The organism is Collinsella aerofaciens (assembly GCF_028206995.1).
GTDB classification, from domain to species: Bacteria; Actinomycetota; Coriobacteriia; order Coriobacteriales; family Coriobacteriaceae; genus Collinsella; species Collinsella aerofaciens_AQ.
Window position 1 is genome coordinate 40,093 of sequence record NZ_JAQLFL010000006.1, and the last position, 100,621, is coordinate 140,713.

A 100,621-nucleotide genomic window follows, 5' to 3' on the forward strand; every position below is an offset into this window, starting at 1 on the left:
CTTAGAGGTCCTCGCGCCAGAAGGGCATGCTCATGCAGCGCGGGCCGCCGCGGCCGCGGGAGAGCTCGGCGGAGGGCACGACGAGAAGGTCCAGGCCCTCCTTGTACAGCACGTCGTTGGTGACGGTGTTGCGGGCGTAGACGCAGATCTTGCCGGGCTCGACGCACAGGGTGTTGGAGCCGTCGTTCCACTGCTCGCGGGAGGCCGCGATCGGGTCGCCGCCGCCGCAGGGGATCAGCTTGACCTGGTCGACGCCGGTGGCGTCCTCCAGGACGTGCTCGAGGGTGTCCTCGATCAGGCGGATGTTCACGTCGCCCGGGTTCTTGCCGGCGGTCAGCTCGTAGACGCGCAGGGTGCCCATGATGGCGGGGTGGATCGTGAACTTATCGACGTCGATCTGGGTGAAGACCGTGTCGAGGTGCATGAAGGCGCGCGAGACCGGGATGTCGAAGGCCAGGATGCGCTCGACCTTGGAGTCGGAGTTCCAGAAGATGTTCTGGGCCATGACGTCGATCGCGGCGGCCTGGGTGCGCTGGGAGATGCCGACGGCGAGGGTCTTCTCGTTGATGTTCAGCACGTCGCCGCCCTCGGTGTGGAACTGGCAGTCGCGGCGGAAGTACAGCGAGACGTCCTTGTAGTCGGGGTGGTACTTGAAGATGTACTTGCCGTACAGGGTCTCGCGGTTGCGGGTGACCGAGTACATGCGGTTGAGGTTGACGCCCTCGCCGACGACCGCGAACGGGTCGCGGGTGAAGTAGAGGTTGGGCATCGGGTCGATGATCAGGTCGGACTCGGACTCGGAGTTGACCAGGGAGTCGAGGGTCGTGGACGCCGTGAGGGGCATGTCGATCTCGGACTTGGTCATGCCGGCCATGGTCTTCTTGACGAACTCGAGGTTGTCCTCGATGGAGTCCAGCTTCTCGCGGACGATCTGCGGCATGTGCTGGCCGCGGATGCCGGCCTCGGCGATGTACTGGTCGGTGAACTCGGCGCGGGCGCCGGGGACCTGGTCGAACACCTCGGCGACGAGGTTCTCGAGATAGAGGACCTCCACGCCCTGGTCCCTCAGGATCTGGGCGAAGGTGTCGTGCTCCTGCTGCGCGACCTCCAGGAACGGGACGTCGTCGAACAGGAGTCGCTCGAGCTCGTCGGGCGGCAGGTTGAGGAGCTCGTCGCCGGGACGGTGCAGGCAGACCTTCCTGAGCTTGCCGATCTCGGAAGGCACGTGCAGACCTTTCGTCATGGCCTCCTACCTTTCTTTCGGGCCCTTGTCAGGGCCGATTCGTTAGCGCCCCTCCGTGTGAGGCGTTATTGCTGACGACATATTTATATCCAAAATCAGCTCATACTTCCACCTTGCCCCCGAACGGTTTTTTATAGGGGGTGAACGGCATACACATATACTTCACGCATGGCACACTTCATCTTAATAAAGCGTATTTACGTGCTTAAACGCGTTTTAATCCTAAAATCAAATGGAACTAAACTATGTTAAACCATCCTCAAATTGCATATTTCCAATAAAGCTATGAATAGAATTAGCGGTTCACACCGCGTCTCAACCATTTTCATTTTTATTCAGAAAAAAGTTTGTCCTATTCATTTCTGGTAAATAAATTACCGTTTACCAGACGCTTGATACCGTTCACCGGAAACTCAGTATAAAGCCCAGCGGATACCGGCTCGCTTTACGGCCCCATTTGTAACAACTTGACTTCTCGGTATAGAAAAACGGACCCGCTTCCCCTAGGGAAACGGGTCCGTTTTCGATAATCTTCGGCTAATTTGGATAAGGCCCCCGAAGACCATCGGAATCCTAGCGATCAAACTCCGCCAGTGCCTCGCCCAAAAGCCTCAGGCCCTCGCGCAGAACGTCCTCGCTCGCGCAGTAGCCCAGGCGTGCGCCGCAGGGAAGCTCAAAACGGCTACCGGGGACCAGCAGCACTCCCCTCTCGGACAGCAGGCGCCTGCAGAACTCCTCGTCATCCTCGGGAATATCCAGCTGGATAAACGAGGTGGACACGCCCTGCGGGGCCGTCCAGGAAACGCGATACTGCGTATCGATCCAAGCCTGCGCGATATCGCGGTTGCCAAACACGATCTTGCGATTGCGCTCGAGAATCTTATCCTTGTGCTCAAGCACATAGGTCGCCAGGGCATCGTTGAACACGCCGCCGCAGATCATGGTGTAATCGCGATAGGTACGGATGCGGTTGGACACCTCTTCGTCGGCCAGGACCCAGCCCACGCGGGCCGCAGGCGTCGAATAGGTCTTCGACAACGAGTTGGTGACAATGGCCCTCTCGTACACGTCGACCATCGACATAAAGGACTCAGTGCTTTCGAGCGGCAGATACACCTCGTCGCACAGCACGTAGGCGCCCACCGAACGGGCGATCTCGGCAATCTGGCCGAGCATATCGGCATCGAGCACCGTACCGATGGGGTTCGATGCGTTGTTTATGCAGATAAGCTTGGTGTTGGGGCGCACCAAGCGCTTGAGTTCCTCGATATCGGGCTTCCAGCCGAGTTCCTCGCGAAGCTCCCAATACTCGACCTCGGCGCCCAGCGTGCGCGGAATCTCGTAGAGCGGCGCGTAGGTGGGCCACTCGGCGATAACATGGTCGCTGGGCTCGACCACAGCCATGATGGCGTTGAGGTTAGCGCCCGTGCAGCCATTGGTCTGCAGAATGTGATCGGGATTGACCTCCCGACGATACAGCTTGGCAACCTCGGCCTTAAACTCCGGCGAGCCCTCGATCCAGCCGTAGTTCATCTTCTCGCGGTCCAGGCGCTCGTAGAACGTGGCGCCGTCCTGTTCATCGAGCGCGCGCAGCTCGCCCATGGTGAGCGACGAGATCGTCGACTGGGCGATGTCCCACGTGGCGCTCTTCTCCCAAACGTTGAGCCATTCCTCAACGCCAATCGTCTTGATGTCCATGGCCAAGCTCCTTACAAAAGCAGTCGTCCAATCGTGTTGACGTTCCTCATACAAGATTGGGGCGGTGCGAAAACCCGCACCGCCCCAATGGGAGACATCTAATGGCAGCTAGATGTATGTATTATGACCCGTACGAGTCCTTGAAGACCTTAGAGGTCCTCGCGCCAGAAGGGCATGCTCATGCAGCGCGGGCCGCCGCGGCCGCGGGAGAGCTCGGCGGAGGGCACGACGAGAAGGTCCAGGCCCTCCTTGTACAGCACGTCGTTGGTGACGGTGTTGCGGGCGTAGACGCAGATCTTGCCGGGCTCGACGCACAGGGTGTTGGAGCCGTCGTTCCACTGCTCGCGGGAGGCCGCGATCGGGTCGCCGCCGCCGCAGGGGATCAGCTTGACCTGGTCGACGCCGGTGGCGTCCTCCAGGACGTGCTCGAGGGTGTCCTCGATCAGGCGGATGTTCACGTCGCCCGGGTTCTTGCCGGCGGTCAGCTCGTAGACGCGCAGGGTGCCCATGATGGCGGGGTGGATCGTGAACTTATCGACGTCGATCTGGGTGAAGACCGTGTCGAGGTGCATGAAGGCGCGCGAGACCGGGATGTCGAAGGCCAGGATGCGCTCGACCTTGGAGTCGGAGTTCCAGAAGATGTTCTGGGCCATGACGTCGATCGCGGCGGCCTGGGTGCGCTGGGAGATGCCGACGGCGAGGGTCTTCTCGTTGATGTTCAGCACGTCGCCGCCCTCGGTGTGGAACTGGCAGTCGCGGCGGAAGTACAGCGAGACGTCCTTGTAGTCGGGGTGGTACTTGAAGATGTACTTGCCGTACAGGGTCTCGCGGTTGCGGGTGACCGAGTACATGCGGTTGAGGTTGACGCCCTCGCCGACGACCGCGAACGGGTCGCGGGTGAAGTAGAGGTTGGGCATCGGGTCGATGATCAGGTCGGACTCGGACTCGGAGTTGACCAGGGAGTCGAGGGTCGTGGACGCCGTGAGGGGCATGTCGATCTCGGACTTGGTCATGCCGGCCATGGTCTTCTTGACGAACTCGAGGTTGTCCTCGATGGAGTCCAGCTTCTCGCGGACGATCTGCGGCATGTGCTGGCCGCGGATGCCGGCCTCGGCGATGTACTGGTCGGTGAACTCGGCGCGGGCGCCGGGGACCTGGTCGAACACCTCGGCGACGAGGTTCTCGAGATAGAGGACCTCCACGCCCTGGTCCCTCAGGATCTGGGCGAAGGTGTCGTGCTCCTGCTGCGCGACCTCCAGGAACGGGACGTCGTCGAACAGGAGTCGCTCGAGCTCGTCGGGCGGCAGGTTGAGGAGCTCGTCGCCGGGACGGTGCAGGCAGACCTTCCTGAGCTTGCCGATCTCGGAAGGCACGTGCAGACCTTTCGTCATGGCCTCCTACCTTTCTTTCGGGCCTTTCGGCCGAATCTCTCAGCGCCCTTCCATAGCGGACGCTGCTTGCTGACAGCTCTAGTTATATCCAAATTCCACCCGCAATTCCACCTCGCCCCCGAACGGTCAACAAAGTGCGATGAACGGTATATCGCATGTGATTCCCCCATGATGTACTTCGGCGTTCTAAAGTAACTTTTATAAGGTAAACGCTCTTTTTTCCTAAAAACCATTTGCAATTGCATCTCTAAACTTTTGATTCAGAATTGCATAGCTAAATCGGTTTTATGTATATAAATGATGTTTGTTTACGTTTCCGCCTGCATTCAATGATATTCAGCTATCTATCATTCTTATTCACACTTACGTACCAGTTGAGTGAGGATATAGACCACTTGCAGACGAGCAGGGCGTCAGTCCTATGACTTGTCAGCGTAAGAAGTAGGTAAAGATACCGTTCACGCGATACGTCCGTGCCAGCGGTCGACTAAATTGAGACAATAGAGAAAAGTGTTAGGCTACCGTCCTCTGTGGGGACTGAACGGACAGATGCATATGCCGAGCAAAATCGAAAAGAAGCAAGCCGCCGCAAAGCTGCGCAAACCGCCGCGCGACTTCTCGTACACGCAAAACCGAGAGCTTAGCTGGCTGCGCTTTGACAACCGCGTGCTTGACGAAGCCTTCGATGAGACCGTTCCGCTGTTCGAGCGTCTAAAGTTCGTATCGATTTTCGAGTCTAACCTCGACGAGTTTCTCATGGTGCGCGTGGGCGGCCTGTCCGATCTGGCGGAGCTCAAAAAACAACCTGTCGACAACAAGAGCAATATGACCGCCTCCGAACAGGTCGATGCTGTCATGGCCGAAATGCCCGGGCTCCTTACCCGTTGGGAGTCCATCTTTAAGAGCATCGAGGGCAAGCTCGACACCTTGGGCGTTCACCGCGCCCGCATCAATTCGCTTACGCCCGAGGAGCGCACCTTTGTAACCCGCTACTTCCAGGCCTACGTGTCGCCGGTCATCTCGCCGCTGGTCATCGATCCTCGCCACCCCTTCCCCAACCTACGCAATGGCGCGCTCTATCTGGCCTGTGGTCTGGACGGCGCCACCGACGAGGAGAGCCTGCTGGGCCTTATCGAGATTCCCGCCTCGATGAACCGCGTGGTCGAGATCCCCTCGCCCACCGGCACCTACTCCTACATCTTGCTCGAGGACGTCATCCTCGCCTGCCTGGACAGCTGCTTTGGCTCCTATAAACCGCTGGATCGTGCGCTGATCCGCGTCACCCGCAACGCCGACATCGATCCGGACGGGGAGGGCGTCGAAGAGGAAGAGGACTACCGCCAGCACATGAAGCGCATTCTCAAGAAGCGCCTGCGCCTGCAGCCGGTAGTGCTCGCGGTCTCGGGGTCGCTCGAGAAGGCGACGCTCAAGACTATCCGCAAGGCGCTCGAGCTTTCGCGCCGCTCTGTCTTTACCTGCGATATCCCGCTCGACCTGGGCTACGTCTTTGGCATTGAGGGCAAGATTCCCGAGCACCTGCGCAACGAGCTGCTCTTTACGCCGTTTAGGCCGCAGCCCAATCCCACCATCGACATGACCCGCTCCATCCGCGAGCAGGTGCTGCAGCACGACAAGCTGCTCTTTTATCCCTACGAGGCCATGAACCCCTTCCTGGATCTGGTGCACGAGGCCGCCTACGACCCCGAGTGCATCTCGCTGCGCATCACGCTCTACCGCGTGGCCAAGCAGAGCCGCCTGTGCGAGTCGCTGATCGATGCTGCCGAGAACGGCAAAGAGGTCACGGTGCTCATGGAACTTCGTGCCCGCTTTGACGAGCAGAACAACATCGAGTGGGCCGAGCGTCTGGAAGAGGCAGGCTGCACCGTCATCTATGGTTCCGAGGGCTTTAAATGCCACTCAAAGATCTGCCAGCTCACCTATCGCGAGGGCATGGCGCTAACGCGCCTCACGCTTTTGGGCACCGGCAACTTTAACGAGAAGACGGCCAAACTCTACAGCGACTTTATGCTCATGACAGCCCATCCCGGCATCGGCGAGGACGCCAACCTGTTCTTCCGCAATCTGTCGCTGGGCAACCTGCGCGGCGACTACCGCTTCCTGGGTGTGGCGCCCGTCGGACTGAAACCGCTCATCATGCGCGGGCTTGACCGCGAGATCCAGCGCGCCCTTGCCGGCGAGCCCGCCCGCGTGTTCTTTAAGCTCAACTCGCTGACCGACCGCGAGGTTATCGACAAGATCGCCGAGGCATCGTGTGCCGGCGTGCGCGTAGACATGATCATCCGCGGCATCTCGTGCCTCAAGCCCGGTGTTCCGGGCAAGACCGAGAACGTACATGTCCGCTCCATCGTCGGACGCTTTTTGGAGCACGCCCGTGTTTACGCTTTTGGCGTGGACTCGGACATGATTTACCTGAGCTCGGCAGACATGATGACACGTAACACCGAGCACCGCGTGGAGATCGCCTTCCCTGTGCTCGACCCCACCTGCCGCGCCCTGGTACACGAGTACATGGGCATGCAGCTGCGGGACAACGTGAAGGCCCGCAGCCTCACGAGCGACGGCACCTGGGTCCCCGTGGAGCGTGCAGAGGGTGAGAAACCCTTCAACTCGCAGGAGGCTCTGCTGGAGCGCGCCTATCGCAACGCCGAGGCCGCGCCCGAGCCCGTCATTGAGGCGGAACCTGCCCCCGAGGCCGAGCCGCAGCCAGTAGCACCCAAGGTCCAAGAGGTCCAGGCGACCGTCATTGAGCCCGAGCCTGCACCTGCACCTCAGCCCGATCCGCAGGTCACCAAGCCCGCACCCGAGACGAGCGCCCGTCGCGATAAGCCCGCCGGCAAGACCAAGGCCATCGAGCGCCATCGCCCCGGCCGCGTACGCATGGGCCTGGGTCTAATCGGCCTGGGTCTTAAGACGCTCATTACCGGCAAGACGAAATAGTCGTTTGTAGAAGCAGTTTGTAGAAGCGCCCCGCATTTGAGGAAAGCCTCGGATGCGGGGCGCTTTTCCCTGCTACCATGGTGCGAACAACAACGCGAATGACAGGCAGGAATATGAAGCTCACTATAGAATCGATGACCTACGGCGCCGACGGGCTGGCACACGCCGACAACGGCAAGGCCGTCTTTGTGCAGGGCGCCGTGGCAGGCGACACCGTCGAGGCCGAGGTCGTACAGGACGGCAAGTCGTTCATGCGTGGCCGCACCACCGAGATTCTGGAGCCAAGCCCCGATCGCATTCAGCCTCCCTGCCCCTTCGTGGGCATCTGCGGCGGCTGCTCGTGGGGCAATCTCTCACGCACGGCACAGCTCGCCGCCAAGGAGCAAAACCTGCGCTCCACGCTCGAGCGCATCGGCAAGTTCGCTCCTGAGCAGGTCGATGAGTTGGTACAGCCCATCTGCCACACCAAGGACGACTGGGGCTACCGCAATAAAATCGAGCTCGAACCGACCGTCGTCAACGGTCGCGTGCGCCTTGGCATGCACGGTGTCGATCCTCGCAAGATCGTGACCGTCGATTCGTGCCCGTTGTTCGACAAACGCTTCCCCAAGGCACTCAAATCGGTCGTCGGCGCGCTCAATTATCTGAGCGGCAGCCACGACCTGGGCCTTGAGCGCGTGGGCATTCGCGCCTCGCGTCGCACCAAGGCACTCGAGGTGGCGCTCTGGACGCCTACGGGCTCTTTCCCGCGCTCGCAAGTCTCGCGCGTGTTGGCAGACGCCGCGCACCCCACAAGTGTCGTGCGCGTGATGAGCAAGGGCGAAAAGAAGGCCCGCCGTGTCTCCAAGGTCGAAATGCTCGCCGGAGAGGGCTCATGGACCGAGAATATCGCCGAGGGTCAGATGCGCTTGTCTGCCCCGTCTTTTTTCCAGGTCAACACCAAGGGTGCCGAGATTTTGATCGAGCTTGTCATGGAAGCGCTCGACCCGCAGGAAGACGAGCTTGCCGTGGACCTGTACTGCGGTGCCGGCACCTTTACCCTGCCGCTCGCCCGCCGCTGCGACTTTGTCGCCGCCGTCGAGGCCTACGGCCCCGCCGTGCGCGACCTGCGCCGTAACCTGGAGATCAACAAGCTTGATAACGTCGACGTCATTGGCGGAGACGCGGTACGCGAGTTCCCCGACCAGGATGCCGACGTCTTGGTGGTCGACCCGCCGCGCGCAGGCCTCGCCCCCGAGGCGATCGACCTTATCGCCAGCACGAGTGCCCGCGACGTCGCCTACGTGAGCTGCGACCCGGCCACCCTGGCGCGAGATCTCAAACGCTTTGTCGAGGAAGGCACCTTCTCCCCCGTAAAAATCACGCCAGTCGACCTGTTCCCACAAACCTTCCACTGCGAAACCGTCGTCCACCTCAAGCGCAACTAGACTGTTTGCCCAAGACCACGCCCGATGATTTTTCTGGGACGGGGATTAAATAATCAATTTGCACCGAATGATTATTTAATCCCCGTCCCTTTTTAAACATTGGGAAATCGAGCGTGGCAAGCGGAGGTCTTCGGGGTATAAGACGGCTAATTGTATGCCGTCTATGAAAGGAACCCTCATGCCCAGCGTTGCCGTTCTCGCCGCCGATGGCTTTGAAACTATTGAATGCTTGACCATGGTCGATGTCATGCGTCGCGGCGGCGTGCGCGCCACGCTCGTCTCGATCATGCCCACGCGTGAGGTCGTAAGCTCGCTGCAGATCCCCGTGACCTGCGATGCGCTCTTTGATGAGATCGACTTTGACGAGTACGACTGCGTCGTGCTGCCCGGCGGCCTGCCCGGTGCCACCAACCTGCGCGCCGATCAGCGCGTCTGCGACGTGGTCTGCGAGTTCGCCGCGACCAAGTACGTCGCCGCCATCTGCGCCGCCCCGTTTATCCTGGGCGAGCTCGACCTGCTCGAGGGACGCCATGCCACGTGCTTCCCTGGCTTTGAGAAAAGCTTCCCCGAAGGCGCCTATACCGGCGAGAAGGTTACGCAAGACGGCAACATCATCACCGCCAGCGGCATGGCCCAGTCGCTCCCCTTTGCGCTTGAGCTGCTGCGCACGCTCGCCGGCGACAAGGCCGTCGAGAAGGTCGCCGAGGGCATCCAACTATGATTTTGGCTTCGCAATCGCCGCGCCGCATCGAGTTGATGCGCGAGGCAGGCTACAACATTCGCGTGATTCCCGCGGATATCGACGAAACGCCCTTTGATGGCGAGGCCCCGCTCACGCTTGTCGAGCGCTTGGCACGCGCCAAGGCGGCTGCCGTTGCTGCCGAGTATGCCGAACCCAATGAGCTGACGGTCGCGGCCGACACCATCGTCACCTTTGACGGCAAGATTCTGGGCAAGCCAGCAACCGAGGACGAGGCGCGCACCATGCTCCGTGAGCTTTCGGGCCGCACGCACCAGGTCGCAACCGGCGTCTGCATCGTTAAGGCAGGCGATACGGCCGCCCCGCATGCCGCCGAGAGCCTGTCCTTTGTCGATGTGACCAACGTGACGTTCTACGAGCTCACCGACGAGCAGATCGAGTACTACGTTGCCTCGGGTGAGCCCATGGATAAGGCAGGCGCCTACGGCATCCAGGGCACAGGCGGCCGCATGCTCGTGAACGATATTTCGGGCGACTTCTATAACGTGGTGGGCCTACCCATCGCCCGCGTCGCACGTGCCATTCAAAAACTCTCGTAATTGCATCTGGCGCCGGGTGTCCCCCAGCGCCTACAATTTTGCCGTACCGTACGGATCCCGACCGGGCACAAGGCGCGGCGGAAAACCGATAGGAGTTAAACATGGATACACTGCTCGAGGCCATTGACGTCTGCGATGTCGATGGCTTTTGCTATGGCAACTATACGGACGAGGAGGCCGGCACCGGTTGCACCGTAATCGTGGCACCCGAGGGCGCCACCGGCGGTGTTGACGTTCGCGGCGGTGCTCCCGCTTCGCGCGAAACCGACCTGCTGCGACCTGAGAACACCGTCGACAAGGTCCACGCCGTCTGCCTTTCGGGCGGATCGGCCTTTGGCCTCGAGGCTGCAAGCGGCGTCGCTCGCGAGCTTGAGAGCCGCGGCATCGGCCTTCCCGTCGGCCCCACGCAGGTGCCTATCGTGTGCTCGAGCTGTATCTTCGACCTCGCCTTTGGTAACCCCACCGTTCGCCCCGACATTGAGGCCGGCATCGCCGCCGTGCGCGAAGCACTCGACAACACCCCCACCAAGCTCGAACAGGGCAACGTAGGCGCCGGCACGGGCGCTACCGTGGGTAAGCTCATGGGCCCCGCTACCTGCATGAAGGCCGGCCTTGGCGCTGCCGCCGTGGCGCTCGGCCCCATCAAGGTGGGCGCCGTGGTCTCGGTCAACGCCTGCGGCAACGTTGTCGACCCCTTCACCGGCGAGTGGGTCGCCGGTATGCGCGCCGCAGCCGATAGCGACCAGATCGTCGACATGGAACTCGCAGCCTTTGCCGCCGCCGGATCCATGCAGATGCCGCTCGACCGCACCAACACCACCATCAGCTGCATCGTCACCAACGTGGAACTCACTAAGGCACAAGCCACCAAGGTCTCCCAGATGGCCGCAGACGCCTACGCACACGCCATCCGTCCCACGCACACCACCAACGACGGCGACACTATCTACACCCTCGCCAGCGGCAAACTGGGCGCCCAGGCAAGCGCCACCGTTCCCCTAGACCTGCTGGGCATGCTCGCAGTAAGGGCCCTGGAAACTGCCATCGTAAACGGAGCCAAAACCGCCAAAACCTCCCACGGCATCCCCGGTGCCGCAAAGTAAACTAGCTCGTCCGGTTGCCCGGTGGGCCTTGGTTATGTTTGCTGCTCTACAGTCCTGGCTCGCACGAAGAGCACATTAAGTGCTCTTCGGCTCGTGCGGAACTCGCGACAAACATAACCAAGCCCCACCGGGCAACCTACCAACCAGATTCTTTTCAGCCCAGGCCCCTGTGTACCGCGCGTCGAAGATCTTCAAATTCACCTATCTGACAATCGATTTATAGCAGAGGCCCCTTGGCCTTTAGTTTGATACAAGTTCCGCACGAACCGGAAAGCACTTAATGTGCTTTCCGTGCAAGCAGGACTGTTCGCAGTAGCAAACTAAAGGCCAAGGGGCCCAGTCAACCTATCAGCAGCGATTACTCAGCAGCTAGTTGAATTTGAAGATCTTTGAGGCAAGACGGTATAGGCCGAGTGTGGTTTTGTCTCCGGCCCGTCCGCGCAGATTGGTGAAGAACCCGACCACGCCGTAGCGGGCACGACGATACATGCGCTCGTCGTAGGCCTTCAAATCATTCCACAGCGTCTTTAGGCGCTCGTCGGCGCAATCTTCCTCAGAAAGCTTGGTGAGAACCGAGCAGATCGCCATCATCATGGTGAAGTAGCCCATCATGTACGAACGCAGGCGCGACGACTCGACATCGCTGTACAGGTGGTACGACTCCATCATGATACGCGTAACACGGAACTGCTGGTCCAGACGCTTGACCATCGTGGCCTCGTTGACACTCTGGCCCTCGCGACCGATAAAGTAGCGATAGAGGTCGATGTCGGCGTAGTACATGGTCTTGCAACGCGGCAACGGCACATAGGCGTAGATGTTGTCCACATAGAACGTGTGCGGCGGCATGGGAAGGTTGGACTCGCGCAGCACATCCGTGCGATAGCACAGGCTGTGCATGAGTAGGTTCTGGTCCAGGCGGAAATGACCGATCTGATCCCAGGAAAAGATCTTTTTGCGCGGCAGGGCAAATTTGTAGCCAATAGCGGTATGCGTGCCCTCGTAAACCTTCTCGTACACGTAGTTCGAGATAAACAGGTCAACGCGCTGATCGCGCTCTTCAAAGCCACGCAGAATCGACAGCATAGTCGAAAGAGCCGCAGCGTCGAGCCAGTCGTCCGAGTCGACGACCTTGTAGTAAGTGCCCTGTGCCTCGCGCAGACCCGAAAGGACGGCAATACCGTGGCCGCCGTTCTCCTGGTGTACCGCGCGAATGATACCGGGATAACGCGCCTCCCACTCGTCGGCCTTGGCGGCCGTCTCGTCCTTGGAGCCGTCGTCCACCACGATAATCTCGATATCGGTGGCGTAATTGCTCCCCTCCAAGATGGAGGTGATGCAATGGTCCATGTCCTTGGCGGCGTTATACGAGGGAATACCGAATGTTATGACTTTATGCATGGCAGGCGATAATCTCATCCGAAAGATCGAGGGCGGAATTGGTCACGGCGTCCATATCGTAGTAACGATACTCGGCCAGACGACCCACCGGGTGGAAGTTCGTCAGGTTCTGGACGCGCTCAAGATAGCGCTCATAGAGCTCACGGTTCTCGGGCTCAAGAATGGCGTAGTACGGCGTCTCGCCCGAGCCGGGCGTATAGGCCTTGGAGTACTCCTTCATGATGGTGGTCTTGCCGGGCAGGACCTGACCGGTCATGTTCTTGAACTCGGTAATACGCGTATAGTCCTCGCTCGTGGTGTAGTTGACGGTGCCCACGGGCTGGAACTGATCCATATCGAGCGTCTCGAACTTCATATCGAGCGTGCGGTACGGCAGCGCGCCCAGGTCGAGGTTGAACAGCTCGTCGAGTGGACCGGTGTAGACGATCTCGCCGCCATAGACCTTGCCGTCGATCTTGACGGTAGTCTCGTCGATCTCAAAGAGATCGCGGGCGTCCACGTCGCAGAACACGTCGATTAGGTCGTGGTCGAGCATGTGCTCAAAGAGCGCCGTGTAGCCCTCCTGCGGCATGCCCTGGAAGGGAGCTTGCGGGAAGTAGCGGTCATCATCACCCACAAAGACGGGAACGCGGCCGGTGATCGAGGGGTCGATCTGATCGGGCGTCTGGCCCCACTGCTTCATGGTGTAATGCAAAAAGACGTTCTCGTAGACATAATCGGCGACCTCGGCCAAGTCGGGGTCGTTCTTCTTACGAAGCTCCATAATGGGCACCTTGACATCCTTGCCAAAGGTCTCCACGAGCTTCTGATACAGCTCCTCGCCGCGCTCGTCACCAAAGGCGAGCTTGAGACTCGCATGGTTGAAGGGCACGGGCATAAGGGTACCGTTGATGTTGGCGAGCACCTTGTGCTGATAATCCGTCCACTTGGTAAAGCGCGACAGGAAATTGTGCACGCGCTCGTTAAAAGTGTGATAGATATGCGGACCGTACTCGTGGATCAGGATTCCGGCCTCGTCAGTGCAGTCATAGGCATTGCCCGCAATGTGGCTACGGCGCTCCAAAACGGCAACACGATAGCCGATGGTCTCGGCAAGACGGCGGGCACAAACGGCACCGGCATATCCGGCACCGACGACAATCATGTCGTACGCGCCGGCGTTAAAGCCTTCAGGCAGGCCTGAGGTAATCTGCATCGATACTCCTTGTCAAAAGCCACGGGCTCGTTAGCTGGGCTTTTCTCGAACATTCTTCGAGACATATTTATCAGAGCGATTATAGCGCTAATGCGTCCTATAATGAGCTTGCCACACAAGGAAAGCTCAAGCACAGCGGCGAACATAATTGAAAGGTAGACCCGCTAGCAGCGGGTTTATTCGTGAACAGCCGGGCGCCTGGAGCTTAGCGAAACGCTTGTAAGGAGTAACATGAGTGATTTCCTAAACCGTATGAAGTCTGCCGCCAAGGCCGACCTTAAGACGATCGTCCTGCCCGAGGGCGAGGATCCGCGCACTATCGTCGCGGCCACCAAAATCATCGAGGAGGGCCTGGCAAAGATCGTCATCCTGGGCAACCCCGACGAGATCAACGTTCCCGGCGCTACCGTTATCGACCCACGCAATGCCGAGAAGCACGAGGAGTACGCACAGAAGTTTGCCGAGCTCCGCGCCAAGAAGGGCGTTACCATCGAGCAGGCTCGCGCCCAGGTGATGGACGCCACCTACTTTGGCACCATGATGGTCAAGATGGGCGATGCCGACGGCCTGGTCTCCGGCGCCTGCCACTCCACCGCCGACACCCTGCGCCCCGCGCTGCAGATCCTCAAAACCGCCCCGGGCACCAAGCTGGTCTCGGCCTTCTTCGTGATGTGCACCGACACCCCGCAGTTCGGCACCGACGGCACGCTGATCTTCGCCGACTGTGGTCTCAATATCAACCCGTCCTCCGACGAACTCTCCGAGATCGCCATCGCCTCCGCTCACTCCTGGTCCACCTTCATGGGCAACGTTGAGCCGCACGTGGCCATGCTCTCCTACTCCACCATGGGTTCCGCCGGTGGCGAGGTCGCCAAGAAGGTCCAGGAGGCCGTGAAGTTCTGCAAGGAGAAGGCTCCCGAGCTCGCCATCGACGGTGACCTGCAGCTCGATGCTGCCATCGTCCCCACCGTCGCCCAGCTCAAGGCTCCCGGCTCCTCTGTCGCCGGCAAGGCCAACGTGCTCGTATTCCCCGACCTCGAGGCCGGCAACATCGGCTACAAGCTGGTCCAGCGCTTCGCCGGCGCCGACGCCTACGGCCCCATCCTGCAGGGCATCGCCAAGCCGGTTAACGACCTTTCGCGCGGCTGCTCTGCCGACGACATCGTGGGTGTCGTGGCCATCACCGCCGTCCAGGCTCAGATGGCTGAGTAGCGGACATATCCCCGCCGAAGGCAGCGCAGGTTAACCCCTGAAAACGTCCTCGACCAATGAAACGCCCCCGTTCTGCTCCTTCGGAGCTACGAACGGGGGCGTTTCTGGTCTGCGGAGTGTTTTCAGGGGTTAACCTGCGCTGCCTTCTACCGTCACGTGGCATTCAGGGCATCTGGGGTGGACGGCGGCTTGGCTACGAGCTGGGGCTGAAAATCTGAATGGATGGGTGCCGTTGCTGGGAGCGCAGGCGTTGCTGATGATGATCACTTTGGAGATTGAAAGGCCGGTGGGCTTCGGCGGTTGTTGTGCCGGAAACTACATCCCAGTTTGGAGGCGGATTGTGGGATGTGGCTTCCGCCTGGGACCTGTTTGGGAAACTTTGGGACGGAATTTTGCTTTATTGTGGGTCGCACTTTCCGCAACGTGCCTCAACCGGAAAGCGTGTCCCAGTATTTGCGCTCGAAATGGGATGGGGTTTCCGCCGTCCACCTGCTAGCAAAAAGGCCTCCGGAGCTGTTGCTCTGGAGGCCTTTCGTTTACTTGCAAATGCGCGCGTTAGTTGTTCTTGGTCAGACGCTCGACGTCGTGGGCGATCATGTATTCCTCGTCGGTGGGGATGACCATGACCGTGACGGCGGAACCGGCGGCGCTGATGACCTGCGGGCCGTTGCCCACGGCCTCGCGGTTCTTGTTATTGTCGATGCGCACGCCCAGCCACTCAAAGCAGTCGCAGAAGGCCTTGCGGATCGACCAGTCGTTCTCGCCGATGCCGGCGGTAAAGGTGATGGTATCCACGCCCGCCATGGAAGCGATCATGGAGCCGGCCTGCTGCATAGCCTTATAGGCGAACATATCGAAGGCAAGCAGGCAGCGCTCATCTCCCTCGGAAGCGCGCGTGCGGATGTCGCGGGCGTCGTTGGAGATACCCGAGATAGCAAGCAGACCAGACTGCTTGTTCATCATGTCGTCGACTTCCTGATAGCTGTAGCCGCCCTCACGCTGCAGGTAGCACACGGTAGCCGGGTCGATGGAGCCGCAGCGGGTTCCCATCATCAGGCCGTCAAGCGGCGTGAGCCCCATCGTGGTGTCGCGGCACACGCCGTCCTCGATGGCGGCAAGCGAGGCGCCGTTGCCCAAATGGCACGAGAGCAGGCGGTGGCAGCGCGAACCCAGGATCTCCTTGGCCATCATCCACTCATAGCGGTGGCTCGTGCCGTGGGCGCCGTACTTGCGCACGTGGTACTTGTCGCACACGTCCTTGGGCAGCGCGTAGGTATAGGCGACCTCGGGCATGGTCATGTGAAACGAGGTATCGAAGACGGCGACGTTGGGCAGCTCCGGATACTTCTCGCGGCAATACTCGATTGCTGCGGCCTCGCCGTAGTTGTGCAGCGGAGCAAGCGGTGCCACCTCGAGAATCTTGGCCATAACCTCGTCGTCGACAACTGCGGAATCATCGAAGTGCCAGCCGCCCTGAACGATGCGATGCCCAATGCCATCAATCGTAAAGTCGGTCTTCTCGAGCTCCTCGAGCACGCGAGCGATAGCAGAGCGATGATCGGGGAAAGGGACCTCCTCGGTTTGCTTGGCGCCACCGTTCTCGGAGTGACCAAAGATGCCCATGTCCGATCCGATACGCTCGCAGTTGCCCTTGGCGAAAACCTTGCGGGTATCGGTATCCAAAAGCTGATATTTAAGGCTTGAGCTGCCGGCGTTGACAACAAGTACGTTCATGAGACTCCTTTGCAGTGCAATACGGTCGACGCAGACCCCTTAAGGCGGCCGCATTTTAATAAGAAGTTATCACAACTTAATAAATAGCTATCAGGCATATCGCCCAACGAGCATAAAAGGGGGGCCGAACGGCGCTCGGTCGTCCAGCCCCTCCCCTCTTGCAATTACTTGCCGTTGACGATGCGCTCGACGTCGGAAGCGATCATGAACTCCTCGTCCGTGGGGATGACGAAAATCTTGACCTTGGAATCCTTGGCAGACAGGCACCAAGCGCCATCGCCACGCAGGGCGTTACGGGCATGGTCCATCTTGACGCCCATAAAGGCCAGACGGTCGGCAACGCCGGCGCGAACGGCCGGAGCGTGCTCACCGATGCCGGCGGTGAAGACCAGCGTGTCCATGCCACACATGGAAGTGGCCATCTCGGCAGCCTTGGCGGCAATCTTGTAGACGAACATGTCGAAGGCGAGCTGAGCCTCGGGGTCGCCAGCGGCGGCAAGCTCCTCGACGTTGCGGCAGTCGTTGGTCTTGCCACCGGTCACAGCCAAAAGGCCGGACTTCTTGTTCATCATCTCGTCGACCTCGTCGAAGGTGTAGCCGCCCTCGCGCTGCAGGTAGCACACGGTAGCCGGGTCGATGGAGCCGCAGCGGGTGCCCATCATGACGCCGTCGAGCGGGGTGAGGCCCATGGTGGTGTCCATGCACTTGCCGTCCTCGATGGCGCACAGGGAAGCGCCGGAGCCGATATGGCACACGACGACTTTGCGGGCCTCGCCGTCGGTCATCTCGGCGACCTTCTTGGAGATGTAACGGTAGCTGGTGCCATGAGCGCCATACTTACGGATGTGCAGCTTGTCGCAAACGTCCTTGGGCAGGGCGTAGGTCTTGGCGACCTCGGGCATGTTGAAGTGGAAAGCGGTGTCGTAGACCGTAACGTTGGGCAGGTCGGGATACTGCTCCAGGCAGTACTCGATAACGTTGGCCTCGGGGTTGTTGTGCAGCGGCGCCAGCGGGGCGACCTCGCGAATCTTGGCGAGAACGTCCTCGTCGACAAGGGAGGAATCGCCAAAGTACCAGCCGCCCTGAACGATACGGTGGCCAATGCCCTCAATCTTGACGCCGTTGGCCTCGAGATCCTTCAGGACGGCCTCGATGGCGACCTTGTGGTCGGGGAACTCGATGTTCTCGGTCACCTTCTTGGAACCGTTGGCAGCATGGGTGAAGGTACCGCCGGTAAAGCAGACGCGCTCGCAGGAGCCCTTTGCGGACACCTTGTGGGACTTGGTATCGATGACCTGATACTTAAGGGTCGAAGATCCTGCGTTGACGACCAGAACGTTCATGTGTCTCCCTACTAACAGGCGGTGTGGCGCCGCCAGGTTACATACGCTTCAATAATAAACCCAAACGCCCTCGCGCTCGGGTTTATTGCGTTGATATATAAGTTATCGGTGCTTGAGCTTCCGTTTCATTGCAAGGAAAAAGCGCCCTCAGATGAGGTTCTCGCCCAGGTTTTTGCCGCCGAGGACGTGCATGTGGAAGTGCATGACGGTCTGGCCGGCATTGACGCCCTTGTTGGAGATGACGCGGAAACCGTCCTCCAGGCCCTTGGCCTTAGCGACCTCCTGGATGGCGTGGGCCATGGCGCCCATGGTCTCGGCAGGCACGTTGTCGGCGATGTCGCTGTAGTGCTTCTTGGGGATTACGAGCGTGTGGACCGGCGCCTGGGGGTTGAGGTCGTCGAAGGCGATGACCTGATCGTCCTCATAGACAACGGTCGAAGGGATCTCGTGGTTGGCAATTTTGCAGAAGATGCAATCGCACATGGTTGGTTCCTTTCTCACAGACCAAGGCAATTATATTTGGTCGGGATGGTTAGAACGAGAGGTTGTCGTCCGTGTTGGCGGCTTCGCCGTCGGCGAGCACGTCGTTGCCGTCAACGTCCTTAAGAAGCACCGAGACCTTCTGCTCGGCATCGGACAGGCGGGTGCGCAGGCTCTTGAGGAGCTCGACGCCGCGGGTATAGCTCTCGAGCGATTCCTCGAGCTCCATATCGCCCGACTCCAAGCTGCGAATGATGAGCTCCAACTCCTGCGAAGCCTGCTTGTACGTAAGCTGCTCGACCGGGGTCTTCTCTGCCATAGCTGTTTCCTTTCCCAAAGGTTTATCACTGTAAAACGCGGTCTATTCGACCGTATTGACCGTTGCTGCCACGTTGCCGTCTGCCATGCGCACGCGAATGGCGTCGCCCGGCTTAAAGGTCTTGGCACTTGTAGCCACGCCGTCAACGCTGTACGCGATGGAATAGCCGCGGGCAAGCACCTTGAGCGGCGACAGGGCATCGAGCGAAGCCGCTGCACGGCCCAGGTCGGACGCTGGCTTGCTGAGCATCGTGCGCCCCTGATGCTCCAGGCGGGAGCTTGCGAGCGTGAGCGCATGGCGCTTGCCATCGAGTCCTGAGGTGCTTGCGATCAAGCGCTCGGGTAGACGCTCAAAGTTGGAGCGGAATGCCCCAACCGAACGCGTTATGGCGCCGGACAAACGATCGGCCGTCAGGGCAAGCTCAGACTCGCGACGCTCAACCATAAACGTTGGGTCGTTGAGGCACGGGCGGCACGCAGCCGCATCGAGCGCATCGCCCAAGCGAGCCGTATAGGTATCCCAGGCACGGCGACCGCGCTGATCGAGCATCTCCAGGTCGACCTGGGCCGACCCAATCATCGATGCCATCGCGGCACCCAGACGCTGATAGCGCGCCTCGAGCACATCGGCCAACTCCGTCATAGCCGGCGCCACCGATTCGGCCGCCGCCGTAGGCGTGGAGGCGCGACGGTCGCTCACCATGTCGCAAATCGAGGTATCGGGCTCATGGCCAATGCCGGTCACCACGGGCACGGGGCAAGCCGCCACCGCGCGGGCAAGCTCCTCGTCATTAAAGGTCATGAGGTCCTCAAAGGAGCCGCCGCCGCGCACCAGCAAGATGCAATCGGGCGCCGGCGTAATGGCAGCGGCGCGGCGCAGGCCTTCAATGAGCTCTGACGGCGCACCCTCGCCTTGAACTTTAGCCCCCACGCAAACAAGCTCGACAAGCGGGTTGCGACGGCGCAGCGTGCGCTTGACGTCATCGATTACGGCACCCGAAAGCGAGGTGACGACCGCCACGCGCGAGCAGAACACCGGTATGCGGCGCTTGCGCGCTTCGTCCATCAGACCCTCACGGCGTAGCTTTTCGGCCAGTTGCGCCACTTGTTGACGCAGCAGACCCTCCCCCGCCAGCGAAAACGAGCGAGCGACAAAGCTCATACGACCCGTGGGCTTATAGAGGTTGAAGCTGCCCTTAAAGCTCACCTGCATGCCGTCACGCAGATCGAAGGTACGCTTGAGATAGGCGCCCTTCCAGATGATGCAGTCGACGGCGGCCGAGTCGTCTTTAATCTGGAAGTAGCAGTGGCCGCTTCGGGCGTTGGGACCACGGAAACCCGTGACCTCGCCCAGGACACTCAGCTGCGGAATGGCATCGAGCGCACCGGCGGCGATTTCTACCGCCTGGCTCACGCTGAGCTCCTTGCGCTCCCGCTCGTCCGAACCGTCAAACTCGGCGGAAACGGTATTGCCGGTCAGATTCCAGCCTGCCACGCAGCCTCCTTTCGTCATCGTGCACAAGGGCTTCGGCCCTGCGCAAATTTAAGTCCAACACATAGTACAGCGCCGCGGGGACACGAATCCCCGCGGCGCCCAGCGACCCAATTTGTTATCGGTTGGAGTTTCTGTTGTAGCGAGCCATAAGATAGAGCAGCTGAATAATCGAGGTGAGCGCAGCGGCAACATAGGTAAGCGCGGCAGCCGTCAGTACCTTCTTGGCACCGTTGACCTGCTTGGAACTCATACCCGACTGCTCGATGTACGCCACGGCGCGTCGGCTGGCGTCAATCTCGACAGGCAGCGTAACGAGTTGGAACAGTACACTAAACGAGAAGAAGATCAACGCGAGGGATGTGAGCCCGGCAATGTTCATAAACAGGCCCAAGAGCAACACGATGGTCCAGGTGTTCTGGGTAAAGTTGACGACCGGCACGAGGGCGGTACGTACTTTCATCATGGCATAGCCGCTTTGACGCTGGGCGGCATGGCCCGCCTCGTGGCAGGCGACGGCAACACTTGCGACCGAACCGCCCGAACGGTTGGCATCCGACAGATACAGGTTGTTATCCTGCGGGTTGTAATGGTCGGTGAGCTCACCGGCGACACCCTTGATACCCACGGCATTGCAACCGTTGGCGTCAAGCATGCGGCGAGCAACCGTGGCGCCCGTGTCGCCGTCCGAGCGAACCTTGGACCAGGTCTTGTACGTCGAATTGATATAGCTCTGCGCAGCAAGGCCAAGCACTGTACAAACAAGAACAACCAGCAGGTACAGCGGGTCGATGCCAAAGCCGTAACCATAGTAATAAGGCATGCGAATTCCTCCGAATCGAATTACACGTTGGAGGCATTCTACCCACTCAACCGGCTAGGCTTCCCTACAGGAGCTCGATTTTGCCGTCCTTCACCGTCAACCCCATATTGCCCGAGAGCAAATCGTCCAGGCGTGAGCCCACGAGCTCGAAGCGCCAGCCTTCGCGCAGGGGGCTCTGCTCGGGGTGCTCAATATAGTCGGCCAGGTCATCGCGCGAGGCAATGACCGAGGTCGCCACGCCCGAGCGCTCGGCAACTAGGCGAATGAGCGCATACATCAGGTCCGTCACGCTCTCCAACTCCGGAGAGATCTGACGATGCCCGCGCACCATGAGCGGCAGGCGATCGTGCGGGCAGCTCGCGCCGCGCTTGATGGCCATGAGCGCGCCGTCCACGTCGCGCTCCCCCAACTGATCGGTACCGCGAATGCTACGGAACTCCTCAACGCGCACGGGATTGCGCTTAACGAGCGCAAGCAGCGTGTCGTCGGACATGACCCACTTGCGCGGGATGTTACGGCGCTCGGCGCGATCCTCGCGCCAGGCGGCGAGCTCGCGCGCGATGCCCAACTGGTGACGGCTGCACGAATTGATGCGCTTGACCTTACGGAACGCCTCGTGGCGATCGGCACGGTAGTGCGACTCATCGACCAGAGGACGCAACTCGTCGAACACCCAGTCCACGCGGCCCAGCTCGCGCAGGCGGCTCATCATCTCGGTATAGGCGACGATCAGGTATTTGACGTCATCGATCGCGTACTCAATCTGCTTATCGGTCAGCGGGCGACGCGACCAGTCGGTCAGCGACTCGGTCTTGGGCAGCGAGACGCCGCAAAACGTCTGCACGAGCGCGCCGTAGGAAATCTGCTGGCGCTCGCCCAAAAAAGCGGCGGCGACCTGCGTATCGAAAATCGGTCGTGGCAGCACGCCCACGGTATGGAGCATGACCTCCATATCCTGCGAGCAGGCGTGGAAGACCTTGGTCACGCTCTCGTCGGCCATAAGCTCGGCCAGCGGCGAGAGGTCGTCGATTACCAGGGGATCGACCGCGACGCTCTCGGCAGGGGTGGCAATCTGAACCAAGCACAGACGCGGATGGAACGTGCGCTCGCGCAAAAACTCGGTATCGACGGCAATCGCGTCGAACTTACGGGCGCGCTGGCAAAAGTCGAGTAGAGCCTGATGTGTGGAAATGTACATATCAACCCATCGAATAAGGTTAGGCCCGAAAAACACGGGTAGGATATCGGCATTGCCTTACAACTATACTCGGTTAGTCACAGAACGGAAACGTAAGTATGCGCTGCCTTATCATCCACAACCCGGCATCGGGCCCCAGCTCAGATGAAATCTACGCATTTACGCACGCCCTCGCGCAGGGCGGCGACGAGGTCGTGATGCGCTTTATCGGCGATGGCATGGAGCCCGAGGACGCCGTGGCAGACGTGCGCGAATTCGATCGCGTGGTGGTCTCGGGCGGCGACGGCACCGTCTCCAACGTGCTCGACCAGATGCGCGGATGCGGTGTCCCCACGCTCGTCTTCCCCTCCGGTACGGCCTGCCTGTTCTTCAACAACATCGGTAATGCCCCCGAGGCGGCGGCGCTTGCCAAGGCTTGCCGCGCCGGTCGCACGGTCAAAGTGGACATGGGCGAGCTCTTTTGGCTCGACGAGAACGGCAACGAGAAGCGCCACGGCTTCATCATCATCGCCGGCTCGGGCTTCGACGCCGAGATCATGATGAAGGCCGCCCCCACCAAAAACGACATCGGCGAGATCGCCTACTTCCTCTCCGCGCTCGCCACGCCCAATCCCACGGTGGCGCACTTTACGATTGAGCATGACGGCATTGTCGAGGAGCTCGACGGCATCTGCTGCATGGCCGGCAACACCTCGGTCATCCAAAACGACATCAACCTGTTCCCCGACTGCCGTATGAACGATGGCATGGTCGACATTGCGGTCATCGAACCCGTAAAAACTGTGCAGCTTCTACCGACTGTGATCACCGCCGCACTCGACCCCGCCGGCAAGGTACTCGGCCGCCCGCAGTTCAAGATCATCCAGACCAAGGAAGCCAAGATCACCTGCACCCCGTCGCTGGGCATGCAGTTCGATGGCGAGATTATCTCCAGCAATTCGGGCGTCTTTGGAGCCCGCGCGCTTCCGCAATGCCTCGACCTCATCGTCGACGAATTCTCCCCGCTCGGAAAATAGGAGGACCCTATGAACGACAATCCCCTGCTCGGCTTTATCATCATCGTTTTGGCCATGCTCGTCGGCTATGCGATCAACGTGATCCACCGCCGGAAGAAGTAATTCCACATTGGTATGATATTCATCCAATTATCGTCTCCCCTGCTGTTTATGCATTTGCCAAACAGCGGGGGATTTTCATTTCAGGCATTCCCAGCTACTTTATTCGGCTACAGTAATTACAGGGCGTCTTTATTAAAGTAAAGCTACAAACTGAGTACAATTAACCGCTCGTCGCATATTTCATCACGCTTATCGAGTAAGTGTCTTTCATAGATGAATATTGTTTCCAGTTCGTTACGCTAATGGGGTGTCTTTATTGGCTGAAGCCCTCTGGCGACAGAGGGCTTTCGCACGCTGGGAAGGAAAATGAGGAAAACTCACCCCGTCAACGCGCTCAAAAAGCTTGGCATAGGCCTCGCCTTTGGAGCTGCAACCATCATGTCCATGCCGACATCTGCGCTCGCCTGCACGCAGATGTACATGGGCAAAAACTATACGGCCGACGGCAATACGTACTACGGCCGCGCCGAGGACTTTGACAAGCGCTATCTTAAGCACTACGGCATCGAACCTGCCCACGAACCTGGCTTTAAGTACAGCTCGATTGAATCTGCTTTTGAATACACTTCGAACAAGCCTACCTATCGTTACAGCTATGTACGCGACCACCCCTCCAACTGGATGGGTCGCACCGACGCCTATTCCGAGGCCGGAATCAACGAGAAGGGCGTCTCCTGCTCTGCCACGCTAAGCACTTCCTATAACGAGGAGGCCGATGCAGCAGACCACATCGATGAGAAAGTGGGTCTGGGCGAGTACAGTTACGGCAGCATCATCCTGGGCGAGAGCGCCACGGCCCGCGAGGGCGTCGAGCTTCTCGGCAGACTGATCGATGATCAAGGCGTCTGCACCAACGACCAGATCATCATCGCCGACAACAACGAGACCTGGCTGTTCGCCACACTTTCCGCCCATCAGTGGATCGCCATGAAGCTCGCTGACGACGTCGCGTCGCTCAACCCTAATATCGGGAGCCTCAACTACGATGTCGACCTTGATGACCCCGAGAACTGCCTACACTCCGAGGGCATCGAGTCCATGCCCGTGGAGAAGGGCTTCGCCAAATACTCCGCTGACGGCAAATTCGATGTCGCCCAAACGTATGGCGAAAGCCTCGCCGATTCCGGCGTAAACCAGTGGTCCCGCTATGTGCAAGGCCGCGATTATTTTGGTAGTCAGCTGACCGAAGGCACAGATTACGACATTATCACAGTAAAGAAGGATGGAAAACCTGACCAAAAGGGAGCCATGGTCAGCGAAATCCAGCCCCTGTTCTTCAGGCCTGGCAAGTCTGGCTGGAGCACCTTTGAGCTGATTCGTGCCTTTGGCAACCGCGGCGAGAACGTCCCTGGCCTCAACGCGAACACTGATGGTGTTTATTGCATCGGCAGCGAGCGCAACACCGAGATCAACCTCTTCCAGATTCGTCGCGGGTATGACCCCGAAGTCGCTACCATCCAGTGGGAAATGCTCTCCCGCGCCGCGTACTCCGTCGCCATCCCGTTGTACTCCGCTCTGATAACTGAGGTCAGCCCGTACTTCAGCGATCAGACCGTCTCCTTCGATCACTGCAAACAGACTGACGTCGTGTACAACGAGGAGCCCGAGAACTCAATCAACTACGTCCTCATGGACATCAGCTCGCTCTGCTTTGAGAACCCTGACACCCTTGGTATCAGCGTCCGTGCCTACCTCGATGCGCTCCAGAACGAGCTCATCGAGCAGAACAAGGAAGTTGACGCCGCCATGCTAGCCGAGACGACCACCGAGGGCCGCACTGCCCTGGCCAACAAGGCCGGCAAGGCTGCTACCGAGAACACCTACGTCAAGTGCAAGGCCTTGCTCCAGGAGATGCGCGCCTATCTGAAGGCTGAGAACTTCGACCAGCCCTTCACCCCGAGCGACCTGAACACCGAGACCAACGGCCTCAAGGTGTCCATCACCTACGCCAAGGACGCTCTTGCCACCGACCCGGTAACCCCGGATCAGCCTGGCACTCCCGAGCAGCCTGGTACTCCTGAGCAGCCCGGTACCCCCGAGCAGCCCGCTAAGCCCGAGCAGCCCACCACCAAGCCCGAGAAGCCTGGCAAGTCGGACACCACGACCACGGTAACCACCAACAAGGCGAACACCAAGGGCGGCCTGCCCACCACCGGTGATCGTTTTGATGGCCGCGTGGTGGCTGCATTCGCCATCGCTGGCGTTGCCGTCATCTCCGCGGGCGGTTACTTCCTCTACCGTCGCAATAAGGAGTAACGTCCTAGCTGAGCGGGCAAGGCAGCAATGGCAGCCTCGCCCGCTTAACCCGCCTTTTGACCGGCGGGAAACCCGCATGAAATCTTTTTCAAAAAGATTTCCCCGCATACACTTCGCTGTGCTATAGTGCAGCGCAACAGCAACTAGGTGCGACCGCGCCACGGCATCACGAAAGGAGCCACCAACATGAAGAACACGATGAAGTCTCTCAACAACTGGTGGTGGCGTGATGCGAATACGGTCGGTCGACAGTGAGTCCCTCACGCCTGTTTTTGCGCTCTAGGTGATTGGAAGGCCTCCGGTTTCGACCGGGGGCCTTTTTCTATCTCGAGCCCGATCGCATTCGCATCACGCGCCTCCGCTTTTCTCTTGCACTCCCCTTCCGAAAGGATTTTCACCATGTCTCAGAACACCACCGCCACCCAGCCCCGCACCGTCCAGACCGCCGACCGCGGCAAACTCGACGTCCGCGCCCTCGTCCTGCTCGCCATCCTGCTCGCTGCAGGCTTCATCCTCAACTTCACCGTCGGCAAGGCCATCTCGGGCATCTCGGGCGGCATGATCAGCCCCGAGTTCATCATCTCGGCCTTCTGCCTCACCATCCTGGTCGTTCGCCCCAACATCGGCCAGGCGCTCGTCATTGGCCTCATCTCGGCTGCCGTGATCCAGATCACCACCACTTCGCCTTTCGTCGATTTTGCCGCCGAGGGCATCGCCGCCATGCTCATGGCCGGCATCGTCAACGCCGCCGGCAAGAACGGTCAGGTCAAGCCCGCGATCGCCATTGTCGCAACCTTCCTGACCACCTTTGTCTCCGGCGTCATCTTCATGGTCATCAAGATGGCCATGCTCGGCGTGGTAGGCGAGCTCGCCGCCGCTATGCTGCCCGTCGTCGCCATGACCGCCGTCTTTAACGCTATCCTGGTCGGCGCTCTCTACCTGCCCATCCAGAAGGCCCTTAAGCTCAACTAACCTGCTCGGCTTTACGAGCCACCCCATCTTGGCGTTCATTCGTCGCTCGCGTACCCAAGTACGCTTCGTTCCTCTTTCGCGCCAACCTGGGGCACCTCGTAAAGCCGTCTCCGTACTTCACCACCAAAGACTGTCCCAAACAACGAGCTTTTGGGGACGTTCTTAAACGACTAGTCATTAAAGAACGTCCCCAATGACTATGAAAGGTATCCATGGAAACGATCATCAACGTCGACGATGTCTCGTTCTCCTATGGCACGCAGACCGAGCAGGCGCTCAGCCACATCTCGCTCAGCGTGAACAAGGGGGATTTCATCGGCATCATCGGGCCCTCGGGCGCCGGCAAGTCCACGCTTGCCGCCTGTCTGTCGGGCGCCGTGCCCCACCACTACACCGGCACGTTCTTTGGGTCCGTCATGGTCGACGGCCACGACACCTGCGAGGTCTCGCTGACCGACGTGTCGCAAATCGTCGGCAGTGTGCTGCAGGATATCGACACGCAGATGGTCGCTTCGGTCGTCGAGGACGAGACGCTCTTTGGCCTCGAGAACTTTGGCGTTCCCCACGACCAGATCGAGCAGCGCGTGAGCGAAACGCTCGAGACCGTCGGCATCAGCGACCTGCGCGACCGTGAGATCGCCACGCTCTCGGGCGGACAGAAGCAAAAGGTAGCCATCGCCGCCATCCTCGCCATGCGTCCGCGCGTCTTGGTTCTCGACGAGCCCACCGCGGCACTCGACCCCGCCAGCTCCACGTTGGTTTTCGAGACGCTGCGTGAGGCAAACCGCGCACTTGGAATCACCATCGTCGTCGTTGAGCAAAAGGTCGCCCTGCTCTCGGAGTACTGCAACCGCGTGCTCGTGCTCAACCATGGCGAAATTGCGCTGCAGGGCGAGCCACACGAGGTCTTCGCGCATACCGACGAGCTCCGTGCCATCGGCGTCGACTGCCCTCGCGTCACGCGTATCTTCAATAGCCTCGAGGCCGATGGCCTGGTAAGCGGTACCCCCTGCTTGGATGTCGATGAGGCCGAGCGCATGATTTCGGGCATCGTCGACCCCGCACGCGCGGCTATCGAAGCCCAGGCACCCGCCGGTTCCCCGCATGCACCGTCGTTGCGCCCTCATGCCAAGGACGCCGAACCCGTACTCACCTTCGACCATGTTGAGTTTGCCTATCCCAATGGCGGCGCCGCCGTACACGACCTTAGCCTGACGCTCTATCCTGGCGAGCTCGTGGGCATCGTCGGCCAGAACGGTGCCGGCAAGACCACGCTCACCAAGCTGCTCACGGGCCTGCTCAAGCCCGCCTCGGGCAGCGTGCGCGTCACGGGACTGGATACCGCAGCCGTTTCCACGAGCCGCATCGCTCGCGAGGTCGCGACCCTCTTCCAAAACCCCGACCGCCAGATCTGCAAGGACACCGTGCTCGACGAGGTCGCCTTTGGCTTGGAGCTTGGCGGCATGGACCGTGCCGAGGCTCTGCGTCGCGCCCAGCTCGTCATCGACCGCTTTGGCTTGCCAGCCGACGAGGCGCCCTTCTCGCTCTCGCGCGGTCAGCGCCAGATGGTGGCACTCGCCTCTGTCGTGGTCGTAGAGCCCAAGATCGTTGTGCTCGACGAGCCCACGAGCGGCCTTGATTACCGCGAGTGCATGACCGTCATGGAAACGGTGCGCACCATGGCCGAGCGCGGTTGCGCCGTTATCATGGTCTGCCACGATATGGAAGTCGTCTCGGATTTTGCCGAGCGCATTGTGGTAATGGCCGACGGTCGCATCCTCGACCGCGGCCGCACGCACGAGCTATTCTCGAACATCGATCTCATGCGGCGTGCCTACGTGGAGCCTCCCCAGGTTATTGAACTCTCGCGCCGTCTGGCATCTTCCGTCTCGCCCGCTTTTGCGCAGGTGAGCGAGGTCACCGATGTCGTTCGAATTACCAAGGAGATGGTCCACCGTGGTTAACGTCATCGACTACATGCCGGGCGATACGCTGCTGCATCGCCTGAACCCCGTCGTCAAACTGGGCCTCGCCGCCGCCATCATCGTCGGCATCTTTTTGTCCGACACCTACGTGGCGCTGCTGGGCTTTTTGGCACTCACCCTTGCACTGGGTGCCTATGCCGGCGTCGTCAACCGTCTGTTCTCGCTGCTCAAGTTGCTGATTCCGCTCGCGCTTATCATGCTGGTGCTCCAGCTGGCCTTTATGCGCGATGGCAACGTGGTGTGGAGCTTTATCACCGACACGGGCCTCATCACGGGATCGAAGGCCTGTCTGCGCCTGCTGGGTGTGGCGTTACCACTCATCCTCATGCTCATGGTGACCAAGCTCAACGACCTTGCCAACGCCTGCGTCGAGGTGCTGCACGTGCCGTATCGCTATGCCTTCACCTTTACCACGGCGCTGCGCTTTGTGCCGGTGTTTGGTCAGGAGATGAACGCCATCATGGAGGCGCAGACCGCACGCGGCGTCGAGTACGACACCAAGAACCCCATCAAGAAGCTTAAGCTCATGCTGCCACTGTGCGTGCCGCTGCTCATCTCGAGTGTGGGCAAGACCGATGCCACAGCCTTGGCGGCAGAACAGCGCGGCTTCTATCTGCGTACGCGCGCCAGCTCGTACAAGCGCTACCCCATCAAGGGCCTGGACATCGCCGTGCTCATCGTCAGCATCGCCCTCATCGTCATCGGCTTCCTGTTCTAGTTCACCACCGACAGCAACCGCCCCAACGCAAAAGGCTTCGGCTCGCACCAAACGAGCCGAGGCCTTTACTGTTTCACCAGATAAAACCTACCAAAATAAACCTGTCCCTTTTTGGCAGGTCGGAAGCTAGAGGCGGTAGGGGGCGCCGCTGCGGATGATGGATTCGCGCACCAGGACATCCATGGCGTCGAGGGTGATCTCGGGCATCTCTCGGTACTTTTGCAACACCGAGAGCTCGGTGCAGGCCAGAATGACGCGGTCGCAGCCGCTACGGGCGAACTCCCACATCACGCGGTCGAACTTATCCATATCGGGCTCACGTCCGGCCTTCACATCATCGTAGATAAGCGACATCACATCGTTCTGACGTTTCTCGCTGGGATAGACAACCTCGACACCCGCGGCCTCGCATTCGCGGCCGTAGACGCCCGCGCCCACGGTGCCATCGGTTCCCATGAGGCCGATCTTATGCACCGGCTCGGCCGGCATACTCAGGTTGGGGTCGAACTCGCACTCCCCCATCACCGCACCGGCCAGAGCATAGCGCACCGACTCACGCGGCATGTGGATAATCGGCACCTTCGTAAACGACTGGATCTGGTCATAGAAGTAGTGTGACGTGTTGCAGGGAATGGCAATGTGTGCACAGCCCAGCGACTCGAGTGCCTGGGCGCACTCTTTCATGGTCGCCAGCAGTTTGGCATGCTCGCCGGTCTTAATGGCCAGCGTGCGGTCGGGCATGGTCGACTTGGAGAGTACCACCATGTCGATATGTTCCTGATCGCAGGCAGCAGCCGTATGACGCACCACCTGGTCGTAGTAATACGACGTGGCCTCGGCGCCCATGCCGCCGATAACTCCCAGCTTTTCCATCGCCGCCTCCTTGGTGACGCTTGCGCAATTGCGCGTATCATACCCGCGCCCGCCCGATGCAAACCGGACGGGCGCCGCGCTCATCTACTTGTAATACGTCTTGAACAGCTTAAAGTGGCGCAGCTTGGTGTGCCACATGCGCAGCCAGCGGTTAAAGACAAAGTCGCCCTTCATAAACGAAGGGTCGGCGCCCTTGCCCTCCTTGTCCAGGCGATGCACCTTAGCGCGCAGCTCGGGATCCTTGACGTACTTGTCGACGACGCCCATGGGGACGACCATCCACAGGGCCTCGTCCTGCGCCGTCACAAACTCCGGCTCAAACGGGCGGTTGAGCACATACTCGTCCACCACATACTTGGCAACGTTAAAGCCGCTGTTGGTAACGTAGTAGTTGCTGCGACCCTGGCGCGTGTTGAAATCGAAGAACTTAAACGAGCCATCGCGCTCGTCGTACTTAACGTCAAAGTTGGAATAGCCCACAAAGTGAAGGTCCTCGAGCAACTTGCGCACGCCGCCCATGAGCTCGTCGTTGGGCTCGGTAATGATACAGGCATGGTTGCCGACACCGTGGGGCTGATGCTCCTCGAGCAGCACATGGCCCAGGCACATCATGCGGACCTTACCGTTGCGGTCGGAATAGCTGGTGAGCACGCGCATGTACTCGTCGTTGCCGGGCACGCGATCCTGCAAGATCAGATCGTCGGTGTAGCCGCTGGCATACGAATCGCGAATGACCTGTTCCAGCTCGGCGCGGTCGGCAATCTCATAGGCCTTCTTCTGGCCCTCGAACTCATGCTGCCACCACATGATGCCGTCGGAAGGCTTCAGAATCATCGGGTAAGGAAAATCGATCTGGTCGAGCACTTCGGCAGGCGCCTCACCCTGGGCATTGAGCATCGCCTTGGTAAAGGTAAACGTGTGCGGATAGGGCACGCCATGCTTCTCGCACAGCTCGTAGAAGATCTCCTTCTTCTGGCACTGCTCGAGCATGCTGTAGGGCGCGTAGGGAGCGACGATGTTATCCGCCAGCTCATGAGCATCTTTGGCCTGAGCCACGAGGGCAACATAGTTATCGCCACAGCCCACAAGGACAATCGTCTTGTCGGCATGCGCTTGGGCAATGCCGTTGACGGTTTTGAGCATCACGGGCATGGTGTCGATATCCACGTTGGGCGTGTAGTCGATAATCTGGCTGCGGTACGCGGGGCCCGTCTGATACTTGCCAAAGACCAGACTCTTGACCTGGTACTCCTCGTAGAAGGCGCGCGCCACCGAATAGGCGTTGATGTCGCCACCGAGCAGCACGGGAATGAACTCGCGCTCTGTAAATTGCAATGCCATGGAAACTTCCTATCATGAACTGCCCACACAACGGGCGGTCTTTGCGCAACTGATTTATTCTAGCGTGCCAAGCCGCCGGCGCCCAAAGCTCCACCGTATCTATGGCAGTCGACGTAATCGTCCAGCACGAAGACGGCGCTCACCGTTGTATGACAATGGGCAATGAACCTACCATTGTTGTAGGATTCAACATGTTGCCCGCCCCGTCGAAAGGTGCACCGTGCCCCAGGCTCATCCGATCAACAACCCCATCATTGACGCCGCAAAGCGCGAACTTGCGGATCGTGCCCAGACGGCAGCTCCCCTACGCACCGCAAACGATGCTTACAACGGGCCTGTCCGCATCGTCTCAATCAACACGTCGGAGCACAAAGGCACGCGTAAGTCACCCGTCGCCGACGGGCACGACACCGTCGTCGAGCAGTTTGGCCTCGCCTCCGATGCGCACGCCGGGCATTGGCACCGTCAGGTCTCCTTTTTAGCTGCAGAGTCTATCCAGACGGCGCAGGCGCGCGGGCTCGATGTGCACGAGGGCGACTTTGGCGAGAACTTCACCACCCAGGGTATCAACCTGCTCTCACTCCCCTTGGGCACGCAGCTCAAGCTCGGCAGCGAAGTGCTCGTCGAAATCAGCCAGATCGGCAAAGTCTGCCATACCCGCTGTGCCATCTACTATCTCGCCGGCGACTGCATCTTTCCCCACGAGGGCGTTTTCGGCGTGGTACTAAAGGGCGGAGAGGTCCATACCGGCGACGAAATCCAGGTGGTCAAGCTCGGCGACGGCACTTGCTCGTTCACCCCCGCCGAGGCGCTCGAAGAGATTGAGCAGGCTCGCCAGGAGGGCACGCTGTAGTTGTAAAACCCCACGTTGAGATAGCTTTTACAGCCCAAAGTTCCTCTTAAACAGGCCCCCGTAACGTTAAAGTTGAACTCTATGGTTTCTCAACAATTCATCATAACTGCAGGTCAAAGCCAAAGCCTCAAGTTCAACTTGACCCTTTGGAACCTTTAAGGTTCAAGTTGAGGTCGAAAGCAGTAGTAGAATACCGTTCGAACCATAACCTACGATTGATTGCAGAGGGACTGGATGCAGCATTCGAATCATCGCACCGCAGCGCTCATTGCGTCGAAGCCGGCTCGTATCATCACGAGCGCCGCGCTCGCCGTTGCGCTGACGGCCTCGCCGATGCTCTCCCCCGTTGCGGCGTATGCCGCCTCGCAGGCAACGCAGGACCAGCTTTCCGCAGCCCAGCAGAAGATCGAAGCCGCCACGAGCGCCTACAACGACGCCCGCACCAAACTCGATGACCTGCAAAAGCAGATTGACTCCAATGAGGCAAGCATCGAGGAAATCGAGGCTAAGCTTCCCGAGCAGCAGGCCAAGGCAAGCTCCGCCATGCGCGATCTGTACAAGTATCAGAAGGGCACCAATCCCATCGTGAGCTTCCTGGTCAACGCGCAGAGCCTGGGTGAGTTCATCACGACCTGCAAATACACCAACCAGATCACGAGCTCGAGCGTCGACGAGATCGAAGAGCTCAATAACATGCAAACCGAACTCGAGCAGAACAAGGCCGAGCTCCAGCAGGCCAAGTCACAGCTTGAGGCAGAGCAGAAAAACGCCGAGGATGCGCTGGCGCAGGCCCAGCAGCTCCGCAGCGAGGCACAGGAAAAAGCCGAGCAGGAAAATGCCGCCGAGCTTGCCAAGCTTGAGGCCGATAAGGCCGCTGCCGCCGAAAAGCTCTCGGGCGAGGGCGTAAGCGGCAGCAATTCCAGCAGCCAGGCCACCAACACCAACACCACCATCGACACCACGGTGAACAACGCCAATACCGGTAGCTCCGATTACGATTCGTTCATTAATGAGTGGACGAGCCGCATCGACAATTATCTCGCCGGCTCCCCCATGGCAGGCCAGGGCTATAACTTTGCCGTCGCCGCTTGGAATACCGGTGTCGACCCCCGTTGGTCCCCCGCCATCGCCTGCATCGAAAGCACCAAGGGTGCTTATTGCGCCAATTCTTACAACGCCTGGGGCTGGAGTGCACGTGGCGGCGGTTGGCGCAGCTTTGGCAGCTGGAGCGAGGGCATCTCCGCTCACGTTGCCTATCTGGGCGCCAACTACGGCTCCACCCTTACCCCGGCAGCGGCCAAAAAGTACTGCCCGCCCACGTGGCAGGACTGGTACAACAAAGTCGCCGCTCAGATGAACCGCATCTAAGTGCAACTGCAAAGGGCCCCAATGGGGCCCTTTTCTTTTAGGTAGCGGAGGTATCGACGACGCCGGTCACATTGGCAACCGCAACTATGACGATCATGCATAGGAGCAGCACACCCAATGCCTTGAGCCAGAGTTTCGCGAGCTTCTTGCCGCGATAGCTGTCGAGCAGTGCGAATCGCCGACGAAGACGGCGCTTATCGAGCAGCGCAAAATGCATAAGCACCATAAGACCATCGACAAAGAAAAAATACTCGATTATGAGAAGCCACGTCGGGTAGCTTTGGTTTGCTCCGGTGGGGTGAAAGACGGCAAAGTGACTTCCGGCAAAGAACACAAGCAGCGAGAAGCAGACGAGCGTATTCCAAATGCGCCCCAGAGACTCCGGAACGCGAGAGAGCAGGCCGCATGCAGCGGAGGCGGCAGGCCTAGGAAGCCCTGCGGGGTTCTGGAGCCCTTGGGACGCCAACACCGTCTCCGAGGCCGGAGTACGGACAGGCGCAGGCGCAGAAGGCCGCACGGGGTGAATCAGGTCGTATGCCACGCGCGTCGCCCGTCCCAACGCTTCCGCACTCGCAAAACGTTTGGCCGGGTCGAGCGCCATCGACATGCAGATGACATCGGCAAGTGGAGTGGGAATGCCACGCGCCTCGCATTGCTCGCGCATGTCGAGCCCTGGTTTAGGGTCGACTCCCGTCAAGCAGAAGAACAACAGGGCGCCAAGTGCGTAGACGTCGCTGCGCACACTCGTCTGCCCAAACCCATACTGCTCGGGCGGCGCATAGGGTCGTGTGCCAAACTTGACGGTGTCGGCATCGGCGCCATCGCGCCATACGCGCGCGATCCCTAGGTCGATAATCACCAGCGATGAAAATGTCAGGCCGTCATCAGGCGTATAGTTGGCACCTGTCACGATGATATTCGACGGCTTGAGGTCGCGATGGATCACCGGCGCCGACGTCTCCCCCGCCATTGCAAAACCGGCATGGAGCTCGCCCACGGCGTCGCAAAGGACAGGATACAATTCACGCGCATAATCGGGGGTGGCTCCCAGACGGTCCACCAGAGCCCCGAGTGTCTCCCCTTCGATGTATTCCATAACCACGTTGAGCTCGTCGCCCACACGACGACAATCGACGATTCTGGGCAGGTGCTCAAAACGCCTACCTGCCCGTTGCGCGGCAAACAGACGCTCGTATGCCCCGCCGATTTGAGCCGAAGCATCGATGCGTTTACGGACAAAGGGGCCGAGCGAACCACCGCCGGTTCCTTCAAAGTACACGAGCTCGGTTGTTTCAACGGACGAGCGCTTAAGTACACGCTCCACGCGATAGCTGTCGTCGCGATCGAGCGACGCCAGGTGCTCGGCAAGCGCTGCGGTCAGCTCGTCATCGGAATATGTTGGGATCTGAGTATCCATAGCCTCCATCATAGCGCAGGGCGCAGACACCCCATGGCATCCACGCCCCGTTCGTTTGCATCGTTGTTCGGCAGCTCCGCCGGCTCAGATATCAGCCGCTAACTCACCGTCTCCTCGCCAAAGCGATACAGCTCCTCGTTGACCTTTTGGAGGCTGCACCCGCGATCGATGCAAAAAATGATAATCGCATCGCGGCGGTCCTTGCAGTTAAGGACGCTTACCCCGGCAGCCGTCAGCGCACGGTTGGTCTCTTTGAGCGTCAGCGCCATCGCAAAGGCAATCTGCAGCACCTTATTGCGACTCGGATGACGCGCGCCGGTAAAGATCTGATAGCCAAAGGTCTCATTGAGATCGGCCATACGAACCACGCGCGAGCGCTCCAAGCCCTTTTCCTGCAGTAGCTGCTTCAGGTAGTTCGAAAGCGACGGGGTGGCAAAGTCGTGTTCTTTGATATAGCCATCGATGTTTGGCGCGTCGAGAAGCTCATTGAGTAACTCGTCAGTCAGCTTTTTATCGGGCATACGACTTCACCTCCCATACGGCGCAACGGTAGCGACATGCTAGGCCAGCACCCAGCTTGCAGTGGCAGACTTATCAAACATGTTGGCAAAATACAGTGCCTTCTTGATATCGCCATCAAAGTAGATATTGCCCGCCACGGAGCCACCGGCGGAAAGGGTACCAGACTGCAGCTCATCGGAGCCCTCGCTGTAGTAACCCTGATTCTGCTGAGCGCCGTTGGCGTCCTCGCCCTTCCAGTCGTAGATGTTGTAATCTGCGCCCTCATCGCCATTGTTGACGTACGTGACGTGAATGCCCGTCATGGTCGAACCGTCATAATTTGTGAGGCCGGGCTGGACGGAATCGACAACGACGGAAAGACCGGAAGCCGTGGTCACCGTCGCACCAACCGCCAGGTCAGTCGTAGACTGCTCTTCCTTCTTCGCCTCTTCCTTCTTGTCGTCATCGCCAGCGTCCTCGGTGACGGTCGCCTTATCGCTATCACAACCGGCAAGAAGACCGGCAGTCCCCAAGGCGACGGTGGCGAATGCGCCAAGTGCAGTGCGACGGCTCAGCAGCACTTCGTTTTCGAGCTTTTTCATTATGCATCCTTTCTACGATCCGGCTACCGTGCCGGCACACAGCACATCGTAGGAAGGATTAAACTTGAATTCATTAGCTGAGAGCTAAGGTTGCGGTAAACGGCCAATGCAGTTATCCAAACGCCGAGCAAACGCACTTTGCGCGACCGTCTGCTGGCAGCGCATCAAACCACCGCGACGGATTCCCCGGTAAAAGCACTGATCATCAACAGGACAAAGAACGCCAGGTAGCTGATGCTCAGCAGGTAGGCGATGACCAAAAAGGCAATCCATCCTACATTGGTCTTACCGTCGGCACGACGTTGCTCGCGAGAACGGCACAGCCAAATCGTCACGCCGATGGCCACAATCAACAGCACAAGTGCCGCTGCCGCCAGTCCAGCAAGCGCAAACATCACGCCAATGCTCACAGCAATAACCGGGAGCAGCAGCAAACCGCACCCGCATCCACCCGGACTATATACGGCAGGCTGTCGGCGTCGCCTCATCGTCACGCCACCCCCATCATCTCTGAGCACTACAGCGCAATGGCCTGCTGAACAGGAACGATCTTATCGAGTTCCGGTTCGATCCGCCTTTTCTCGGCCTCAAGGTCAAACGCCACCTGAGCGCGCAGCCAATAACCATCCGTCAGGCCAAAATAACGGCAAAGACGGAGGTCGGTGTCGGCCGTCACGCGACGTTTTCCCAAGACAATCTGCCCGATACGCTGAGCCGGAATCCCGGTCTCTTTCGCAAGGCGATATTGAGAAATGCCCATGGGAACAAGAAACTCCTCTTTGAGAAGCTCACCAGGAGTCACTGGCGACAGCAAATCGGACGAGGTCTCATCACTTGTGATAATCGACGATTTCGACATTCCAAGCCATCTCCTGTCTCCACTCAAAACAGACCCGATAGCGCTCGTTAACACGGATGCTATATTGACCGGCACGATCGCCCTTCAAAGCTTCCAGGCGATTGCCCGGCGGAACGCGAAGATCATCAAGCGAAGCACAAACCTGCAGTTGGCGAATCTTCCTCAACGCAACACGCTCAAAGGGCACGAACCTCCTGACCCGCACACCCATGGCAAAGCGTTCGGTATCCTCATCTTCATACGATGCAATCATAGTATCGCCTTACGTTAGTAACGTCAAACGTTTCTATAGACTTACATCTCTATTATATCGTACGTTTGTTCGTGTTTTCTAGAACAAATAGTCCTTCACACCTTAGTCAAGCAAAAGCAATCGTTTGTAGACATCGAGGCCCTTGAGTAGAATTTCCTCGTCAAAGAGCATGCTATCGGTATGCAGAGCGCTTGTGGCATAGGCGGGGCAGCCATCCGAATCACTCGGGTTGTCTTGGTCCTCTGGCATACCCGTGCCCAGCAGGAAAAACACGCCCGGCAGATGGCGCTGATAGAACGCGAAATCCTCGGCGATTAGCAGCGGCTCGTCCACGAGCTGCAATTCGGGCAGAGCGGGCGCGATTCGGGCAAACAACTCAGGGTCGTTATCGACCGGTGGATAGCCCTCGGCAAAGTCAAGATCATACGTGCAGCCCGTTGCGGTGCACGCCTCGTCGAGCACACGGCGTACGCCTTCGCGCGCACGGTCGAACATGTCGTCCGTAAACACACGTAGGCTGCCGGCAACATGGGCCTCCCCCGCCACCGCGTTGCAGACGGTACCGGCCTGCAGCAGACCAAACTTACCGATACAGGGCTCGTCGGTGCCCAGCTCGTCCATCAGCTCGCGCTCGGCAACCAAAAACTTCGCTGCCGCCAACGCGGCATCGTGCGACTCCCCAACCGGCACACCATAGGTCTTAGCGATGTGGATGCTCGTACCGTGAATATGGATATGCGTCTCGCTCGAACGCGCCAGCAGCGGACCGGAACAACTCGCCAACGTGCCGGCAGGCAGATCGGGCCACACATGGAAGCCAAAAATGCGGTCGGCCCCATAGCGCTCGAACACACCACTCTCGCATACCGTCTTGGCACCACCGGTCGTTTCCTCGGCCGGCTGGAACACAAAGAGAACGTTGCGCCTAATGGCGCCCGGCTGTTCGCGAATCGTACGGTCAACATGCGTCGCGGCGGCAAGCGCCATGGCCATGTGTCCGTCATGTCCGCAAGCGTGCATCTTGCCGGGATGGGTCGAGGCAAAGGCCGCTCCCGTCGCCTCCACGATGGGCAGCGCATCCATATCGGCGCGAATCGCCGTAGCATGCGCGGCATCAACACCGGCGTCGAAGAAAGCACAGACGCAGCTGGGGCACGGATGGGTCACCTCGCAAGCGAGCGGTGCCAGCACGCCCTCGATATAGGCAATGGTTTGCGGAAGATCGAAATCGAGCTCCGGAATGCGATGGAGATCGCGGCGATAGCGACGGAGTTCTTGGAGCTCGGTCATAGAGGATCCCTTCGTGAGGCACATCTGTTGCAACTTATTGTGATACAGGATTGTGGCGCACATGTTTCCAGCATATCCCTGCATTTTTTAAACGTTATATACGAATACTCTTGTTTGGTAAAGTGCAACGTGATAGGGTCTTTACCACTTGATAGAGGCGCGGGCACGAAGAACCGCGGGCGAGCCGGCAGGCTTTGACCCCGTGGGGAGGCGAAACCCGCCGAACTGGGTTTTTCGGGCACGAACAACCTGGTGGGCCTGTGGGAAACACCCACAGGACTGTCTGCAGCAATGCGGGAGCGCTATCCGGACATTGGGTCCACGCTATGCGGATTCGATGCGCAGATGGCGCCGTCTGGATAGCGAGGTTTACGGGACATGGCATTGACCCCCAACGAGGCATATGCGGCCAAGCAGCCGTTTGTGGACAAGGAGACACTCGAGCATATCGTCGAGCAGTTCCCCACGCCGTTTCATCTATACGACGAGGCGGGCATCCGCCGCAACATGCAAGAAGTGCGCGACGCCTTTGCATGGAACCCGGGCTTTAAGGAATACTTTGCCGTCAAGGCCAACCCCAACCCGGCGCTCATCTCCATTCTCAACGAATACGGCTGCGGCTGCGATTGCTCGAGCTATACCGAGCTCATGATCGCCCGCTCGCTGGGTATCACGGGACACGACATCATGTTCTCGTCCAACGACACGCCGGCTGCCGACTTTGAGCTCGCCGACAAGCTGGGCGCCATCGTCAACTTTGACGACATCAGCCACATCGAGTTCTTTGAGCGCGTTGCGGGGCCCATCCCCAAGACGGTCAGCTGCCGCTTTAATCCAGGCGGTCTGTTCCAGCTCTCCAACGGCATCATGGACAACCCGGGCGACTCCAAATATGGCATGACCACCGAGCAACTCTTCGAGGCCTTCCGCATGCTCAAGGCCAAGGGCGCCGAGGACTTTGGCATCCACGCATTCCTTGCCAGCAACACCGTCACCAACGACTACTACCCCAAGCTCGCACGCATCCTCTTTGAGCTTGCCGTACGCCTGGAGCGCGAGACCGGCGCACACGTCGCCTTCATCAATCTGTCCGGCGGCGTCGGCATCCCCTATCTGCCCGAACAGCAGGCCAACGACATTCACGCCATCGGCGAGGGAGTACACGCGGCATACGACGAGATCCTGGTTCCCGCCGGTATGGGCGATGTGGCCATCTGCACCGAGATGGGCCGCTATATGATAGGCCCCTACGGCTGCCTGGTCACCAAGGCCATCCACGAGAAGCAGATCTACAAGGACTATATCGGTGTCGACGCAAGCGCCGTCGATCTGATCCGCCCTGCCATGTATGGCGCCTACCACCACATTACGGTGATGGGCCAGCCGGGTGGCGCCGACAAGACCACAGTACCCGTTACGGACACCTACGACATCACGGGCAACCTATGCGAGAACAACGACAAGTTCGCCATCGATCGCGAGTTACCGCATATCGACATGGGCGACCTGCTTGTGATCCACGATACCGGTGCGCATGGCTACTCCATGGGCTACAACTACAACGGACGTCTGCGCTCCGCCGAGGTTCTGCTGCGCCCCGATGGCTCAGCCGACCTCATCCGCCGTGCCGAGCGCCCGGGCGATTACTTTGCCACGCTCGACGTGCTGCCGAGCGGCCGAGAGCTGCTGGCCAAGTCGCGCGCCGAAAGTGCCCGCCGTCGCGCCCAAGACGAGCGCTTGGCCGTCGCCGCCCAATGGAATAAGCGCATCCAGATCGCGGAAGCGAAGGAGAAGAACATGGATATCCGCAACCTCGAGGGCTCAATCGTCGCCCTCGTCACGCCGTTTAAAAAGGACGGCAGCGTCGACTTTGACGCACTCGAGCGCCTTATCGATTTCCACCTGCAAAACGGCACCGACGCCATCCTCACCCTGGGCACCACCGGCGAGAGCGCCACGATGACCGATGACGAGGACAACTCCGTCGTCGCCGCCGTGGTCAAGCATGTTGCAGGACGCGTCCCCGTCATCGCCGGCTCGGGCTCCAACTCCACGCAAACCATGCTCACCAAGTCGCTCACTTACCAGGGCTTGGGAGCCGACGGCCTGCTGCTCATTACCCCCTACTACAACAAGTCCAACGAAGAGGGTATCTATCAGCACTTTAAGACCGTCGCCGATGCTGTGGACATCCCCTGCATCCTGTACAACATCCCCGGCCGTTGCGGCTGCGGCATCAGCGAGCGCAACGTAGAGCGCCTGGCCGCACATCCCAACATCATGGGTATTAAGGAAGCCTCTGGCAACGTCGCTTACGCGGCCAAGATCGCCCACCTGCTGTCCGACGACTTCCGCATGTACTCGGGCGAGGACGCCCTCACCGTGCCGCTCATGAGCCTGGGCGCTTCGGGCACCATCAGCGTGTGGGCCGACGTTCAGCCGCAGCTCGTGCACGACATGTGCCGCGCCTATCTGGACGGCGACGTGGAGCGCGCCCGCGATATCCAGATTGCCGGCCAGCCGCTCATCAATGCCCTCTTTAGCGAGGTCAACCCCATCCCCGTCAAGGAAGCACTCGCCCAGATGGGTATGATCGAGGCAAACTACCGCATGCCGCTGTGCCCCATGGCAGACGACACGCGCTCCGCACTTACCGATGCTCTGAAAGGAGCTGGTCTGCTTGATTAAGACCGTCATTATGGGAACGGGCCGCATGGGCTCGCTCATCCGCACCACCGCCGAGGGCATTGTCAACACCGCTGGAGAGCCCGTTTTTGACATCGTCGCCCAGATCGGCTTCGACTTGTCCGAGCTCGAGAGCGCACCGGCCGCCGATGTAATCATCGACTTCTCGAACGTCGTGACCTTCGATGCCGTTGTCGCCTATGTCGAGCGCACGGGTGCCGCACTCGTTTCCGGCACCACGGGCTATACGCCCGAGCAGGTGGATCGCCTGCGCGAGCTGGGTCAGAACGCCCGTGTTATGCACTCGGGCAACTACTCTATCGGTATCGCCGCCCTGCGCCATCTGGTTGCCCAGGCCACGCGCGAGCTGCCCGGCTTTGACTGCGAAATCGTCGAGACGCACCATAATCAAAAGGTCGACGCCCCCAGCGGCACTGCCAAGTTGTTGCTCGACGCCGTCGTCGAAGCCGAGCCCGAGGCAGGCTACCACCCCGTCTATGGCCGCGAGGGCATGTGCGGCGCGCGCGACCCCAAGGAGATCGGCATGCACTCGCTGCGCGGCGGCACCGTCGCCGGCGTGCACGAGGTAAGCTTTTTCGGCCAGGACGAGGAGGTCACGCTCACGCACCGCGCCACGAGCCGTCAGATCTTCGTCAACGGCGCCCTGGCAGCCGCGCAGAAGCTCGTCACCCGCGAGCCTGGCTTCTATACGTTCGACCAGGTCATGTTTGCCTAACCAGGTATCAACCGGATCCACTCAAAGGAGAGACAGCAAATGAGTAATGCAGCCGAGATGGACGCACAGGAGATTATCAACTACATCGCAACCGCGCCCAAGAAAACGCCCGTCAAACTGTACGTGCGCGAAAAGCCGGGCATGAAGGTCCAGTGGGGCAATGCGCACGTCTACGGCGGTCGTCGTGGCAAGACCGTCTTTGGTGACTGGGATGAGCTCAAGGCAATCCTCGACGCCAACGCCGACTCCATCGACTACTACGACGTAGAGAACGACTGCCGCAACTCCGCCGTGCCCATGCTCGACCTCAAGGGTATCAACGCCCGCATCGAGCCGGGCGCGATCATCCGCGACCGTGTCGAGATTGGCGATCGCGCCGTCATCATGATGGGCGCCATCATCAACATCGGCTCCGTCATTGGCGAAGGCTCCATGATCGACATGGGCGCTGTGCTGGGCGGCCGCGCCACCGTGGGCAAGAACTGCCACATCGGCGCCGGCACCGTGCTGGCAGGCGTCGTGGAGCCCGCCAGTGCCACGCCCGTCATCATCGAGGACGACGTTATGATCGGCGCCAATGCCGTGGTCCTGGAGGGCGTGCACGTAGGCAAGGGCGCTGTCGTTGCCGCCGGCGCCGTGTGCGTCGAGGACGTCCCCGCCGGTGCCGTCGTGGCCGGTGTCCCCGCCCGCGTCATCAAGATGCGCGACGAGAAGACCGACAGCAAGACCGGCCTGGAAGAGGGCTTACGTCAACTCTAGGGCTGCGCAGTTTTACCAAACCGCGTAACTAGTCGACGCTGCACCTTTGGTTCCGTCGTTCTAACGAACGACGGATCTCTCGACGCTGCAAACGCCCCTAAGCGGCAATCTGACGTTCAATCGTCGGTCGCGTACCGAAGTACGCTTCCCTCCTCTTTCACGTCACCTTGCTCGCCTAGGGGCGTTTTCGCTGACTTATGCTCAGTCTGCAACTCAATTCAGCTCCAAGCAAAAAGGCCGAAGTCCCGAAGGGTTTCGGCCTTTGCTTTGTCTGAAGTTCAAGCGCAGTTTATCGATTCTCAATTGACCCGATGTTTTTTAGCTCGATGGAGATGAGGCCGTTAGGCTCATTGACGAACTCGATGTACTCGGAGTTGGAACCCATCTCGGCCGGGAAGCTGATCTCGATACCCGTGTCGGTACGGATCTTATGATTGCGCACCGCCGCGCGTTCGACCTGCTTGCGCTCCACGGGCACACGCTCAGGCACCTTCTCCTCGGTCAGTGCCGCGCGCACGCTCTCCTTGATGACCGGCTCGTCCTCAAAGACCTCGTCGACGATATCCCAAGGCGGCAGCTCCTCGTCATCCTCGACCTTCTCGGCAACAGCAGCCTTAACCTTGGCGAGCGCTACGGCCGTATTGGCACCGTGCTCCTCGGCGACTTCCTCGACCACACGCGTCACGGTGTCGATGACCTCCTTGCCCGATACGCCCGTGTCGCACTGCAGCAGGCCATCGGGGATAAGCATACGGTCCTCGCCGGCGATCTTGCGTTTCTTGTCCACATAGCCGATCTCCATGGTGCTTGCACGCACGATTGCATAGCTCGGCACCTTTTGCGAGGGATTCGGCAGAATGGCGTAGTGGCGCGCAATGTCGTTGCGCACCTCGCCCTCTTCGCGACCTACCTCGTGCATAAAAGCCTGCTTGGAGCCCAGCAGCATCACGGCAAACCAGCGGGCATCCTCATCGTCATCAAAGTCCGCCACAAGCACGTCAGTGGACTCGGCTTTCTCGGCCTTGGTAAGTTCGGAAGAGATGAACTCCGCAATCTGCTGAGACAGGTCCACGAACTCACGCTCACCAAAGAAATAGCCCTTGAGCTCGCCGCCGAATGCGGAGTTCTCGGCAAACGTGGCGCGTTTATTGTCGGCCGAGGTGCGTGCGCGGCGCAGATGCGTGGTCACGAAGTTGCGCACGGTACGGCTCTCGATATCGAGCTCTCGCTGGCTCATGACGTTGACGGCAGAGTCAAAGTCCAGGATATGCAGAATCGCGTGATTGATTTTCATATACGGCATTCCGTTCTAGATCGATTTCGGCACGAACCAGTATAGCGGTCGAGCCCGCCCCAGGCGCATCGAAGATTGGCGCATCGGGGACAGGTTGCTTTGTATCAATGGCTAGCGCAGGAGCTCGGACTGCCAAGCCTCGAGCTGTTCTGCCAAACTCTTGCCGGCAGCGGGCACGTCGATCTGGGGTCGTTTGGGCAACAGTGCGCATTTAAGGATCGCCACGATGGTCTGCGAGATAAAGCGTCGCGTATCTTTGTCAAAGCCTTGCGCAGCCTGGAGCATCACGGGCAGACTCTCACGCAGATTTCCTGCGATATCCGCAAACCGTTCGGCGTCCGTAGCCTCAAACACGGAGAACAACGCATCTACAAAACGCTCGCGCTCGCTAGGTGACACTGCAAGCAGCATCTCGCGAATGGAGCCATCAACGTATCGAGCACCGGCGGACAGGCGCTCACAGTATACGAAGTCGCAACCATCAACCACCCAGCTAAAGGGATTGTGCTGCAGCAGGCTGAACTCGGTGCTCTCAACGATGGCATAGTCCTCTTGTGTCTCGAACATCATGCCGAAGATCGACGACCGAGGTAGCGTCTTGTCGATTCGACCGGAAAGATCGGCAAAGGCGTTGCCGTTCAGAAACTCCTCGACGAACCCTGGACCATCATGGGAATACGCCCGTTCGATTCGCTCACGGGCGACATCGGAGCACATCGCCGCACCGTACACCGCAAGGTTTCCGCCCTTGGAATGACCTCCGCACAAAAGCGGCCCGTCGATCGCATCCGCCGCCTCGTCCACATAACGCGCCGCGGATTCCTGGGCCGGCACAGGACACCGGAACGCCATGTTAAAGTCCTCTTTCCAGCCCACAATCGTGCTGTCGGTCCCCCGGAAGGAAAGATAGCTAAACCCCGCCGGAAACCGGAACGCCATGGCTGCAAACTGCTCCGTCGCCACCACATCGCTCACGGCACGATAGCCGCAAACGTGCACGCCGCGGTATCTGGGATTTGCTGCCACGGCCTCCAACAAGGCCCTGCTTCCCTCTGGGTCCCACAAGTCGTCAATCATGTCCCGGTAGCACTCGGCACGCAGCAGTTCGCGTACGTCTAGGCCCTGCCAGTTCGTCAGCCCCGCCATATCACCCGGCAAGCGCAAATAGGACAACCACGCAAAGACCAGGCTATCCACCGCGCAGAACGGCCGCTCCTCAAAGGGATCAAACGCCGTCTGGACATAGGTCAAAAAATTAGGCGAATCCGACATGGCCCTCCCATCAACTATGGTGCATTGGAGTCAGGTTACTTTGCACCAAAAAGGCGCCCGGGCCGTGTGGACCCGGACGCCTTCATTGTAGCTTTTCGCTCTAGCGAGCTTGATTTAGCAGGAGAAGTCGACGCTGTCGATGATGTCCTTGAGGGCCTTGGCGGAGACGGTGAGCTCATGCTGCTCGTCGTCGTTCAGCGGCACGGGGACGCGGCAGACAACGCCGTCGCGGCCAACGACGGTCGGCATGGAGATGGCAAGATCGGACAGGCCATACTCGCCCACCATGAGCGAGGAGACAGGCAGAACGGTCTGCTCATCGCGCATAACGGCGGTGCAGATGCGCTTGACGGCCATGGCGACGCCATAGTAGGTGGCGTGCTTCTTCTCGATGATGGTGTAGGCGGAGTTCTTGACGTCCTCGGCGATGCGCTTCTCGGCAGCCTCATGCTCCAAGTGGCCGTGAAGCTCACAGAAGGTGTTCAGCGGAACGCCGGCAACCTGAGCGCTGGACCAAGCGACAAACTCGGAGTCGCCGTGCTCGCCCATGACATAGGCCTGGACATCGCGCGGGTCAACCTCGACGTGGGCACCAAGCATCTGCTGCAGGCGGCCGGTGTCGAGCACGGTGCCGGAGCCGATGACGTGGCCCTCGGGCAGGCCGGACATCTTGATGGCGGCGTAGGTCAGAACATCGACCGGATTGGAGACGATTAGCAGAATGCCGTCGAAGCCGGACTTCTTAATCTCGGGAATAATGGACTTAAAAATGTTGACGTTCTTGTTGACCAGGTCCAGGCGGGTCTCACCGGGCTTCTGGGCAGCGCCAGCGGTGACGACGATCATGGCGGCGTCGGCGACATCGGAATAATCGCCGGCGTAGATCTTCATCGGCTCGGCAAACGTCATGCCGTGCGCGATATCCAGGGCCTCACCCTCGGCGCGGTTCTTGTCCACGTCGATGAGGACCATTTCGGAGAACAGACCGCTCTGCATCAGCGCGAACGCCGAAGACGAACCGACGAAACCGCAGCCGACAATAGCGACCTTCTTCTCGTTAACCATTAGAAACTCCCATCTCTCTCCACAAACAAGCCGCCCGGGAACGACCCGAGCGGCTTGCCGTAATCCCAATACATCCAATCGGGACTTTGATTATGCTCCTATTCGCAGCCAAATATCGACCGCTTACCGAAATTATTTGCAGAATTCGTAAAATAACTGCACGAAATCGGTTTCGAGCTATTGACGAGCCGAAACAACTTTCTAATACAGGCCCGCCTCGCGAATGGCCTCGACAGCCAAAGCGATCTGGTCGGGCGGCAAGACCAGCGCCATGCGCACGTGCCCCTCGCCCGAAGGACCAAAGCTCGCGCCCGGCGTCACCACAACGCCGGCCTTCTCCATAAGCTCCTCGCAAAACGCCATGGAATCGGTGCGACCACCGGGAAGCTTGGCCCACACGAACATAGAGCCATGCGCGTTGGGACGCTCCCAGCCCAGGCCCTCAAGACCGTCGCACAGGGCATCGCGGCGCTCCTGGTACTTCAGACGCTGCGCCTCGACCTCATCGCGCGGACCGTTCAGACAGGCGATAGCAGCCTTCTGGATCGGGAAGAACATACCAAAGTCGATTTGGCTGCGCAGCTTGGCAAAGGCCGAGACCACGTCCTCGCGGCCGACCAAAAAGCCGATACGCGCACCGGTGACGTTAAACGACTTGGAGAGCGAGAAGAACTCAACGCCCACCTCGAGCGCACCGGGATACTGCAAGAAGCTTCCGCCCGGCTCGCCGTCGAACACGATGTCGGAGTACGCGTTGTCGTGAACAATCAGTAGATCGTGCTCACGCGCGAAGGCGATAATCTCCTCGTAGACCTCGGGCGTACCCACCGAGCCGACCGGGTTCGCGGGCAACGAAACGATCATGTACTTGGCGCGATCGGCCACCTCGGGATCGATGCCCGCCACATAGGGCAGGTAATTGTGCTCGGCAACCAGCGGATAGTACTCGAGCTTGGCATCGGCGATCTTCGCACCCGCCTCAAAGACCGGGTAGCACGGATCGGGAACTAGAATGGTGTCACCCGGATCGAGCAGGGCCAGGCCCAAATGACCCACGCCCTCCTGCGTGCCGTTGCACGACTGCACCATGGACGGCGTAATGCCCGAAACGCCAAAGCGACGCTCGTAGTAATCGCACACGGCTTGCTTAAGCTCAGGCAGGTCGCGCAGGGCGTACCTCCACATCTCGGGATCTTGGGCCGCCTGCGTGAGCGCCTCGACCACGTGGTCGTACGGCTTAAAGTCGGGCGTGCCCACGCTCATGTTGTAAATGGTCTTGCCCTGAGCCTTCAGCGCGAGAAGCTTGTTGTTGAGCGAGGCGAAGACCTCCGCGCCAAAGCGGTCGAGACGCTGCGATGCCTGCATGGTGCCACCTTTCGATATAAAAACGCGGCGCTCTGACAAGAGCGCCGCGCGATACGGGCCATCAGATTGCAAAAGTGTAACGCTTGCAACCCCCGTATTGGTTCAATTTAGCCAACCTTAGTCAACTGCATCGAGCGCGTCGATCTGCGCAAGCCACAAATGCGAGCTGGCGTCACTCGGCATACGCCAATCACCGCGCGGGCTGAGTGTCACCGAGCCCACCTTGGGACCATCGGGCAGACAGCTGCGCTTAAACTGCTGGGCAAAGAAGCGACGGTAGAACGTACGCAACCACGTGTGAACGGTCTTGGCGTCGTAGACGCCCTCAAAGCTCTTGAGCGCCATGCGGTAGATCTTGCCCGGCTCAAAGCCAAAACGCAGCAGGTAATAGAGGAAGTAATCGTGCAGCTCGTACGGCCCCACCAAATCCTCGGTCTTCTGCGCAATCTCGCCATCGCCCGTGGGCGGCAGAAGCTCGGGGGACACTGGCGTATCGAGGATATCGAGCAGGACCTCGGCAATGCGCCCACCAAAGACATCGGCCGCATAGCGCACCAGATGGCGCACAAGCGTCTTGGGCACGCTCGCGTTGACGGCGTACATGCTCATATGGTCGCCGTTATAGGTAGCCCAGCCGAGCGCCAGCTCCGACAGATCGCCCGTGCCGATGACAAAACCGCCAGCCTGGTTGGCCAGATCCATCAAAATCTGCGTACGCTCGCGCGCCTGGCTGTTCTCGTAGGTCACGTCCTGCACGGCCGGATCGTGCTCAATGTCCTTGAAGTGCTGTTCCACAGCCGCGTGGATCGAAACCTCGCGGAAGCTCACACCCAGGTCGCGGGCGAGCGACTCGGCATTCGACTTGGTGCGATGCGTCGTGCCAAAGCCGGGCATGGACACGGCTGTGATACCGGTGCGCGGCAGCCCCAGTGCATCGAAGGCGCGAACCGTCACGAGCAGCGCCAGCGTGGAGTCCAGGCCGCCTGAAAGACCGATGACTGCGGCCTTGGTACCCGTATGGGCAAGGCGGGTCTTGAGGCCGGCGGTCTGCAGGTCGAGGATGGTCTCGCAACGCTCGGCCAGGTCGCCATGGTCGGCCGGCACAAAGGGCGCGCGGGGGAAGACACGGTCGATGTCGAACGCATCGCGCAGGACAGGTTCATCTGCCGGCACGCCCTCAAACGAAAATTCAACGGTCGTGGCCTCCGGCGCATCGTCCGCGCGCGTCCACGTCGTCGAGCGACGGCGCTCGGCAACCAGGCGGTCAAGGTCAACGTCGGCGACGGCCATGTCGCAGGTAAGCAGCTTGGTCGCGGCGAGCTTGGAGCCGTTTTCGTAGACGAGGTTCTCCCCCGCAAAGACCATGTCGGTCGTGGACTCGCCCTCGCTCGCGTCTGCATAGGCATAGGCACAGTACAGGCGCGCACTCTGATTGGAGATGAGGCTGCGGCGGTAATCTGCCTTACCGATAATCTCGTCCGAGGCCGACGGATTGAGAATCACCGTCGCACCGGCAAGCGCCATCTCGGTCGAAGGGGGCGCCGGCACCCACAGGTCCTCACAGACCTCAACGCCCAGCACCAGGTCCTCGGCGCCCTCATCACAGCAGCGGTAGACAAGCCCCGAACCCAGCGGAACCGGACCCTGACCGGCAAACTCGACCCACACAGGATCCGCGGGCGCCGGAGCAAACCAACGGCGCTCATAGAACTCGCCATAGTTGGGCAGATACTTCTTGGCCGTGAGGCCCAAAAGCTCGCCCGCGCAGCACACGGCGGCGCAGTTGTAGATGTTTTCTGCCACCGCAACGGGCAAGCCAACGGTAAAGACAACCGGCAGCTCACGAGTCTCATCGAGGATATGCACCAGAGCAGCCTCGCAGGCATGCAGCAGCGTGCGGTTATGGAACAGATCGGCCGCGGTATAGCCGGTCAGGTTAAGCTCGGGCAACACCAGCGCGCGAACGCCGCGCTCGGTAGCCTCGCGAACAGCCGCCAGCGCAACCTCGGCATTGCCCTCGACATCGGCCACGCGAATCTGCGGCGACGCCGCCGCCACACGCAAAAAGCCATCAGACTGAGAAAGGTGAAGATTCATAAGAATGCTCCCGTGCGTAGACGTCATTCACAACAATTAGCAAACCCTATTGTAGTTCAACCGCCGGACGTAACCGCATCCCACCAACTTGGTGAGCAATTGATGAGTTGATGGTATCCGTTAAATGTCACGTACGATTCACATCTGGTGGGTACCCTGATGGCTACACGAAACGAAGCAGATTTACGCCGGGAGGACCCCGTATGACAACCAAGTACACCGACGCGCCGCGCACGCGCGTCATGACGCCGGCATCGCTCAACAACGGCGTGCACGAGAACCATTCCATCGGACAGACCATGGCCATCGCGCCCAAAAAGGGCCTGTTCGATGACATTTCCATTCCCCAGATCATCGCCGGCGCCGCAGCTGCTGCCACGAGCGTCGCGCTTGCTTCAAAGATCGGCATTGCCGGCTCGGTGATTGGTGCCGCTGTGAGCTCAGTCATCACTGTTGTGTCCTCGCAGGTCTATCGCCACTTTATCTCCGCCAGCGCCGAAGCAATCAAGGGCACGCATGCCGCTGTCGACTACCCTGCCGGCGCCTACGAGCCCGTTGAGCCCGATGTCGAGGAGCACCTAGGTGGCGCCGCGACCACGCAGGAGATGCGCCAGGTTGCGGGACGCGCGACCACGGCGCGCGTCGCCCCCAACAGCCTGCGCGCCAAGGCGGCGGCAGAGCGCAGCCAGACGCAAAAGAAGGTCATCGTCTTCTCGATCGCTATCGCCATCGTCGCGGTCATCGCCTGCGCCGGCGCCATCCTTATCACCACTGCCGGTGAGGGTCTGGGCGAGCGTCCCGAGCCAATCCTGTCGTCGCGCACGACCGAGAGCGATGCAAATGGCAACACCCAGTCGCAGGATCAGCAGGCACAGACGGACGATACGCAAGACAGTTCTACCTCTGCCAATTCGTCCTCGAACACCCAAAACCAATCGCAGGGCACCGATTCCTCTACGGCCAACAGTGGCACGCCGTCCGGCACGACCGACTCAAGCCAAACGACTGACAGCTCGCAGCCGAGCACGGGCGACCAGACGAGCGGCAATACATCGGGCACGGGATCTACCGACAACAGCAGCACTAACAGCTCGAGCGGAACCGCGTCCGGTACGGCGTCTGACAGCTCGAGCCAAGGCACGGCGTCGGGCAACTAAGCACGTTTGCCTCTCATAGATAACCGACCTGTATAACGGGCGCGAACCGGCAACGGTCGCGCCCGTTTGCCTTGGGCGCCGAGATGGCACGCCCCGTGCGATGGTAAGATGCTTTGGTGTGTAAAGAGGAGATTTGCCATGAGCAAGACAATAGTTAAGCCCACGCTATCGCTGGGCAACCACATCTATCTATATCGTCTGCTGCGCGATGCGATTGGGTGCGGCAAGCAAACGTTTATGACGCAGGTCGAGGAGACGCTCGCCGCCGGCGACATGGCCGCTTATGACCTGGGCTTCGAGTCCACGCGCGAGCTGCTCGAGGAGCTCGATGACTGCATCAAGCTGACCGTCTTTAAGGGCGGTCGCCTGTATGCCACCGTCATCGCCAACGAGGCCTGGGATGCCGCCCTTGCCAAGGGCGAGGACAAGCCCAAGGCAACCAAGGGAGCCAAGCAGTCCTACAAAAAGAAAAAGCGCGGCGAGAAGGACCTCAAGGCCGTGCGCCCCAAGCACGTTAAGCGTCCCGAGCCCGAAGCCATGGTTGAAGCCGCGCCGGAACCCGAGCCCGAGACAGAGATCGAAGTCGCTATTGAGGTAACGGCAGAAGCCGAAACCGAAATCGCCGCCACGACCGATCCCAAAGTCATATCCGAGCAGGAAGCCACTGTGGAGCTCAACGAAGCGCCCAAGTCGACAACCGAAGAAGCCGCTGACCAACCCGAGCCGCCTGCGTTCCAAAACAGCGATGTCTTTGGCGACGAGGCCGAGGACGATCAGTCCGACGAGCCCACAGATCAAGACGCTACCGAGACGGCGCCGGAACCCGAGACGCCGCAGCCCGCCATCTCGCTCACGGTCGTCTATGACCCCGAGAATGCCAATGCCGGCATCACCACCATGGCATCCACGCCCATCGAGGCAAAGTCGAGCGTCGAGAATGAGAGCGCGACGCAGGTTGAGGTTGAAACTGAAGCTGCAGACGCGCCCGTCACCGTGAAGCCCGCAGATTCCACAATCAAGCCGAAGACGACGCTGGAGTTCGCACCCGTCATCGAATCCGTGCCCGCCTCTGCTTGCGACCAAATTCCCGCACCGGCACCGGCTTCGGTACTCGCAGAGGCCCCAACCCCCGCACCCGTAGCGCCCGCCATCCCCGAGGACTTCCCCGTCGATTTCGCAACCGAGGTCTTCTGCCCCGGCCCGCTTCTGCACCAGCTGTCGACCTATCTCCCCTACGGCGCCGATACCCTCGGCATTGTCGGCGAGTACTACTGGATCGCCCGCGAGCGCGGTACCATCGAGGCCGCGCGAAACCGCGCAAGCTTCCCCCTGCGCTACACGCAGGCCGGCGAGCGCCGCGAGGTTGCCGTGCGCATCCGCCGCAATACCACCGGTGGCCTCGGATCCACCTGGGCCATCGATAAAGTCGAGCCTTCTACCAAGTAACAAAAAGGGACGATAACCCCAAGGTTATCGTCCCTTTCTCGTTAGGTCACCTGAGCTCGACTAATCGCGCGTCAGCTTACGGTGGATACGATGCGGCTGGGCCGCGTCCTCGCCCAGGCGCTCGATGCGATTGGCCTGATAGGCCTCGAAGTTGCCCTCGAACCAATACCAGTTGCCCGGATTCTCGTCGGTGCCCTCCCACGCCAGAATGTGTGTGGCGACGCGGTCCAGGAACATACGGTCGTGGCTAATGACCACCGAGCAGCCCGGGAACTCGAGCAGCGCCGCTTCGAGTGAGGACAGCGTCTCGACGTCGAGATCGTTCGTGGGCTCGTCGAGGAGCAGCAGGTTGCCGCCCTGCTTGAGCGTGAGCGCCAGGTTCAGACGATTGCGCTCACCACCAGAGAGTACGCCAGCGCGCTTCTGCTGGTCCTGGCCCTTAAAGCCAAAGCTCGCCACGTACGCGCGGCTGGGGACCTCGGTCTCGCCGACCATCATGTGGTCCAGGCCATCCGAGACGACCTCCCACAGGTTCTTATCGGGATCGATGCCAGAACGGTTCTGGTCGACATAGGAGATCTTGACGGTCTCGCCCACCTCGAGCTCGCCCGAAGTCAGCGGCTCCAGGCCCACGATGGTCTTGAAGAGCGTAGTCTTGCCCACACCGTTGGGGCCGATGACGCCCACGATGCCGTTACGCGGCAGGGTGAACGAAAGGTCGTCGATGAGCACACGGCCATCGAACTCCTTGTGCAGATGATGGGCCTCGAGCACCTTGTTGCCCAAACGCGGGCCCACAGGGATGCGGATGTCGGTCCAGTCGAGCTTCTGGCTTGCGCGGGCCTCGGCCTCCATCTCCTCGTAGCGAGCCAGACGGGCCTTGTTCTTTGCCTGGCGAGCCTTGGGCGAGCTGCGTACCCACTCGAGCTCGGCCTCCATGCGCTTGGCGAGCTTGGCGTCGCGGTTGCCCTGCGCCTCGATACGGGCGGCCTTGGTCTCCAGATACGTGGAGTAGTTGCCCTTGTAGGGATAAAGGTGACCGCGGTCGACCTCGCAGATCCACTCGGCAACGTTATCCAGGAAGTAGCGATCGTGCGTGACGGCAAGCACCGCGCCCTGGTAGTTGTGCAGGAAGTGCTCGAGCCACAGGATCGACTCGGCGTCCAGGTGGTTCGTGGGCTCGTCGAGCAGCAGCAGGTCGGGAGCTTCGAGCAGCAGCTTGCACAGGGCCACGCGACGGCGCTCGCCGCCAGAGAGCACGTTGACCGGCATGTCGGAATCGGGCAGCTGCAGGGCGTCCATGGCCTGGCCGAGCTTGGAATCGATATCCCAGCCGTCGGCGGCGTCGATCTCGTCCTGGAGCTTTCCCATCTCGGCCATGAGGGCGTCCATGTCGCAATCCGGGTCGCACATCTCCTCGCCGATCTTGTTGAAGCGATCGACCTTGGCGATCATGTCGCCAAATGCCATGCGCACGTTCTCGATGACGGTCTTGTCGTCGTCGAGCGGCGGCTCCTGCTGCAGGATACCCACGGTGTAGCCGGGGGTGAGCCTGGCATCGCCGTTGGAGACCTCCTCGATGCCGGCCATGATCTTGAGCAGGGTCGACTTGCCCATACCGTTGGGGCCCACGACGCCGATCTTGGCACCGGGGTAGAAGCTCAGGGTCACGTCGTCAAGGATCACCTTGTCGCCATGGGCCTTGCGAGCCTGATACATCTGATAAATGAACTCCGCCACAGTCATTTCTCCTTATCTAGCTGCGGAAATCTTCTCCCCCTCTCCGTTTTGGAAAAAGCGGAGAGGCAGTTCGCGCGTTCTAATAAAAAGGGGCATGGTTGCCCACACCCCCTAATACTACCTGGGAAAAGTCCCCCGGAACATACTATGAACTGCGTACGCTAGTTTTCCGCAACCTTAACGAGCGGCTCGCTGCGATTTGCGCCACAACAGATACGAGTAGACGTAGACGGCTCCAACCGAACCAAACGCCAGAACCGCAATCACCGCGGCGACGACTTCACTCGAAAGCACGCTGCCTGCCACGCCCATCACAATCAGGCCAATACCCAGCACCATAAAGCAGGCGCCGCCAAAACGCTGCGTACGGCGCCAGTTCTCGGGATCGGCAAGCGCCCAGGGTGTCTTGATACCGAGCGTATAGTTCTGCTTCACACGCGGCAAGTAGTTGCCTACGCCGATGAACAGCAAACCGACAACACCGGAAATCAGCACGTTGACCGAACCGACCGCCGGCACCACGCCCCAGACCGTAAGCTCTCCCAGCCAGCTTATGGCGCACATGAACAAGGTGAAGGCGATTACGAAGCCCTGGTAGAACTTGCCCGAGGTTCGATATGCCTCACCTTTGGGGTCGATGCGCGGCACCATGCAGAACAATGCGAGAAGCGCCAGAGGCAGCACGCCGAGCGCGGAGGCCATCCAACTAGGACCCCAACCGTCGACGGCGCCGTTCGCGCCCCAGTGCGTGGGAATCTGTGCAGGCAGGCTCGGCATCACCATGAGGTGCGCTACAACATTAATAGCGCAGACCACAACAAGCATGGCCCACACGCGCGACGATACCCCCGTGGCGTGAATGCCCTTGTTTTCGTTATTCATCCTTATCACCTTCCGTGTTTGTAAAGCCCATAAACCAACCGATCAAGTCCTGCATGACGGTGGTGTTTAAGCTGTAAACGATGTTTTGGCCATGACGTTCGTCGGTCACCAACCCGGCGTTTTTGAGCGTCGCCAAGTGATGGCTCAACGACGGCTTGCTGATGTCAAAATGCTCGGCAAGCTCCCCGGCCGTGCAATTGCCCTCGCGCAGCAGTTCCAAAATGTGACGCCGTGTAGGATCGGCCAGCGCCTTAAAACCCTCTCCCGGCATAAGACCTCCTCTCATCATCTCTCATGACGTGCACACTATACTCAATATTTAGATGTTTGTCTAACTATCTAATCGCAATGCTTCAAACCACATCAAAGCAAACGCCATCGCAACCTATGGGCGATTACCTATAATGGCGATAGCTAAAACACGACCTGCTTCCCCATCGGAGGATGTCTATGACCGAAACCACAGCCGCAACCCCCAACGAGACACGCGACACCAAGCTCGAGATCATCATGGGCCGCGAGGCACTCGACAAACTCGCCGCCGCCACGGTGCTGGTGCTCGGCTGCGGAGGTGTGGGCTCCAATTGCTGCGAGGCACTTGCCCGCGGCGGCATTGGTCATTTCGTCATTCTGGATAAGGACATCATCGCGCCCAGCAATATCAATCGCCAGGCCATCGCCTTTCACAGCACCGTCGGCAAGCGCAAAGTCGACGTCATGGAGGCTATGATTCACGACATCAACCCTACCGCTACCGTCATCAAGCGCACCGAATACCTGCTGAGCGACAACATCGATGATTTCTTCGCGAGCGTTTTGGAGCAGACGGACGGCAAGCTCGACTACGTCGTCGACGCCATCGACACCATCTCGGCCAAGCTCACCATTGCCAAATATGCTCAGGACCACGACATTCGTTTGGTTAGCTCCATGGGCGGGGCCAACAAGCTCCATCCCGAGTGCCTCCGCTTTGCCGACATTTTCGATACGGTACGTGACCCCATGAGCCGCATCATGCGCAAAGAATGCAAGAAGCGTGGAATCAAGAGCCTGCATGTACTGTTTAGCTGCGAGGAATCGGTTAAGACACAGCCCCGCGACCCTTCCAACATCCACGAGCGCACCGAGCTGGGAACCGCCAGCTTTATGCCGCCCATCATGGGCCAGATGATTGCCGGCGAGGTTATCCGCCAGATCAGCGGCCGCGGCACTGAGCGCGTACGCTCCGATGGCCAACGTCTGGACTAGCGGAGCGCACCGAGATGGAGCCCCGGTTATTTGATGCACACTGCCATCTTGATTTAATGGCTCACCCGGACGCCGTTGCCGATGAGGCGACGGCGCTGGGCTTGGGTCTATTTGACTGCGGCGTCAATCCGCGCGACTTTTCGGCCGCAAACGAGCGCGCCTGTCGCCAACTAGGCATCATCGCCGGCGTTGGGCTTCACCCCTGGTGGCTCGCCGATGGTCACTGCGGTTTTGTCGAAGTCAATCTGCTTTGCGAAGTTGCTGCCCAAGAACGCTACATCGGCGAAGTCGGACTCGACTTTTCCGCGCGCTTTGCTGGAAGTGAGCCGCTACAAATACAGGCACTTAACCGGCTCTGCGATGCGCTCGTGCAGCATCCTCTTACCGGGCGCGTGATATCAATTCACGCCGTTCGTTCGGCAGGAGCCGTACTGGACGTCCTCGAATCGCATGGACTACTCATCCCAAACCCCGACTCCCCCGTTATCATCTTCCACTGGTTTAGCGGTACTTCGGACGAACTCGTCCGCGCGCGTAATGCGGGCTGTTATTTTTCCGTCAACGAACGCATGCTCGCGACCAAGCGCGGTCGCGAATACGCACGACAGATTCCACTCGACCGCCTACTGCTCGAGACCGATGCGCCGGCCGAACCAAACACAGAAACAAGCGCGCAGTCGCTCATCAAATCGCTCACAAGGACCTCGATGCGCATTGCCTCACTCAAAAACTGTGACGCAAAGCGCATCGAGTCGGCAGTTTTAACAAATGCGCACTCTGTTTTTGACCTTCGCTAGCCCCGGTGGACAAAAAATGCCAGATATGAGTACTGTTGCAAATCCAGTCACATTATTTTACGGCAAAATAGTGCCTTGATAATGTGCAGCTATCCATTATCAAGGCACTTTAAGGTGGTTAAAGTCATTTTTAGCAGGTTTTAATCGCTCGCAGACACCCAACTAGGCCCTCAAAAGCTAAATTTCGCTGTTACTAAATTAGTGACAGTACTCATATTTAGCATTTTTTGTCCATGGAGTCCCGGGGAGGCGACAATTCGACTCCCCGGGACTGCTCACCTATTCGGAAATCGGCACTCCATGGCCCCAGGAGCCTTCCATGCCGCACACGGTCGAGGCAAACCCGGCAGCAAAGTCGAGTGCACGCTCGATGGCCTCGGCACCATCCTCGCCACGCTTGGCGGAATCGAGATAACACATCAGGAACGAAGCCAGGAACGAGTCGCCCGCACCCATGGTGTCCTTCAAATCCGTTACCGGTTTAGCCAGTTGGCGGTAATAACGATCGCCATCATAGGCAATGCAGCCCTCAGCGCCAGCCGTTGCCGATACGAAACGCGGACCTAGACCCCTCACCCATGCCAGACGCTCGCGAATCTCATCCTCGCTCGCGGCGTCTGCCGCGCTAAAGAATGCGAAGTCAACGTAGGGAGCAATCTGCTCGTAGTACTCGTCGGTCGAATCGTCCGAGAAGTCAAACGAAACCGTGATGCCCGCGGCCTTCAACTTGGGAAGTTCGCGCTCGGTAAAGCAATAGTTGCCCGAGTGGACTACGTCGAACTGCTTCATGTACGCAAGGTCAAAGCGATCGAGCACATAGCGAGTATCACCACGGATGCCACCCTCATTGGAGCCAAGGAAGACACGGTCACCGTCGACGACGGTCACGCGAGCCGCTCCGTTCTCGCCAATCATCTGCTCGCACTTGTCAAGCTCGATACCCTCATCCTCAAGACTCGCAATCACGTGCTCGGCAGCAGCGTCATTACCAAAGATGCCCATATACGCGGAGCGCGCGGCTCCGCATTTCTTGGCATACACGGCAAAGTTCACCGCATTGCCACCCGGATACATCGTGCGAATATGCTCGTAGCGGTCGACGACGTTGTCGCCAAACCCCAGTGCGCTCACGTTAAATGCCATAGCGCGCCCCTCTCTTATGCCAACGGAACCACTGTTGTGACAACAATGCCGCCCAGAATCTACGCGAGTTCCAGCAGCTCCGGCAGCTGGTCGATAATCTTGTCCGCGGCATCCTGGCTAAAGCCAAAGCGCTCCTCGCGCTTGGCAATAACCGTCAGGCCGGCTCGCTTACCCGCGGTAATGCCCGGAACGGAATCCTCAACGCAGCAGCAGCGATTCGCGGGCAGCCCCAGCAGGTCCAGCGCATGCAGGTAGATGTCGGGCTCGGGTTTGCTCTCCTTAAACTGCTCGCCGCTCACCACATACTCAAAGGCATCAGACAGCCCGCATGCGTTGAGCACTTCCTCGATGCTAACCATGGGAGACGAGCTGGCAAGCGCCACGCGAACGCCACGGCGCGGCAGCTCTCGAATCGTATCCACGGCGCCTGGGTTAATCAAAGCCTGATAGTCACGCGGACGCTTATGCGCCCACTCGTCCCAACGGGCCAACGCTTCCTCGCCAGTGAAGTGCCCCTTACCGGCGCGCTCAAACCAATCGACCAGCATATGCAGGAAGAACTGATGCGAGGTACCGACCTGCCCATTCAACTCCTCTTGAGTCAGATTAAGCCCAAGCTCCTTGGCAAACGCGGCAGTCTCGCCCAAGTAGTAATACTCGGTATCGACAATGACGCCGTCCATGTCAAAGATAACGGCGTCGAACGGAAATGCGGACACGGCACCCTCCCTAACAAAAGGACGCCCGCAAGCAGGCGCCCGAGCCATGCATTAATCGGCGATTCTAACCCAGCAGCTTATCCAGCGTCACCGCAATGCCATCTTCGTTGTTATCGGCGGTCACCATCTGGGCTACAGCCTTAACCTCTTCGACGGCGTTACCCATGGCAACACCGGTGCCGGCCCACTCAATCATGGACTTGTCGTTCTGGCCGTCGCCAAACGATACGACCTCACTGGCATCGATGCCGAGCTTGGGCAGGGCACCCTCGAGTGCGCGGGCCTTGTCGATACCGGGCGCCGTGTACTCAAAGTACCAGTCGGCCGTAAACATGCCCGAAAGCGTCTGCTTAAAGGGCGCATACATCTCCTCGTAATGCGCCTGCAGGTAGGCCGGATCGCCCGCCGTCAGCAGCTTGTCCACGGGATAAGCATCAGCGACCTCATGCAGGCTCTCCACCTCGCGAATCTTAAGATCGCACGCGTCGCGCTCATACTTGACGATATTCTTCTGCGAGCCGTCAGGCAGCGTGATCATGCAATGGTACGAGTCCTCGACGTGCAAATCGCGACCGAGCGAAATCATAGGGATCACGTCAAAATTACGCAGGTGATCAATCAGGCGATGCAATTCGTCGGCAGGCATAGCCTGATCGAACAGCACCTCGTCGGTCTGGGCATCGACGACGTGTGCGCCGTTAAAGGCCACCAGCAGACCGTCATGGTTTTGAAGGTCGAGCTCTTGCGCCAAGGCGTGCAGCCCCCATGCGGGACGGCCCGAAGCCAAAATGAGCTTAATGCCCGACTCCTGCGCCGCGAGCAGCTTCTCGCGCGTACGCGGGCTAATCACTTTCTGATCGTTGGTGAGCGTACCGTCGATATCCATCGCGATGGCTTTGATTGCCATATATGCCTCCCTGTCATTGAACAACCTTGTCTGAGCCATCATACAGAACACCCATCGCGACTCCGTTTACAACGGGAAAAATGTCATATTGTCCCGAACATGAACGGCGTGTGGTCGTGAAGCTTTATCGCTCAGGTCAAATACGTCTGCTAGCGACGCTCATCCGTCGGTGTGCCCTCGACGATCGCGATGCCCGCCGATGCACCTAACGCGCTGGCGCCGGCCTCGATGAATGCGCAAGCCTCTTCGTAATTATGGATACCGCCCGCCGCCTTGATTGCCACGGCATCGCCGAGCACCTCGTGCATCAGCCGCACGTCCTCGAGCTTAGCACCGCCAAAGCTTCTGCCAGTCGATGTCTTAAGGAATCCCGGCTTGGCCTCCAGCGCGATCTCGCATACACGGCGCTTGGCGGCGTCGTCGCCGTCCAGTTTGCACATCTCGACGATCACCTTGTCAGTGATGCCATGCGCGCGACAAAAATCAGCAATGGTAGTCATCTCGCGCTCGATGGCATCAAAATCGCGGTTCTCAACCGACTCCTGATTCAAAACGTAGTCAATCTCGGTAAAGCCACACGCAGCGTATTCCTCAAACCTCGCAAGCTTCTCCTCAAGCGTCATAGTGCCCTGGGGAAAGTCGATAGCGCCGGCAAGGATGATGTCAGAGCCCTCGAGCATGGCGCGGCCCGTCTCGTACTCCTGCAGGTTCGCAAATACGCAGCGAAAGTTGTACTTTAACGCCTTCTCGACATACTGCTCAAACGTGTCCTCGGGGGCATCGATATAGTCGATGTATTTATTGATGGGTTTGGCAAGCGTCATGCTGGGCCTCCTTGTTCGGAGCTGACAACCGATTCGTGGTTTCACGCGAAAAACCACGTTCAATGTACGCCCGGCATGCAAGGACAGCGTCCGCATTCCGACAAGTGGTATGAAATTAGCCGTAAACGTATATTTACGGACAGCGAATGGCACCGCATGCGGATGCCGACAGCAAGGCATCCCCCCTCAATACACCCTCATGCCCATTTAAATAGCAAGGGGCCCGTATCTGTTGGGATGCGGGCCCCTTTCGGCCATGACCTATCTCAGCAGCAAAGACCACTTGCGGTGAGCGCGGTAGAACTCGATCGCACCATCTTATCCGAGCCGGGGCACGTTCGCATAGCGTGGCGCGTGACGGTTGCAAAACCACCCCATTTGAAACAAAGGCAAAAAAGTACTTGCAAAGACGCGTTCCGACATATAAGTTGATAAAAGACCGCCGTTGCGGTTTTAAGTAGATCGAGCATATGAAGTTTGAGTTTTAGCGTGTAAGAGAAGGAAGATCGGCAAAGTACAACCCCAAACGCAATGACAACTTAATGAGGTAACTGCCACATGTGAGGCACCCAGGGCATTGCTGTCTCGATTTTGAGCACGATGCCTTCCGCCTTGCATGGGCCGTTCCATCCCGCCCCTGCAGCAACTGCCTCACGGGCTCATTGAAAACCGCATAGCACCCCAACGTCAGCACATCACCCACGGCAAGCACATCACTCACGACAACCAACACATCAACAAACAGCACGAACATCAACCGATTGGAGAAGCTATGACAAACCACCACGCTGAAGACGGCAATAAGAAAAGCATTCTGGATGCCCGCATTGAGCGAGCATATGCAAACGAATATGACGCCGCCTTTGCCGCCGCGACCATCAAGAACTACGCGTCGCTACCGCTCGCGACGATCTTGGCCGACCACCCTCAACTGCTGAAGCGCTGCACAAAGATCATGGGCGACCCCGACATTCGCAAGCTGACAGACCCCTATGCCCCAAAACGCGACAACGATTCGTACGTTCTTACCGTAGGCTGCCTAGCCCATATGCTTACGGCGCTTGACACGAAACTCAAGCTCGAATGGGAACCCGACGAGCGTCATGAACTCGAAAGCAAGCGGAACACCCTGCGCACCGCACTGTTCCTTCCGTTGGACGGCCTCAAGCGCTGCAACGTCGAGCTCAATACACAGGCGCGGCAAAAGCCCGGGACCACGGGGCAGAAAACTCCAAGACCCCATGCGGCCATCGTCGACCGCAACCGATATAACCGCATGACCGCGCATTTTTCTGCCGAGGGAACAGCCATAAGGACGCTAATCGACCTGCTGTGCCTCCTGAGCATCAACGAGCTATTTGAGGGCTATCTCGCCCTTGTTCCCGCGACGGCACCCAAGTCGGTAGCAAAGATCATCGAGACCTGCAGACGCCAGTTTGAGCGCCATCGCAATGGCAGCGAGATGAACGCCAGCATCGCGCAGTACTACGCGGCTCATTACAAAAATGACGGATGTGCCCCTGTCGAGCATCAGCTGCGGCTCGCCTACACCACGCCCGCCGCAACGCTCTATCGCTTTGGAGCCCTTGGCGCTTGCGAGCCGCACGAACAGGCAGTCTGCCCCACAACCGAGCTCGATCTCAGGCTCGGACGAACCCTGTAGCCCGCCAGCCCCTCCGCGGGCAACAATCCTATTCCACAACACAACCAACAGAAAGGAGTCCTCATGGACACCAATCATTCCCCCATCATCAGCCCCCTCACCATGCGTGAATCCGCCCGAGGCATCACGCTCACCAGCATTTACGATGAGATGCTCGCCCGTCGCGAGCTCTCCGTCATGGGAAACATCGAAACCCCGATGGCCCACGACCTATGCCAGCAGATCCGCCTGCTCGATGCCACCGACCCCAGCCGCCCCATCACCATATTTGTCGCCAGCGCCGGCGGAAGCGTGCGATCGGGCCTTGCGATCTATGACGCCATGCGCCTCGCATCGTGCCCCATCCGCACCGTCTGTCTGGAATTCGCCGCGTCCATGGGCGCCGTGATCTTTATGGGCGGCGACGATCGCCGTATGGCGCCCCATGCAGAGCTCATGATTCACGACCCGCTGATCCCCCAGGGGGCAGGCGGCTCGGCACTTGCGCTGCAAGAAACCAGCCGGCGTCTCATGCAGACCCGCAAGACCCTCACGCAAATCCTCTCGGACCGCAGCGGCCTCACGCCCAAGCGCATCCAGTCCCTCACTGCAAAAGACACCTACCTTTCGGCCGAGCGCGCCGTCGAGCTCGGCTTTGCCCACGAAATCCTCTCGACCACCAAGGAGGTCGCCCATGTCTAACCTCGCCAGCCGCCTCGCCGCATCTAAGTCCGCATCGTCCACCATCCTCGCCAAGGATCGAACGCTTTCCTGCGACACCCGCCAAACGGGACTCAACAACAACGCACTTGTGATCGGCCCCTCGGGAGCCGGCAAGACCCGAAATGTCCTCAAGCCCAACCTGCTGCAAATGAACGCAAGCTACATCGTGCTCGACACCAAAGGCACGCTCTGTCGCGAAGTGGGACCCGTGCTGGCAGCCCACGGTTACCGCGTGCAATGCCTCAACTTCGCCGACCTCAACACCGTCCCGGCCCTTGCGCCCGGCATCGAGCGCTGCGGCTACAGCCCCCTGAGGCACATTCGCCGCAAGGCGGACGGCAGGCCCAACCAGCAGGACATCCTCTCGGTGGCAAAGGCCATCTGCCCCATCGAGGACAACAACCAGCCTTTTTGGGATCATGCGGCGGCAAACCTGCTGTCGTGTCTTATCGCCTACGTCACCGAACAGCTACCCGCCGACGAGCAGACGATCAGCTCGGTCATCAAGCTGATCGAGCACCTGCAGGACGGTGCCACGGGTCGATTGTTTGACGACCTGATCACGACCGACCCCCAAAGCTATGCCCTCTCGCTATGGCGGCGCTACGCCATTACGCAAAATGCCGAGCGCATGCACGCGAGCATCGTCGGCATCCTTGCCGAAAAGGTCATGTGTCTGGGATTCGACGGTGCGGCACAGCTCTATCGTGAGTGCCATCAGGTGAACTTCGCTTCCATGGGACACACCCCCTGCGTCCTGTTTGTAACCGCGAGCGATATTGACCGCAATCTCGATCCGCTGACCGGCCTCTTTATTTCGCAGGCGTTTATGGGCCTCATTCGTGAGGCCGATAGGCAGCCCGACGGCAGCCTGCCCGTGCCCGTGCGCTTTATGCTCGATGACTTCGCAAATCTGCAGATCCCCCAGATCGACAACGTGCTCTCGATTATCCGAAGCCGCAACATCTGGGCAACGCTGCTGCTGCAGTCGACCAACCAGCTCGATGCGCTCTATGGCGAGGCACGCGCACGCTCCATCATGGGCAACTGCGACACGCATCTGGTGCTGGCGTTCCAGGATCCCGAGAGTGCCCGGGTGTTTTCCGACCGCGCCGACGCGCTGCCCAGCACGCTCATGGCGACGCCGATCGATCGCTCGTGGCTCTTTGTGCGCGGTCGCACTCCCGAACAGGTCGAGCGCTTTAGGCTCGAAGACCATCCGCTCTACGGGGAGCTGCCCGAGGCGCAGCGAGACCATGCGGAGGCCGAGATCTAGGCGCAGGGTTCTCGCGGCGCGCGGCGCCCCAGCGATGTTCCACAAAGGCCGTGCGCCCCGGGACTACGGCAAAGCAAAGGGGCCCGCATCCGATAGGATACGGGCCCCTGACTATAAGGCGCGATGCGTTAACAGCAGCGACTACTTGCGATGCGCGCGATAGAACTCGATGAGCGCCTGGGTCGAAGCGTCCTGCTCGGCCTTGGCGGCGTCATCGTGGAAGGCCGGGGTAATCTGCTTGGCAAGCTGCTTGCCCAGCTCGACGCCCCACTGGTCGTAGGAGTCGATGCCCCAGACCGTGCCCTCGACAAACGTGATGTGCTCGTACAGGGCGATGAGCTCGCCGAGTGCGAACGGGGTCAGCGTGTCGCCGAAGATCGAGGTCGTCGGGCGATTGCCCTCAAAGCAACGGGCCGGGACGATCTGCTCGGGCGTGCCCTCGGCACGAACCTCATCGGCCGTCTTACCAAAGGCGAGCGCCTTGGTCTGGGCCAGGAAGTTGCCCAGGAACAGCTCGTGGACATCCTGGCCGCCGTCGGTCGCAGGGTTGGCGGTATTGGCGAAGGCGATGAAGTCGGCCGGAACCACCACAGTGCCCTGGTGCAGCAGCTGATAGAAGGCATGCTGGCCGTTGGTGCCGGGCTCGCCCCAGAAGATCTCACCGGTGTCGGAGGTCACGGCGCTGCCGTCCCAGCGGACATGCTTGCCGTTGGACTCCATGGTGAGCTGCTGCAGGTAGGCCGGGAAGCGGTGCAGGTACTGGCAGTACGGCAGCACGGCGTGGCTCTTGGAACCGAAGAAGTTGACGTACCAGACATTGAGCAGGCCCATCAGCGCGACGGCGTTGTTCTCGAGCGGGGTGTTGCAGAAGTACTCGTCGATGGCGTGGAAGCCCTCGAGGAACTGCTGGAAGCGCTCGGGGCCGAGCACGACGATCAGCGACAGGCCCACGGCGGAGTCAACGGAATAGCGGCCACCGACCCAGTTCCAGAAACCGAAGGCGTTGGCGGGGTCGATACCGAAGGCCTCGACCTTCTCGAGTGCGGTGGAAACGGCGACGAAGTGCTTTGCCACGGCCTCGGCGTTCTGCTCATCGGAGCCGTCGATGGCGCCCTGAGCCTTGAGCTGCTCGAGCATCCAGGTCTTGACCTCGCGGGCGTTGGTGAGGGTCTCGAGCGTGGTGAAGGTCTTGGAGACGATGATTACGAGCGTGGTCTCGGGATCCAGGCCCTTGAGCTTCTCGGCCTGGTCGTTGGGGTCGATGTTGGAGATGTAGCGGCAGTCGATACCGGCGTCGGCATAGGGACGCAGAGCCTCGTAGGCCATGACCGGGCCCAGGTCGGAGCCGCCGATGCCGATGGACACCAGATGCTCGATCTTCTTGCCGGTAACGCCCTTCCACTCACCGGAGCGCACGCGCTCGGCGAAGGCATACATGCGGTCGAGGACCTCGTGCACGTCGGCGACGACGTCCTGGCCGTCGACGATGAGCTGGCCCTTCTCGCTTGCCGGGCGGCGCAGCGCGGTGTGCAGGACAGCGCGGTCCTCGGTAGTGTTGATGTGCTCGCCAGAGAACATGGCGTCGCGGCGCTCCTCGAGCTTCACCTCGCGGGCAAGATCGCACAGCAGCTTGACGGTCTCATCGGTCACCAGGTTCTTCGACAGATCGAAGTGCAGGTCACCGGCGTCAAAGCTCAGCTTGTTCACGCGGTCGGCGTCAGCAGCGAACCAGGCCTTGAGGTCGATACCTTCGGCCTCGAGCTTCTCCTGATGAGCCTCGAGCGCCTTCCAAGCGGCAGTCGACGTAGCATCGATAGGTGCGGCAACAGTTGCCATAGAGTCCTCCTCAGCATACGGGCGCACGCCTCCATGCGCCCGGACATTCAGATGCCACTATTCTAGCGCAGGTCAAGACTACAATCAGCGAGCGTTGCCAATCGGCCCCCAAACGGCAACCGATTAAAAAGGGACAGGCTTATTTTGGCAGGTCAAACGCTTTACCAACCAAAAATAACCCGTCCTTTTATGGCAAATATTAGGCCGCGGCGCAGATGCTACCGAGCAACTCACGCAGAGGAGACCCGATGCCCTCCAGCAGTTCGGGTGCGATAATGGCAAAAACGGGAACCTCACCGGTGCCCACGACAGCAGGCGCCTTGCCCTCCGAGAGAATGCATCCATAAGGGACAAAACCGTCTTCGCCGGCATCGAGCGCCGCCATGCGACGCGCGAGCTCGCGCGCAAAGCCAGCAGTATCGGCATCGCCAATCGCCAGGACAAAGTCCACGCCCTCATCGGTTGCCAGGGCTACGGCCTCATCGACCAAATCGTCTCCCCCGTCGCCCCCGGCCGAACCGCAACGAAAGAGTACGCGTTCGAGCAGGGCACGATCGAGCGAGCCCAGCGCCGCCGAAACGAGCTCATCGCGCGTGTGCTTGTCGCCTCCCAGCACGACCAGTACCTTGGTGCCGCCATAGTGGGCAACCAATCGCCCGCACCAGCGAGCCACATCCCCATCCGCAACCAAGCGCGTCGGCATACCAAACCCATAGTTGACCATTATCCCCACAACCCTTCCGTGCTTTATGGTGGTATCGATCGTTAGGCTCATGCTACGAAGCGAGCTTTTCCGAGCTGTTTCGCGCTCTTTAGGGCTGCGTTAAAACCCCGATGAAGCCGCACGACCATACTTGCCAAAAAGGGACAGATTTTGACGGTGTCCGTGCAAGCGGGTATTATCGAACAGGTATTCGATAAGAACATGTGTTTGATGGAAGGGCACGGATGGCGCACGAGCAGCACACCTATATCTGCATCGACCTCAAGACGTTTTATGCCAGCGTCGAGTGCGTCGACCGTGGGCTCGATCCGCTCACCACCAACCTGGTCGTTGCCGACGAATCGCGCGGACGCACGACCATCTGCCTCGCTATCACGCAGGCCATGAAGGACTTAGGTATTCACAACCGCTGCCGTCTGTTCGAGATTCCCGACGGCATCGACTGCATCAAAGCAGTGCCGCGCATGCAGCACTACATGGAGGTGTCGGCGCAAATCTACGGCATCTATCTGGAATACGTCAGCCCCCAGGACGTGCACGTCTACTCAATTGACGAGTGCTTTATCGACGTGACACCCTATCTGGACCTCTATCACACCGATGCGGAAGGCTTCGCCTGCATGTTGCGCGACGAGGTCCTGGCGCGCACCGGCATCACGGCGACGGTCGGCATCGGCCCCAACCTATTCCAGGCCAAGGTTGCACTCGATATCACCGCCAAGCACGTACCCAGCCGCATCGGCATACTCGACGATGAGACCTTTCGCAAGGAAATCTGGCCCCATCGTCCCATCACCGATATCTGGGGCATCGGCCCCGGCGTGGCAGCACGACTCGAAAAATACGGCGTCTACGATCTGATGGGCGTCGCGGCGCTCGACGAAAACCTGCTTTACGACGAGCTCGGCGTCAATGCCGAGTATCTCATCGACCACGCCTTCGGACGCGAGCCGACAACCATCGCCGATATCCAAGCCTATCGCCCGCAAGCAACTTCGACCACCACAGGACAGGTGCTCTCGAAGGGCTATGCCTACGAGCAGGCCTACACCGTCTTGCGCGAGATGGTCGACAACGCCGTGTTGGACTTGATCGATAAGCACGTGGTCTGCGACAGCATCTCGCTCTTTGTGGGCTACGCGAGCGAGCGCGCCGACATACGCAGGCTTGATGCCAGCGGTACTGCACAATATGTGGACGGATGCGGACACCTGCGCTCGAGTACGTCGAGCATCGAACCCACCGCAACCGCCGGCCCCGAGCTCGCGCCCCGTGCTCCCAAGCCCGTCCAGCGCGATGACGAACGGCGCCGCCTGGTGCGCGAAGCGCAGGCAATCGATGGCATCTTTGTGGGAGAGCATGGTGGCAAACCGCGTGGTGGCTATGCCGCGCTCTTTGCGCACTCCAACGCCTCGCGCAAGCTGCCCGAGCGTACCAATTCGTTTAAGAAGATCATGGGCTATTTCGATGAGCTCTGGGCGCAGACTGTCGATCCCAAACGACCGGTCAAGCGCATCAACCTGGGCTTTAGCAATCTTGTGCCCGAGGAATTTGCCACCATCGATCTGTTCAGCGATATCGAGGCCGATGAGCGCGAGCGCGACCTGGCGCGCGCCGTCCTGGCCGTGAAAGGCAAGTACGGCAAGAACGCGCTCGTCAAGGGATTAAGCTTTACCGCCGGCGCCACCGCGCGCGAGCGCAACGATCAAGTTGGAGGACACCGTGCCTAAACCCAAACAACAGCCCATGCGCCCGCCGACCGCCTTCGAGCGCCTGGCGGACCCCGAGGGCAGACGCCGCGCAGCCGACCCCAACCTCACTGCCAACGGTGCCGTGCGCGCCAACCGCGCCGCACAGTTTATGCCCTTTGCCGCCCTCACGGGATACTACGAACTCGTGCGCAAGCAGGAAATCACCGTCGAGCAAAAACGTGAGCTCACGGAAGAAAAAGCCCTCGAGCTTTCGCAAAAGCTCGAGGGCCTCAAACGCGGCGACTTGGTGCGCGTCACCTATTACGATACGTACGGCTATCGTAGCCGCACGGGCATTCTCGACGAAGCGTTACCCGCATTCAAGCTGCTCAAACTCAGGGATATCGCCATCAACTTCGACGATATCCAGGACATTGAGCTACGCGGACGAGCCTAGCGACGAGAACGCTTGCGCAAGACGAGAGCAATGCCAAGCACTGCGGCAGCTGCAACCAGCAATCCCAAGACCAGCGTGAGGGTCGAGTCGCCAGCGCGAGGCAGCGAGCCGTCCTTCGGAGTCTTCTTAGCGGTCGTCGTGACGGTGGTCGTGGTGCTGCTCGACTGGTCGTTGCCACCCGTCTGGCTGCCGCCAGGCTGATCGCCGCCACCCGGCTGCGAAGGATCGGTGGGTTCCGTCGGATCCGGAGTACCGGGATCAACCGGATTCTCCGAATTCTCCTTGCGCTGGATCCAGACCTGGCAACCATAGAACGGGTTGGCGGTACCAAGGCACAGACCCTGGTTGGTCACCGCAAAGGTGCGCAGACCATGGTTATACGGATCGTTAAAGCCATTGGTCGTCAGCGTCGTAAAGTTCACGCCGTCCTCGGTCACATACATATCAAAGCCGCGCTCGGCATCGCGCAGGTAACACATGCACGTAAGGACACTCTGCAACTTCTTGAGGTTCTCCTCGCTCAGCAGCTTATCGAGCGCATCCTGAATATCGCTCGGCAGCTCGGTGCCATAGGCATCCTCGTACTGCTGCTTAAGGCTCTCATAGCTATCGAGCATGTCCTGATACTGGTCGGCAAAGGACTTGAAGTACGCGATCTCGCCATCGATCTTCTGGACATAAGCGGCGTCGTCCTCAAAGTCCTGGGACATCGTCGCGGCCTGATCGCAAAGACCGCCCGCGGCATCCTCCAGCGCATCGCTCAGATCGCCAAAGCCCTTAGCAACCTCGGTCTTCTCGTCATCGACATCGACGGCCTTGTTTGAATCATCAACCTCAGCAGCTTCGTTCGAATCATCGACCTCGACGGCCTCGTTTGAATCATCGTCCGCAAGCGTGTTCACGGGAACGATGGGGTCGTCAGGCGATTTCTTGTCGAGCAGGTGATCGAGCAGGTCCCTAAGGCGCTGAACCTGAGAGTCCCACTCCTCGGGCGTCATATCGATAATGTCGCCATTGGAGAACTGGCCGATCGGCTCAAGCAGGCTCGCGGTATCAAAGGTACCGATATACAGCTTGCCGTCGAACTTCTGCATGCGCCAAATGTACTGGTTCTCGTTTCGGCCAAAGCCCGAAGTCAGGCCGGAAATACCGCCCTCGGGGAACATGTCGGTGCGATCGCCAACGACGAGCTCCATGTTCTCGTCCTTGTCCATGCGATAGATGTTAACCGACTGCTCAAGATTGGCATTCACAAACGAGCAGTCAACGCCACCCATGCTGCTCTTGCCGCCCTCTTCGGTGTTGGATTTGTTGAACAGGATGCGCTCGAGGGCAATCTCCTCGTCGTTGTATTCACCGATATAGAGGTAGTCGTTGTAGACGATGAGGTTGGCAGCGCCAGAACGGGTACGGGCAGGATCGATGCCAAAGCAGTACTTTGCACCGTCCGTCTTCTGATCGCCGACAATGGGAGTCCACGAATAGCTGCCGTCGGCATTCTTGTCGCCACGGACCATGGCAAACGACTGCATGGAATTATCATCGGGAGCGTTCTCGGGCGTACCGGTGCAGATGGTCGCATAGAGATGGCCATTGTACGAGACCATATCCCAAATGGCGCCGCCGTAGATGCTGTCCTGATAGCGAATCGCCGGATAGCCAAACAGCGTCTCCGAGTTGGCAATCTCGGTGAAGCTGTCCTGGCCCTTCGAGGGGTCAGACGACGTCAGGATTGTCGACACAAAATTACCGTTCGCGTCTTTACCCACATTACTGATGACGAGCTGGCCATCATGGACGCACATGCCGCGGATACCGGTAGAAATGCCCTGCTTGTAGGCAGCACCGTAATCCTGCATGCTCGAAAGGCCCTGATAGACAACTTTGTACTCATCCGTCTTAGGATCGATCTCGTATACAGCAGGCAGGCCGCCTTTGCCGTCATTGGTCCTGACGCTGCCGCAGAAATAGAGCTTACCCTTATAGCTCACGGCATTGCGGAACAAAGGAGCGACGCCGTTGAGCGATTCAGAGAGTAGCAGCTTGGTCTCACCGGTCTTGGTGTTGATCTTGACCAAGATGCCGCCGCTGTCCTTGTCGGCCGTGCCGTCCTCCTTCTGCTGTCCATAGAAGAAGGTACCGTTAAACATGGCCTCCAGCGTCAGGCGCATGGTTTCGACATCAAAGGAATCGCCCAGCGTGCTGTTCATGAGCGTCAGCGTGTTGCCCATCGCCGCATAGCAGGTGCCCACATAAAGCCAGTCACCATAGCTCGCAGCCGCCCAAGTGTAGCTCTGGCCGCGATCGCCTTCGTTGTTGGCCGTATTACCATCGGCGCCCGGAACGGCAACGGCACCGTTACCCTGGTAGTCGACGATGCCATCCGGCTGCGACGTTCCTACCGTAGGATGCGAGAGCTTCTCAAAGGAATACCCATTTCCCGCATTGTATGTAACGGCACCCGATGCGTCTTCGGCGTGCGCCGGCAGCGGCGATACCAAGATAGCGGCAAGCGCTGCCACCAAGCCAAGTGTTCCCACTCGTCTCATAAGGTTATAGCCTCCCCTGTCCTAAAGCCCAGTTTTAGCATTCTTCATTTCTGTCCACGGTTAATTGCAATCTGAGCACAGCAATAATCAGTGTATAAATATACACCTGTAATTTTTTGGACGGGTTCATAGATGCTCGATTGGTAGCGAATTCCACGCAAACCGTCACCAAACTCCACTTTTGCCGCATCTAAAGGTTATTTTTGCGCAAATTTTTGGATGCCGATAGTCACAATGGGCAGGAGGCTGGTACCCACCGGAGAGGGCAACGCCTACATTTTCATAACGTAATAGCCCGCACCCCTCACTGCCGTCTCGAGTGTGTCGCGATCAACCGGGCGCTTCGAGCGCACGCGTGCCGTGTGGTCCGCGTACGTTACCGTAGCCCACACGCCATCAAGCGCATTGAGGGCATTCGTCACATTCCGGGCGCAGCCGTCGCAACTCATGCCGCCGATAAGGAGTTCCTCACGATAGGGGTAGTGGGACTCGTCGGTGTCTGCCACCACAACCTTTTTGGCCTTCTTGCCGCTCGCACCATCGCTGCAGCAGCTCTTCCCGTGTGTCGAAGCGGCAATGCGACGCAGTCCAAAAAACATGCCGACGGCAATGACGGCCAGCACGATGAGATTCGCAGGGTTGAGCAAGTCACTCATGCGTTCCCCTTTCAAGTAGCACTATCTAGATACCCCCATGGGGTGTCCCCATCTTAACCCAAAATCATGTCCGTTCGGTCAATTAGTTTCCCTCTTCAAACTTTTTTGTTGACCATGGCTTACTTTCGTGTATAAGTTTTCCTAGGCTAACAAGTGAGGGCTCGAAAGGGGCAACGTGACTCGAACCATTGACATCCCAACATACCAAACGGCCGTCGTGCGCAACTGCTCCCCTACGCTCGCAGGTATCAAGCCGGCTTCGCTCTTTACCTATCCCGGCGTTTACGCCAACCAAAACGGAAAACTCGGCGTAGCTCAAATCGAAGAGCGACGCTCTCGCCTGCTCGCCGTCATAGCCCAATGCAACCGCGAGCTCCAGCCACTCGGGATCCATATGAGCGTTTTGGTCTGGCGCCCCTGCGGAGCGCTCATCTATGTGTACCGCCCAGCGGACCTCATGCGATACCTCTCCGACCCCCGCGCCACGACGGCGCTTGCCGCCGAAGGCTACGATGTCCATAACCTGCCCGCATCCCTGGTGCATCTCGCCGCGCGCATCACGCTGGCAAGCAGCAATGCCGCAGAAAGTGCCTATGACGGCAGTGTCTGCGCACTCGCGCGAAATAGGCACTGCGATACGGGGTGCATGTGCGAGTTCCCCCACGAAATTGGCTATTTTTTGGGCTATCCCTATGAAGATGTCCATCAGTTTATCGTCCAGCACGGCGAAAACTATAAGGTCTTTGGCGCATGGAAGGTATACACGAACGTCGAACAGGCGCTCACGACCTTCGATTCCTATCGCGCATGTACGCAATACCTTACCTACATCTATCAACAGGGCTGCACCCTGGGACAACTTGTCCAGGCAACCCGATAGAGCATACAAAACGCGGCCGCACGCCGCACAACCGAAAGGAAAACATATGAGCAAGATCGCAGTCGTCTACTGGAGCGGCACGGGCAACACCGAGGCCATGGCAAACTTCGTTGCCGAGGGCGCAACCGGTGCCGGCGCCGAGACAGAGGTCATCTCCTGCGCCGACTTCTCCGCAGACAAGGCCGCTGGCTATGACGCCATTGCCTTCGGCTGCCCCGCCATGGGCTCCGAGGAACTCGAGTACGATGAGTTCCAGCCGATGTGGGACGAGGTCAAGGAGACTCTCGGCGACAAGAAGGTCGTCCTCTTTGGCTCCTATTCGTGGGCCGAGGGCGAGTGGATGGACAACTGGAAGGCCGACGCCGACGAGGCAGGCGTCAACGTGGTCGACTCCGTCATCTGTTACGACGCCCCCGACGACGAGGGCGAGACCGCCTGTCGCGCGCTTGGAGCGGAGCTGGCCTAGCGGCAATGAGCTCCGCCCGTAACGCGCTCTGCACCAAAACACATTCGCGTCCCAACAAAAACGGGAGCCGGATCACATCCAGCTCCCGTTTTCTGCTATGCCAGTCATATAAAGCGACTACGAGATATTGCCCAAGAACGCCTTGGTGCGCTCGCTCTTGGGGTGGTCGAAGACCTCGCTCGGCGTACCCTCTTCCACAATGACGCCGCCGTCCATAAAGACGACGCGGTCGGCGACATCGCGGGCAAAGCCCATCTCGTGCGTCACGACGATCATGGTCATACCGTCGTGCGCCAGGTCGCGCATGACGCCCAGGACGTCGCGCACGAGCTCAGGGTCGAGCGCCGAGGTGGCCTCGTCAAAGAGCATGACGTGCGGGTTCATCGACAGGGCGCGGGCGATGGCAACGCGCTGCTGCTGGCCGCCCGAAAGCTGACTCGGCATAAAATCGATGCGCTCGGCAAGACCGACCTTGGTCAGCTCCTCGACGGCGATCTTCTCGGCCTCTTCCTTGCTGCGCTTGAGCACCTTTTGTTGCGCAAGAATGACGTTCTTTTTGACCGACAAGTGCGGGAACAGGTTGAACTGCTGAAAGACCATGCCCAGGTGCGTACGCACTTTGTTGAGGTCGACACCCTTGGCGCACACATCCACGCCCTCAACGATAATCGAGCCGCTCGTGGGATGCTCCAGACGATTGATGCAGCGAAGCATCGTAGACTTGCCCGAGCCCGAGGGGCCCAAGACCACAACGACCTCACCCTTGTGCACATCCAGATCGATATCGCGCAGGACCACGTTGTCGCCAAAGGCCTTCTGGAGGTTCTTGATGCTGACGACGACCTCGTTCGAGTTATTGGTTTCGCTCATGATAGGACCTCCTTACAGACCGGCGATGTGATCGGCAGGCGTCGCGACAACCTGTCCGGCGCTCTTGGCGGGACGCTTCTTCTTGGTCTCGGCCGTGCCCAAAAGCCTCGCCTCAAGACCGCTCACCAAGCGAGCGAGCGGCAGGGTGATGACCAGATAGAACAGGGCGGCAACCACGTACGGTGTAATGGAGCCCGTCGTGGCCACGATGGTACGGGCGTTCATGACGATCTCGACCACGCCCACGGCCGCAAGCAGCGACGTATCCTTGTAAAGCAAGATAAACTCGCTGGTCAGCGTAGGCAAAACATTGCGGAACGTCTGCGGAATCATAACGTAGAGCAGTGTCTGGAAGGCATTCATGCCCAGCGAGCGAGCAGCCTCGTTCTGACCCTTGGGGATCGACTGAATACCGGCACGGAAAATCTCGCACAGGTACGCAGACGAGTTCATGGCCATGACGATAACGCCAAGCACGTAGTCATCAACCTTGACGCCGGCCAACGGCAGACCGAAGAACGCGATATAGATCTGCAGGAACGCCGGCGTACCGCGGATGATATTCACATAGATGCCGGCGAGGCAGCGCAGGATGCGCGACTTGGAGATGCGCATGAGCGACAAGGCAAAGCCAAAGGGAATTGCCAGCGGAAACGCCACAAGCACGATCGAGAGCGACATAAGGAAGCCCTTAAAGACGATCGGCAGGCTTTGGACCAAAATGACCGGGTTTAAGAACAGGCGCAGGAACATATTGGAGTTCCAGGCCTCGACCCACGGCTGCTCCTTAAGATCGGCCAGGAAGTTATCGAATGCCGTCACGCCCTTGATCTCCACCGACGGAATCTTGGAGATCTTCTTGGTCGAGCCATCGGCCAAAGTGCAGGTGCCGCTAAAGGCCTCATCGCCGCCCTCGACGGGGAAGGTCACGCCGTAAACCTCGACACGGAAAAAGCCGCCGGCAGGCGCCGTCTCGCCAAAGTCGATCTTGAGCGTCTGGCCGTCAGCCTTGCACGTGGGCTTCATGGGCGTACGATCCATGAGGTCCTCGCCCGAGAGCATCGTCAATCGCGTGTCATCGGTACCAAACGTCGTGCCGTCGACAAACGTCAGCGAAAGACCGCTCAGCTCCTCGTCGGCATCGGCCTGGACCTCCCAGGTAATGCGCGTCTCGGTACCGCCGACCACAGCGCTGCCCGAACCAGTGTTGGGTCGGGCGGTAATCTTTGCGGTCTCAAGCGCCTGGGCGGTCGTGGGCGCATATGCCCCTGCGCACACCAGCGCGAGCGCCACGGCCATGGCGCAGGCTAGCTTTTGGAGCAAGGCGGGCAGTGGAAAACGCTGCTCCGCGGCCCCTTTGTTCAGTCGAGACAAGGTGGCTCCTATCGTAGAAGTTGCCGGCAAAACGAGACGGAAACACTCTCCGTCGAGAGAAGCGCAAAGGCCCTCTCCGCAAAACGGAAAGGGCCTTTGCGCAATCAAGCATCTATTTACTTGATGCTGTACTTAGCCATGAGGGCGTCGACGGTACCGTCGTCGGTCAGGTCCTTGATGGCCTGGTTGATGTCGTCCTTGAGCTTGGTGTTGCCCTGGTTGATGGCGATGGCGTACTCCTCGCCGGTGCTGATCTGCTTAATGGTCTGGCAGGTGTTGAACTGCTCGGCGGTCAGCTGGCTGGCAACGGAGCGGTTGGTGACTACGGCGTCACCCTTATCGGACTGCAGGGCGCTGAAGCACTCGGTAGCGTCCTTGTAGGGGACGATCTTGGCCTTGGGGAAGTTCTCCTGGGCAAAGGACTCGGCGGTCGAGCCAGACTGAACGATGATGGTAGCGTCGGCGTTGTTGAGCTTCTCGCTGTAGTTGTCGGCCGTGATGTCGGTGTTATCGACCTTGGTCACGATAGCCTGATCGTCCATGTAGTAGGAATCGGAGAAAGTGACTTCCTTCTCACGCTCGGGCGTGTCGGTGATAGCCGCGATGGAGACGTCGTACTTGGCGCCCGAAGCGACACCCGGAACCAGCGTGTCAAAGTCATTGTTGACGTACTCGACATCCAGGCCCAGCTTGTCACCGATAGCCTTGATGAGCTCAAGGTCAAAGCCCTGGTAGTCGCCGTTGTCATCCTTGTACTCAAACGGCGCGTACTCGGCAGAGGTGCCGACGGTCAGCGTGCCGTCCTTGACGAGCGCGTACTCCTTGGAGCCGTCGACCTTCTCGACCTTAGCGTCGTCAGAGCTGCTGGAACCGGCATCAGAACCAGAGGTGGCGTTGGACGAACCGCAGCCCGTCAGAGCAAGGGCGAGCGCCATAGCACCCGTGGCGGCAAATGCGCCAAGCTTCTTCAGCTTCATAATCAGTCTCCTTCCGGTGACCTCGTTTGATTCAGAGGTCTGCAAAAACTGTTGGCTATTATGCACCCGGAATTACGAATCTGCAATGAGAAAACTGATTGAAACAAACCCATAACGTGAATGGAATACTCTACTTTGTGACAGTCATTACTGCTGCAATGACCTTAATAGTCTAATTTCAGCTGCATAACCTGCAAGTTCGTTCGGAGTCTCCAAAATAAACGGCAGCGAACGCAAGTGGCCATTCGATACAATATTCTGCATAACCTGCATACCTCCACCAAATTCCTCACTGCCAAGGTATCCCTTGCCGATGCACTCGTGACGATCTTTATGGGCGCCACAAGGGTTCTTCGAATCGTTGATGTGTACGGCATGCAAGCGATCGATACCCACCACGCGGTCGAACTCGTCGAGTACGCCGTCCAGATCATGGATGATGTCGTAGCCGGCATCGCTCACATGGCAGGTGTCCAAACAAACGCCCAGCTTATCGGACAGCTCTGGGCACTTGGCGGCAACGCCCTCGATAATGCACGCCAGTTCCTCAAAGCTGCGGCCCACCTCGGTGCCCTTGCCGGCCATGGTCTCGAGCAGCACCGTCGTCTGCTGGCCCTCAAACATCACCTGACACAGGGTGTCGACAATCATCTGAATGCCGGCGTCGGAGCCCTGCCCCACATGCGCACCGGGATGGAAGTTGTAGTAGTTGCCGGGCAGCGCCTCCATGCGCCGCAGGTCCTCTGCCATAGCCTCCAAGGCGAACTCGCGCGCCCGCTCTTTGGCAGAACAGGGGTTGTAGGTATACGGGGCATGCGCCACCAGCGGTCCAAAGTCGTTTTGCGACATAAGCTCGCGCAGAGCCGCCACGTCATCCATGTCAAGTTCTTTTGCCTTGCCACCGCGCGGGTTGCGCGTAAAGAACGCAAAGGTATTGGCGCCAATGGACAACGCCGTCTCCCCCATTGCCCGATAGCCCTTCGTCGTCGAAAGATGACACCCGATCGTCAGCATCTCCAGCTCCCTCCTCATCAGTTGCGGAAAAATACGGTCTATTGGTGCCTTATTTTGGCGCAAACAGACCGTATTCCACCGCAAGTTATAAAAGGGGCATCAGGAGCAAAGGCCTCCAGGCATTCCAAGCGCTGGCGCCATGCCCCCACGCCCTAAAGTTTCAAGCGAATCGCATCGATGATGTGCGCACAGCGCTGTGTGGCGGCTAGGGACATGATGGGGCTTTCGAGTTTCCCCGCCTGAATGAGCTGCGTCGCATGCGACGCCTCACCGTAAAAATCATCGACTTCAAATGGTGCATCGATTTCGAGTACTCGACCGTCGGAATACTTCACATGGGCGAGCTCGGGGCGATGGAGACGCTCGATTTCCAACGAACCCCGCTCACAGGCAATCGTTAAGCGGCTTTCATATGTTGCTTTGCCGTCGCACACCATATGAATGGGTATACCGCCGACGCTCATATGGATCTCGTCGGCCCAATCGACGCGACCGCCCGATACGTCACGCCAGCGAACTTCACGGGACGAAACCTCGCACGCGCCCGCGAGCAAATCCTCAAACCAACCGACCGCATAGCAGCCCATGTCATATAGACAGCCGCCCTGCAACGGATCAAGCAGATAGCCCGAAGGAGACTCGCCGTAATCGAGCTTTTGCACGCTTTCAATCGAGACAATACGGCCAAGCTCACCCGACGCAAGCAAGTCCTTCACGCGAGTGCGCATCGGGCAAAACCGATTCTTCATCGCCTCCATAAACAGCACGCCGCGCTCGCGAGAGATGGAGGCAATCGAGAGAGCCTCTTCCTCACTCAAAACGGCCGGCTTTTCGCACAGCACGGCCTTTCCGGCGCGCAGCGCGCGACAGGCCCAACGCGTATGCATGCCATGCGGAAGAGCCAAGTAGATTGCGTCGACATCGGGGTCGGCAATCAGCGCGCCATAAGCCGCGTCGCCGTTATTGTCGACCGAGGCATGGCCATGCGCAGCATCGATCGAAAACGCTCGGCAAAATTCCTCGACATGTGCAGGAGTGCGGCCGGCCGCAGCCACAAGCCGTGCCCCGTCCACCTCCTTGAGCGACGATGCAAATCGATGCGAAATGTGCCCGGCGCCTAAAACGCCCCAACGAACCTCACGCAAATCATTTCGTAAACCTCGGTCACCCACGATAGCCTCCCATCAGTTGCGGTGAAATAGTTCCTGTTGATGCCTTATTCTGCCGCAAACAGGAACTATTCCACCGCAAGTTATAAAAGGGTCACGAGGAGCGCGTTTTGCCGAAGGCCTTAAGCACTGCCGTCACGGGTCCAGGCTGAAAACGGCGGCGTACGTCGTCGAGACGCTCGGGGATATCGATGTGCTGTGGGCAGTGACGCGCACATTTGCCGCACTTGACGCAATTGCTCACGAGTTTGGGCTCGCTCGTGCGCACCGCACTCGCCGTAAAGTATTGCGACAGCCCCGTAAACCAGCTGTGCGCATAGCTCGCGTTGTAGGCGGCAAAGCAGCCGGGAATGTTGATACCCTTGGGGCATGGCATGCAGTAGCCGCATCCCGTGCAGGGCACGCGGTTCGTTTTCTCAAACTCTTCCAGCACGCGCGCGATGGTATCAAGCTGACCTGTCGTCATCGAGTCCGGCAGCGCACGATTGGCCAGCGCTGCATTCTCATCCACCTGCGCGGTATCGGTCATACCCGAAAGCAGCATCGTCACCTGAGGATGATTCCACACCCACGAAAGACCCCAGGCGGCAGGAGTGCGCAAATGCGGGTCACGGGCACTATCGAGCACAGCGCGGGCCCGTGGCGGCAGCTTGCCCGCTAAACGCCCGCCCAGCAGCGGCTCCATCACAAACACCGCGAGGCCTCGCTCGGCGGCGGCCATGAGCCCCGCCGTTCCCGCCTGATAGCGCTCTCCAGCGTAATTGTACTGGATCTGGCAAAAGTCCCACTCATATGCATCGAGCATTGTCAGAAAGTCCGCTGCGCTGCCGTGGTACGAAAAACCAATCTGGCGAATGCGCCCCGCCGCCTTTTGACGCGCGATCCAGTCCTCGATGCCCAACGCCACCACACGTTCCCACTGGGCGGGCGAGGTAATGTTGTGCATGAGGTAATAGTCGATATGGTCGGTCCGTAGGCGGCGCAGTTGCTCGTCGAAGAACCGGTCGAAATCCTCCGCGCATTTGCACGAAGCATGCGGCAGCTTGGTTGCGAGCAAAACCTGGTCGCGCAAGCCCAGGCGCTCAAGCGACGCACCCACGCACGCCTCGTTGCCGGGATAGAGATAGGCCGTGTCCAGGTAGTTAATCCCCTGCTCCACCGCACGGGAGATGATAGCGTCGGCGGTCTTCGCATCGGGGTGTCCCGGCGCACCGGGAAACCTCATGCAGCCCAGACCCAGAGCGGATATTCGGTTACCACTTTTGGGGTCAACACGGTATTGCACGGCCCCTCCCTTCGCCATCAGCGCCCCGGCAAGGCGAAACACAATGGTCACGCAGCCGAAACATCGTGGAATCGCAATCGAGAACGTATCGTAACGCAGCAGAAATCGAGCTGTCACGGCACCGCTTTAACATCAGCAAAAAGCCCGCAGATACCGATCCGGCGACCATCACCACGCGCGAGGACGCCTACCCCTACCCCGGCGAGCAATACATCCTCTCGGTCGACCGCTATCAGATCGAGGTCATGGACCATCTGGACGAGCTTCCCGCCACAGGCGCCGTCATCTTCTGCACCTTCCCCAAGGTGCGCGATGGCGTTGGATATCCCGCACGCGTTTTTGCGGTCTGCCCCGCTGCATAAGCGCACAGCGCAATAGTTTCTTTTTTATAACAGCCGCCCCGCGCACCCACCAATCACCCTGGCAGCATACAATCCATCAGGCGCCCCTTACGCGGGCGCCTTTTATATGGGGAGATGATTCATATGCAGATCAACAAGGTCGCCTTTATCGGCAAGGGCGGCGTCGGGCTACTCTACGGCAGCATGATCGCCCAGGCACTCGGCAACGATGCCGTCGAATACGTCATGGACGGCGCTCGCTTTGAGCGCCATGCGAACGACGCGCTCACCGTCAACGGCAAGCCCTGCGATCTCACGTCCGTCCGTGCCAGCGAGGCAACGCCCGCCGATCTGGTCATCCTGACGGTCAAGACCACCGGTCTCGACCAAGCACTCAAGACTATGGAGCGCGTCGTGGGGCCCAATACGCTTATCGCCTCATTGTGCAACGGCATCACGAGCGAGCAAAAGATTGCCGAGCGCTTTGGCTGGAATCATACCGTTCTTGGTATCTGCCAGGGCATGGACGCCGTGTTCCTCGACGGCGCGCTCACCTTTACCAATGCGGGCGAGATTCGCTTTGGCGCGGCAGCGGGCACCGAGCCCGCAACCGTTACCGCCATCGACGAGCTCTACACGCGCTGCGGCATCGCCCATACCGTCGAGAGCGACATTGCGCACCGCATGTGGGCCAAACTCATGCTCAACGATGGCATCAACCAGACGTGCATGGCCTACGGCGGGACCTACGGAAGCGCCACGGAGCCGGGCTCCGAGCAGCGTCGCTGCTTTGTTTCCGCCATGCGCGAAACGCTTGCGGTCGCCAATGCCGAGGGCGTTGAGCTGACCGAGGCGGACCTGACGCAGATGGTGCATCTCATCGAGGGAATCGACCCCGCCGGTATGCCCTCGATGGCTCAAGACCGCGTCGCGCGGCGCAAAACCGAGGTCGAGGAGTTCGCTGGCACTATCTGCCGTCTGGCGGCCAAGCACGATATCCAGACACCGCAGAACGAATGGCTCTATCAGCGCATTCGCGATATCGAGGCAAGCTGGTAGCGCCAACGCGGCACATTCAACAGCCTTAACAGCAAGCCGCCGCAAGGGAACCTTTCCCCCGCGGTGGCTTTCATCTTCTTCTATGACCGGCGGCCAATCTTACAACAGTTAGCGTTGCGACTCCGGCACCTCGTCCTCGTCATCGCGGCAAAGAACCACGCCCGCGCTTCCCAGCAGCGCGGCTGCGATCAGCGCACCAACCATGATTGGAGCAGCCCCGCATGACCCCTGCATGCCCGCAATGAGCGCGGCCGTAGGACCAAGGCAACCAAGCACCAATGCGACGGCGGCAACGGCGATATCTCGAGCATTCACAAGACCACTTCCTCCACGAGAAAGACCTTATTTCTCATGAACTAGTGTGCCCCGCGCCCATATGCGCGGCGTACTGCCACGGTAAGCGCTCTGTTAGCTCAAGCATGCACAAAAAACGGGCGCCTTTACGTTGCCCAAAAGCTCGGTAAAGACGCCCGTCCGCCAAACATCTATGATGCCGACAAATTACCAACCGGTGTAGTAATCGGTGGTTCCGGCAGCGCAGCCGGAGTCATAGACCTTGCACTCGCCCTTGGATCCGGTAAACGTGGAGCCCTGAGCCTTATCGCCCGCGGCCACGACATAGTAACCATCGGAATCGCGCCAAAAGCCCTCGGAATCCTGAGTCCACTCGCCCGTGCGGTGGTGATACAACACGTTGCTGCTGTAATAGGTCTCACGGCGGCCGTTATAGTTATTGACGCCGCTCGAGCGCGTCAGGCCCGAGCCGTTCGCGTAATACGCAGCTGCCGTATAGGACGGGACGTAGCCTGCGTTGCCATATGACGCCTGGGCGGCCTCGGCAGCTTCTGCCTCGGCGGCCGCAGCCTCGAGCGCCTCGCGCTTAGCATCCTCGAGCGTGGAGCGAAGCTCGTCGAGCTCGGCCGACTTCGCGTCGACCTCCTCCATCGTCAAAAGACTGCCCGCACCGTCGATACAACCCTGCAGTACAGCGCGCTCGTCATCGGTGGCATAGTCACCGTACATGTTCATGATGATCTGGGCGCGGACCTCTAGGGAATCGCGCTTGGCCCCCATCGAGGCGTTCCACTCCTGCATGGAGCCAAAGCCGTCGCCGCGATAGTCGACGGGCTGCATCAGCGTCGCCTCGGACGGCGTGGATCCGACCGTGTCGGACAGTGTTGCCGCGTGGGCATCGGTTGCGCCGGCGCCCGCCAAAAGCGCCACGGTCAGAGCGGCGGAAAGGGCGGCGGCTTTCGGTTTTCGTGAATCAATCCTCATGTAGCTGGAAACCTCCGTAGTGCGTTTTTGCTGCGTTTGAGCTGCGTGTGATTCGATCGCGCTGCATAGTACCCCGAGCAAATCGCGACCTGCGGTTTTTCTCAAAAGGTGCACGTCATTTGCGTAAAACTCACATCCTCTCAACAGGAGTTTTCCACATCTCGATTGCATAAAACATGTCAAAAACCCTGTAATAGCGCCCTGCCTATGCAAAAAAGGCGCCTGCGCAACCATTGTTCGCACAGGCGCCTTGAGCAGGCATTTTATGCAGTTATACCTATCGAGTCGCAAGGGGTCCTTGCACAAGTCGCCTTACACGTCCAGCGCGGCGAAGGCCTGCTTCAGATCCCAAATGATGTCCTCGGCGTTCTCGGTACCGATGGAAAGACGGATCGTGGAGGGCGTAATGTTCTGCTCGGCGAGCTCCTCGGCAGAGAGCTGGGAGTGCGTAGTCGTAGCCGGGTGCACGACGAGCGACTTGACGTCGGCCACGTTGGCGAGCAGCGAGAACACCTGCAGATGATCGATGAACTTCCAAGCTGCCTCCTGGCCACCCTTGATCTCAAAGGTAAAGATCGAGGCACCGCCGTTGGGGAAATACTGCCTGTAAAGCTCATGGTCGGGGTGCTCGGGCAAGCTCGGGTGGTTCACCTTGGCAACGTGGCTGTCGCCGGCAAGGAACTCAACGACCTTCTTGGTGTTCTCGACATGGCGGTCGACGCGCAGCGACAGGGTCTCGGTGCCCTGGAGCAGGACCCAAGCGTTGAACGGACTGATGCAGGCGCCCTCGTCACGCAGCAGGATAGCGCGGACATAGGTTGCGAAGGCGGCGGGACCGGCAGCCTCGGCAAACGAAACACCGTGGTAGGAGGGGTTGGGCTCAGCGATCTGGGCGTACTTTCCGCTCGCCTTCCAATCGAAGTTACCGCCGTCGACGATCACACCGCCCAGCGAGGTACCGTGGCCGCCAATGAACTTAGTTGCGGAGTGAACGACGATGTTGGCGCCGTGCTCCAGCGGACGGAACAGATACGGGGTGCCGAAGGTGTTATCGACGACGACCGGAAGACCATGCTTCTTGGCAACCTCGGAGATAGCGTCGATGTTGGGAATATCGGAGTTGGGGTTACCGAGCGTCTCTAGGTAGATGACCGTGGTGTTGTCCTTGATGGCACCCTCGACCTCGTCCAGGTTGTGGGCGTCGACAAACGTGGTCTCGACGCCAAACTGGGAGAGCGTATGCTCCAGCAGGTTGTAGGAGCCACCGTAGATGGTCTTCTGGGCCACCACATGGTCGCCGGCCTGAGCGAGCGCCTGCAGGGTATAGGTGATGGCAGCAGCACCGGAGGCGACGGAAAGACCTGCCACGCCACCCTCGAGTGCGGCGATACGGTCCTCGAAGACGCCCTGGGTGGAGTTGGTCAGACGACCGTAGATGTTACCGGCGTCGGCAAGGCCAAAGCGGTCGGCAGCGTGCTGGGAGTTGCGGAACACATAGCTCGTGGTCTGGTAGATAGGCACGGCGCGGGAGTCAGATGCGGGATCGGCGCTCTCCTGACCAACGTGAAGTTGCAGGGTGTCGAAACCAAAGGTGTGCTCGGGGTTGTTGATGAACTGGCTCATGATGATCTCCTTGATTGAACAAAAGTAATAAGAATAAGAGAAGTAAGTCGCTGTCTCCTGATCACGCCGACGGGCGCAAACAGGAGCCCGGCATTCGTCTTGGTAAGCAATTCATATGCGGTCCTCCTTTTGACATCCCGGTTCCGTGGTCGGCTTAATTACCTACCGCCTTTGTGTGTTTTGAATAGTACGAGCATCGTCTCCCCGGGTCAATCACTTAAAAGCGCTAACCTGTTATCGGTTTTTTAGATAGCTATCGAAAGGACAGGCGCCGATGACCCTCCAGCAGCTTCGTTTTCTGATCGCCGTGGCAGAATCCGGTTCGATCAACGCCGCAGCTCAGCGCCTCTATACGGCACAGTCCAATATCTCCAATGCCGTCAAAAGCCTGGAGCAGGAGCTCCATCTGGAGATCTTTACGCGCTCCAGCCGCGGCGTCACGCTCACCAACGACGGCACCGAGCTTTTAGGCTATGCGCGCCAGGTCGTAGAGCAGGCCGACATGCTCGAGGCCCGCTACGAGGACGGCGGTACACCTCAGGCCCGCCTTGCCATCTCGACCCAACACTACGCGTTTTCGGTCGAGGCCTTTGTCAACGTGGTCGAGCGCTGCCGCGACAGCAAGTTCGAGTTCATCATGCGCGAGACCACCACATCGCAGATCATCGATGACGTCCGTGCGTTTCGCAGCGATATCGGCATTCTGTATCTGGATGACTTTAACGCCCGCGTCCTGCAGAAGGTCTTCGCCGATGCCCGTGCAAGCTTCCATCCCCTATTCGACGCGACGGTCCACGTCTTCGTCAGCGAGCGCCACCCGCTCGCACGCCGCCCTCAGCTGTCCCTTGCCGACCTCACGCCCTATACGCGTTACAGCTTTGAGCAGGGAACCTCAAACTCCTTCTATTACGCCGAGGAACCTTTTAGCTATATCCCTTGCGACCGCAACATACGAATCTCGGACCGCGGAACACTTACTAACTTGCTTATCACGTCGAACGGTTACACCCTGTCGACCGGCGTCCTCTCCAATGAAATGCAATGGGGTATGGCATCGATCCCGTTAGCAGACGCCCCAACGATGCGCGTAGGCTATATCATGCACGACGAGCGCAAGCCCTCTCCCCTCTTGCAGCAATACCTCGACGAGCTCAACCGCATCATCCATGCCAGCTAACTGTTGGAAGACGGGGTAGAAATCGTAGATTGCTAGCCCCCGGCGGGCATGGCGCTACAATGGTCACTCGCACGAAACGTACTCAACGAAAGGAACCATGTGAAGGTCATCATCTATACCGACGGCTCGGCTCGATCAAATCCGGGACGCGGCGGCTACGGCGCCGTGCTCAAATACACCAACCCCGCCGGCAAGACCTTCACCTCCGAGCTTTCGCGCGGCTACGCCAAGACCACCAACAACCGCATGGAGCTCATGGCGGTCATCGTGGCGCTCGAGGCGCTCAACCGTCCCTGCGACGTCGAAGTCCATTCCGATTCGCAGTACGTCGTCAACGCCTTCAACAAGCACTGGATTGACGGATGGAAAAAACGCGGCTGGAAGACTGCCAACAAGCAGCCTGTCAAGAACCGCGATCTGTGGGAGCGCCTGCTCACCGCAAAGAGCAAGCACAAAGTGGAGTTCATCTGGGTTAAAGGCCACGCCGGTCACGAGCTCAACGAGCGCTGCGATGAGCTCGCCACCACCGCGGCCGACGGAGCCAACCTCGATATCGACACCGGCTTTAGCGAGAGCGACCTGTAACGGCGTTTTCGCACGCTATTTCCTGCCCCCTCGCGCTACACTCATCCTGTAAACCGAACGGCCCGAGGGGGATACATGCTGCGTATAGCGACCATCGGCACATCCATGATTACCGACGACTTTATCCAGGTCGTCAACGCCAACGACCAAGCTGCGTTTGTGGGCACGCTCTCGCGCGATGCAGATCGCGGCGCCGCCTTTACTGCCGAGCACGGCGGCGAACGCAACTTCACCGCACTCGACGAGCTCGCTTCCGCCAACGACGTCGACGCCGTCTACATCGGCAGCCCCAATGCACTCCATCACGAACAGGCGCTCGCCTGCATCGCCGGCGGTAAGCACGTTATCGTCGAAAAGCCCTTCTGCGCCACCGAGGCGCAAGCGCTTGAGGTCTTCCGCGCTGCCGAGGCAGCAGGTGTCGTGGCCCTCGAGGCCATGCGTCCCCTCCACGATCCCGCCTTCCACGCCATCGAGGACGCCTTGGGTGAAATCGCCCCCATCCGCCGCGCCTCATTGCGCTTTGGCAAGTATTCCTCGCGCTACAACGAGATTCTCGCGGGACGCGCCACCAATATCTTCGACTGCAATATGGCATCGGGTTCCCTCATGGATATTGGCGTCTACACCGTCGAGCCCATGGTCGAGATTTTCGGCATGCCCTCCGGCCTTACGAGCATGGCTACTCTGCTCGACCCCACCACGCGACAGCTCACGCACGGCCCCATCGATGGCTGCGGTTCCATCCTCGCCAGCTACGGCGGTGGCCGTATCTCCGTCGAGCTCGCGCACTCCAAAATTACGAATGACCTACTGCCCTCGCAGATCGAAGGCGAGCGTGGCACTATCCAGATCGACCATCTGTCCACGCCCCGCAACGTCCGCATCGACTATCGCGGCGACGTCGTACGCGGCTCGGCGACCGAGGCGCCGCGCGAACAGGGCGATAACGGCCGCGTGCTCGACCTGCCCAAATCGAGCAACACCATGGAATACGAACTCACAGACTTCATCACCGCCATCGGCGGCATCGATAACGTCAAGGAAGAGATTTGGGAGACCCCGGCGGGACGCCACGAGCTTGGCCACTACCGCGATGTCACGCTCGTCTCACTGCGCATCATGGATGCCGTGCGCCAGCAGGCCGGCATAACCTTCCCGGCCGACGCAGGCAAGCAGGCATAGCGATGGGCTTCTTCGATACGTTCTTCTCCAGCGTCACCAGCGGCAGTCGAGAGCCTCAAAAACCGTCAAACGTCGAGCTCGAGCTGCGCCGCAGGCTTACTGTGCTCGCAAGCGACGGGGCCACTCAAGACACTCCCCTGCGCTATTTCCTGCGGTGGGAAGGGCAGGTCCAGGGCGTCGGTTTCCGCTTCACCAACACCAACCTCGCACAGGCGCGCTCCCTCACCGGCTGGGTACGCAATATGGAAGACGGCTCGGTCGAGATGGAGATACAGGGAGCTCCGGCAAACATCCTATCTCATCTCGAGGCGCTTCATGCCTCCTACGAGCGCATGGGAACGCATTTTCGCCTCGTAGACGCCCAGGCCCGAGCCCCACTTGCCAATGAAGACGGTTTCAGTCCTCATTATTAGTATTGTGTGCTAAATACGGTATCATTTACCTACGACCGTTAATAGAAAAGAGGCGAGGCGTATGGCGGTGCAAAGAAGGAATACCAGGCAGCGAAAGCTGGTTCTTGACGCCGTGCGCCAAAGCTATAACCATCCCACCGCCGACGAAATCTACAACGTCGTGCGCGCGCAGGATGACAAAATCAGCCGCGGTACGGTCTACCGCAATCTCAATCTCTTGGCCGACGCAGGCTAAATCCTCTCCATCAAGACGCCGGGCGGTAGCCGCTTCGATCGCACGATCGAGCCGCATGCGCATATCATCTGCACCTCGTGCAGCCGCGTCATCGACGTACCGCTCCCCTTCGATGCCCAGCTCGACGCCAAGGCGTCCGAGCAAATCGGCTGGCACGTCACGTCGCACTACACCATCTTCGAGGGTCTCTGCCCCGACTGCCGGTAGATGTTCGGGACATGCCTTAAAATCCACCTTTCCGCGCTTTGCAGCAAACAGTACATTTCTAGGCATGTCCCGAAAACCTACTCGGCGAGCAGGCGGTGCAGTTCTTCTTCGACCGTGTGCACGTAACGGACGCGATCGTTGATACCGCGCATGGTGGGGTTGCAGCTCTCCATCAGATAGGGATGGCCCACGACGTTGAGCATGTCGCGATCGTTCTCATTGTCGCCAAATGCCATCATCTCATCGGGCGAAATCCCCAGGACACGACCGTAATCGACAAGCGCGGAGCCCTTGCCCGAACCGAAACCGATAAGGTCCGTCCATGCGGTTCCTGACGTCATCACATCGACACGGTCGCCAAAGAGGCGCTCGAAATACTCCCGGGCCGCCGGATAATCCACCTCGGGCGTCTGGAAGCCAATCTTAATGACATCCTCGTCGATGTCCTCGGGACGGTCGACCACCGCCACATCGCAGTGGACCACATAGCGCAAATGGTCGACGAACGCATCGTTGCCGCTCATGGTGTAGATGTGCCCCTCACACGAAAGGGTCATGTCGGTATGGGGATACGCAACCACGGTATTCGCGATAACCATAGCAAGGCTACGCTCCATGGAACGCTTGACGACGGCACGCCCCTCGCTCATCACCAGGGTTCCGTTTTCGCATACATAGGCGAGCTCATCGGCCACCGGGGCAAACAGGTAGCGCAAGCTCGCATATTGACGGCCACTCGCCGGCATAAACACGATACCACGACGATGCAGCTCATCGATAAGCTCAAAGGCCTCGGAACGCAGCTCGCGCTCCCCCGGATGCAGCAACGTGCCGTCCAAATCGCATGCAATCAGTTTGATTCCCTCAAGACCCATATGCTTCCCCCAAAGCCTCATATCAACAGCAAGACGGACCTTGATCGGTCGCCCCTCAAAGCCCGTCTTGCGCATACGCGCGCTTAGCCGCGCGCCTTTTTTACGATGGTAAAGTCGGGAGCCATGCTCACGACGACCTCCGCCGCACTCGACGCAAAGCGCCGGTCCGCATCGAGTTCACGGGTAACCAGCGAGAGCCGAACACCCTCGACACCCCGGAGCATGCGGCCCAAAACAGGCTGCACCGGCGTATACATGCGCACAGTATGCTCGTCCGAGTCGCCCCGGAAGAGCGGCGCATGCATGTTGCCGATCTCCCAGCACGAATGCGCGAGCGCAATCGGGTCCATGCGGTCAACTTCGACCAAATAAACCTCGGCGCTGCGCAAGCGCACGACAACCGCCACGGGCACCATGCCCGAACGGTCAATGGCGAGCACGTCGCCGTCGGCAAGACGACCGCCGTCGGCAGTATCCAGCCGAACATCGACCGTGCGCCCCAGCTCCGTCACGCCCACAAACGCGTATACATCAGCCTGGTCCCAATCGAGCAGCAGATCGTCAACTTCAAAGACGCCGCCCAACTTCCGGCGAAGCAGGAGTTCATAGGACGGATCGTTGAGATTTCCCAAGCATGTCGTCGAAACCAAGCGTTCAGGCATACTCTAACCCTCGACCTCGACGAGCTCGATATCAAAGTTGAGGTCCTTACCGGCCAGCTCGTGGTTGGCGTCGAGCGTCACGGCCTCGGGCGTTACATCGATGACCACGGCGGGGACGGGCATACCGCTCGGCGTGGACAAGAAGAGCTTCATGCCCTTCTCAATCTGCTCGATGTTGGGAACCTGTTCGGCCGGGAAGGTCAGAACCATCTCGGGATTGTGCTCGCCGTAGGCATCGGCAGCAGGAATGTGCACGGTCTTCTTCTCACCCACCTGCATGTCGACAACAGCGGCGTCGAAGCCCTTGATCATCTGGCCGGCGCCGCAGGTGAACTCCAGCGGCTCACCGCGATCGTAGGAGCTATCGAACTGCGTGCCGTCGTCGAGCGTGCCGCGATAATGAGTCTTGACCTTCTTGCCCTGGTTGGACATGGAAACCTCCGTGATAAGGGCGGCGCACAACACGGGCCGCCATGAACATATGGCGCTAACTATACCCTAGTCATACAATTTGAAGACAGTTTGCAAAGAAACGCTGCAACCGGAGGAACCATGGCATATCCCGTATTTGACCTACACTGCGACACCGCCGACCGAATCGGCTGGGCCACGCTCGATCTCGACCTGCGCTTTACCGCCGGCACCGACGGTTATTTCCCCGGCGACGAAACGCATCCGCAAGATTTTGACCTCATCGAGGGTAACGCCTGTGCCATCTCGCTCGCAAAGATCGGCAACACGCCGTGGGCACAGTGCTTCGCCACGTTTGTCCCCGACGAGATTCCCACCGCCCACGCCGCGCGGTTCCAGGCGCAGATCATGGCGCATATGAGCGGCCAGGCAATGCTCAACCACGACCGTATGGTCAACGTGCGCAGCGCCGCAGACATTCGCCCCGCGCTCAAGGACGGCAAGGTCGCTTGCATCCACACCATCGAAAACGCCACGTTCTTTGCCGAGGACCCCGCGCTGATCGAAGTGCTCAAGAGCTTGGGCGTGCTTATGTCGTCACTCAGCTGGAATGCGCAGGGGCCGCTCGCGAGCGGCCACGACACCCACGCCGGCCTCACCGGCGCCGGCATCGAGGCACTTACGCAGATGGAGCACGCCGGCATGGTACTCGACGTCTCCCACCTCAACGATGAGTGCTTTGACGAGGTTGTCGCCCACGCCACGCGTCCCTTCGTCGCCAGCCACTCCAACTCCCGTGCGGTTTGCGGCGTCAAACGCAACCTTACCGACGACCAGTTCCGCACCATTCGCGACATGGGCGGTATCGTCGGCCTCAACTACTGCAGCGAGTTCCTTTCCAACGACGCAACCGACAAGACCGCCGCAGACGTCACCTTCGACCAGCTAGCGGCACATATCGAGCACTGGCTCGACCTGGGCGGCGAGGACGTCATCGCACTCGGCGGCGACTGGGACGGTGCCACGGTGCCCGCTTTCCTCTCCGATGCCAGCAAGATGCCCGAGTTCCAGAACATGCTTTCCAAGCATTTTGGCAAGACCGTGATGCAAAAGCTCTGCAGCGACAACGCGCTTGCCTTCTTTGAGCGTTATTAATTTCACATCCCTTGAGCAGGTCGGCATGCCGAACGGTTGACATGCCGGCCCGTCCCCAATCTGAAGGACCGCTTTTGACGCAGCAGTTTACGATTTCCGTATCCCGACCGGATGGGACGCCCATCCCCGTCGTCGTTACCAAAAAGCGCGTCAAGAACTTCAACCTACGCGTCACATCGAGCGGTGAGGTCCACGCCAGCGCACCGCTCGGCGCCAGTCGCGAGCGCATCGAAGCGTTTGTGAAGCGCAACAGCGCCTGGATTATCAGCCGGCTTGCCCAGCGCGAGCAACGTCAGGCGACGGCACGAGAGCCGCTCAGCCCCTCGTCCATCATTGCGCTTTGGGGCAAGCCCATCACGGTACAGGACGCACTCGATCACAACTTTGCATCACCCGCACCGCGGCCCAAGCAGGCCACCTTCGCAAGTTTTATGGGTGCCGACAAATCGAACGAACGCCCACAGGCCAAGCGGCGCGCAACCCTCGACGGCCTGACGTCCGATGAGCTCCAGACCCGCATCGACCAACTCTATGCATCCGAGGTCACCACGGCGCTGCGCGATATGGTACGCGCGTACGAAATCGCAATGGGTGTCGCCGTTTCCCGCGTTTCCGTACGTAGCATGAAAACGCGTTGGGGCTCATGCACGCCCAAATCCGGTGCCGTTCGCATCGCACGCGAACTTGCCGCCTATCCCATCGAGTGTCTCGGCATGGTTGTCGCCCACGAGCTCGTCCACCTGCTCGAGCCAAGCCACAATCAGCGGTTTCACGCCCTGCTCGACACGTACTGTCCCAACAATAGAGCTCTATCGCAGCGGCTCAAGCAGCCGCCCATAGAGACGTATTAGAACCGGTTAGCGCACGCGCTCGATCTCGACGCCGCAACTTGCCAGGGGAAGACCGACGGGCGCCCAAGGCTTATCAAGCTTAACACGCACACCAAGCAGCAAGGGGTAACGACGTAGCAGCATCTGGGCCACACCCTCGGCTGCAGCCTCGATGAGCTTAAACGTATGCTCGCGCAGATAGCCGTCGACATCGTGGCACACCGAGCCGTAATCAATCGAGGCATCAAGGTTATCGTGCTCCCCTGCCGCGCGCAGGTCGGCATAGAGCACCAAGGACACGACAAACTTCTGCCCCAGGGCGTTCTCCTCGGGGTACACGCCGTGGTTGGCAAAGACCTCGAGACCGTCGATAGTAATGCGGTCGGCATGGCGCAGGTCGTCATAGCTCACATGGGGCACCGCCGTTGCGGCGGAAATCTCGCCCCTGCCACGACGGGCGAGCTCGGCACCCTCGGTCTTGGTTGCATTCTCGGGCAGCTTTCTGTTAGTCATCGCGATCGTCTCCTTCGTTCAGAACCCCGACCGCGCATACCGACTACACGCGAATCGACAGGTTCTTTTTATCATCGCTCCAGTTGCAGGCATTGCGCGCGGGGCATGCAAAGCAGGCGCGCGACGCTTTGTCGGCTGCATAGAGTAGACGCTCAAGCGGTTGGCTATTCACGCGCAGCTTTCGATGGCCCAGAATGGCCGTCTTAATGGCTGCGGCATCTGCCGGCTCAAACGCCACGTCTTCGGGCATACCGCCAAGAATCGCATCAGCGACGCATTCGCTTGCAACATCATGGGATATACCCGATTCATACTGTTCATCTTTGCCGATATCGTGAAGAAGTGCCGTGGCGTAGATGACCTCGCGGTCAAATTCGAGTTGCTCCTCAAGATTCTTAATCCACATAATGCGCGCGACATCCAACAGATGGTCAATGCCGTGGCGGCAAAAGATGCGCCCCGATTCCAGCTGTGCAATGTTGCCCAGGTGCCGCCGGAACAACCCGTTGGCGCAAATGTAATCAATGCGAGGCATGGCACCAAAGGGAGTCAGGCCCGAAGCCATAAAACCGCGACGCGACGTTCCCTCATCGGTCTTCGATGCAAAGTCGTTGACGACTCTCATGGTTAACGGCCCAGCATCCTAAAGAATCGCTCCTCGAGCGACGGATCGGTCTCAAAGACACCGCGACGAGCAAGCGTTACGGTCTTGGTACCGGGCTTTTGCACGCCGCGCATGGTCATGCACATATGCTCGGCTTCCATCAGTACGATCGCTCCTTGGGGAGCAAGATATTCCATGAGGGCATCGGCAACCTGTGTACACAGCTGTTCCTGCAGCTGCAGACGACGGGCATAGACCTCAACCGTGCGAGCGAGCTTAGACAGACCCGCCACGCGGCCGTTAGGGATATAGCCGATCGCAGCCTTACCATAAAACGGCAGCAGATGGTGCTCGCACAGCGAGTAAAACGTGATGTCGCGCTCGATAACCAAATCGTTCGAAGCGACGGCAAAAGTTTTGGACAGGTGCTCCTCAGCGCTCTGGTCCATGCCGCCGGCAATCTCGCCATACATACGGGCAACGCGTGCCGGCGTCTCCAGCAGGCCCTCACGAGTTGGGTCCTCGCCTATGCCCTCAAGCAACAGCCTTATGGCGGCCTCGACTTTTTCCTGATCGACCATCTGGGCCTCACTCTTCCGATTTTGCGTTCGCGCTATGGTACCACGCCCTCCGGCATCGGCCACAAGCTACATAGTATGGGTCGAATAGACCGGATCGTCTCGCCAAAGCTCCACAGCATCGCAAAGCGCAACGCCCTCGCGCGCGGCACGAGCGCGCGTGGCGTTCATGTCGATCACGCGCTGATTACTCGAGCCCCTAAAGCGCAACGAGATATCGTACAGGTCTTGAACGAACGGACCGTCCACCAACATATCGAGGCAGGCGAGAATGCGGTCCGTCACCTCGGTATGGTGGCGACCGCCCGGTATAAGCTCCTCGAGCACGTCGCCGGTAAAGCACCAAATGGTCTTACCCGACTCCACGGGATAGGCCGCACGCACGCGTTCGATAAAGTCAACGAGACCCGCCTGATTCTCGGGCTCCATGGGCTCGCCGCCCAGAATCGTCAGACCATCGATAAAGGGATGGTCGAGGCTCTCGATAATCTTGTCCTCGACGGCACGATCGAACGGCTCACCCGCAGCAAAGTCCCACGCGACAGAGTTAAAGCAATTCTTGCACCCACGACGGCACCCGCTCACAAACAGAGAAGTACGAACGCCTTCCCCATCAGCAATGTCGAAATACTTAATGTTCGCGTAGTTCATAGGTAACTCTCCCGGGAGGTCGGGACATATCATCCCGTCCTCAAACATTCTCGGCCTTCGGCCTGCGAAACTGCGGGCGGGACGATATGTCCCGGCCTCATGCAAAGGGTAACTCAATGAACGAAGCGAACATCGAGTATAGGGTTCGAGGTCCAATAAAAACTTTGTTGCAGCTCAACCGCCATTGCAAATCAATCGCTGCTGCAGCTCGAATTATTTCCGCTAAAAACTTCGAGGAGCGAGCAGACCGCGAGCTGCATCTCAGCTACGTCAACTTGGCCGCCCCGTAGCGAGGCCCCGGACCTTTGCTCGATATGAGTTCCGCACGAACAGGAGGCGCCAGTGGCGCCTCCGTCGTGAGCCAGGACTGTCCGAAATAGCGAGTAAAGGTCCGGGGCCTCGCTACGGGGCGGCCTGGGATGGTTATTAGAGATGCAGCACGCGGTCGCGGATCTCCTCGGTTCGGCCCTGGTTCCAGAATTGAGTACCGATGTAGCCGCACGTACGACGGGCGACATTCATCTTCTCCTGATCGCGGTTGCCGCAGTTGGGGCACTCCCACACCAGCTTGCCGTCATCCTCGACAATCTTGATCTCACCGTCGTAGCCGCACACCTGGCAGTAATCGCTCTTGGTGTTGAGCTCGGCGTACATGATGTTGTCGTAGATGTACTGCATCACGCGGATGACAGCCTTGAGGTTGTCCTGCATGTTGGGAACCTCGACGTAGGAGATGGCACCGCCCGGCGAAAGCTGCTGGAACATACCCTCGAACTTGAGCTTGTCGAATGCGTCGATCTCCTCGGACACGTGGACATGGTAGCTGTTGGTGATGTAGCCCTTGTCCGTCACGCCCGGGATGATGCCAAAACGACGCTGCAGGCACTTGGCGAACTTGTAGGTCGTCGACTCAAGCGGGGTACCGTACAGCGAGAAGTCAATATCGCTTTCGGCCTTCCACTCGGCGCACTTGTCGTTCATGCGCTGCATGACGGCCATGGCAAACGGCGTGCCCTCCTTCTCGGTGTGGCTGTGGCCCGTCATGTACTTGACGCACTCGTACAGGCCGGCATAACCCAGACTAATGGTGGAGTAACCGCCCACGAGCAGCTTGTCGATCGTCTCGCCCTTCTTCAGACGAGCGAGGGCGCCGTACTGCCACAGAATCGGTGCGGCGTCAGAAAGCGTACCCATCAGGCGCTCATGACGGCACAGCAGGGCACGGTGGCACAGCTCAAGGCGCTCGTCGAAGATCTTCCAGAACTTATCCATATCCTGGTGCGAGCTCAGCGCGACATCGGGCAGGTTGATGGTCACGACGCCCTGGTTAAAGCGACCATAGTACTTGGGCTTGTTCGGGTCGTAGTTCAGCGCGTTGGCAACGTTGTTAAAGCCGTTGCCCGAGCGGTCGGGCGTCAGGAAGCTGCGACAACCCATGCAGGTATAGCAGTCGCCGTTGCCCGCGGTCTCGCCCTTCGACAGCTTGAGCTCGCGCATCTTCTTCTCGGAGATGTAGTCGGGAACCATGCGCTTGGCGGTGCACTTGGCAGCCAGCTGGGTCAGGTAGAAGTACGGGGAATCCTCGTGAACGTTATCGTCCTCGAGTACATAGATAAGCTTGGGGAATGCCGGGGTAATCCAAACGCCGGCCTCGTTCTTAACGCCCTCGTAGCGCTGGCGAAGCGTCTCCTCCACGATCATGGCAAGGTCGTGCTTCTCCTGAGGCGTACGGGCCTCGTTAAGATACATAAAGACCGTCACGAACGGCGCCTGGCCGTTGGTGGTCATAAGGGTCACGACCTGATACTGAATCGTCTGAACGCCGCGACGGATCTCGTCACGCAGGCGGTCCTCAACAACCTCGCGGACCTTTTCGGGAGATGCGGAAACGCCGAGCTCCTCGAGCTCGCGGGCGACCTCGCCGCGAATCTTTTGACGGCTCACCTCGACGAACGGGGCAAGATGGGTCAGCGAAATCGACTGGCCACCGTACTGGGAGGAAGCAACCTGGGCGATGATCTGCGTCGCGATGTTGCAGGCGGTCGAGAAGCTGTGCGGCTTCTCAATCAGCGTACCCGAGATAACAGTACCGTTCTGGAGCATATCCTCCAGGTTCACCAGGTCGCAGTTATGCATGTGCTGGGCAAAGTAGTCCGAATCATGGAAGTGAATCAGACCCTCATTGTGGGCATCCACAATCTCCTGGGGCAGCAACACACGCTGAGTCAGGTCCTTGGAGATCTCGCCGGCCATGTAGTCACGCTGAACGGAATTGACGGTCGGGTTCTTGTTGGAGTTCTCCTGCTTGACCTCTTCGTTGTTGCACTCAATCAGCGACAGAATCTTGTCGTCGGTCGTGTTCTTCTGGCGCTTCAGGCTCTGAACATAGCGATAGATGATGTAATGGCGAGCGACCTCGTAGCAGTCGAGACGCATAATCTCGTCCTCGACCAGATCCTGAATCTCCTCGACCGACACGGTGTGCCCCGCGTTCTCGCATGCCTCGGCGACGTTTTGTGCCGCGTAAACCACCTGGCAGTCGGTAAGACGAGAGCTCTCCTCGACCTCCAAGTTTGCGGCGCGGATGGCATTGACGATCTTATCGATGTCAAAGACAACCTCGGTGCCGCTGCGCTTGATGATCTTCATCCTCTTGCCTCTTTCGCATCGTAGCCTCATCGCGCTTCAGAGCCAAACGATACCCGGCAGGGCTTGCCCCTGTCTTGCGGCGCCGTCGCGCAATCTGTGTTCTCGATAAACCATAAGCCTCCATGCGGACATTCCCTGGAGCCGATCAAGCGGCTCAAGGACACGTTCAAAAGAGGCAGTTAAGGTCTTCGTTCTCTGTCCGCCATCTATCATACGACAAAGACGCATCTATATCCTGTATTCTTTTTTTAGGTCAAACACAACATATAGTGTTTCAGCAGGTCAAAGCAATTAGTCATTTTGCAGACGCATTAAAAATGAGGGGTTCTTGGCAAGTCGGTAAAACGTTACCAACACGGCTACCTGCATGGCAGTTATAAAACCCCCTTAGTCAAGCCGCTGACAAATCCTACCAAAACCAAGCCGCTCACGCCAAAAGAATCCAAAAGATTATGCTTGACCAACATGTTGCGGTCACGATCGGCCAGGACGTATGCAATCTGCCGGCACCTCTACGGGACGCGAAGACCATCGCGTACAGACCTTGGATCAATATTTGGTGGCTTATTTGGCGGCGTGCTTGGTGGAAAAACAAAAACAGCCCAGAGGACATAGTCTCTGAGCTGCGAACATTTGGTGGGCGTTAGAAGATTTGAACTTCTGACCTCTTCCGTGTCAGGGAAGCGCTCTCCCCCTGAGCTAAACGCCCAAATGGAGCGGACAACGGGGCTCGAACCCGCGACCCCAACCTTGGCAAGGTTGTGCTCTACCAACTGAGCCATGTCCGCTTACGGGGATTAAGCTTACGTGATGCCCGCATCCTATGCAAGAACTTTTTTTGAAAAGTTTTCCAACGCCCTCGCTAACCTCGCGAAGACATCAGCCACCACGGAAGGTGTAGGCAAACGCAAATTCGCCGCAAAAGGCCCCTACAACTCAGCGAGCATGATCCAGGCAGAGCTGTCCTGCGCGAGCCTGCCGTCTGCAAGCGGTGATGAGGTGAGCAGGACCCTGCCCGCCGGCAGCCCCACGGGTGCTGCGCCGAAGTTCGTCACACACGCCCAGCCGTTGTCGCGGCGATAGGCGATGACGCCGCCCTCAGCGCCCTCGGCACCATCCGCAAGGCTGGTGCGCCCGTCAAGATCGAGCCACGCAAGATCGTTGGCGCACCCGCGCAGCTTGCGCCGCAGCCAGAGGGCGTCACGATAGAGCGCAAGCATCGATGTCGGGTCCGCTTCTTCCCTATCGGCAGCGTAATCGGAAAACCATGCAGGCTGCGGCAGATGGGGCGCCGCATCGGCGTCCGCCGGCGAAAACCCAAACGATCCGCCCTGCGCGGGATCGTCCGCCGCCACCCACGGCAGGGGCACACGACAGCCGTCGCGCCCCTTCTCGCGCTTCGGTCCGTGCGTATTGGTCGCAGTGGGATCTTCGAGTACAGCCCACGGGATGTCAGCCACCTCAAAAAGGCCGAGCTCCTCACCCTGATACACGTATGCCGAGCCCGGAAGCGCCAGCTCAAGCAAAAGGGCCGCCCGCGCGCGGCGCTCGCCGAGTTCACGGTCCTCGTCATAAGACGACCCGTCGCGTAAGAGCCAGTCGAGCGCAATCTGGTGGTAGCGCGTCGCCTTGATTTGCGGCAGGGCATAGCGCGTCGCCACGCGCGGCACGTCGTGGTTGGAGAGTACCCAGGTCGAGGCGGAATCGGATTCGACGGCTGCCTTCAAGCCCTTCTCGATTGCAGTGTGCATGTCATCATAGGTCCAAGTGGCCTTGGCGAACTCAAAGTTGAATGTCTGGCCAAGCTCGCTGGGGCGCGCGTAGAGATACTGGCGCTCGGGCAGCACCCACGCCTCGGCAACGGCGCTGCGCGGCGGATTATAGCGGTCGAACACGCGGCGCCACTCGCGATAGATCTCGTGGACCTCGTTGCGGTCCCACAGCGGATGGGTGCCGTCGTCAACCATGTCATCGCCCTCGGCGAGATGCCACCGGTCGAGGTCATCGCGGTCGAGATCCTTGGCAAGACCGTGCGCCACATCAATGCGAAAGCCATCGACGCCTCGATCGCTCCAAAACGTCAGGACGTCGCAAAAGAACGCGTGAACCTCGGGGCATGACCAGTCAAAGTCCGGCTGCTCGGGCGTAAACATGTGCAGATACCACTGACCGTCCGCGACACGCGTCCAGGCGGGGCCGCCAAAGTTGGCATTCCAATTGGTGGGAGGCAACTCGCCGTGCTCGCCGCGACCATCGCGGAAGATATAACGAGCGCGCTCGGGCGATCCGGGGCCAGCGGCAAGAGCGGCTTTGAACCACGGGTGCTGGTTGGATGAATGGTTGGGCACGATGTCGACGATGACCTTGATGCCGCACGCGTGAGCCGCAGCGATCATGTCATCGAAGTCGTCAAGCGAGCCGAGACGTGGATCGACATCGCAGTAGTCCGCCACATCATAGCCACCATCGACAAGAGGCGATGGGTAAAACGGGCTCAGCCAGATGGCCTCGATACCCAGCCGCTCAAGATAGTCCATCTGCTGGGTAATGCCCGCGATATCGCCCAGACCCGAACCAGTCGAATCCTTAAACGAGCGCGGGTAGATCTGATAGATCGCGGCATCGGACATCCATGAGCGAGAAGAGGACTTTTCTGTAGCCATGGGGTGCGCCTCCCTTGCAACGAGGTTTTGCGAGATGTCCACGATGATACGCTCAAAGCTAACATTCGCGGCAAATAACACCACAGCCACGCCCCAAAACACTCGCCCCCTCTCGGGTTCGAGCCCAGGCGATGGGTACGAAAAAGCCCGGCTACCGTAGTAGTCGGGCTGTTGTGCTTGGAGCGGACAACGGGGCTCGAACCCGCGACCCCAACCTTGGCAAGGTTGTGCTCTACCAACTGAGCCATGTCCGCATATGTAAAACAAAACGGGCGCCGGAGCGCCCGGATGTTGCCTGGAGGCGAAGCCCGGATTCGAACCGGGGGTAAAGGCTTTGCAGGCCTCTGCCTTACCACTTGGCCACTTCGCCAAAAAGGACCGCTTGAGACGATCCGGAAATGCAATGGAGCGGACAACGGGGCTCGAACCCGCGACCCCAACCTTGGCAAGGTTGTGCTCTACCAACTGAGCCATGTCCGCTTGT

The 100,621-nt window shown here is 59.5% G+C and carries 92 protein-coding genes, 5 tRNA genes and 1 riboswitch; of the genes, 37 read left to right on the forward strand and 60 right to left on the reverse strand.

Annotated features, from left to right (window positions below):
* Position 1: 1 nt before the first annotated feature.
* From arcA (PMX60_RS05725) to arcA (PMX60_RS05735), 3 genes are all read right to left on the reverse strand, one after another.
* Entirely contained in the window at positions 2-1,243 is a 1,242-nt protein-coding gene (gene arcA / locus PMX60_RS05725; protein ID WP_117848985.1) for an arginine deiminase, read from the reverse strand.
* A 573-nt stretch (positions 1,244-1,816) separates the two neighbouring features.
* A complete protein-coding gene (locus PMX60_RS05730) occupies positions 1,817-2,941 on the reverse strand; it encodes an aminotransferase (protein ID WP_271747206.1) in 1,125 nt (374 codons plus the stop codon).
* Between the two features lie 149 nt (positions 2,942-3,090).
* Positions 3,091-4,332 (reverse strand): arginine deiminase, encoded by a 1,242-nt coding sequence (arcA, locus tag PMX60_RS05735; protein WP_117848985.1) that lies wholly within the window; start codon positions 4,330-4,332, stop codon positions 3,091-3,093.
* 555 nt (positions 4,333-4,887) lie between these two features.
* On the opposite strand from arcA (PMX60_RS05735), the gene ppk1 reads away from it, so the two are divergent.
* From ppk1 to PMX60_RS05760, 5 genes are all read left to right on the forward strand, one after another.
* Positions 4,888-7,290 carry a polyphosphate kinase 1 gene (gene ppk1, locus PMX60_RS05740; protein ID WP_271747208.1) on the forward strand — a complete coding sequence of 801 codons (2,403 nt, stop codon included), beginning with the start codon at positions 4,888-4,890 and terminating at the stop codon, positions 7,288-7,290.
* A gap of 98 nt (positions 7,291-7,388) precedes the next feature.
* Positions 7,389-8,717: a 23S rRNA (uracil(1939)-C(5))-methyltransferase RlmD gene (gene rlmD / locus PMX60_RS05745; RefSeq protein ID WP_195403982.1), complete on the forward strand. Its 1,329-nt coding sequence runs from the start codon at positions 7,389-7,391 to the stop codon at positions 8,715-8,717.
* A gap of 178 nt (positions 8,718-8,895) precedes the next feature.
* Positions 8,896-9,438, forward strand: coding sequence for a DJ-1 family glyoxalase III (locus tag PMX60_RS05750; RefSeq protein WP_195361188.1), 543 nt, complete (start codon positions 8,896-8,898; stop codon positions 9,436-9,438).
* Positions 9,435-10,016: a Maf family protein gene (locus PMX60_RS05755; protein ID WP_271747209.1), complete on the forward strand. Its 582-nt coding sequence runs from the start codon at positions 9,435-9,437 to the stop codon at positions 10,014-10,016. Before PMX60_RS05750 ends, PMX60_RS05755 begins: the two co-directional genes overlap by 4 nt.
* 101 nt (positions 10,017-10,117) lie before the next feature.
* The gene (locus tag PMX60_RS05760; RefSeq protein ID WP_195361190.1) at positions 10,118-11,119 is read left to right on the forward strand and encodes a P1 family peptidase; all 1,002 of its coding nucleotides are present in this window, start codon (positions 10,118-10,120) and stop codon (positions 11,117-11,119) included.
* Between the two features lie 369 nt (positions 11,120-11,488).
* Here the strand turns inward: PMX60_RS05760 and PMX60_RS05765 are convergent, their stop codons facing one another.
* Together PMX60_RS05765 and glf are read right to left on the reverse strand one after the other, a co-directional pair.
* Entirely contained in the window at positions 11,489-12,520 is a 1,032-nt protein-coding gene (locus tag PMX60_RS05765; RefSeq protein ID WP_195361191.1) for a glycosyltransferase family 2 protein, read from the reverse strand.
* On the reverse strand, positions 12,513-13,715 hold the full coding sequence (gene glf, locus PMX60_RS05770) for a UDP-galactopyranose mutase (protein ID WP_195361192.1): 1,203 nt from the start codon (positions 13,713-13,715) through the stop codon (positions 12,513-12,515). Before glf ends, PMX60_RS05765 begins: the two co-directional genes overlap by 8 nt.
* Positions 13,716-13,946: 231 nt before the next feature.
* Between glf and pta the strand changes: the two genes are divergently transcribed.
* Positions 13,947-14,927, forward strand: a complete 981-nt coding sequence (gene pta / locus PMX60_RS05775) for a phosphate acetyltransferase (RefSeq protein ID WP_006234296.1) — start codon at positions 13,947-13,949, stop codon at positions 14,925-14,927.
* Positions 14,928-15,482: 555 nt separating this feature from the next.
* Here pta and PMX60_RS05780 read toward each other — a convergent pair.
* The 7 genes from PMX60_RS05780 to rnd form a co-directional block, all read right to left on the reverse strand.
* On the reverse strand, positions 15,483-16,661 hold the full coding sequence (locus tag PMX60_RS05780; protein ID WP_195361193.1) for an acetate/propionate family kinase: 1,179 nt from the start codon (positions 16,659-16,661) through the stop codon (positions 15,483-15,485).
* 164 nt (positions 16,662-16,825) lie between these two features.
* Positions 16,826-18,004: an acetate/propionate family kinase gene (locus PMX60_RS05785; RefSeq protein ID WP_271747211.1), complete on the reverse strand. Its 1,179-nt coding sequence runs from the start codon at positions 18,002-18,004 to the stop codon at positions 16,826-16,828.
* A 147-nt stretch (positions 18,005-18,151) separates the two neighbouring features.
* Positions 18,152-18,487, reverse strand: coding sequence for a histidine triad nucleotide-binding protein (locus tag PMX60_RS05790; RefSeq protein WP_035137921.1), 336 nt, complete (start codon positions 18,485-18,487; stop codon positions 18,152-18,154).
* Positions 18,488-18,536: 49 nt separating this feature from the next.
* Positions 18,537-18,803: an exodeoxyribonuclease VII small subunit gene (gene xseB, locus PMX60_RS05795; RefSeq protein ID WP_006234311.1), complete on the reverse strand. Its 267-nt coding sequence runs from the start codon at positions 18,801-18,803 to the stop codon at positions 18,537-18,539.
* Between the two features lie 42 nt (positions 18,804-18,845).
* Positions 18,846-20,297, reverse strand: coding sequence for an exodeoxyribonuclease VII large subunit (gene xseA, locus PMX60_RS05800; protein WP_416377922.1), 1,452 nt, complete (start codon positions 20,295-20,297; stop codon positions 18,846-18,848).
* 115 nt (positions 20,298-20,412) lie between these two features.
* A complete protein-coding gene (locus tag PMX60_RS05805; RefSeq protein WP_227790106.1) occupies positions 20,413-21,117 on the reverse strand; it encodes a zinc metallopeptidase in 705 nt (234 codons plus the stop codon).
* Between the two features lie 64 nt (positions 21,118-21,181).
* The gene (gene rnd / locus PMX60_RS05810) at positions 21,182-22,315 is read right to left on the reverse strand and encodes a ribonuclease D (RefSeq protein WP_161115935.1); all 1,134 of its coding nucleotides are present in this window, start codon (positions 22,313-22,315) and stop codon (positions 21,182-21,184) included.
* A 98-nt stretch (positions 22,316-22,413) separates the two neighbouring features.
* On the opposite strand from rnd, the gene PMX60_RS05815 reads away from it, so the two are divergent.
* The 5 genes from PMX60_RS05815 to PMX60_RS05835 all read left to right on the forward strand — a co-directional run bounded on the left by PMX60_RS05815 (position 22,414) and on the right by PMX60_RS05835 (position 29,364).
* Positions 22,414-23,331, forward strand: coding sequence for a diacylglycerol/lipid kinase family protein (locus PMX60_RS05815; protein ID WP_156597430.1), 918 nt, complete (start codon positions 22,414-22,416; stop codon positions 23,329-23,331).
* A gap of 408 nt (positions 23,332-23,739) precedes the next feature.
* Positions 23,740-25,689: a C69 family dipeptidase gene (locus PMX60_RS05820; protein WP_271747212.1), complete on the forward strand. Its 1,950-nt coding sequence runs from the start codon at positions 23,740-23,742 to the stop codon at positions 25,687-25,689.
* Positions 25,690-26,088: 399 nt separating this feature from the next.
* On the forward strand, positions 26,089-26,661 hold the full coding sequence (locus tag PMX60_RS05825; RefSeq protein WP_117840202.1) for a hypothetical protein: 573 nt from the start codon (positions 26,089-26,091) through the stop codon (positions 26,659-26,661).
* A 212-nt stretch (positions 26,662-26,873) separates the two neighbouring features.
* Positions 26,874-28,625 carry an ABC transporter ATP-binding protein gene (locus PMX60_RS05830; RefSeq protein ID WP_271747213.1) on the forward strand — a complete coding sequence of 584 codons (1,752 nt, stop codon included), beginning with the start codon at positions 26,874-26,876 and terminating at the stop codon, positions 28,623-28,625.
* Entirely contained in the window at positions 28,618-29,364 is a 747-nt protein-coding gene (locus PMX60_RS05835; protein ID WP_271747214.1) for an energy-coupling factor transporter transmembrane component T family protein, read from the forward strand. Before PMX60_RS05830 ends, PMX60_RS05835 begins: the two co-directional genes overlap by 8 nt.
* 126 nt (positions 29,365-29,490) lie before the next feature.
* On the opposite strand, the gene PMX60_RS05840 is transcribed toward PMX60_RS05835, so the two are convergent.
* Positions 29,491-30,237, reverse strand: coding sequence for an aspartate/glutamate racemase family protein (locus PMX60_RS05840; RefSeq protein WP_271747215.1), 747 nt, complete (start codon positions 30,235-30,237; stop codon positions 29,491-29,493).
* An 84-nt stretch (positions 30,238-30,321) separates the two neighbouring features.
* Entirely contained in the window at positions 30,322-31,578 is a 1,257-nt protein-coding gene (locus PMX60_RS05845; protein ID WP_055287233.1) for a carboxylate--amine ligase, read from the reverse strand.
* A gap of 220 nt (positions 31,579-31,798) precedes the next feature.
* Here PMX60_RS05845 and PMX60_RS05850 point away from each other — a divergent pair, with 220 nt between their 5' ends.
* Together PMX60_RS05850 and PMX60_RS05855 are read left to right on the forward strand one after the other, a co-directional pair.
* Positions 31,799-32,431, forward strand: coding sequence for an MOSC domain-containing protein (locus PMX60_RS05850; protein WP_271747217.1), 633 nt, complete (start codon positions 31,799-31,801; stop codon positions 32,429-32,431).
* A gap of 234 nt (positions 32,432-32,665) precedes the next feature.
* A complete protein-coding gene (locus tag PMX60_RS05855) occupies positions 32,666-33,799 on the forward strand; it encodes a coiled-coil domain-containing protein (protein ID WP_271747218.1) in 1,134 nt (377 codons plus the stop codon).
* Between the two features lie 37 nt (positions 33,800-33,836).
* Here PMX60_RS05855 and PMX60_RS05860 read toward each other — a convergent pair whose 3' ends face one another.
* From PMX60_RS05860 to PMX60_RS05890, 7 genes are all read right to left on the reverse strand, one after another.
* Entirely contained in the window at positions 33,837-35,216 is a 1,380-nt protein-coding gene (locus PMX60_RS05860; RefSeq protein WP_271747219.1) for a serine/threonine protein kinase, read from the reverse strand.
* A gap of 98 nt (positions 35,217-35,314) precedes the next feature.
* On the reverse strand, positions 35,315-35,737 hold the full coding sequence (locus PMX60_RS05865) for an XRE family transcriptional regulator (RefSeq protein ID WP_271747220.1): 423 nt from the start codon (positions 35,735-35,737) through the stop codon (positions 35,315-35,317).
* A gap of 39 nt (positions 35,738-35,776) precedes the next feature.
* Positions 35,777-36,319, reverse strand: a complete 543-nt coding sequence (locus PMX60_RS05870; protein WP_022094128.1) for a DUF4352 domain-containing protein — start codon at positions 36,317-36,319, stop codon at positions 35,777-35,779.
* A 164-nt stretch (positions 36,320-36,483) separates the two neighbouring features.
* Positions 36,484-36,807, reverse strand: a complete 324-nt coding sequence (locus tag PMX60_RS05875) for a hypothetical protein (protein WP_022094129.1) — start codon at positions 36,805-36,807, stop codon at positions 36,484-36,486.
* Between the two features lie 29 nt (positions 36,808-36,836).
* Positions 36,837-37,178, reverse strand: coding sequence for a HigA family addiction module antitoxin (locus tag PMX60_RS05880; protein ID WP_022094130.1), 342 nt, complete (start codon positions 37,176-37,178; stop codon positions 36,837-36,839).
* Positions 37,150-37,431, reverse strand: a complete 282-nt coding sequence (locus tag PMX60_RS05885) for a type II toxin-antitoxin system RelE/ParE family toxin (protein WP_022094131.1) — start codon at positions 37,429-37,431, stop codon at positions 37,150-37,152. The genes PMX60_RS05880 and PMX60_RS05885 overlap by 29 nt, the downstream gene beginning before the upstream one ends.
* A gap of 102 nt (positions 37,432-37,533) precedes the next feature.
* Positions 37,534-38,721, reverse strand: coding sequence for an N-acetyldiaminopimelate deacetylase (locus PMX60_RS05890; RefSeq protein WP_271747223.1), 1,188 nt, complete (start codon positions 38,719-38,721; stop codon positions 37,534-37,536).
* A gap of 144 nt (positions 38,722-38,865) precedes the next feature.
* A riboswitch (Lysine riboswitch) is annotated at positions 38,866-39,034 on the forward strand.
* Between the two features lie 65 nt (positions 39,035-39,099).
* Between PMX60_RS05890 and dapA the strand changes: the two genes are divergently transcribed.
* The 3 genes from dapA to dapD are packed head-to-tail and all read left to right on the forward strand — an operon-like array spanning position 39,100 to position 42,901.
* Complete coding sequence (gene dapA / locus PMX60_RS05895) at positions 39,100-41,409, forward strand: 4-hydroxy-tetrahydrodipicolinate synthase (RefSeq protein ID WP_271747224.1); 2,310 nt, start codon at positions 39,100-39,102, stop codon at positions 41,407-41,409.
* Complete coding sequence (gene dapB / locus PMX60_RS05900; protein WP_216595137.1) at positions 41,402-42,142, forward strand: 4-hydroxy-tetrahydrodipicolinate reductase; 741 nt, start codon at positions 41,402-41,404, stop codon at positions 42,140-42,142. The genes dapA and dapB overlap by 8 nt, the downstream gene beginning before the upstream one ends.
* 39 nt (positions 42,143-42,181) lie before the next feature.
* Positions 42,182-42,901, forward strand: a complete 720-nt coding sequence (gene dapD / locus PMX60_RS05905) for a 2,3,4,5-tetrahydropyridine-2,6-dicarboxylate N-acetyltransferase (RefSeq protein ID WP_117564410.1) — start codon at positions 42,182-42,184, stop codon at positions 42,899-42,901.
* Between the two features lie 289 nt (positions 42,902-43,190).
* On the opposite strand, the gene PMX60_RS05910 is transcribed toward dapD, so the two are convergent.
* The 5 genes from PMX60_RS05910 to PMX60_RS05930 form a co-directional block, all read right to left on the reverse strand.
* Positions 43,191-44,195 (reverse strand): nucleoid-associated protein, encoded by a 1,005-nt coding sequence (locus PMX60_RS05910; protein WP_022094136.1) that lies wholly within the window; start codon positions 44,193-44,195, stop codon positions 43,191-43,193.
* Positions 44,196-44,306: 111 nt separating this feature from the next.
* Entirely contained in the window at positions 44,307-45,467 is a 1,161-nt protein-coding gene (locus PMX60_RS05915) for an Mbeg1-like protein (RefSeq protein WP_195624772.1), read from the reverse strand.
* 114 nt (positions 45,468-45,581) lie between these two features.
* A complete protein-coding gene (locus PMX60_RS05920) occupies positions 45,582-46,532 on the reverse strand; it encodes an L-lactate dehydrogenase (protein ID WP_117735270.1) in 951 nt (316 codons plus the stop codon).
* Positions 46,533-46,733: 201 nt separating this feature from the next.
* A complete protein-coding gene (locus tag PMX60_RS05925; RefSeq protein ID WP_271747225.1) occupies positions 46,734-47,897 on the reverse strand; it encodes a pyridoxal phosphate-dependent aminotransferase in 1,164 nt (387 codons plus the stop codon).
* A gap of 117 nt (positions 47,898-48,014) precedes the next feature.
* Positions 48,015-49,994 carry an NAD(+) synthase gene (locus PMX60_RS05930; RefSeq protein ID WP_271747226.1) on the reverse strand — a complete coding sequence of 660 codons (1,980 nt, stop codon included), beginning with the start codon at positions 49,992-49,994 and terminating at the stop codon, positions 48,015-48,017.
* 203 nt (positions 49,995-50,197) lie between these two features.
* Here PMX60_RS05930 and PMX60_RS05935 point away from each other — a divergent pair, with 203 nt between their 5' ends.
* Both PMX60_RS05935 and PMX60_RS05940 read left to right on the forward strand, forming a co-directional pair.
* Positions 50,198-51,151: a hypothetical protein gene (locus tag PMX60_RS05935; protein WP_271747227.1), complete on the forward strand. Its 954-nt coding sequence runs from the start codon at positions 50,198-50,200 to the stop codon at positions 51,149-51,151.
* Between the two features lie 138 nt (positions 51,152-51,289).
* Positions 51,290-52,597 (forward strand): hypothetical protein, encoded by a 1,308-nt coding sequence (locus PMX60_RS05940; protein ID WP_271747228.1) that lies wholly within the window; start codon positions 51,290-51,292, stop codon positions 52,595-52,597.
* A 60-nt stretch (positions 52,598-52,657) separates the two neighbouring features.
* Here PMX60_RS05940 and ettA read toward each other — a convergent pair whose 3' ends face one another.
* The 3 genes from ettA to PMX60_RS05955 form a co-directional block, all read right to left on the reverse strand.
* On the reverse strand, positions 52,658-54,337 hold the full coding sequence (gene ettA / locus PMX60_RS05945) for an energy-dependent translational throttle protein EttA (protein ID WP_055251458.1): 1,680 nt from the start codon (positions 54,335-54,337) through the stop codon (positions 52,658-52,660).
* A 177-nt stretch (positions 54,338-54,514) separates the two neighbouring features.
* On the reverse strand, positions 54,515-55,219 hold the full coding sequence (locus tag PMX60_RS05950; protein WP_271747229.1) for an SdpI family protein: 705 nt from the start codon (positions 55,217-55,219) through the stop codon (positions 54,515-54,517).
* The gene (locus tag PMX60_RS05955; protein WP_117794490.1) at positions 55,212-55,490 is read right to left on the reverse strand and encodes an autorepressor SdpR family transcription factor; all 279 of its coding nucleotides are present in this window, start codon (positions 55,488-55,490) and stop codon (positions 55,212-55,214) included. The genes PMX60_RS05950 and PMX60_RS05955 overlap by 8 nt, the downstream gene beginning before the upstream one ends.
* Before the next feature lie 179 nt (positions 55,491-55,669).
* Between PMX60_RS05955 and PMX60_RS05960 the strand changes: the two genes are divergently transcribed.
* Both PMX60_RS05960 and PMX60_RS05965 read left to right on the forward strand, forming a co-directional pair.
* Positions 55,670-56,467, forward strand: a complete 798-nt coding sequence (locus tag PMX60_RS05960; RefSeq protein WP_271747230.1) for a tRNA threonylcarbamoyladenosine dehydratase — start codon at positions 55,670-55,672, stop codon at positions 56,465-56,467.
* Positions 56,468-56,481: 14 nt separating this feature from the next.
* Positions 56,482-57,264 carry a TatD family hydrolase gene (locus PMX60_RS05965; RefSeq protein WP_271747231.1) on the forward strand — a complete coding sequence of 261 codons (783 nt, stop codon included), beginning with the start codon at positions 56,482-56,484 and terminating at the stop codon, positions 57,262-57,264.
* Between the two features lie 279 nt (positions 57,265-57,543).
* On the opposite strand, the gene PMX60_RS05970 is transcribed toward PMX60_RS05965, so the two are convergent.
* From PMX60_RS05970 to deoC, 4 genes are all read right to left on the reverse strand, one after another.
* A complete protein-coding gene (locus tag PMX60_RS05970; RefSeq protein ID WP_271747232.1) occupies positions 57,544-58,407 on the reverse strand; it encodes a PfkB family carbohydrate kinase in 864 nt (287 codons plus the stop codon).
* Positions 58,408-58,466: 59 nt separating this feature from the next.
* The gene (locus tag PMX60_RS05975) at positions 58,467-59,126 is read right to left on the reverse strand and encodes an HAD family hydrolase (RefSeq protein WP_230317444.1); all 660 of its coding nucleotides are present in this window, start codon (positions 59,124-59,126) and stop codon (positions 58,467-58,469) included.
* A 64-nt stretch (positions 59,127-59,190) separates the two neighbouring features.
* Positions 59,191-60,033 carry a Cof-type HAD-IIB family hydrolase gene (locus tag PMX60_RS05980; protein ID WP_195444518.1) on the reverse strand — a complete coding sequence of 281 codons (843 nt, stop codon included), beginning with the start codon at positions 60,031-60,033 and terminating at the stop codon, positions 59,191-59,193.
* Between the two features lie 149 nt (positions 60,034-60,182).
* On the reverse strand, positions 60,183-60,857 hold the full coding sequence (deoC, locus tag PMX60_RS05985) for a deoxyribose-phosphate aldolase (RefSeq protein ID WP_271747233.1): 675 nt from the start codon (positions 60,855-60,857) through the stop codon (positions 60,183-60,185).
* 772 nt (positions 60,858-61,629) lie between these two features.
* Between deoC and PMX60_RS05990 the strand changes: the two genes are divergently transcribed.
* From PMX60_RS05990 to PMX60_RS06000, 3 genes are all read left to right on the forward strand, one after another.
* Positions 61,630-62,520 carry a hypothetical protein gene (locus tag PMX60_RS05990; RefSeq protein ID WP_271747234.1) on the forward strand — a complete coding sequence of 297 codons (891 nt, stop codon included), beginning with the start codon at positions 61,630-61,632 and terminating at the stop codon, positions 62,518-62,520.
* Positions 62,521-62,583: 63 nt separating this feature from the next.
* Positions 62,584-63,201 carry an ATP-dependent Clp protease proteolytic subunit gene (locus PMX60_RS05995; protein ID WP_022094432.1) on the forward strand — a complete coding sequence of 206 codons (618 nt, stop codon included), beginning with the start codon at positions 62,584-62,586 and terminating at the stop codon, positions 63,199-63,201.
* Positions 63,194-64,498 carry a type IV secretory system conjugative DNA transfer family protein gene (locus PMX60_RS06000; RefSeq protein ID WP_271747235.1) on the forward strand — a complete coding sequence of 435 codons (1,305 nt, stop codon included), beginning with the start codon at positions 63,194-63,196 and terminating at the stop codon, positions 64,496-64,498. Before PMX60_RS05995 ends, PMX60_RS06000 begins: the two co-directional genes overlap by 8 nt.
* A gap of 141 nt (positions 64,499-64,639) precedes the next feature.
* Here the strand turns inward: PMX60_RS06000 and pgi are convergent, their stop codons facing one another.
* A complete protein-coding gene (gene pgi / locus PMX60_RS06005) occupies positions 64,640-66,334 on the reverse strand; it encodes a glucose-6-phosphate isomerase (protein ID WP_035138859.1) in 1,695 nt (564 codons plus the stop codon).
* A gap of 199 nt (positions 66,335-66,533) precedes the next feature.
* Complete coding sequence (locus PMX60_RS06010) at positions 66,534-67,058, reverse strand: iron-containing alcohol dehydrogenase (RefSeq protein WP_271747236.1); 525 nt, start codon at positions 67,056-67,058, stop codon at positions 66,534-66,536.
* Between the two features lie 224 nt (positions 67,059-67,282).
* Between PMX60_RS06010 and PMX60_RS06015 the strand changes: the two genes are divergently transcribed.
* On the forward strand, positions 67,283-68,788 hold the full coding sequence (locus PMX60_RS06015; protein ID WP_052044227.1) for a Y-family DNA polymerase: 1,506 nt from the start codon (positions 67,283-67,285) through the stop codon (positions 68,786-68,788).
* Positions 68,781-69,206, forward strand: coding sequence for a hypothetical protein (locus PMX60_RS06020; RefSeq protein WP_227790077.1), 426 nt, complete (start codon positions 68,781-68,783; stop codon positions 69,204-69,206). Before PMX60_RS06015 ends, PMX60_RS06020 begins: the two co-directional genes overlap by 8 nt.
* Here the strand turns inward: PMX60_RS06020 and PMX60_RS06025 are convergent.
* Complete coding sequence (locus PMX60_RS06025; protein ID WP_271747237.1) at positions 69,203-71,755, reverse strand: hypothetical protein; 2,553 nt, start codon at positions 71,753-71,755, stop codon at positions 69,203-69,205. The two genes, PMX60_RS06020 and PMX60_RS06025, sit on opposite strands and share 4 nt — an antisense overlap.
* Positions 71,756-72,027: 272 nt before the next feature.
* Positions 72,028-72,411, reverse strand: a complete 384-nt coding sequence (locus tag PMX60_RS06030; RefSeq protein WP_161144864.1) for a heavy-metal-associated domain-containing protein — start codon at positions 72,409-72,411, stop codon at positions 72,028-72,030.
* A 175-nt stretch (positions 72,412-72,586) separates the two neighbouring features.
* Here PMX60_RS06030 and PMX60_RS06035 point away from each other — a divergent pair, with 175 nt between their 5' ends.
* Both PMX60_RS06035 and PMX60_RS06040 read left to right on the forward strand, forming a co-directional pair.
* Positions 72,587-73,291: a DUF3793 family protein gene (locus PMX60_RS06035; RefSeq protein WP_271747238.1), complete on the forward strand. Its 705-nt coding sequence runs from the start codon at positions 72,587-72,589 to the stop codon at positions 73,289-73,291.
* 46 nt (positions 73,292-73,337) lie between these two features.
* Positions 73,338-73,757 (forward strand): flavodoxin, encoded by a 420-nt coding sequence (locus PMX60_RS06040; protein ID WP_271747239.1) that lies wholly within the window; start codon positions 73,338-73,340, stop codon positions 73,755-73,757.
* A 117-nt stretch (positions 73,758-73,874) separates the two neighbouring features.
* Here PMX60_RS06040 and PMX60_RS06045 read toward each other — a convergent pair whose 3' ends face one another.
* The 6 genes from PMX60_RS06045 to PMX60_RS06070 all read right to left on the reverse strand — a co-directional run bounded on the left by PMX60_RS06045 (position 73,875) and on the right by PMX60_RS06070 (position 80,446).
* Positions 73,875-74,627 (reverse strand): amino acid ABC transporter ATP-binding protein, encoded by a 753-nt coding sequence (locus tag PMX60_RS06045; protein WP_271747240.1) that lies wholly within the window; start codon positions 74,625-74,627, stop codon positions 73,875-73,877.
* A 12-nt stretch (positions 74,628-74,639) separates the two neighbouring features.
* Positions 74,640-76,001 carry an amino acid ABC transporter permease gene (locus tag PMX60_RS06050; protein ID WP_229055681.1) on the reverse strand — a complete coding sequence of 454 codons (1,362 nt, stop codon included), beginning with the start codon at positions 75,999-76,001 and terminating at the stop codon, positions 74,640-74,642.
* A 116-nt stretch (positions 76,002-76,117) separates the two neighbouring features.
* Complete coding sequence (locus tag PMX60_RS06055) at positions 76,118-76,978, reverse strand: ABC transporter substrate-binding protein (protein ID WP_271747241.1); 861 nt, start codon at positions 76,976-76,978, stop codon at positions 76,118-76,120.
* A 147-nt stretch (positions 76,979-77,125) separates the two neighbouring features.
* The gene (locus PMX60_RS06060) at positions 77,126-77,992 is read right to left on the reverse strand and encodes a deoxyribonuclease IV (protein ID WP_271747242.1); all 867 of its coding nucleotides are present in this window, start codon (positions 77,990-77,992) and stop codon (positions 77,126-77,128) included.
* Positions 77,993-78,144: 152 nt separating this feature from the next.
* Complete coding sequence (locus PMX60_RS06065; RefSeq protein ID WP_271747243.1) at positions 78,145-79,164, reverse strand: Gfo/Idh/MocA family protein; 1,020 nt, start codon at positions 79,162-79,164, stop codon at positions 78,145-78,147.
* A 91-nt stretch (positions 79,165-79,255) separates the two neighbouring features.
* A complete protein-coding gene (locus PMX60_RS06070; RefSeq protein WP_271747244.1) occupies positions 79,256-80,446 on the reverse strand; it encodes an aldo/keto reductase in 1,191 nt (396 codons plus the stop codon).
* A gap of 65 nt (positions 80,447-80,511) precedes the next feature.
* On the opposite strand from PMX60_RS06070, the gene PMX60_RS06075 reads away from it, so the two are divergent.
* Positions 80,512-80,808, forward strand: a complete 297-nt coding sequence (locus tag PMX60_RS06075; RefSeq protein ID WP_271747245.1) for a cyclase family protein — start codon at positions 80,512-80,514, stop codon at positions 80,806-80,808.
* A gap of 123 nt (positions 80,809-80,931) precedes the next feature.
* Positions 80,932-81,846, forward strand: a complete 915-nt coding sequence (locus PMX60_RS06080; protein WP_271747246.1) for a ketopantoate reductase family protein — start codon at positions 80,932-80,934, stop codon at positions 81,844-81,846.
* 108 nt (positions 81,847-81,954) lie between these two features.
* On the opposite strand, the gene PMX60_RS06085 is transcribed toward PMX60_RS06080, so the two are convergent.
* The 3 genes from PMX60_RS06085 to PMX60_RS06095 form a co-directional block, all read right to left on the reverse strand.
* A complete protein-coding gene (locus PMX60_RS06085) occupies positions 81,955-82,161 on the reverse strand; it encodes a hypothetical protein (RefSeq protein ID WP_271747247.1) in 207 nt (68 codons plus the stop codon).
* Between the two features lie 186 nt (positions 82,162-82,347).
* Positions 82,348-83,124, reverse strand: coding sequence for a hypothetical protein (locus tag PMX60_RS06090; RefSeq protein WP_271747248.1), 777 nt, complete (start codon positions 83,122-83,124; stop codon positions 82,348-82,350).
* Positions 83,125-83,436: 312 nt separating this feature from the next.
* Complete coding sequence (locus PMX60_RS06095) at positions 83,437-84,747, reverse strand: O-acetylhomoserine aminocarboxypropyltransferase/cysteine synthase family protein (protein ID WP_271747249.1); 1,311 nt, start codon at positions 84,745-84,747, stop codon at positions 83,437-83,439.
* 274 nt (positions 84,748-85,021) lie between these two features.
* On the opposite strand from PMX60_RS06095, the gene PMX60_RS06100 reads away from it, so the two are divergent.
* The 5 genes from PMX60_RS06100 (at position 85,022) to PMX60_RS10275 (ending at position 88,339) form a co-directional block, all read left to right on the forward strand.
* Complete coding sequence (locus tag PMX60_RS06100) at positions 85,022-85,924, forward strand: LysR family transcriptional regulator (protein ID WP_271747250.1); 903 nt, start codon at positions 85,022-85,024, stop codon at positions 85,922-85,924.
* 48 nt (positions 85,925-85,972) lie between these two features.
* A complete protein-coding gene (rnhA, locus tag PMX60_RS06105; protein ID WP_271747251.1) occupies positions 85,973-86,509 on the forward strand; it encodes a ribonuclease HI in 537 nt (178 codons plus the stop codon).
* 75 nt (positions 86,510-86,584) lie between these two features.
* Positions 86,585-87,691, forward strand: a complete 1,107-nt coding sequence (locus PMX60_RS06110; RefSeq protein WP_271747252.1) for a Gfo/Idh/MocA family protein — start codon at positions 86,585-86,587, stop codon at positions 87,689-87,691.
* A 2-nt stretch (positions 87,692-87,693) separates the two neighbouring features.
* Positions 87,694-88,104 carry an acylphosphatase gene (locus PMX60_RS06115; RefSeq protein WP_271747253.1) on the forward strand — a complete coding sequence of 137 codons (411 nt, stop codon included), beginning with the start codon at positions 87,694-87,696 and terminating at the stop codon, positions 88,102-88,104.
* Between the two features lie 61 nt (positions 88,105-88,165).
* A complete protein-coding gene (locus PMX60_RS10275; protein WP_465038273.1) occupies positions 88,166-88,339 on the forward strand; it encodes a Fur family transcriptional regulator in 174 nt (57 codons plus the stop codon).
* Between the two features lie 284 nt (positions 88,340-88,623).
* On the opposite strand, the gene PMX60_RS06125 is transcribed toward PMX60_RS10275, so the two are convergent.
* The 3 genes from PMX60_RS06125 to PMX60_RS06135 form a co-directional block, all read right to left on the reverse strand.
* The gene (locus PMX60_RS06125) at positions 88,624-89,421 is read right to left on the reverse strand and encodes an HAD-IIB family hydrolase (protein WP_161115752.1); all 798 of its coding nucleotides are present in this window, start codon (positions 89,419-89,421) and stop codon (positions 88,624-88,626) included.
* Positions 89,422-89,504: 83 nt separating this feature from the next.
* A complete protein-coding gene (locus PMX60_RS06130) occupies positions 89,505-90,083 on the reverse strand; it encodes an urease accessory protein UreE (RefSeq protein ID WP_052044235.1) in 579 nt (192 codons plus the stop codon).
* Positions 90,084-90,086: 3 nt separating this feature from the next.
* Entirely contained in the window at positions 90,087-90,515 is a 429-nt protein-coding gene (locus tag PMX60_RS06135) for an FKBP-type peptidyl-prolyl cis-trans isomerase (RefSeq protein ID WP_035138874.1), read from the reverse strand.
* A gap of 120 nt (positions 90,516-90,635) precedes the next feature.
* On the opposite strand from PMX60_RS06135, the gene PMX60_RS06140 reads away from it, so the two are divergent.
* On the forward strand, positions 90,636-91,649 hold the full coding sequence (locus PMX60_RS06140) for a dipeptidase (RefSeq protein WP_035138875.1): 1,014 nt from the start codon (positions 90,636-90,638) through the stop codon (positions 91,647-91,649).
* Between the two features lie 74 nt (positions 91,650-91,723).
* Complete coding sequence (locus tag PMX60_RS06145) at positions 91,724-92,500, forward strand: M48 family metallopeptidase (RefSeq protein ID WP_271747254.1); 777 nt, start codon at positions 91,724-91,726, stop codon at positions 92,498-92,500.
* 6 nt (positions 92,501-92,506) lie between these two features.
* Here the strand turns inward: PMX60_RS06145 and folB are convergent, their stop codons facing one another.
* The 4 genes from folB to nrdG form a co-directional block, all read right to left on the reverse strand.
* The gene (gene folB, locus PMX60_RS06150) at positions 92,507-92,992 is read right to left on the reverse strand and encodes a dihydroneopterin aldolase (RefSeq protein ID WP_271747255.1); all 486 of its coding nucleotides are present in this window, start codon (positions 92,990-92,992) and stop codon (positions 92,507-92,509) included.
* Between the two features lie 43 nt (positions 92,993-93,035).
* Positions 93,036-93,617: an HD domain-containing protein gene (locus PMX60_RS06155; protein WP_271747256.1), complete on the reverse strand. Its 582-nt coding sequence runs from the start codon at positions 93,615-93,617 to the stop codon at positions 93,036-93,038.
* 2 nt (positions 93,618-93,619) lie between these two features.
* Positions 93,620-94,177, reverse strand: a complete 558-nt coding sequence (folE, locus tag PMX60_RS06160) for a GTP cyclohydrolase I FolE (RefSeq protein WP_271747257.1) — start codon at positions 94,175-94,177, stop codon at positions 93,620-93,622.
* Positions 94,178-94,243: 66 nt separating this feature from the next.
* Positions 94,244-94,825, reverse strand: coding sequence for an anaerobic ribonucleoside-triphosphate reductase activating protein (nrdG, locus tag PMX60_RS06165; RefSeq protein ID WP_271747258.1), 582 nt, complete (start codon positions 94,823-94,825; stop codon positions 94,244-94,246).
* A 116-nt stretch (positions 94,826-94,941) separates the two neighbouring features.
* Between nrdG and PMX60_RS06170 the strand changes: the two genes are divergently transcribed.
* Entirely contained in the window at positions 94,942-95,115 is a 174-nt protein-coding gene (locus PMX60_RS06170; protein WP_271747259.1) for a hypothetical protein, read from the forward strand.
* A 136-nt stretch (positions 95,116-95,251) separates the two neighbouring features.
* Here PMX60_RS06170 and nrdD read toward each other — a convergent pair whose 3' ends face one another.
* The 7 genes from nrdD to PMX60_RS06205 form a co-directional block, all read right to left on the reverse strand.
* Positions 95,252-97,474, reverse strand: a complete 2,223-nt coding sequence (nrdD, locus tag PMX60_RS06175; RefSeq protein WP_271747260.1) for an anaerobic ribonucleoside-triphosphate reductase — start codon at positions 97,472-97,474, stop codon at positions 95,252-95,254.
* A 634-nt stretch (positions 97,475-98,108) separates the two neighbouring features.
* Positions 98,109-98,183: transfer RNA gene (locus PMX60_RS06180), tRNA-Val, on the reverse strand.
* Positions 98,184-98,186: 3 nt separating this feature from the next.
* Positions 98,187-98,262, reverse strand: a tRNA-Gly gene (locus tag PMX60_RS06185).
* 141 nt (positions 98,263-98,403) lie between these two features.
* Complete coding sequence (locus PMX60_RS06190; RefSeq protein ID WP_271747261.1) at positions 98,404-100,137, reverse strand: glycoside hydrolase family 13 protein; 1,734 nt, start codon at positions 100,135-100,137, stop codon at positions 98,404-98,406.
* 178 nt (positions 100,138-100,315) lie between these two features.
* Positions 100,316-100,391 (reverse strand) — tRNA-Gly (locus PMX60_RS06195).
* Between the two features lie 42 nt (positions 100,392-100,433).
* Positions 100,434-100,507 (reverse strand) — tRNA-Cys (locus PMX60_RS06200).
* Between the two features lie 34 nt (positions 100,508-100,541).
* A tRNA-Gly gene (locus PMX60_RS06205) sits at positions 100,542-100,617 on the reverse strand.
* Between the last annotated feature and the right edge of the window lie 4 nt (positions 100,618-100,621).

Coding starts and splice junctions, on each gene's coding strand:
- rnhA (WP_271747251.1), top strand. CDS start 85,973: ATGGCGCTACAATGGTCACTCGCACGAAACGTACTCAACGAAAGGAAC.
- PMX60_RS06170 (WP_271747259.1), top strand. CDS start 94,942: ATGAACGAAGCGAACATCGAGTATAGGGTTCGAGGTCCAATAAAAACT.
- PMX60_RS05785 (WP_271747211.1), bottom strand. CDS start 18,004: ATGAACGTTCTGGTCGTCAACGCAGGATCTTCGACCCTTAAGTATCAG.
- PMX60_RS06125 (WP_161115752.1), bottom strand. CDS start 89,421: ATGGGTCTTGAGGGAATCAAACTGATTGCATGCGATTTGGACGGCACG.
- PMX60_RS06060 (WP_271747242.1), bottom strand. CDS start 77,992: ATGCTGACGATCGGGTGTCATCTTTCGACGACGAAGGGCTATCGGGCA.
- PMX60_RS05880 (WP_022094130.1), bottom strand. CDS start 37,178: ATGTCGAAATCGTCGATTATCACAAGTGATGAGACCTCGTCCGATTTG.
- PMX60_RS05940 (WP_271747228.1), top strand. CDS start 51,290: ATGAGCAAGACAATAGTTAAGCCCACGCTATCGCTGGGCAACCACATC.
- glf (WP_195361192.1), bottom strand. CDS start 13,715: ATGCAGATTACCTCAGGCCTGCCTGAAGGCTTTAACGCCGGCGCGTAC.
- PMX60_RS05980 (WP_195444518.1), bottom strand. CDS start 60,033: ATGGCAATCAAAGCCATCGCGATGGATATCGACGGTACGCTCACCAAC.
- PMX60_RS05890 (WP_271747223.1), bottom strand. CDS start 38,721: ATGACCGAGCTCCAAGAACTCCGTCGCTATCGCCGCGATCTCCATCGC.
- PMX60_RS05910 (WP_022094136.1), bottom strand. CDS start 44,195: ATGAAAATCAATCACGCGATTCTGCATATCCTGGACTTTGACTCTGCC.
- PMX60_RS06040 (WP_271747239.1), top strand. CDS start 73,338: ATGAGCAAGATCGCAGTCGTCTACTGGAGCGGCACGGGCAACACCGAG.
- PMX60_RS05990 (WP_271747234.1), top strand. CDS start 61,630: ATGACAAACCACCACGCTGAAGACGGCAATAAGAAAAGCATTCTGGAT.
- PMX60_RS05930 (WP_271747226.1), bottom strand. CDS start 49,994: ATGAATCTTCACCTTTCTCAGTCTGATGGCTTTTTGCGTGTGGCGGCG.
- PMX60_RS06130 (WP_052044235.1), bottom strand. CDS start 90,083: ATGCCTGAACGCTTGGTTTCGACGACATGCTTGGGAAATCTCAACGAT.
- PMX60_RS06155 (WP_271747256.1), bottom strand. CDS start 93,617: ATGAGAGTCGTCAACGACTTTGCATCGAAGACCGATGAGGGAACGTCG.
- PMX60_RS06000 (WP_271747235.1), top strand. CDS start 63,194: ATGTCTAACCTCGCCAGCCGCCTCGCCGCATCTAAGTCCGCATCGTCC.
- pgi (WP_035138859.1), bottom strand. CDS start 66,334: ATGGCAACTGTTGCCGCACCTATCGATGCTACGTCGACTGCCGCTTGG.
- PMX60_RS05970 (WP_271747232.1), bottom strand. CDS start 58,407: ATGGCATTTAACGTGAGCGCACTGGGGTTTGGCGACAACGTCGTCGAC.
- PMX60_RS05875 (WP_022094129.1), bottom strand. CDS start 36,807: ATGAGGCGACGCCGACAGCCTGCCGTATATAGTCCGGGTGGATGCGGG.
- folB (WP_271747255.1), bottom strand. CDS start 92,992: ATGACTAACAGAAAGCTGCCCGAGAATGCAACCAAGACCGAGGGTGCC.
- deoC (WP_271747233.1), bottom strand. CDS start 60,857: ATGACGCTTGCCAAACCCATCAATAAATACATCGACTATATCGATGCC.
- PMX60_RS05935 (WP_271747227.1), top strand. CDS start 50,198: ATGACAACCAAGTACACCGACGCGCCGCGCACGCGCGTCATGACGCCG.
- ppk1 (WP_271747208.1), top strand. CDS start 4,888: ATGCCGAGCAAAATCGAAAAGAAGCAAGCCGCCGCAAAGCTGCGCAAA.
- PMX60_RS06190 (WP_271747261.1), bottom strand. CDS start 100,137: ATGGCTACAGAAAAGTCCTCTTCTCGCTCATGGATGTCCGATGCCGCG.
- PMX60_RS05925 (WP_271747225.1), bottom strand. CDS start 47,897: ATGCAGGCATCGCAGCGTCTCGACCGCTTTGGCGCGGAGGTCTTCGCC.
- PMX60_RS06010 (WP_271747236.1), bottom strand. CDS start 67,058: ATGGTCAACTATGGGTTTGGTATGCCGACGCGCTTGGTTGCGGATGGG.
- PMX60_RS06095 (WP_271747249.1), bottom strand. CDS start 84,747: ATGAGCCAGTTCATCAACAACCCCGAGCACACCTTTGGTTTCGACACC.
- PMX60_RS06115 (WP_271747253.1), top strand. CDS start 87,694: ATGGGCTTCTTCGATACGTTCTTCTCCAGCGTCACCAGCGGCAGTCGA.
- PMX60_RS05755 (WP_271747209.1), top strand. CDS start 9,435: ATGATTTTGGCTTCGCAATCGCCGCGCCGCATCGAGTTGATGCGCGAG.
- nrdD (WP_271747260.1), bottom strand. CDS start 97,474: ATGAAGATCATCAAGCGCAGCGGCACCGAGGTTGTCTTTGACATCGAT.
- PMX60_RS05955 (WP_117794490.1), bottom strand. CDS start 55,490: ATGCCGGGAGAGGGTTTTAAGGCGCTGGCCGATCCTACACGGCGTCAC.
- PMX60_RS06080 (WP_271747246.1), top strand. CDS start 80,932: ATGCAGATCAACAAGGTCGCCTTTATCGGCAAGGGCGGCGTCGGGCTA.
- rlmD (WP_195403982.1), top strand. CDS start 7,389: ATGACAGGCAGGAATATGAAGCTCACTATAGAATCGATGACCTACGGC.
- PMX60_RS05960 (WP_271747230.1), top strand. CDS start 55,670: ATGACCGAAACCACAGCCGCAACCCCCAACGAGACACGCGACACCAAG.
- nrdG (WP_271747258.1), bottom strand. CDS start 94,825: ATGAACTACGCGAACATTAAGTATTTCGACATTGCTGATGGGGAAGGC.
- dapA (WP_271747224.1), top strand. CDS start 39,100: ATGGCATTGACCCCCAACGAGGCATATGCGGCCAAGCAGCCGTTTGTG.
- PMX60_RS06015 (WP_052044227.1), top strand. CDS start 67,283: ATGGCGCACGAGCAGCACACCTATATCTGCATCGACCTCAAGACGTTT.
- PMX60_RS05825 (WP_117840202.1), top strand. CDS start 26,089: ATGTCTCAGAACACCACCGCCACCCAGCCCCGCACCGTCCAGACCGCC.
- pta (WP_006234296.1), top strand. CDS start 13,947: ATGAGTGATTTCCTAAACCGTATGAAGTCTGCCGCCAAGGCCGACCTT.
- PMX60_RS05820 (WP_271747212.1), top strand. CDS start 23,740: ATGAGGAAAACTCACCCCGTCAACGCGCTCAAAAAGCTTGGCATAGGC.
- rnd (WP_161115935.1), bottom strand. CDS start 22,315: ATGTACATTTCCACACATCAGGCTCTACTCGACTTTTGCCAGCGCGCC.
- PMX60_RS05805 (WP_227790106.1), bottom strand. CDS start 21,117: ATGCCTTATTACTATGGTTACGGCTTTGGCATCGACCCGCTGTACCTG.
- PMX60_RS05870 (WP_022094128.1), bottom strand. CDS start 36,319: ATGAAAAAGCTCGAAAACGAAGTGCTGCTGAGCCGTCGCACTGCACTT.
- PMX60_RS06140 (WP_035138875.1), top strand. CDS start 90,636: ATGGCATATCCCGTATTTGACCTACACTGCGACACCGCCGACCGAATC.
- PMX60_RS05780 (WP_195361193.1), bottom strand. CDS start 16,661: ATGAACGTACTTGTTGTCAACGCCGGCAGCTCAAGCCTTAAATATCAG.
- arcA (WP_117848985.1), bottom strand. CDS start 1,243: ATGACGAAAGGTCTGCACGTGCCTTCCGAGATCGGCAAGCTCAGGAAG.
- PMX60_RS05750 (WP_195361188.1), top strand. CDS start 8,896: ATGCCCAGCGTTGCCGTTCTCGCCGCCGATGGCTTTGAAACTATTGAA.
- PMX60_RS10275 (WP_465038273.1), top strand. CDS start 88,166: ATGGCGGTGCAAAGAAGGAATACCAGGCAGCGAAAGCTGGTTCTTGAC.
- PMX60_RS06045 (WP_271747240.1), bottom strand. CDS start 74,627: ATGAGCGAAACCAATAACTCGAACGAGGTCGTCGTCAGCATCAAGAAC.
- PMX60_RS05730 (WP_271747206.1), bottom strand. CDS start 2,941: ATGGACATCAAGACGATTGGCGTTGAGGAATGGCTCAACGTTTGGGAG.
- PMX60_RS05950 (WP_271747229.1), bottom strand. CDS start 55,219: ATGAATAACGAAAACAAGGGCATTCACGCCACGGGGGTATCGTCGCGC.
- PMX60_RS05830 (WP_271747213.1), top strand. CDS start 26,874: ATGGAAACGATCATCAACGTCGACGATGTCTCGTTCTCCTATGGCACG.
- PMX60_RS06100 (WP_271747250.1), top strand. CDS start 85,022: ATGACCCTCCAGCAGCTTCGTTTTCTGATCGCCGTGGCAGAATCCGGT.
- PMX60_RS06135 (WP_035138874.1), bottom strand. CDS start 90,515: ATGTCCAACCAGGGCAAGAAGGTCAAGACTCATTATCGCGGCACGCTC.
- PMX60_RS05855 (WP_271747218.1), top strand. CDS start 32,666: ATGCAGCATTCGAATCATCGCACCGCAGCGCTCATTGCGTCGAAGCCG.
- dapD (WP_117564410.1), top strand. CDS start 42,182: ATGAGTAATGCAGCCGAGATGGACGCACAGGAGATTATCAACTACATC.
- xseB (WP_006234311.1), bottom strand. CDS start 18,803: ATGGCAGAGAAGACCCCGGTCGAGCAGCTTACGTACAAGCAGGCTTCG.
- PMX60_RS06110 (WP_271747252.1), top strand. CDS start 86,585: ATGCTGCGTATAGCGACCATCGGCACATCCATGATTACCGACGACTTT.
- PMX60_RS05920 (WP_117735270.1), bottom strand. CDS start 46,532: ATGGTTAACGAGAAGAAGGTCGCTATTGTCGGCTGCGGTTTCGTCGGT.
- PMX60_RS05790 (WP_035137921.1), bottom strand. CDS start 18,487: ATGTGCGATTGCATCTTCTGCAAAATTGCCAACCACGAGATCCCTTCG.
- PMX60_RS05845 (WP_055287233.1), bottom strand. CDS start 31,578: ATGGCATTGCAATTTACAGAGCGCGAGTTCATTCCCGTGCTGCTCGGT.
- PMX60_RS06090 (WP_271747248.1), bottom strand. CDS start 83,124: ATGAGGATTGATTCACGAAAACCGAAAGCCGCCGCCCTTTCCGCCGCT.
- PMX60_RS05760 (WP_195361190.1), top strand. CDS start 10,118: ATGGATACACTGCTCGAGGCCATTGACGTCTGCGATGTCGATGGCTTT.
- folE (WP_271747257.1), bottom strand. CDS start 94,177: ATGGTCGATCAGGAAAAAGTCGAGGCCGCCATAAGGCTGTTGCTTGAG.
- PMX60_RS05965 (WP_271747231.1), top strand. CDS start 56,482: ATGGAGCCCCGGTTATTTGATGCACACTGCCATCTTGATTTAATGGCT.
- PMX60_RS06055 (WP_271747241.1), bottom strand. CDS start 76,978: ATGAAGCTGAAGAAGCTTGGCGCATTTGCCGCCACGGGTGCTATGGCG.
- PMX60_RS05765 (WP_195361191.1), bottom strand. CDS start 12,520: ATGCATAAAGTCATAACATTCGGTATTCCCTCGTATAACGCCGCCAAG.
- PMX60_RS05815 (WP_156597430.1), top strand. CDS start 22,414: ATGCGCTGCCTTATCATCCACAACCCGGCATCGGGCCCCAGCTCAGAT.
- PMX60_RS05995 (WP_022094432.1), top strand. CDS start 62,584: ATGGACACCAATCATTCCCCCATCATCAGCCCCCTCACCATGCGTGAA.
- PMX60_RS06025 (WP_271747237.1), bottom strand. CDS start 71,755: ATGAGACGAGTGGGAACACTTGGCTTGGTGGCAGCGCTTGCCGCTATC.
- PMX60_RS05885 (WP_022094131.1), bottom strand. CDS start 37,431: ATGATTGCATCGTATGAAGATGAGGATACCGAACGCTTTGCCATGGGT.
- PMX60_RS05865 (WP_271747220.1), bottom strand. CDS start 35,737: ATGCCCGATAAAAAGCTGACTGACGAGTTACTCAATGAGCTTCTCGAC.
- PMX60_RS05915 (WP_195624772.1), bottom strand. CDS start 45,467: ATGTCGGATTCGCCTAATTTTTTGACCTATGTCCAGACGGCGTTTGAT.
- PMX60_RS05860 (WP_271747219.1), bottom strand. CDS start 35,216: ATGGATACTCAGATCCCAACATATTCCGATGACGAGCTGACCGCAGCG.
- arcA (WP_117848985.1), bottom strand. CDS start 4,332: ATGACGAAAGGTCTGCACGTGCCTTCCGAGATCGGCAAGCTCAGGAAG.
- PMX60_RS06030 (WP_161144864.1), bottom strand. CDS start 72,411: ATGAGTGACTTGCTCAACCCTGCGAATCTCATCGTGCTGGCCGTCATT.
- PMX60_RS05840 (WP_271747215.1), bottom strand. CDS start 30,237: ATGGAAAAGCTGGGAGTTATCGGCGGCATGGGCGCCGAGGCCACGTCG.